General features: G+C 52.1%; 71 protein-coding genes, 2 rRNA genes and 1 pseudogene. 30 read left to right on the forward strand and 44 right to left on the reverse strand.

Annotated elements, in window-relative coordinates; genetic code table 11:
* A 23S ribosomal RNA gene (locus CMR03_RS22820) occupies positions 1 to 2727 on the forward strand; the annotation flags it as partial.
* A gap of 208 nt (positions 2728 to 2935) precedes the next feature.
* A 5S ribosomal RNA gene (gene rrf / locus CMR03_RS22825) occupies positions 2936 to 3051 on the forward strand.
* Positions 3052 to 3393: 342 nt separating this feature from the next.
* On the opposite strand, the gene CMR03_RS22830 is transcribed toward rrf, so the two are convergent.
* The gene (locus CMR03_RS22830; protein ID WP_181377140.1) at positions 3394 to 3861 is read right to left on the reverse strand and encodes an Lrp/AsnC family transcriptional regulator; all 468 of its coding nucleotides are present in this window, start codon (positions 3859 to 3861) and stop codon (positions 3394 to 3396) included.
* A 127-nt stretch (positions 3862 to 3988) separates the two neighbouring features.
* On the opposite strand from CMR03_RS22830, the gene CMR03_RS22835 reads away from it, so the two are divergent.
* Both CMR03_RS22835 and CMR03_RS22840 read left to right on the forward strand, forming a co-directional pair.
* Positions 3989 to 5029 (forward strand): zinc-dependent alcohol dehydrogenase family protein, encoded by a 1041-nt coding sequence (locus CMR03_RS22835; protein ID WP_096012735.1) that lies wholly within the window; start codon positions 3989 to 3991, stop codon positions 5027 to 5029.
* A gap of 220 nt (positions 5030 to 5249) precedes the next feature.
* Positions 5250 to 6545: an MFS family transporter gene (locus tag CMR03_RS22840; RefSeq protein WP_096012736.1), complete on the forward strand. Its 1296-nt coding sequence runs from the start codon at positions 5250 to 5252 to the stop codon at positions 6543 to 6545.
* A 45-nt stretch (positions 6546 to 6590) separates the two neighbouring features.
* Here CMR03_RS22840 and pssA read toward each other — a convergent pair whose 3' ends face one another.
* The 4 genes from pssA to trxC all read right to left on the reverse strand — a co-directional run bounded on the left by pssA (position 6591) and on the right by trxC (position 12011).
* Positions 6591 to 7949: a CDP-diacylglycerol--serine O-phosphatidyltransferase gene (gene pssA / locus CMR03_RS22845; RefSeq protein ID WP_172823911.1), complete on the reverse strand. Its 1359-nt coding sequence runs from the start codon at positions 7947 to 7949 to the stop codon at positions 6591 to 6593.
* Positions 7950 to 8045: 96 nt separating this feature from the next.
* Entirely contained in the window at positions 8046 to 10721 is a 2676-nt protein-coding gene (locus tag CMR03_RS22850) for a bifunctional acetate--CoA ligase family protein/GNAT family N-acetyltransferase (RefSeq protein WP_096012737.1), read from the reverse strand.
* A gap of 108 nt (positions 10722 to 10829) precedes the next feature.
* Positions 10830 to 11510: a tRNA-uridine aminocarboxypropyltransferase gene (locus CMR03_RS22855; protein ID WP_096012738.1), complete on the reverse strand. Its 681-nt coding sequence runs from the start codon at positions 11508 to 11510 to the stop codon at positions 10830 to 10832.
* 81 nt (positions 11511 to 11591) lie between these two features.
* Positions 11592 to 12011, reverse strand: coding sequence for a thioredoxin TrxC (gene trxC / locus CMR03_RS22860; RefSeq protein WP_063880693.1), 420 nt, complete (start codon positions 12009 to 12011; stop codon positions 11592 to 11594).
* A 159-nt stretch (positions 12012 to 12170) separates the two neighbouring features.
* Between trxC and CMR03_RS22865 the strand changes: the two genes are divergently transcribed.
* Positions 12171 to 13289: a tRNA/rRNA methyltransferase gene (locus CMR03_RS22865; RefSeq protein WP_096012739.1), complete on the forward strand. Its 1119-nt coding sequence runs from the start codon at positions 12171 to 12173 to the stop codon at positions 13287 to 13289.
* 54 nt (positions 13290 to 13343) lie between these two features.
* On the opposite strand, the gene CMR03_RS22870 is transcribed toward CMR03_RS22865, so the two are convergent.
* Positions 13344 to 13748: a winged helix-turn-helix transcriptional regulator gene (locus CMR03_RS22870; RefSeq protein WP_096012740.1), complete on the reverse strand. Its 405-nt coding sequence runs from the start codon at positions 13746 to 13748 to the stop codon at positions 13344 to 13346.
* A gap of 113 nt (positions 13749 to 13861) precedes the next feature.
* Between CMR03_RS22870 and CMR03_RS22875 the strand changes: the two genes are divergently transcribed.
* On the forward strand, positions 13862 to 14911 hold the full coding sequence (locus CMR03_RS22875) for an NAD(P)-dependent alcohol dehydrogenase (protein ID WP_096012741.1): 1050 nt from the start codon (positions 13862 to 13864) through the stop codon (positions 14909 to 14911).
* A gap of 67 nt (positions 14912 to 14978) precedes the next feature.
* Here the strand turns inward: CMR03_RS22875 and emrB are convergent, their stop codons facing one another.
* From emrB to CMR03_RS22935, 12 genes are all read right to left on the reverse strand, one after another.
* Positions 14979 to 16514, reverse strand: coding sequence for a multidrug efflux MFS transporter permease subunit EmrB (emrB, locus tag CMR03_RS22880; RefSeq protein WP_096012742.1), 1536 nt, complete (start codon positions 16512 to 16514; stop codon positions 14979 to 14981).
* 16 nt (positions 16515 to 16530) lie between these two features.
* Positions 16531 to 17703, reverse strand: coding sequence for a multidrug efflux MFS transporter periplasmic adaptor subunit EmrA (gene emrA / locus CMR03_RS22885; protein WP_063880688.1), 1173 nt, complete (start codon positions 17701 to 17703; stop codon positions 16531 to 16533).
* A gap of 148 nt (positions 17704 to 17851) precedes the next feature.
* Complete coding sequence (gene mprA / locus CMR03_RS22890) at positions 17852 to 18382, reverse strand: transcriptional repressor MprA (RefSeq protein WP_063880687.1); 531 nt, start codon at positions 18380 to 18382, stop codon at positions 17852 to 17854.
* Positions 18383 to 18652: 270 nt separating this feature from the next.
* Positions 18653 to 19852, reverse strand: coding sequence for an MFS transporter (locus tag CMR03_RS22895; protein ID WP_096012743.1), 1200 nt, complete (start codon positions 19850 to 19852; stop codon positions 18653 to 18655).
* A gap of 148 nt (positions 19853 to 20000) precedes the next feature.
* Positions 20001 to 20999 (reverse strand): glycine betaine/L-proline ABC transporter substrate-binding protein ProX, encoded by a 999-nt coding sequence (proX, locus tag CMR03_RS22900; protein ID WP_063880685.1) that lies wholly within the window; start codon positions 20997 to 20999, stop codon positions 20001 to 20003.
* Between the two features lie 59 nt (positions 21000 to 21058).
* A complete protein-coding gene (gene proW, locus CMR03_RS22905; protein ID WP_096012744.1) occupies positions 21059 to 22210 on the reverse strand; it encodes a glycine betaine/L-proline ABC transporter permease ProW in 1152 nt (383 codons plus the stop codon).
* On the reverse strand, positions 22203 to 23402 hold the full coding sequence (gene proV / locus CMR03_RS22910; protein WP_096012745.1) for a glycine betaine/L-proline ABC transporter ATP-binding protein ProV: 1200 nt from the start codon (positions 23400 to 23402) through the stop codon (positions 22203 to 22205). Before proV ends, proW begins: the two co-directional genes overlap by 8 nt.
* 368 nt (positions 23403 to 23770) lie before the next feature.
* Positions 23771 to 24730, reverse strand: coding sequence for a class 1b ribonucleoside-diphosphate reductase subunit beta (gene nrdF / locus CMR03_RS22915; RefSeq protein WP_063880683.1), 960 nt, complete (start codon positions 24728 to 24730; stop codon positions 23771 to 23773).
* Positions 24731 to 24739: 9 nt separating this feature from the next.
* On the reverse strand, positions 24740 to 26878 hold the full coding sequence (gene nrdE / locus CMR03_RS22920) for a class 1b ribonucleoside-diphosphate reductase subunit alpha (RefSeq protein ID WP_074181034.1): 2139 nt from the start codon (positions 26876 to 26878) through the stop codon (positions 24740 to 24742).
* Positions 26848 to 27261 (reverse strand): class Ib ribonucleoside-diphosphate reductase assembly flavoprotein NrdI, encoded by a 414-nt coding sequence (gene nrdI, locus CMR03_RS22925; protein WP_063880681.1) that lies wholly within the window; start codon positions 27259 to 27261, stop codon positions 26848 to 26850. The genes nrdE and nrdI overlap by 31 nt, the downstream gene beginning before the upstream one ends.
* Positions 27262 to 27265: 4 nt before the next feature.
* Positions 27266 to 27508, reverse strand: coding sequence for a redoxin NrdH (locus CMR03_RS22930; RefSeq protein WP_063880680.1), 243 nt, complete (start codon positions 27506 to 27508; stop codon positions 27266 to 27268).
* A gap of 291 nt (positions 27509 to 27799) precedes the next feature.
* A complete protein-coding gene (locus CMR03_RS22935; RefSeq protein ID WP_063880679.1) occupies positions 27800 to 28117 on the reverse strand; it encodes a DUF883 family protein in 318 nt (105 codons plus the stop codon).
* Between the two features lie 151 nt (positions 28118 to 28268).
* Here CMR03_RS22935 and CMR03_RS22940 point away from each other — a divergent pair, with 151 nt between their 5' ends.
* The 4 genes from CMR03_RS22940 (at position 28269) to CMR03_RS22955 (ending at position 31588) form a co-directional block, all read left to right on the forward strand.
* Positions 28269 to 28604, forward strand: coding sequence for a DUF2002 family protein (locus CMR03_RS22940; protein ID WP_063880678.1), 336 nt, complete (start codon positions 28269 to 28271; stop codon positions 28602 to 28604).
* A gap of 136 nt (positions 28605 to 28740) precedes the next feature.
* Positions 28741 to 30147, forward strand: a complete 1407-nt coding sequence (gene mmuP / locus CMR03_RS22945; protein ID WP_063880677.1) for an S-methylmethionine permease — start codon at positions 28741 to 28743, stop codon at positions 30145 to 30147.
* Complete coding sequence (mmuM, locus tag CMR03_RS22950) at positions 30137 to 31072, forward strand: homocysteine S-methyltransferase (protein WP_096012746.1); 936 nt, start codon at positions 30137 to 30139, stop codon at positions 31070 to 31072. The genes mmuP and mmuM overlap by 11 nt, the downstream gene beginning before the upstream one ends.
* Positions 31073 to 31168: 96 nt before the next feature.
* Positions 31169 to 31588, forward strand: coding sequence for a hypothetical protein (locus tag CMR03_RS22955; protein WP_063880675.1), 420 nt, complete (start codon positions 31169 to 31171; stop codon positions 31586 to 31588).
* Here CMR03_RS22955 and speG read toward each other — a convergent pair whose 3' ends face one another.
* The 6 genes from speG to CMR03_RS22985 are packed head-to-tail and all read right to left on the reverse strand — an operon-like array spanning position 31589 to position 37125.
* A complete protein-coding gene (speG, locus tag CMR03_RS22960; protein ID WP_013026855.1) occupies positions 31589 to 32134 on the reverse strand; it encodes a spermidine N1-acetyltransferase in 546 nt (181 codons plus the stop codon).
* Between the two features lie 14 nt (positions 32135 to 32148).
* Positions 32149 to 32832, reverse strand: a complete 684-nt coding sequence (locus tag CMR03_RS22965) for an ABC transporter ATP-binding protein (protein WP_096012747.1) — start codon at positions 32830 to 32832, stop codon at positions 32149 to 32151.
* On the reverse strand, positions 32825 to 33655 hold the full coding sequence (locus CMR03_RS22970) for an ABC transporter ATP-binding protein (RefSeq protein ID WP_063880673.1): 831 nt from the start codon (positions 33653 to 33655) through the stop codon (positions 32825 to 32827). Before CMR03_RS22970 ends, CMR03_RS22965 begins: the two co-directional genes overlap by 8 nt.
* Positions 33645 to 34502 (reverse strand): ABC transporter permease, encoded by an 858-nt coding sequence (locus tag CMR03_RS22975; protein ID WP_063880672.1) that lies wholly within the window; start codon positions 34500 to 34502, stop codon positions 33645 to 33647. Before CMR03_RS22975 ends, CMR03_RS22970 begins: the two co-directional genes overlap by 11 nt.
* Complete coding sequence (locus tag CMR03_RS22980) at positions 34499 to 35551, reverse strand: ABC transporter permease (RefSeq protein ID WP_063880671.1); 1053 nt, start codon at positions 35549 to 35551, stop codon at positions 34499 to 34501. The genes CMR03_RS22975 and CMR03_RS22980 overlap by 4 nt, the downstream gene beginning before the upstream one ends.
* Complete coding sequence (locus tag CMR03_RS22985) at positions 35551 to 37125, reverse strand: ABC transporter substrate-binding protein (RefSeq protein WP_063880670.1); 1575 nt, start codon at positions 37123 to 37125, stop codon at positions 35551 to 35553. Before CMR03_RS22985 ends, CMR03_RS22980 begins: the two co-directional genes overlap by 1 nt.
* Before the next feature lie 649 nt (positions 37126 to 37774).
* Between CMR03_RS22985 and mgtA the strand changes: the two genes are divergently transcribed.
* Positions 37775 to 40477: a magnesium-translocating P-type ATPase gene (gene mgtA, locus CMR03_RS22990; protein ID WP_096012748.1), complete on the forward strand. Its 2703-nt coding sequence runs from the start codon at positions 37775 to 37777 to the stop codon at positions 40475 to 40477.
* Positions 40478 to 40697: 220 nt separating this feature from the next.
* Here mgtA and CMR03_RS25775 read toward each other — a convergent pair whose 3' ends face one another.
* Complete coding sequence (locus CMR03_RS25775) at positions 40698 to 40829, reverse strand: hypothetical protein (protein WP_255474508.1); 132 nt, start codon at positions 40827 to 40829, stop codon at positions 40698 to 40700.
* Between the two features lie 123 nt (positions 40830 to 40952).
* Between CMR03_RS25775 and CMR03_RS22995 the strand changes: the two genes are divergently transcribed.
* The 3 genes from CMR03_RS22995 to CMR03_RS23005 all read left to right on the forward strand — a co-directional run bounded on the left by CMR03_RS22995 (position 40953) and on the right by CMR03_RS23005 (position 42779).
* Positions 40953 to 41732, forward strand: coding sequence for a winged helix-turn-helix domain-containing protein (locus tag CMR03_RS22995; protein ID WP_096012749.1), 780 nt, complete (start codon positions 40953 to 40955; stop codon positions 41730 to 41732).
* On the forward strand, positions 41719 to 42192 hold the full coding sequence (locus CMR03_RS23000) for a hypothetical protein (protein ID WP_096012750.1): 474 nt from the start codon (positions 41719 to 41721) through the stop codon (positions 42190 to 42192). The genes CMR03_RS22995 and CMR03_RS23000 overlap by 14 nt, the downstream gene beginning before the upstream one ends.
* Before the next feature lie 332 nt (positions 42193 to 42524).
* Positions 42525 to 42779, forward strand: a complete 255-nt coding sequence (locus CMR03_RS23005; protein WP_063881235.1) for a FaeA/PapI family transcriptional regulator — start codon at positions 42525 to 42527, stop codon at positions 42777 to 42779.
* 207 nt (positions 42780 to 42986) lie between these two features.
* Here CMR03_RS23005 and CMR03_RS23010 read toward each other — a convergent pair.
* The 4 genes and pseudogenes from CMR03_RS23010 to eitA all read right to left on the reverse strand — a co-directional run.
* Positions 42987 to 43196 (reverse strand): annotated as a pseudogene (locus tag CMR03_RS23010) (hypothetical protein); the annotation flags it as partial.
* 24 nt (positions 43197 to 43220) lie between these two features.
* Positions 43221 to 43982 (reverse strand): siderophore ABC transporter ATP-binding protein EitC, encoded by a 762-nt coding sequence (gene eitC, locus CMR03_RS23015; RefSeq protein ID WP_096012751.1) that lies wholly within the window; start codon positions 43980 to 43982, stop codon positions 43221 to 43223.
* Complete coding sequence (locus CMR03_RS23020; RefSeq protein WP_063880664.1) at positions 43982 to 45019, reverse strand: FecCD family ABC transporter permease; 1038 nt, start codon at positions 45017 to 45019, stop codon at positions 43982 to 43984. Before CMR03_RS23020 ends, eitC begins: the two co-directional genes overlap by 1 nt.
* Entirely contained in the window at positions 45019 to 46017 is a 999-nt protein-coding gene (gene eitA, locus CMR03_RS23025) for a siderophore ABC transporter substrate-binding protein EitA (RefSeq protein WP_096012752.1), read from the reverse strand. Before eitA ends, CMR03_RS23020 begins: the two co-directional genes overlap by 1 nt.
* A gap of 478 nt (positions 46018 to 46495) precedes the next feature.
* On the opposite strand from eitA, the gene CMR03_RS23030 reads away from it, so the two are divergent.
* On the forward strand, positions 46496 to 47440 hold the full coding sequence (locus tag CMR03_RS23030; RefSeq protein WP_096012753.1) for an ATP-grasp fold amidoligase family protein: 945 nt from the start codon (positions 46496 to 46498) through the stop codon (positions 47438 to 47440).
* Here the strand turns inward: CMR03_RS23030 and CMR03_RS23035 are convergent.
* The 3 genes from CMR03_RS23035 to CMR03_RS23045 form a co-directional block, all read right to left on the reverse strand.
* Complete coding sequence (locus tag CMR03_RS23035) at positions 47437 to 48504, reverse strand: ATP-binding protein (RefSeq protein ID WP_096012754.1); 1068 nt, start codon at positions 48502 to 48504, stop codon at positions 47437 to 47439. The genes CMR03_RS23030 and CMR03_RS23035 overlap by 4 nt on opposite strands.
* Complete coding sequence (locus tag CMR03_RS23040) at positions 48501 to 49199, reverse strand: response regulator (RefSeq protein ID WP_063880659.1); 699 nt, start codon at positions 49197 to 49199, stop codon at positions 48501 to 48503. The genes CMR03_RS23035 and CMR03_RS23040 overlap by 4 nt, the downstream gene beginning before the upstream one ends.
* 210 nt (positions 49200 to 49409) lie before the next feature.
* Positions 49410 to 49949: a GNAT family N-acetyltransferase gene (locus tag CMR03_RS23045; protein WP_096012755.1), complete on the reverse strand. Its 540-nt coding sequence runs from the start codon at positions 49947 to 49949 to the stop codon at positions 49410 to 49412.
* A 682-nt stretch (positions 49950 to 50631) separates the two neighbouring features.
* On the opposite strand from CMR03_RS23045, the gene CMR03_RS23055 reads away from it, so the two are divergent.
* Positions 50632 to 53733: an efflux RND transporter permease subunit gene (locus tag CMR03_RS23055; RefSeq protein WP_096012757.1), complete on the forward strand. Its 3102-nt coding sequence runs from the start codon at positions 50632 to 50634 to the stop codon at positions 53731 to 53733.
* Between the two features lie 438 nt (positions 53734 to 54171).
* Here CMR03_RS23055 and CMR03_RS26005 read toward each other — a convergent pair whose 3' ends face one another.
* Positions 54172 to 54336, reverse strand: coding sequence for a GFA family protein (locus CMR03_RS26005; RefSeq protein WP_443094393.1), 165 nt, complete (start codon positions 54334 to 54336; stop codon positions 54172 to 54174).
* 74 nt (positions 54337 to 54410) lie between these two features.
* On the reverse strand, positions 54411 to 55511 hold the full coding sequence (gene ompC, locus CMR03_RS23060) for a porin OmpC (protein ID WP_096012758.1): 1101 nt from the start codon (positions 55509 to 55511) through the stop codon (positions 54411 to 54413).
* 1106 nt (positions 55512 to 56617) lie between these two features.
* Here ompC and CMR03_RS23065 point away from each other — a divergent pair.
* The 5 genes from CMR03_RS23065 (at position 56618) to CMR03_RS23085 (ending at position 62951) form a co-directional block, all read left to right on the forward strand.
* A complete protein-coding gene (locus CMR03_RS23065) occupies positions 56618 to 57577 on the forward strand; it encodes a hydroxyacid dehydrogenase (protein WP_096012759.1) in 960 nt (319 codons plus the stop codon).
* Between the two features lies 1 nt (position 57578).
* Positions 57579 to 58277 (forward strand): RraA family protein, encoded by a 699-nt coding sequence (locus tag CMR03_RS23070; protein ID WP_096012760.1) that lies wholly within the window; start codon positions 57579 to 57581, stop codon positions 58275 to 58277.
* Positions 58278 to 58352: 75 nt separating this feature from the next.
* Positions 58353 to 59747, forward strand: coding sequence for a DASS family sodium-coupled anion symporter (locus CMR03_RS23075; protein WP_096012761.1), 1395 nt, complete (start codon positions 58353 to 58355; stop codon positions 59745 to 59747).
* 13 nt (positions 59748 to 59760) lie between these two features.
* Complete coding sequence (locus CMR03_RS23080; RefSeq protein ID WP_096012762.1) at positions 59761 to 60924, forward strand: metallo-dependent hydrolase; 1164 nt, start codon at positions 59761 to 59763, stop codon at positions 60922 to 60924.
* 143 nt (positions 60925 to 61067) lie between these two features.
* Complete coding sequence (locus tag CMR03_RS23085) at positions 61068 to 62951, forward strand: sigma 54-interacting transcriptional regulator (protein ID WP_096012776.1); 1884 nt, start codon at positions 61068 to 61070, stop codon at positions 62949 to 62951.
* Here CMR03_RS23085 and CMR03_RS23090 read toward each other — a convergent pair.
* A complete protein-coding gene (locus CMR03_RS23090) occupies positions 62941 to 63846 on the reverse strand; it encodes a LysR family transcriptional regulator (RefSeq protein WP_063880643.1) in 906 nt (301 codons plus the stop codon). The genes CMR03_RS23085 and CMR03_RS23090 overlap by 11 nt on opposite strands.
* Positions 63847 to 63943: 97 nt before the next feature.
* Here CMR03_RS23090 and CMR03_RS23095 point away from each other — a divergent pair, with 97 nt between their 5' ends.
* Together CMR03_RS23095 and CMR03_RS23100 are read left to right on the forward strand one after the other, a co-directional pair.
* Positions 63944 to 64543, forward strand: coding sequence for an NAD(P)H oxidoreductase (locus CMR03_RS23095; RefSeq protein WP_096012763.1), 600 nt, complete (start codon positions 63944 to 63946; stop codon positions 64541 to 64543).
* A 90-nt stretch (positions 64544 to 64633) separates the two neighbouring features.
* On the forward strand, positions 64634 to 65740 hold the full coding sequence (locus CMR03_RS23100) for a right-handed parallel beta-helix repeat-containing protein (RefSeq protein ID WP_244181419.1): 1107 nt from the start codon (positions 64634 to 64636) through the stop codon (positions 65738 to 65740).
* A 187-nt stretch (positions 65741 to 65927) separates the two neighbouring features.
* Here the strand turns inward: CMR03_RS23100 and CMR03_RS23105 are convergent, their stop codons facing one another.
* Positions 65928 to 66326 carry a winged helix-turn-helix transcriptional regulator gene (locus tag CMR03_RS23105; protein ID WP_014594376.1) on the reverse strand — a complete coding sequence of 133 codons (399 nt, stop codon included), beginning with the start codon at positions 66324 to 66326 and terminating at the stop codon, positions 65928 to 65930.
* 102 nt (positions 66327 to 66428) lie between these two features.
* On the opposite strand from CMR03_RS23105, the gene CMR03_RS23110 reads away from it, so the two are divergent.
* Positions 66429 to 67442 (forward strand): zinc-dependent alcohol dehydrogenase family protein, encoded by a 1014-nt coding sequence (locus CMR03_RS23110; protein WP_096012765.1) that lies wholly within the window; start codon positions 66429 to 66431, stop codon positions 67440 to 67442.
* Between the two features lie 193 nt (positions 67443 to 67635).
* On the opposite strand, the gene CMR03_RS23115 is transcribed toward CMR03_RS23110, so the two are convergent.
* Positions 67636 to 68304 (reverse strand): ATP-dependent Clp protease proteolytic subunit, encoded by a 669-nt coding sequence (locus CMR03_RS23115; protein ID WP_096012766.1) that lies wholly within the window; start codon positions 68302 to 68304, stop codon positions 67636 to 67638.
* Between the two features lie 627 nt (positions 68305 to 68931).
* Here CMR03_RS23115 and licT point away from each other — a divergent pair.
* The 4 genes from licT (at position 68932) to CMR03_RS23135 (ending at position 74902) form a co-directional block, all read left to right on the forward strand.
* Positions 68932 to 69765, forward strand: a complete 834-nt coding sequence (licT, locus tag CMR03_RS23120; protein ID WP_096012767.1) for a BglG family transcription antiterminator LicT — start codon at positions 68932 to 68934, stop codon at positions 69763 to 69765.
* Between the two features lie 132 nt (positions 69766 to 69897).
* On the forward strand, positions 69898 to 71760 hold the full coding sequence (gene bglF / locus CMR03_RS23125; RefSeq protein WP_096012768.1) for a PTS beta-glucoside transporter subunit IIABC: 1863 nt from the start codon (positions 69898 to 69900) through the stop codon (positions 71758 to 71760).
* Between the two features lie 12 nt (positions 71761 to 71772).
* On the forward strand, positions 71773 to 73167 hold the full coding sequence (locus CMR03_RS23130) for a glycoside hydrolase family 1 protein (RefSeq protein WP_096012769.1): 1395 nt from the start codon (positions 71773 to 71775) through the stop codon (positions 73165 to 73167).
* Positions 73168 to 73561: 394 nt separating this feature from the next.
* A complete protein-coding gene (locus CMR03_RS23135; RefSeq protein ID WP_063880634.1) occupies positions 73562 to 74902 on the forward strand; it encodes an MFS transporter in 1341 nt (446 codons plus the stop codon).
* Between the two features lie 218 nt (positions 74903 to 75120).
* On the opposite strand, the gene CMR03_RS25950 is transcribed toward CMR03_RS23135, so the two are convergent.
* A complete protein-coding gene (locus CMR03_RS25950; protein WP_371873631.1) occupies positions 75121 to 75591 on the reverse strand; it encodes an IS3 family transposase in 471 nt (156 codons plus the stop codon).
* A 73-nt stretch (positions 75592 to 75664) separates the two neighbouring features.
* Positions 75665 to 75982, reverse strand: coding sequence for a transposase (locus tag CMR03_RS23145; protein ID WP_158087022.1), 318 nt, complete (start codon positions 75980 to 75982; stop codon positions 75665 to 75667).
* 165 nt (positions 75983 to 76147) lie between these two features.
* On the opposite strand from CMR03_RS23145, the gene CMR03_RS23150 reads away from it, so the two are divergent.
* Positions 76148 to 78328 (forward strand): AAA family ATPase, encoded by a 2181-nt coding sequence (locus CMR03_RS23150; protein ID WP_096012772.1) that lies wholly within the window; start codon positions 76148 to 76150, stop codon positions 78326 to 78328.
* Between the two features lie 1031 nt (positions 78329 to 79359).
* Here CMR03_RS23150 and CMR03_RS23155 read toward each other — a convergent pair.
* A complete protein-coding gene (locus CMR03_RS23155) occupies positions 79360 to 79806 on the reverse strand; it encodes a selenium binding protein (RefSeq protein WP_096012773.1) in 447 nt (148 codons plus the stop codon).
* An 864-nt stretch (positions 79807 to 80670) separates the two neighbouring features.
* Between CMR03_RS23155 and CMR03_RS23160 the strand changes: the two genes are divergently transcribed.
* Positions 80671 to 80937 (forward strand): helix-turn-helix domain-containing protein, encoded by a 267-nt coding sequence (locus CMR03_RS23160; RefSeq protein ID WP_096012774.1) that lies wholly within the window; start codon positions 80671 to 80673, stop codon positions 80935 to 80937.
* A gap of 124 nt (positions 80938 to 81061) precedes the next feature.
* Here CMR03_RS23160 and CMR03_RS23165 read toward each other — a convergent pair whose 3' ends face one another.
* The 4 genes from CMR03_RS23165 to CMR03_RS23175 form a co-directional block, all read right to left on the reverse strand.
* On the reverse strand, positions 81062 to 81502 hold the full coding sequence (locus tag CMR03_RS23165) for a hypothetical protein (RefSeq protein WP_096012775.1): 441 nt from the start codon (positions 81500 to 81502) through the stop codon (positions 81062 to 81064).
* A 107-nt stretch (positions 81503 to 81609) separates the two neighbouring features.
* Positions 81610 to 82167: an IS110 family transposase gene (locus CMR03_RS25715; RefSeq protein WP_244181420.1), complete on the reverse strand. Its 558-nt coding sequence runs from the start codon at positions 82165 to 82167 to the stop codon at positions 81610 to 81612.
* A gap of 52 nt (positions 82168 to 82219) precedes the next feature.
* The gene (locus tag CMR03_RS25720) at positions 82220 to 82402 is read right to left on the reverse strand and encodes an IS110 family transposase (protein ID WP_244181421.1); all 183 of its coding nucleotides are present in this window, start codon (positions 82400 to 82402) and stop codon (positions 82220 to 82222) included.
* 241 nt (positions 82403 to 82643) lie between these two features.
* Positions 82644 to 83874 (reverse strand): MFS transporter (locus CMR03_RS23175; RefSeq protein WP_096012777.1); only part of this gene is annotated, 1231 nt, incomplete at its 5' end.

Genomic DNA, 83874 nt, shown 5'->3' on the forward strand with positions numbered 1-83874 from the left:
AACCGGGGGAACTGAAACATCTAAGTACCCCGAGGAAAAGAAATCAACCGAGATTCCCCCAGTAGCGGCGAGCGAACGGGGAGGAGCCCAGAACCATCATCAGCTTGTGCATCAGTGGAAGCGTCTGGAAAGTCGCAGGGTACAGGGTGATACTCCCGTACACAAAGGTGCACAGGTTGTGAGTTCGATGAGTAAGGCGGGACACGTGGTATCCTGTCTGAATATGGGGGGACCATCCTCCAAGGCTAAATACTCCTGACTGACCGATAGTGAACCAGTACCGTGAGGGAAAGGCGAAAAGAACCCCGGCGAGGGGAGTGAAACAGAACCTGAAACCGTGTACGTACAAGCAGTGGGAGCCTTCTTTATGGGGGTGACTGCGTACCTTTTGTATAATGGGTCAGCGACTTATATTCTGTAGCAAGGTTAACCGTATAGGGGAGCCGCAGGGAAACCGAGTCTTAACTGGGCGTTAAGTTGCAGGGTATAGACCCGAAACCCGGTGATCTAGCCATGGGCAGGTTGAAGGTTGGGTAACACTAACTGGAGGACCGAACCGACTAATGTTGAAAAATTAGCGGATGACCTGTGGCTGGGGGTGAAAGGCCAATCAAACCGGGAGATAGCTGGTTCTCCCCGAAAGCTATTTAGGTAGCGCCTCGTGAACTCATCTCCGGGGGTAGAGCACTGTTTCGGCTAGGGGGCCATCCCGGCTTACCAACCCGATGCAAACTGCGAATACCGGAGAATGTTATCACGGGAGACACACGGCGGGTGCTAACGTCCGTCGTGAAGAGGGAAACAACCCAGACCGCCAGCTAAGGTCCCAAAGTCATGGTTAAGTGGGAAACGATGTGGGAAGGCACAGACAGCCAGGATGTTGGCTTAGAAGCAGCCATCATTTAAAGAAAGCGTAATAGCTCACTGGTCGAGTCGGCCTGCGCGGAAGATGTAACGGGGCTAAACCATGCACCGAAGCTGCGGCAGCGACACTATGTGTTGTTGGGTAGGGGAGCGTTCTGTAAGCCGTCGAAGGTGTGCTGTGAGGCATGCTGGAGGTATCAGAAGTGCGAATGCTGACATAAGTAACGATAAACAAGGTGAAAAACCTTGTCGCCGGAAGACCAAGGGTTCCTGTTCAACGTTAATCGGAGCAGGGTGAGTCGACCCCTAAGGCGAGGCCGAAAGGCGTAGTCGATGGGAAACAGGTTAATATTCCTGTACTTGGTGTTACTGCGAAGGGGGGACGGAGAAGGCTATATCAGCCGGGCGACGGTTGTCCCGGTTTAAGCGTGTAGGTGTGTGTTCCAGGCAAATCCGGTTCACTTTACACTGAGGCGTGACGACGAGGCACTACGGTGCTGAAGTGATAAATGCCCTGCTTCCAGGAAAAGCCTCTAAGCATCAGGTAACACAAAATCGTACCCCAAACCGACACAGGTGGTCAGGTAGAGAATACCAAGGCGCTTGAGAGAACTCGGGTGAAGGAACTAGGCAAAATGGTGCCGTAACTTCGGGAGAAGGCACGCTGGCGCGTAGGTGAAGGGACCTGCTCCCCGAGCTGAAGCCAGTCGAAGATACCAGCTGGCTGCAACTGTTTATTAAAAACACAGCACTGTGCAAACACGAAAGTGGACGTATACGGTGTGACGCCTGCCCGGTGCCGGAAGGTTAATTGATGGGGTTAAGCGCAAGCTGAAGCTCTTGATCGAAGCCCCGGTAAACGGCGGCCGTAACTATAACGGTCCTAAGGTAGCGAAATTCCTTGTCGGGTAAGTTCCGACCTGCACGAATGGCGTAATGATGGCCAGGCTGTCTCCACCCGAGACTCAGTGAAATTGAAATCGCTGTGAAGATGCAGTGTACCCGCGGCAAGACGGAAAGACCCCGTGAACCTTTACTACAGCTTGACACTGAACACTGAGCCTTGATGTGTAGGATAGGTGGGAGGCTTTGAAGCGTGGACGCCAGTCTGCGTGGAGCCAACCTTGAAATACCACCCTTTAATGTTTGGTGTTCTAACGTAGGCCCGTAATCCGGGCTGCGGACAGTGTCTGGTGGGTAGTTTGACTGGGGCGGTCTCCTCCTAAAGAGTAACGGAGGAGCACGAAGGTTGGCTAATCCTGGTCGGACATCAGGAGGTTAGTGCAATGGCATAAGCCAGCTTGACTGCGAGAGTGACGGCTCGAGCAGGTGCGAAAGCAGGTCATAGTGATCCGGTGGTTCTGAATGGAAGGGCCATCGCTCAACGGATAAAAGGTACTCCGGGGATAACAGGCTGATACCGCCCAAGAGTTCATATCGACGGCGGTGTTTGGCACCTCGATGTCGGCTCATCACATCCTGGGGCTGAAGTAGGTCCCAAGGGTACGGCTGTTCGCCGTTTAAAGTGGTACGCGAGCTGGGTTTAGAACGTCGTGAGACAGTTCGGTCCCTATCTGCCGTGGGCGCTGGAGAATTGAGGGGGGTTGCTCCTAGTACGAGAGGACCGGAGTGAACGCACCGCTGGTGTCCGGGTTGTCACGCCAGTGGCACTGCCCGGTAGCTAAGTGCGGAAAAGATAAGTGCTGAAAGCATCTAAGCACGAAACTTGCCCCGAGATGAGTTCTCCCTGAGCCTTTAAGGCTCCTGAAGGGACGTTGAAGACGACGACGTTGATAGGCCGGGTGTGTAAGCGCAGCGATGCGTTGAGCTTACCGGTACTAATGACCCGTGAGGCTTAACCTTACAACGCCAGAGGCGTTTTGGTTGAGAGACGATTGAATTTTCAGCTGTGTTTACCGGAAAAGAATTTGCGGAAACGACAGATTTTGCGGCATGAGAAGGCGCAGAGCGATGACGTCAGCGGGAGCATACTGAAGTATGTGACCGGTGCGGCAGAGCGAATGCAACGCGTTCATGGCGTAAAAGAGTCGTTTCGTGCACAAAGAATTTGCCTGGCGGCTGTAGCGCGGTGGTCCCACCTGACCCCATGCCGAACTCAGAAGTGAAACGCCGTAGCGCCGATGGTAGTGTGGGGTCTCCCCATGCGAGAGTAGGGAACTGCCAGGCATCAAACAAGTGAAGAAGCCCTGAACGAAAGTTCAGGGCTTTTTTACGTCCCTAACCTGCGGAAAGCGGGGCGTCAGGCCGGTTATGCTGCGCAGCCGGGACCGCGCGAGCGCCGTCCGCGTCATTCAAACCGCCGGGCCGGGATAAAACGGCGCGTGAGAAAGCCGGATGGCGTGTCCGTCGTAACGTAAAAAACTTACTCACAGACGCTCTCACTCCCTACAATAAGTGAAGAAGCCCTGAACGAAAGTTCAGGGCTTTTTTACGTCCGTAACCGGTGAAAAGCAGGGCGTCAGGCCGGTTATCTTGCACGGCACCTGGCGTTATAAACCTGCACCACCGCTAGACCGGCAACGGATGCGTTTTTTTTACTTCTCTCAGTGATATAGAAGAATTAATACTCAGAATTCCGGGTAATTTACGCAATTCCTTTTCAATAAACAGACTGTAATGGTCTAAATCCCGCGCCACGACCTGTAAAAGAAAATCGGCTTCACCGGTGATGTTGTGACAGGAAAGTACGTAAGGATTGGCCGTGATCCGTTCTTCAAAGTCCCGGGTTGCTGCCTCACTGTGCTGACTGCAAACCAGACGGACAAATGCCATCACGCCAAAGCCCACCTTTCTGCGGTTAATCACCGCCTGATAGCCTTCAATAAATTCCTCATCTTCAAGCCGTTTCAGTCGTCGCCACGCCGAGGCTGGACTTACGTCCAAATCCTGAGAAAGCTTAAGGCTTGATACTCTGCCGTCCTGCTGGAGATAACGCAGCAGCGCCAGATCTTTCTTATCCAGAATGCTCACTGACATATCCACTCATTTTTAGCGTATTTAATGAAGGATAATTTCATAATTAATTATTCAGCTGCAATAGCTGAAAAGTAATTTCCTGATCGAAAGGTATAATTTTAAAGACACCTACGATGAGGGTTTACTGATGAAAGCTGTCATATACGAGTCATTTCTGTCGCCACCACTACTGAAAACGGTGCCGGACCCCACTCCCGAGCCCCACGGCGTGGTGATTCGGGTCAAAGCGACCGGGGTTTGCCGAAGTGACTGGCATGGCTGGGTGGGGCACGATCCCGATATCCCTTTGCCACATGTGCCAGGACATGAATTTGCGGGCACGATAGAAGCTGTTGGCAGCGCGGTGACAAAATGGCGGCCTGGCGATAATGTCACGGTGCCCTTCGTGTCGGGCTGTGGTTTTTGTCACGAGTGTCACTCAGGCAATCAGCAGGTTTGCGATCGTCAGTTCCAGCCAGGTTTCACTCACTGGGGGTCTTTCGCAGAATATGTGGCGGTACAGCAGGCGGACTTGAACCTCATCGCGCTGCCGGACACACTTAACTTCACTACCGCAGCGAGCCTCGGATGCCGTTTCATCACCTCGTTCAGGGCAGTAGTCGATCAGGGAAGAACGTCTGCAGGGCAGTGGCTTGCCGTCCACGGCTGTGGTGGGGTTGGCCTCTCCGCCATCATGATTGCGAATGCACTTGGGGCAAACGTGGTAGCGATTGATATCGCGGAGGATAAATTGCAGCTGGCCCGGGATTTGGGTGCCGTCGCCGTCGTGAATGCTGCACGTGTGCACAATGTGGCAGAAGCCATCAAAGACATTACCCAGGGTGGAGCGCATGTTTCCCTGGATGCACTCGGTCATACGGTCACCTGCGTGAACTCCATTAACTCACTAAGAAAAAGAGGCAGGCACATCCAGATAGGCCTGATGGCGGGTGAACATAGTGCACCGCCTATCCCAATGGCCAGGGTGATTGCTAATGAACTGGAAATTATTGGCAGTCATGGCATGCAGGCCCACCGCTATGACGTCATGATGAATATGATAGCGGCGGGAAAACTCCGCCCTGAGAAGCTCATTGGCAGAACCATTAACCTTGAGCAATCCATAGAAGCGTTAATGAATATGGATAAGTTTGAATCGCCGGGGGTAACGGTAGTCACCGCGTTTTAACGGATTAACACGACCTCTTCCTCGTCATTGATGTGCATGTGGACGGGAAGAGGCCGCTGGCCTCCCCTCCCTGCGCGACTGAAGATTTCAGTTGTTTCAGGGAATTAACAACACATGTCACATTTTGTCATATTCAGACAACACATCTTTCCGTTTCCGCCATGACCGTGCTTTACTCAACGCTTTAACGCTGCTTATCAGCAAGGAGCCGAGGCATAGCATGTCAGACGTGATCAAGAATCAACAAGCGCAGGTGCTTGACCAAAAAAAACGTATCTGGGCCATCGTAGGCGCATCTTCAGGTAATCTTGTCGAATGGTTCGACTTTTATGTGTACTCGTTTTTCTCACTCTACTTCGCCCACATTTTCTTCCCGCAAGGTGATACCACAACCCAGTTATTGCAAACAGCAGGCGTATTTGCCGCAGGCTTTTTAATGAGGCCAATTGGCGGCTGGTTATTTGGCTATATCGGTGACCGCCACGGGCGCAAAAAATCGATGCTGATCTCTGTCTGTATGATGTGTTTCGGCTCCCTGGTGATTGCCTGCCTGCCGGGCTATGACAGTATCGGGATCGCCGCACCGATCCTGTTATTGCTGGCGCGTATGTTTCAGGGACTGTCAGTGGGCGGAGAGTACGGTACAAGCGCAACGTATATGAGTGAAGTGGCGCTGGAAGGGCGGAAAGGGTTTTACGCATCGTTCCAGTACGTGACATTAATTGGCGGACAATTAGCTGCTGTGCTGACGGTGGTAGTGCTGCAGTTTATGTTAACCGATCAGGAGCTACGTACATGGGGCTGGCGCATTCCGTTCTTCCTGGGGGCGATGCTCGCCGTGGTAGCGCTGTGGCTGCGTCGCTCTCTGGACGAAACTTCCGATAAACAGAGCCGTGAGCATCGCGATGCCGGCAGTGTCATTGGCTTATTACGTAACCACACGAAACCTTTCCTGATGGTGCTGGGTTTTACGGCGGGCGGTTCGTTGAGCTTCTACACCTTTACCACCTATATGCAGAAGTACCTGGTGAACACTTCAGGCATGGATGCCAAAACCGCCAGTGGATTGATGACCGGCGCTTTACTGGTTTACATGCTGCTACAGCCCATTATTGGCGGCCTTTCCGATAGGATTGGCCGACGCACCTCCATGATGATTTTTGGTGCGGGTGCGGCGATTTGTACGGTACCTGTCCTGACGCTGCTGCAAAACGTACAAAGTCCCGGTATTGCCTTTGCCCTGATTATGCTGGCGTTACTGATTACCAGCTTTTACACCTCAATCAGTGGGATTTTGAAAGCAGAGATGTTCCCGCCGGAGGTTCGAACGCTCGGCGTTGGGCTCTCTTATGCGGTGGCAAATGCGATCTTCGGTGGATCTGCAGAATACGTGGCGTTACTGATGAAGCACAACGGTATGGAGACCACGTTCTTCTGGTACGTTTCCGTCATGGGGGCGTTGGCGTTCCTGGTGTCGCTGCTGCTACACCGGCACGGAAAAGGCATTAAGTTGTAACAGGGCAGACAGAATGCCGCAGTCAGGCTGCGGCATTCTGGATCTTCACAGGATACGGCTGATGAGCCGATCGATACGAATACGGCGCAGACGGCGAATCAGCTTACGCACCTTCGCCGGGTAGTCAGCAATGCTTTCCAACTCACGGAAGTGCCCAACAACCCTGGTGTGTTGACGAATCAGCATCAGCTCATGCTGTCGCTGCTCGGTCAACTGCTGCAGAGGATCGTGAATCAGGACCGCATTCTCCAGATCCAGTCGCCATGCGCGCGGATTAAGATTGTTGCCCGTAATAAGCTGCCACTCATCGTCAACCCACATGCCTTTCAGGTGATAGCTGTTTTCACCGTCTTTCCAGAGACGCACGGTCAGTTGACCGTTGCTGACGTAATACTGCAGGCGGCTTAAAAAACGACGCAGGTTAATTTCGTAGAGATAGGGCAAGGCACCGATGATTTTAAACGGCTGATCGGGCGCGATATAGAAGTCATTCGCCGTTTTATCCCCCACGATAATCTCAACTTCTTTACCCTGGCGTAAAAGGGCAATGATATTGCGCACCAACAGTGCTGGCAGGTTGAAATAGGGGGTGCAGATGGTGAGCTTCTTTTCGGCGCACGGCATTAAATGAAAAATGGTCTTATTCAGCAGGCTGCGCTTACCCAACCCGACCAGCGGTGTGACGGCGAGTTCATCGTTACCGGCATTACCTTCAAACTGATAGTTAAAGCCGCGTAAGTCCTGACGAAACTGACGCGTTTCATTTTTGATTTCCGGGCTGGATGGACGGTCAGCATAGTCCAGGCGATTGACCGCCTCTGCATCTTTCAAATGCACATTCATCCATTCGAACATGGTATCGGTCAGCGCGGCATTACGGATGAGTTGATAGCGGTCGTAGCGGTATTTGTCGTGCTGATGCAGGTAAACGTCATTAATGCTGGCGCCACTGTAGAGCAAGGTATCATCGATAATGAAACCTTTCAGATGCAGTACGCCCATTGCTTCGCGAGTATTAACCGGAATGCCATAGACTGGAATCACGTTATCGGGATGTAGCTGGGCCATCTCGCAATACCAGTCGGCATTAGTAACACCGCGTGCGGCACCAATGCGACCCCGTTGCGCGCGGTGCCAGTCGACTAAGATACTGATATCCAGCTGTGGACGAGCCATTTTCGCGGCATATAATGCATCCATAACGGCCCGACCCGCATCGTCATTTTCCAGATAGAGTGCGACGATACAAATGCGCGATTGCGCTGACGCAATCTTTTCCAAAAGCGTCTCGCGAAATTCGGCAGGCGAATATAACGTCGACACATCCGCAACAGATTGTGACAGTTTAGGCAGCTGTGCGAGGTGTTGTTGGTGTTTATTGCGTTTAAATTTAGACAACATCACAGTGCACTTCTTCTCGGTTCATTGTATGGCCTTTTGCCACCAAATCAGGGTCATAACGCTAAATAATAACATCAACCACGGCTAACGGGGCGATTTTTACTTTTCTCTACACGGTAAAGTGACATTATCCTGTAACAAAAGCTTCAGGCTGACGATGCCATCGTCCATCTGCACATCTACGCTAAAGTTGAGTTTTTTCGCCAGTGTGACCATGCCGCGGTTGCCGGGCATGGTAATGCCATTCAGTTGTTGCAGACCATGGGCGCGTGTGTAACGAATCATTTTTTCAAGTAAACGTCGTCCCATTCCCAGCCCTTTGAGATCCGAGCGCACCAGCACCGAAAACTCCGCGTCAATGTTGTCTGCATCAGAAATGGCGCGAGTGACACCGATAATTTCCGGCTGCCCCTGATGCTGACGAACCGCAACAATTGCCATTTCCCGGTCGTAATCAATCTGCGTCATATTGGCCAGATCCTCATGGGTGAACTCATTAATTTCACTGAAATAGCGGTAGTAGAGATCTTCTTTGGTGACCTGACTGATGAAGTCGCGCAGAAGCGGTTCATCTTCGGGCAGGATGGGGCGGAATAAACAGTGCTGACCGTCCTTCAGTTCTACCTGCTCTTCCAGATGCTGAGGATAAGGACGTATGGCCAGACGCGTTTCACTGTCACCGGTAAAAGGCGCAAGCGTCAGCGTGACGTCCAGTAAGGTGAAATCACTGCCCGCCGCCAGCAGCGGATGAATATCCAGGCGTTGTATTTCCGGGCAATCCACCACCAGGTTAGAGACCTGCACCAGCAGTTGGCTCAGGCCAGCGACATCCAACGGGATCAGGGCACTCCGGCTGCGGATCTTGCCGCTTTTGATTGCCTGAATCACCAGATAACGCGCCAGCGTCATATTGAGCGGTGGTAAGGCCACGGCGGCCTGCTTCTCGGCCTGCCACTCTACGCCGCCTTCACCCAGCATGATGATGGGGCCAAACAGGGCATCCTGCTCCACCACGACCCGCAGTTCCTGAGCACCGGCCCGGTTGGCCATGCTTTGTACGACCAGCCCTTCAATCCGTGCGTGCGGCAGCGTTTGTGTTACGCGGTCAACGATAGCATCAGCCGCTCGCTTTACTTCCGCGGCGTTACGCAGATAGAGCATTACGCCCTGTACCTCAGACTTATGCGCCACATCGGGCGAACGCAGCTTCAGTGCCACCGGATAACCGATTTGTTCGGCGATAGTGACCGCGTCCTCACTGTCTTTGGCAATCCAGGTCGGTAGCGTCGCCAGACCGTAGGCTTTGAGGACGGGCTGCACTTCATGCGTGTCCAGAGACAAAATGCCCTTGTCCAGCGCCTGGGACAGCAGTTGGTGAGCCTGAGCGCTATCCTGCGTCAGGTTTACCGGCAAGGCAGGGGTTTCCCGCAATAACTTCTGGTTACGCCGGTATTCAACCTGATGCATAAACGCGGTGACGGTTCCTTCCGGCGTACGCCAGGTGGGAATGCCAGCCTGGGTAAAAGCCCGTCGTGCCGCCAGAGAAGAGTATTCGCCGCACCAGTTGGTCAACAGCGTAAGCTGTTTGCCGCGCGGATGCTGATGAATCAGCTGGATGATTTTCTCTGCGGTTTCAGTCGCCGGGGCGACGGCACTGGGGGCATGAATAATCATCAGGGCATCTAAATCGTGGCTGTCGAGCAGAACGGTCAGACAGGCCAGGTAGCGTTCCGGCGTTGCATCATCTTTTAAATCAACCGGATTGCCGTGGCCAACGCCTTCTGGCAGCACGGCATTGAGCTGCTGTACCGTTGGCTCACTCAGCGTGGCGAGCTTCCCGTTGCGGGCATAGAGTTCATCCAGCGCCAGTGCAGCGGGTGCTGCGCCATTGCTGATAATCATTAGCCGGTGCCCGCGTGGTGGACGCATATGGCTTAACGACTCCACCGCCGTAAACAGCTCGTGCGTATCCTGCACGCGTAATAAGCCCGCGCGCTGGATAGCCGCATCCCAGGCGGCATCCAGACCGCTGTGTGTGCCGAGCAGCGCCTGTGCCTGACGGCTGCGCCCGCTTTTGATGATCAGAATAGGCTTGTTACGGGACGCGCTGCGGGATGCTGAAACAAAGCGACGGGCATCACTGAGGTGTTCAAGATAAAGCAGAATCGCACTGGTTTTGCCGTCGCGGGCAAGAAAATCCAGCAGATCGTCCACATCGGTATCCAGGCTGTCACCCAAGGCGATAAACCACGAGAAGCCAAGGTTGCGCTGCTGCGCCCAGTCAAGAATGGTGTTGGATACGGCTGACGACTGCGAAATAAACGCGATGCGGCCTTTGGCGATAGGTACAGGAGAAAAGCTGGCGTTAAGGCCCTGCCATGGGGCCAGTAATCCCAGACTGTTGGGACCCAGCAGACGAATCTGCCAGCGGCTGGCACACTGTTTTAACTCGGCTAACTGACTGGCAGGCGCGGAGAGGATAATACAGGCTTTACACCCTTTCTCGCCAAGCTGCTGTAACAGCTCAAGGTTTCTTTTGTGATGGGTACAGATCACCGCCAGGTCCGGGGCGAAGGGCAGGCTGTCAATGTCAGGCCAGGCCAGCACACCGCTAACCGCTTTATATTTTGGCGTCACCGGCAGCACCGGGCCGCTAAAGCCACCCGCCAGCAGATTACGCATCATAAAATAGCCTGCCCGTCCCGGCTTGACCGAGGCGCCGATTACCGCAATCGATTTGGGTCGTAACAGCGCTTCCAGCCCACGTTGACTCATCACCTTCTCCATTCATCGAGATTTAGGTGAGTGTAAACGCTTTTAGACTTTTTTACCGTCGGGCAGATCCCAGCCTGAATAACGACAATCAGCCTGCCAGGGCGCGCATTACCGCGCCTGGCCGGGATGATGCGGCTTACCCGCAAGGTAAGCCTGACGGAACTGCTCAAAATGCTGGGTTAATGCCTGTGCCGCCTCCGTATCGCCCGCCTGCTCCAGAAGCGCCGCCGCGATCTCTGCGGTACAGTGCTGGCCTTCGCCATGCGCTTCGCGCAGTCGGTAGCGAGAAGGGGCCGTAACATTGAGCGAGATCAGCGGAAAGCGGTCAAGCCAGGGGCTTTTACGAAACATCTTCCGCGCTTCGTTCCAGGTGCCATCCAGCATAATAAACAGCGGCGGTTTACCCGCAAGCGGCGGCGAGTGGATAACCTCGCGGCCTTCATCCGCATACGAGGCAGGAAAAACCACTAGCGGTTGATAAGCCTCATCGGCAACGGCTTCCAGCAATGCGGGATCGGGCTCGGTACGTGACCAGCCAAATGCCTGGGTGTCCGGTAACACATCGGCAATCAACCGGCCCGTATTACTCGGCTTCATGGGTTCGGTATCAAACATCACCAGGCAAAAGCGACTGCGGGCAGACTGCACCTGGATGCTGGCGCACAGGCAATTTATTTCAGGCAACAGGCATCCCTGGCAGCGGAGCACACGATTCCCGCGTGCCAGAAAGGGACGCGTGGCACGGGCCAGGCGTTGGGCTCGTAAACGCAAAACGGCATTATCAGACATGATTATTCAGGACAGGAAAAAGCGTAGTGTAATCGAAGCGTCGGACAAAGGGAAAAGGCCAGCCAGGCTGGCCTGTCGTGCTTACAGGGATTCGTCGAGCCACTCGTTGAAAGGGGCTTTCGGCATGGCACCGTTTAAGACATCCACCATCTCGCCGTTCTTAAACACCATGATGGTCGGGATGCTGCGAATGCGGAAACGACTGCTCAGAGCCGGTTCTGCCTCTGTATTCACTTTGATAAAGCGGACTTTACCGCTGCGCTCCTGAGCGACATCTTTAAACACCGGGGCGAAGTTAACGCAGGGTCCGCACCACGGGGCCCAAAAATCCACCACGACCGGCAGATCGTCCCGCAGATAGCTGTCCAGCGTTGCGGCCGTCGCGTTAATGACATCGCCCGAAAACAAGGCTTCACCGCAGCGACCACATTTGGCACCCTCGGCAAGCCGTTCTTCGGGAACGCGATTGGTTGCCTGGCAAGACGTGCATACCGTATTCATAAAAACCTCTGATAATGATGTAGAGCACTTTGCTCAATATTGTCCATTATGAAAGGGTGATAAGATCGGCTCAATGTGGATTGCTCTATAGGTTCAATAGTTGATAGCTAAGCGCAGTCACATCAGGTAATCTTCGCGCTCTCAATGCAGGAGGAAGAAATGAACGACGAATTTAAAGGCAAAAGTGGTAAGGTCAAAGTCATGTATGTGCGTGGCGAAGATGAGCAAGGCGCGCGTGCGCCGAATCCTCGTACAGGCAAAGGTGGCCGTCCTGCTGCTCGTCGTGAAGACAATCGTCGTTCATCTGGCCCGCGTACTGAGCGTAGTGAAGACGGCGGACGCAGTACGGGCCGTCGCAGCGACAGCGCACCACGCCGCAGTGACAGCGCACCGCGTCGCAACGATCGTGGCAGCGACAATCGTGATGCCTACGGCAGCAGCGATTCACCCTGGCGCACCGTATCCCGCCCACCGGTAGCCGAAGACACCAAACCCGAAAATCCTGGGATTGGCGGTAAAGGCGTGGTTGACGTAGAGCAGATTCGTCGTCAGCGTCTGGAAGAAACCCGTGTTTATGGCGAAAACGCCTGTCAGGCACTGTTCCAGAGCCGTCCTGAATGCATCGTCCGTGCATGGTTTGTGCAAAGTGTGACGCCGCGTTTTCGCGATGCGCTGCGCTGGCTGGCGGCTAACCGCAAAGCCTATCACGTGGTGGATGACGCAGAGATCACCAAAGCTTCCGGTACTGAGCACCACGGCGGCGTCTGCTTCCTGATTAAAAAACGCATGGGCATGGACGTGGCCGAGTGGCTCAGCAAGGCCGAAACCAAAGACTGCGTGCTGGCGCTTGAAGATGTCAGCAATCCCCATAATCTTGGCGCTATCATGCGCAGCTGCGCGCACTTCGGTGTGAAAGGCCTGCTGGTCAACGATGCCTCTCTGCTGGAATCGGGTGCGGCGGTTCGCACGGCTGAAGGCGGAGCCGAACATGTTCAGGCCATCAGCGGTACCACCTTCAATGAAGGCCTGGAAGCGTTCCGCAAAGCGGGTTACACCATAGTGACCACCTCAAGCCATCAGGGGACGCCGCTGTCTAAAGCTGAGTTGCCTGCCAAAATGGTACTGGTGCTGGGACAGGAGCGTGAAGGTTTGTCCGACAGCACCTTCCAGCAGGGTGATATGAGCCTGTCAATTGGCGGCACCGGGAATGTTGAAAGCCTGAACGTGTCGGTGGCAACCGGCGTACTGCTTGCCGAATGGTGGCGTCAGAACGCCTGACCGTGCTATTAAATGATGGCGCCGTTAAACGCGCCATCCATTGTCTGTTTCCCGTCAGCCCGTATCTTTTTCAGCGCCAGACGCCGCGCGCTGAACCTGTTCATCCATCTCATCAAGCGCCCGCTGATTATCCAGCCCCCACTGATAAAGCTGTTCCACCGGTTTTGCAAAACGGTTGCCCAGGGCGGTTAACTGGTACTCCACTTTGGGTGGGATCACGTCATAAACATGACGGGCGATTAACCCTCGCTGCTCAAGCTCCTTCAGCGTCTGAAACAGCATCTTTTTCGATATTCCCTGCAGGCTCCGCTGTAGTTCGCCCGTGCGCGCCCGTCCGCCGGGCCAGTGGTACAAGGCATGCAGCACCATCGGATTCCACTTGGCAGAAAAAAGATCCATCAGTCGGCGCGGTGGCGAATCCACATAAAAAACCAGTTTACCTTCTACCCAGGCAGGCATCGTCAGCGCACTCCTTTTATGGTCACCAAATGGTAACTACTATCAATAATGAATCCGTTTAAGTAGAGTTTGCCGCCCTCAGTTATATAAAGCCAGTCACTATGAGAGGCACGATGAAAATTAATGCACTAGTCGCCCAGGATGCAACCCAGCCGCTTACGTCTGGGCAAATAGCGCTGCGCCCGCTTCAGCCGGAGGATGTCAGAATCGAAATTCTTTACTGTGGCGTTTGCCACTCAGATTTGCACATGGCACGCAACGAGTGGGCGGCAAGCCATTATCCCCTGGTGCCGGGACATGAAATTGTGGGACGGGTGGTTGAAACCGGTCACGCTGCCAGTCGGTTTGCACCTGGTGATATTGTGGGGGTGGGCGTAATGGTGGATTCCTGCCGCACATGCCATTTTTGTCAGCAGCAGGAAGAACAATATTGTGAGGCCGGCTTCACCGCCACCTATAACGGTACGGATAAATACACCGGTGACCGGACATGGGGCGGTTATGCCGAGCACGTGGTGGTCGATCAGGACTTCGTGGTGTCGGTGCCACAGCACCTGCCGCTGGCTGGTGTTGCGCCATTGTTGTGCGCTGGCGTAACCGTGTGGTCACCGCTGCGCCATTTTAACGTTAAAGCGGGCGATAAGGTTGGCGTCATTGGCTTAGGCGGGTTAGGGCATATGGCCGTGAAGCTGGCACGTGCCCTGGGCGCTGAGGTCACGCTTTTCACCACGTCGCCAGGCAAAGCCGAGGACGCCCAGCGTCTCGGTGCCCGTCATGTGGTGGTGTCACGCGATGCCTCGGCGATGCAAGCCAGCCGGAATGGGCTGGATCTTATCCTTGACTGTGTGGCGGCCCCTCACGATCTTGATCCTTACCTGGCGACGCTTAAAACCAATGGTCGCCTGGTGCTGGTGGGTATCCCGGACAGTCCGCACGTTTCACCGGACGTGACGCCGATGGTGTTCCGTCGCTTAAGCATTAGCGGCTCATCGATTGGCAGCATTAAAGAAACGCAGGAGATGCTGGATTTTTGCGGCGAGCAGAATATCACGGCGGACATTGAGATGATTCGCGGAGAGCAGGTCGAAGAGGCCTTCACGCGAATGCTAAAAGGTGACGTGAAGTACCGTTTCGTGATTGATATGAAAGCGACGCGCTGGTAGCCAATACAGGTTCTGGCATGCATCACCGCCACGCCAGAACCTGCCACAAGGCTACGCGCTGTTACGACTAGTGCGCGCCACCCGCACCGCCACCGGCGGTAAAGGGTGGACGGGCAAACCAGATCAGCACCAGCAGTATCAGAAACACGCCTGCCGAGGCCCAAAAAATCTCGTTGGCAGAGATGATCAATCCCTGATTGGTGATCTGCTGCGCAATGTACGCCGAGGCTTGCTGATGCGTCATGCCCATCCCCTCCAACTGACTGTACGTCTGCTGCGCATTGACGTTATAAGGCGTCACCGATTCGCTGAGAGTACTGTGGTGCATTGCCTCACGATCCGTCCACATCGTGGTGGTGATCGAGGTCCCGATTGAACCCGCCAGCGTACGCACAAAGTTTGACAAACTGGATGCCGCTGCCATCCGGTCGGGTGTCAAACCCGACAGCGTAATCGTGGTAAGTGGCATAAAGAAGCAGGCGACCGCGAAGCCCTGAATAAATTGCGGCCAGGCTGATGCACCAAAATCCATGCCCGGTTCAAACGTGTAAGCGCGCCAGTAGAAACAAACGGCATACATGATGAAACTGAAGGTGACCAGTTTCCGCATATCAAGCTTATGGGAGAACCGACCAATAATGGGCGACAGGATGACAGGAATAATCCCGACTGGCGCGGAGGCCAGCCCTGCCCAGGTGGCGGTGTAACCGTAGACCTCCTGTAGCAGCTGCGGCAAGAGAACGATCGATCCAAAATAGAGCATGTAGGCCAGGCTAAGGGACAAACAGCCTATGGTGAAGTTGCGCGATTTAAACAGGGCCAGATCGACGATAGGGTGATCGTCTGTCAGCTCCCAAATCAGTAACATCACCAGCGCCAACACCGCCGCAATCGTCAGGACGATAATTTCTGTGGAGTTAAACCAGTCCAGCTCTTTACCGCGATCCAGCATCACCTGCAACGAGCCAACCCCGACAACCAGCAGCACCAGGCCAACGGTATCGATAGGACGAATTTGCGTTTCGGTTTCACGACCGCGCAGGGTTTGCAGCGTGAGCATAATGACCACTACACCAATCGGCACGTTGATAAAGAAGATCCAGCCCCAGTGATAGTTATCACTGATCCAGCCGCCGAGAATGGGGCCGCATATGGGGGCCACAATCACTGTCATCGCCCAGAGTGACAGGGCGATACTGCGTTTTGCGGGCGGATAGTTATTCAGCAACAGGCTTTGCGACAGCGGGATCAACGGACCTGCAACGATCCCCTGAATCACCCTGAAGAAAATCAGCATTTCCAGGCTTTTCGACATGCCGCAGGCCCAGGAAGCCAGCGCAAACAGGATGGTCGACCAGGTAAAAAGTTTGACTTCACCGATGCGTTTGGCCAGCCAACCCGTTATCGGAATCGAGATGGCGTTTGCCACCCCGAAAGACGTGATGACCCAGGTACCCTGGGAGTTTGAGGCCCCCAGATTACCCGCAATGGTCGGTATAGCAACGTTAGCAATGGTGGAATCCAGAACCTGCATGAACGTCGCCAGGGATAGCGCAATGGTCATTAAGACCAGCGGCATCCCTTTGAGCGGTGCTTGTGCCATTACAGCCTCCGGGTCATCATCCGGCGTTCGCGTGGACGATATCGGTAATCAGCTTATTGACCGGTGCAAGGTCAATGGCCAGGGCGTTGCTGCTGTAGGCAGCCTGCTGACGAACGCTGGTAGCCAGTGCGCTGCCGTCTTTATTATCGGTATCAATTTCTACCAATGTTGACAGCCCGATACGCAGAGGATGTTTAGCCACTTCGTCCTGGTTCAACTCAATACGGACCGGCAGTCGCTGAACCACTTTGATCCAGTTACCAGTGGCGTTCTGCGCCGGTAACAGCGAGAACGCGCTCCCGGTGCCCATATCCAGACCCACGACTTTACCGTGGTACACCACATCGTCACCGTAAATGTCCGCCACCACGGTGGCCGATTGGCCGATACGCACGCCAGCCAGCTGTGTCTCTTTGAAGTTAGCGTCCACCCACAGGTTGGTTGCGGGTACGACCGCCATCAATGGGGTGCTGGTGCTGATCTGTGAACCGACCTGCACGCTGCGGCGAGACACATAGCCATCCATCGGACTGCGAATCTCAGTACGTTGCAGCGCCAGCCAGGCGTCACGCAGTTCTGCCGCACTTTGCTTCACTGCGGGTTGGTTTTCCAGAGACGTATTCAGGATCACCGCCTGATTGGCGTTGTACTGCTGAACCGCCACATCCAGCTCCGCTTTCGCTGAAGCCACGGCATCGCGCGCGTGTTGCAGTTCTTCACGCCCAATCAGGTTAGAGGCACCCAACGGCTCGCGACGTTTCAGATCGGCCTGTGCCTGATCTAACGCGGTCTGACGGAGATTAATCGTTGCCTGATATTGCTTTGCATTGATCATCTGTTGGTGCACCTGACGCACACTGGTTGCCAGCCCGGTCTGCGCTTTTTCAAACGCCTGCTGTGCGTCGGTTTTATCCAGCGACACCAGCACATCACCTTTTTTGACGTAATCGGTATCATCAAACCAGACTTTATTCACGCTGCCTGATACCTGGGCCATGACCTGCACCTGGTTACCGGCGACATAAGCATCATCCGTTTCCTGATAGTGGCGCAACACTAAATACCAGTAAACGCCCCACGCAATGCCAAGCAGTATGACCACCAGCGCCAGTAATATCAGCGCACCTTTGCGCTTTTTCTTCTTGTTATTGACTGGTTGATGCGGGCTTTGCGCCTCTGTTGCACTCATTTATTTCTCCACGTTTTCCACTATGTCGGCGGGTTAAACTCCGTTTTCACCTTCGCCCGAGCCAAAAAAGCCAGCGACTAAGCGCTGGCCGGATAAAAGAGGGTTAAAATAACGATTTCGTCAGGTGATTGTGTCGCAGATCTTGCTATTACCGTGAAAGGGAAGCCGTTAGTTTATCTTCTTCCATTTTATCCAGACGGGTAAGCAGCTTGCGGGTGATGTTTTCCAACTGCGATTTCTCATCGCCGGTCAGAGAAGACCACAGGTATTGCAGGCTCTGATGCTGAGGTGGCAGCACCTGTTGCAGAAACGCATTGCCTTTGTCGGTCAAATGAAGATGCAGGCAACGACGATCCTGAGCGCTCTCACGACGTTCAATCCAGCCGCGCTTTTCCAGCTCATCAGCGATACGTGTTGCATTCGTCCGTGATGAACCCAGCGCGGTGCTCAGTTCAGAGGGCTGGATGCTCTGATCTTCCTGTGCATCAAGCGTCAGTAACGCCATAAACAGGGTTTCATTAATTCCCTGTTCTTTAAGCATTTTGTTGCGATTGTCCAGCAACTTACCCTGCATGTGCATGCAAAGACGCGTCAGGAGAATCTCCTGGAAGGGAAAATCTGCATGACGATTTGCACGGATATTTAACATCTGCTCAATGGGCGTAAACGAACTTTCCATTAGAAAAAACCTCACTAATTTCAACTTTTATAGTAACCACGGTGGCAGCATTATGGGTGAGTGACCGGGTTCTGAAACCCCATCCTCAGGCTGTCGCACTGTGGTGATTCACGATCTGTCCTTGACCCCAGGGTAAAGGTTTTGCGCATCTATTCCATACGCGTTGGTCGTACAGTGAAACGGTACGACATCAAATGATTACGAAAGAAAAAATAACTTACGTGAATAACTTTGGGCCAACGATAGCAAACTCACACTCTGCTGAACAGGCTAAATCACACTATTCGGGCTATTCGCCTGTTCCAGACCACGATTCCGCCACCAGATGATCAAATTCAGGGAAGTCAATATCGCCCCGGCCACACAGACGCCATACCAGCCTGCCAGATAGTAGGCATTTGCCGACAACAATGAGCCTAGCGCACCGCCAATAAAGTAGCTGGTCATATAACCGGCATTCAGGCGATTGCGTGCTTCAGGCAGACGCGCATAAATGACGCTCTGGTTGGTGATGTGCACGGCCTGAACGGCAAGATCCAGCAACAAAATGCCGATAATCAGCGCCACAAGATTCTGCGCGCCCCAGGCGATCGCTGCCCATGACAACAGCATAATCAGCAAGCCTGCGCTGGTGGTGAGTCCGGCCTTACCTTTATCCGCCAGCGAGCCTGCCTTTCTGGCGGCCAGCGCACCGGCTGCACCGACCAGCCCCAGCAGTCCGATTTCCCCTTCCGTGAACCCATAGGGTGCGGAGGAGAGCAGGAACGCCATGGATGTCCACAGGATGCTGAAATTCGCAAAGGTCAGGCAGCCGCTATAAGCCCGGGTACGCAGCACCGGATCGGCCGCATACAACTGAAAGATGGAAACCAGAAGCTGGCGGTAATTTAGCGAGACAGACGGCGTAATGCGCGGCAGAGTGCGCCACAGGGCCAGTGCCATCAGCAGCATCAAGACGCTGGCGACCCAGTAGACGGTTTGCCAGCCACCCAACTGTGCCAGGCCGCCCGAAACGGTTCGTGCCAACAGGATGCCCAGCAGCAGTACGCTCATCACCGTGCCAGTGACTTTTCCCCGTTTTTCCGGCGCGGCCAGCGTTGCGGCCAACGGCACCAGAATCTGTGCCGCGACGGAAAAGAGCCCGGTGATCACCGTTCCCAGCAGCAGAAAGGGGAATGATGAAGAGAGGGCAATGATCACCATGCCAACCGCAGCCATCACGATCATGCCAACAATCAGGCCGCGCCGTTCCAGCATGTCGCCGAGCGGGACCAGTAACAGCAGCCCACAAGCATAGCCAAGCTGTGCGGTGGTCACAATGAACCCGGCGAGCGCGACAGATAAGTCGAAGTGCTGCGCAATGGTGTGGAGCAGTGGCTGAATATAATAATTGCTGGCGACACACAGGCCGGTGGCAACGGACATCAGTCCCACCAGGGCGGGCGTTAAACCAGGACGAGAGGTTGTCATAGAGAGGCTGAGGTAAAAATTAATAATGTGACGTTAATAATAACCTAAAAAATTATTTGAGGGCTATGTTTATGTGGCGCGTGGATGGACAGGTGATGGCGAAAAAAAAGGGCGAACCACCGTCCGCCCTTCGTCAGTCAGTTGTGCCTTATTTAGCGGCAGCGCGGGCGTCGCTAATCCACTGATCAAACTGTGCCTGATGGCCTTTGATCCAACCGTCTACGTGACGATTGATATCCTCTTCCGAGTTTTGCCCGGCATGCATGGCTGCATTTTCCGCATTGATATCATTAATCGGCAGTTTCATGTCGGCAAACAGTTTGGCTGCGGCCGGATTTTTTTCCGCCCAGGCTTTGTTGGCAACGATGTGCATCGTGTTGACCGGGAAACCATAGTTCGCGCCGTTAGCCAGTTTGGTATCCACGCCTTTTTGTTCGCCCGGTAATGAGGAGAACGGCACCTGGAGCCAAACGACGTCGCGGCCCGGTTTAAGCACATCACTCAGCCAGTAAGGCGTCCAGGTGTAGTACAGAATAGGTTTTCCCTGTTTAAAGCGCGCCAGGGTGTCCGCCACCATTGCCGAGTAGTTGCCCATGTTAGCGGTGACTGTTTTACTCAGACCATAAGCCTCATTCTGGTGATTAATCACCGCCTCACAGCCCCAGCCTGGCGTACAGCCGGTCATATCCGCTTTACCATCCCCATTACTATCAAACAGCTGGGCAATTTTCGGATCTTTTAGCTGGGCGATATTGGTGATGTGATACTTCTCAGCGGTTTTCTTGTCGATGAGATAGCCTTGAGCCGCACCGGAGACGTAGGTTCCCTGGCGATAAAACTTATTGCTACCGCCTGCGGCTTTATACATATCGTCATGCAGAGGCTGCCAGTTGGTCGCCAGGAAGGTCGCATCGCCAGACGCAATGGTGGTATAGGCAACGTTGTAATCCACTTCACTGGGTTTCTCGACGGTATAACCCAGTTTCTCCAGGCCACGGCTCACCAGCAGCGTCTGAAACGTTTCTTCAGCAATCGTACTCTGTACCGGTTTAACCGTAATGCCTTTACCGGGCTGATCGGCGGCGAACGTCTGAGAAGCGGATAAAGCCGCCAGAATGGCAACTACGGCAGGGATCGTCTTGCGCATGGTTATTCCTCGTTTTTGTTGTCGCGTTAAAGGCGGCAGATAACGGCCGCCTTTACTGTTCAGGATTTACGGAAGGGACGTGTCAGCAGGCCAATTGGCCCGGTGTGATACCAGTGGCGGCTGCCACGGCTGCGTTTGTCACGCGCCACCGATTGGGTCAGGCGGTCAAGGATGATGGCCAGAATCACGATGCCGACACCGCCCACGGAGGCCAGGCCCATGTCCAGACGACCAATGCCGCGTAGCACCATCTGGCCCAGTCCACCGACGGCAATCATGGAGGCAATCACCACCATCGACAGCGCCAGCATCAGCGTCTGATTCACGCCGGCCATAATGGTTGGCATCGCCAACGGCAACTGGACTTTGAACAGCAGCTGATGCGGGCTGGCACCAAAGGACTCACTGGCTTCGATCAGGTCGGCAGGAACCTGCTTGATCCCCAGAATGGTCAGCCTGACAATCGGCGGCAGGGCAAAGATAATGGTGACGACAACGCCCGGCACATTACCAATACCAAACAGCATGACAATCGGAACCAGATAAACGAAGGCCGGTGTGGTCTGCATCGCGTCCAGCAGCGGGCGCACAATTCTTGCCGCGCGTTCACTGCGCGCCAGCCAGATCCCCATCGGCAAGCCAATGATGATGCAAAACAGCAGGGCCGTGAGCACCAGCGCCAGGGTAATCATGGCCTGCGACCAGGCACCAATAGCGCCAATGGCGATCAGCGAAATCAGCGTGGCAATGCCCATTGCCGGACTGGCGATTTGCCAGGCGATTAACGCAAACAGCGCGATAGCAACGGGCGCGGGCATACCCAGCAACAGCTGTTGAAACGCGCTGAGGATATAATCCACCGGCACGCGAATACTTTGAAAGACCGGGCGGAAATGATTCACCACCCAGTCGATCCCTTCGGTTACCCAGTGATCCAGCGGAATCCAGGTTTTATGGAAGGGGTCAATGAGCGAGAAATGGTCAGCCTGGGGCGCGGGCGCGTTGTTCAACCAGTCGGTGCTGCTGGTGGAGCCTGTCGCGGCACTGCCATCCGGGGTGCCCCACGCATCTGCACCGCCGGTGGCTGCATGATGGCTGCTGTCGGCGGCACTGCTCTGGTCTGCGGCACCAGACCAGGGATCGCTATTCTGGCTGCTCTGTGTATCCGTTGCCGCCGCGTTATCCCATGGGGTTGATGTCTCTTTACTCATTGCTGGCTCCTTCACGATCTAAAGCACGTAAGAGCGTGCTTTTGGAGATCACGCCGACGTATTGATTTTCTTCTCCCACCACCGGAACGGCACAGGGTGCCTGCGCCACATGTGAGAGCAGTTCATTTAACGAGGTCGTGGCAGGAACCGCCGTGGGCGCGTCGAGCAGGGCGCTTTCCAGCCCTTGTCCTGCCGCCAGCGCCGCTTTAAGAGAGTCGGTTGACACTACACCGATGAATTTCTGTTTTTCCAGCACGTAGCCGAACTCACGATCTTCATCCTGCAGCAGTTTTATGGCCGAGCGCGGGCCTAAACCGGCCGCTTTACGGATCAGCGCGCCAGCATTACGGCGTGCAATATCGTTAGCGCTGAAAACATGGCTGATATCGACACCGCGGAAGAACGTACGGACGTAATCATTGGCCGGATTATTCAGAATTTCGTCAGGTGAACCCACCTGGACGACTTCGCCATTTTGCATAATGGCAATGCGGTCGCCAATGCGCATGGCTTCATCCAGATCGTGTGAAATAAACACGATGGTGCGCTGATGTCTGGCCTGTAATTTCACCAGCTCATCCTGCATTTCGGTACGAATTAAGGGATCGAGCGCAGAGAAGGCTTCATCCATTAATAAAATATCGGGATTAATGGCTAAAGCACGAGCCAGACCTACACGTTGACGCATTCCGCCTGACAGCTCATCAGGATAGGCATGGGCATAATTTTCCAGCCCAACCTGACGCAACGCCTCAAGGGCTTTTTCCTGCCGTTCCACCAGGGGCGTTCCGGCTAATTCCATACCAAACGCGGCATTATTTAACACGTTAAGATGCGGCATTAATGCGAATGACTGAAACACCATGCTGATCTTATTTCGGCGAACCTCCCGCAGTTCGCTGTCCGATATTTTCGCAATATCGACACCGTCAATAATCACCTGGCCGCGCGTCGGCTCTATCAGACGATTGAGAAGGCGAACCATGGTGGATTTTCCTGAACCGGATAACCCCATGATGACGAATATCTCGCCTTCTTCAATGGCCAGACTGGCATTTTTGACACCCAACGACAAGCCTGTCTTTGCGAGTATCTCCTCTTTGCCACAGCCCTTATCAATATATTTAAATGCCCTCTGTGGATTATCGCCAAATACCTTATAAAGATTTTTTACTTCTAATTTAATTGTCATGCGATAGTGAAGCCCTGATTAAATTATTTTAATGTGAAATGACGTGTCCTGGTCGAATTTAAGCAGGCTATAACCTGACATACTCAGATTATCTGTCAACCCTGACGTGAAATATCCATGGCTAAAAATTACCCGTCATGTCGATAATTTCCAGTGCTCACAAGGGATGAGGGAAGATGAATTTTTTGTGATTTATTTGAGAAATAGCAGATAATTAGCCTGCTCAGACGAAGGGAATTGCCACAATGGCGTGAGGATCAGAGGAAAGGGATAAGAAATAATGATAGCGATAAGGCTGAAATAACGGATTATAAATCAGTGTCATTAATGATTAATGACTGTGCCGCAGAATCACGGCACAGGGTTCACTAAAAACTCCAGTCTTCGTCTTCGGTTTCTACCGCTTTTCCCATCACATAGGAAGAACCCGAGCCCGAAAAGAAATCATGGTTTTCATCTGCGTTAGGGGACAGGGCAGACAAAATCGCCGGGTTGACGTTGGTCATTTCTGCCGGGAACAGCGCTTCGTAGCCCAGGTTCATCAAGGCCTTGTTGGCGTTGTAGTGCAGGAAGGTTTTGACCTCTTCCGCCCAGCCGACATCGCCATAAAGCGCTTCGGTATAAACCACCTCGTTTTCATACAGCGCCAGCAGCAAATCAATGGCGAACTGCTGCAAGGCTTCGCGGCGACCTTCATCAACCTGCTCAAGGGCTTTCTGGTACTTGTAGCCGATATAGTAGCCGTGTACCGCTTCATCACGGATGATGAGCCGAATCAGGTCGGCGGTATTGGTCAGTTTGCCACGACTGGACCAGTACATCGGCAGCCAGAATCCCGAATAGAACAGGAATGACTCCAGAAAAACGCTGGCAATTTTTTTCTTCAACGGATCGTCAGCACGGTAATGGGTGAGGATGATCTCGGCTTTGTTTTGCAGCGCCTGATTCTCTTCGCTCCACTGATAAGCGGCATCCACATCGCTGGTGTTACACAATGTCGAAAAAATCGAGCTGTATGAGCGGGCATGTACCGCCTCCATAAAGCTGATATTCGACAGCACCGCCTCTTCATGCGGCGTCAGCGCATCGGGCATTAATCCCGGTGCACCCAGCACGTTCTGAATGGTGTCCAGCAGCGTCAGGCCAGTAAACACGCGAATAGTCAGCTGCTGCTGCTGTTTATCCAGCGTCTGCCAGGCAGGCAGATCGTTGGACAGCGGCACTTTTTCCGGTAACCAGAAGTTGCTGGTCAGACGGTTCCATACCTCAAGATCTTTCTCATCCTGAATACGGTTCCAGTTAATGGCTTGAATTTGTCTGAGTTGCATAATGTGTTCTCACAGTGCGCAGGAGACGCAGCCCTGAACTTCAGTGCCTTGCAGGGCCATCTGGCGCAGTCGAATGTAGTAAAGCGTTTTGATCCCTTTTTTCCAGGCGTAAATCTGCGCTTTATTTATGTCGCGCGTGGTCACGTCATCCCGGAAGAAAAGCGTTAATGACAGGCCCTGATCCACATGCCGGGTCGCCTCAGCGTAGGTATCAATAATGGCTTCCGGCCCAATCTGGTAAGCATCCTGATAGAGTTCCAGATTGTCATTGGTCATAAAGGGCGCCGGATAGTAAACACGGCCGGTTTTACCCTCTTTGCGGATCTCTATTCGCGACACAATCGGATGAATACTGGACGTGGCGTGATTGATGTAAGAGATCGAACCGGTGGGCGGTATCGCCTGCAAATTCTGATTGTACAAACCGGACGCCATCACCGAGTCCCGCAGTGCCAACCAGTCATCCTGCGTGGGTAAGGTGATGCCCGCACTGGCAAACAGGGCAGCGATGCGGGGCGTACGCGGTTGCCAGTCACACTGCAGATATTTGTCAAAATAGGCACCGGTGGCATAGGTTGACGCCGCAAAGCCATCAAAGGCCTGTTGGCGCTCTTTTGCCAGCTGATTTGAGGCGCGCAGCGCATAATAGGTCACACAGTAAAAATAGAGGTTGGTGAAATCCAGCGCTTCCGGTGAACCATAGGCGATGCCTTCGCGGGCCAGATAGCCATGCAGATTCATCTGGCCCAGGCCAATAGCATGGGAGCGGCGATTGCCTTCTGCCACGGAGGGAACCGAACCGATATCACTCATATCTGACACCGCCGTTAGCGCACGTATTGCCGTCTCCACCGTGTGCGCCAAATCGCCAGAGTCCATCGCATGGGCAATATTCAGCGAACCAAGGTTACAGGAGATGTCTTTTCCCATCCGGCGATAGCTGAGATCCTCATTGAATTCACTGGCGCTGTTCACCTGCAAAATCTCTGAGCAAAGGTTGCTCATATTGATGCGACCGGCAATCGGGTTATCCCGGTTGACGCTGTCCTCATACATGATGTAGGGATAGCCCGATTCAAACTGGATTTCCGCCAGCGTCTGAAAGAAATCGCGCGGCTGGATATAGGTTTTACGGATTCTGTCGTCCGCCAGCATCGCCTGGTATTTTTCGCTGATGCTGATATCCCCAAACGCCTGACCGTATATCCGCTCAACATCGTAGGGCGAGAACAGCGCCATCGGCTGATTCTCTTTGGCGAGCTGGAACGTAATGTCAGGGATCACCACGCCCAACGACAGCGTTTTAATGCGGATTTTCTCGTCCGCGTTTTCGCGCTTAGTATCAAGAAAGCGCAAAATGTCTGGATGGTGCGCATTGAGCCAGACCGCCCCGGCACCCTGACGTGCGCCAAGCTGATTGGCATAGGAAAACGCGTCCTCCAGCATCTTCATCACCGGAATGACGCCGGAAGACTGATTTTCAATGCGCTTAATCGGCGCGCCGGACTCGCGCAGGTTCGACAGCAGAAACGCCACGCCGCCGCCGCGTTTTGACAGCTGCAGGGCAGAATTCACCGCCCGGCCAATCGACTCCATATTGTCTTCAATACGCAGCAGGAAGCAGGAGACCAGCTCGCCGCGCTGTTGCTTGCCGCTGTTGAGGAACGTCGGCGTCGCGGGCTGAAAACGCCCGCTCAGGATGGCCTCCAGCACCGATCGTGCCAGCGCTTCATCCCCTTGCGCCAGCGTCAGCGCTACCATACAGGCACGTTGCTCGAAGGTTTCCAGGTAACGCTTTCCATCAAAGGTTTTTAGCGTATAGCTGGTGTAGTATTTCCACGCACCTAAAAACGTTTTGAACTCAAAGCCCCATGCCTCGGCTTCATCGTGCAGCGCGCACAGGAAGTTAAAATCATACTGATTGAGCACGGCGGCTTCGTAGTAGCCTTCGGCCACCAGATAGCGCAGGCGCTCGGCAACGCTGGCGAAGTGCTGAGTATTAGGTTGCACGTGCTGAATAAGAAACTGACGCGCGGCCTGCTGATCCTTCTCAAACTGGATGCGGCCATCGGCGTCATACAGGTTCAGCATGGCGTTCAGCGCATGGTAGTCCAGCGCTACGTTGTTGAGGGTATCTGTCGTTGCCAAAATTGGGTTACTCCCGCTTTCACATTGGCGATATCGTCGGGGGTTCCCATCAGTTCAAACCGATACAGGTAGGGAACCTGACATTTCTTAGCAATGATGTCGCCCGCCAGGCAGTAACCTTCACCAAAATTACGGTTACCGGCAGCGATAACGCCGCGCAGTCCGCTGCGGTTAACGTCATCATTGAGAAACTGAATCACTTGTCTGGGCACGGCCCCGCGATGACTGCCGCCGCCGTAGCTCGGCACCACCAGGATATAGGGCTGGTGGAGATGCAGCTGTTGCTTACCATCAATCGGTATGCGGTACGCAGGCAGACCCAGACGGGTAATAAACCGATGGGTGTTTTCCGACTGGCTGGAAAAATAGACCAGTGGAAACATGTGGCTACCCGCCGATCGCAACAGACTGAGACAGGCGGGCTATCTTGTCCGGTCGGAATCCGCTCCAGTGATCGTCACTGGTCATCACGACCGGCACCTGGCGGTAGCCCAGCGCTTTGAGGTTATCAACCGCCTCAGGTTGTGAATCAAGGTTGATCAGGTGGTAGTCAATGCCGTGGCGATCCATTGCATTTTTCGTGGCATTACACTGGACACAGTTGTTTTTAGTGTAAATAATAATGCGCATGATTCGTATTCCTCTCTCATTGCGGTGCCGCTGCGGATAACGAAGTGTATTTCCCTGAATCAGGCTTCGTCCTTGCAAACATCTTGTGGGATGACAATGAAATGAATACTAGATGTAGTGCCTTTGGCGGTCAAGCGTACTATATATAGGGTTAATCGGGGTGAGGGCGGTAAGTCAGTCGCGGCGCGGTCTGCAACGCGAAAAAAAAATTTGTAAAGCCGGTTGTGCAAAAAACAGGCACAAAAAAGCCCCGCTCAGTGAGCGAGGCCGATGATAACGATAAGGCAGGGATTAGCGGCGTGAAACCAGCAACGCGCCCAGAACAATCCCCACGGCAGCGCCGATACCTACGCCATACCAGGGTTTGTCATGCACATAGGCATCAACCTGATAACCTGCGTCGCGGGCAACCTGTGAGACACGGTTACCGCCGCCATTGAGTTTCGCGCGGGTTTGCTTCAGTAAGGCTTCCGCCTGACTGCGTGCAGAATTAACCTCATCTTTCGCTTCACTGCCGTAAGATTTAAGCAGCGCTTCAAGTGAATCAGCCAGCTCGTTCACATCCTGATTGATATCAATGTCATCGTTTTTTTGCGTTCGATTAAACATTTTTGGCTCCCTTGTAATTAACACGTAATACTTAGTGTAGACCACGTTTTGCGTAACGAGGCGCGGAATGGCCCTTTAGGGAAAATTCCGAATGCCCGTGCAGCCATGCTGATGTAAGGTTGCGTGGCTTTTGAAGAGGAGAGGATCAAGCATGTATTTACGACCAGATGAGGTAGCGCGCGTCCTGGAAAAAGTAGGCTTTGAAGTCGATGAAATTACCCCACGTGCCTATGGCTACCGTCGTGGCGACAACTATGTTTATGTTAACCGCGAAGCCCGCATGGGGCGCACGGCGCTGATAATCCACCCAACGTTGAAAGAAAAAAGTCAGCCGTTTGCCGACCCGGCTTCCGAAATGAAAACCTGTGATCACTACACGCAGTTCCCTCTCTACCTGGCGGGTGATTCTCAGGAACATTACGGTATTCCCCACGGATTCAGTTCCCGAATGGCGCTGGAACGCTACATACAGAGCGTGTTCGACTAGCGCATCCCGCCCCGTTAACGCGGGGCAACGACCCCTTCCCGACGACGCGTTACCGCTTCGCCCGTTGCATTTCAACGCGGTCACGCGTATAAATCTGCTGCATATAGATGTTTAGACGTCCATACGGATGGAGTATATGAGCGAGCAGACGACTTCTTCGCAGGATCAATTCAAGCGAACCATGAAAGTTCGTCATCTGGTGATGTTATCGCTGGGTGGCGTTATTGGCACCGGCCTGTTTTTTAATACCGGCTATATTATTTCCACGACAGGAGCTGCAGGCACGCTGCTGGCTTATCTGATTGGCGCGCTGGTGGTCTGGCTCGTCATGGCCTGTCTGGGTGAGCTGTCAGTCGCCATGCCTGAAACGGGGGCGTTTCACGTGTATGCTGCCCGCTACCTGAGCCCGGCCACAGGTTATACCGTTGCCTGGCTGTACTGGCTGACCTGGACCGTGGCGTTGGGCTCGAGCCTCACGGCGGCAGGGTTCTGTATGCAGTACTGGTTTCCACACGTGCCGGTGTGGATATGGTGCCTCGTGTTCTGTATTGCCATCTATCTGCTCAACGTGATTTCCACCCGCTTCTTTGCCGAAGGGGAGTTCTGGTTTTCCATTATCAAAGTCATCACCATTGTTGCCTTTATCGTGCTGGGCGGTGCGGCGATGTTTGGCTTTATCCCCATGAAGGACGGCACGCCTGCGCCGGGATTAAGTAATATCACGGCTCACGGCTGGCTGCCCAATGGCGTGTTGCCGATTCTCATGACCATGGTCGCGGTGAACTTTGCGTTTTCCGGCACCGAGTTAATTGGTATTGCCGCGGGTGAAACCGAAAATCCACAGAAAGTCGTGCCGCTGGCGATTCGCACCACCGTCGCGCGCCTAATCCTGTTCTTTGTCGGCACGGTCTTCGTGCTGGCGGCGCTGATCCCAATGGACCAGGCTGGTATCGTCAAAAGCCCCTTTGTATTGGTGTTTGAGAAGATCGGCATTCCGTGGGCGGCGGATATCATTAACTTTGTGATACTGACTGCCATCCTGTCGGCCGCTAACTCAGGTTTGTATGCCTCGGGCCGTATGCTGTGGTCGCTGGCCAATGAAAAGACGCTGCCGCGCGCCTTCGCCCGGGTCAACAAACGCGGCGTACCGCTGCTGGCAATCACGGTCAGTATGATAGGTGGCCTGCTGGCGCTGTTCTCCAGTGTTATCGCGCCGGATACCGTGTTTGTGGCGCTGTCTGCTATCTCTGGCTTTGCGGTGGTCGCCGTGTGGCTAAGCATCTGCGCATCGCACTACGTTTTTCGCAGGCGTCATGTGCAACAGGGGAAATCGCTGCAGGATTTGGTGTACCGCGCGCCGCTGTATCCGCTCACTCCAGTCCTGGGCTTCCTGCTTTGCCTGCTGGCCTGTGTGGGGCTGGCATTCGATCCTTCGCAGCGCATCGCCCTGTGGTGCGGAATTCCGTTTGTGCTGTTTTGCTATGCCGCTTACCATGTCACGCACAAAAAAACACAGGCTAAGGAGGCCAGGGATGTCGCATAATCCTGTTGCGCACGCACTACAACAGTCTGCACCGTTGATTCTGGATGGGGCGCTGGCGACCGAGCTTGAGGCCCGAGGCTGTGATCTGGCGGATGCCTTGTGGTCTGCAAAAGTATTGATGGAAAACCCTGAGCTGATTTATCAGGTGCACTACGACTATTTTGCGGCAGGCGCGCGCTGCGCGATTACCGCCAGCTATCAGGCGACGCCGCAGGGGTTTGCGGCGCGCGGCCTGGACGAACAACAGTCTTTGGCGCTGATCGGACAAAGTGTTGAACTGGCCGCCCGCGCCCGTCGTGATTATCTGGCGACGCAGGCCGATGAAACGATCCTGCTGGTGGCCGGCTCTGTCGGACCCTACGGCGCGTTTCTGGCCGATGGTTCGGAATACCGGGGTGACTATGCGCTGCCCGAAGCCGAGATGATGGCGTTTCATCGCCCACGCATCACCGCTTTACTGGCGGCGGGCGTGGATGTGCTGGCCTGCGAAACGCTGCCCTCCTTTGCTGAAGCGCGCGCGCTGGTTGCCCTGTTAGGCGAATTTCCTGACAGCAGCGCCTGGTTCTCGTTTACGTTGCGTGATGCCGAACACATCAGCGATGGTACGCCGCTGCATGAAGTGGCCGCGTATCTGAATGCGCAGCCGCAGGTTGTCGCGATGGGGATCAACTGTATCGCGCTGGAAAGCGTTACGCCGGCCTTACAACAGCTACAGCGCCTGACAGACAAACCGCTGGTGGTGTATCCCAATTCAGGTGAGCAGTATGATGCCAGCAGTAAAACCTGGCATTCTGCCCCCTCTGGCTGCACCTTGCATGACAAGTTTACCGAGTGGCAGCAGTCCGGTGCCCGGTTAATTGGCGGCTGTTGCCGTACCTCGCCTGCAGACATCGCGGCTATTGCCCGGCATTGTCAACCGCAATAAAGCAGCAGAATCGGGCGATGATAGCCCGATTGAGACAGATGAAAAGGTGGGAAGGGCGGTTTACACTGTGCTTCCTGACTTTTATCGGACCCTTCCATGAAACAGCACATTTTGGCTCTCGCCGCCGCAATGCTCCTGAGCGGCTGCGCCACCATTGTTGGCAATGAAACCCAATCGGTCCTGATCGATTCGCAGCCGCCGGGCGCGCGTTTTACCGTGCAGGATGAAAACGGCCGTCCGGTTGCGGAAGGATACACGCCCAAAACCGTTATCCTGGAGAAATCCAACCACAGCTACTTTGGCAAGAAGCACTATTTGCTGATGCTGGAAAGCCCGGGCTATGTGCCGGTGACGGTACCGATTGAGGCCCGCGCCAACCTGTGGTACCTGCTGGGGAACATTCCACTGCTTGGCTTACCGGGCTGGTTACTGGTCGATCCGTTCTATGGAGGGATGTACAACCTGGAGCCGGAGCATCCTCGTCCTTACATGAATCCGGTTGGCGCGCGCGGCTGATTACTGGGCCGTGGGTTTGACCATGCTGCCCTGGGTTTTATGCCGTTCAAGGTACTGATGCTGGAAGATACACATCCGGATCGTATTGCGGTACTCGCCATTGATGAAGAATTCGTGTTTTAACACGCCTTCAATCTCAAAGCCGAGTTTGCTGTAGATGTGGATCGCTTTCTCGTTTTCCTGATCGACAATCAGGTAGAGCTTATACAGGTTCAGTACCGAGAAACCATAATCCATCGCCAGCCGGGCGGCCTGCGTCGCCAGGCCTTTGCCCTGATGTGTCGGATCGATGATGATCTGAAACTCGGCGCGGCGGTGGACATGGTTGATCTCCACTAATTCCACCATTCCCGCTTTTTGCCCCTCATGCTCGACGACAAAACGCCGTTCGGTCTGATCGTGAATGTGCTTGTCGTAAAGATCTGACAGCTCAACAAACGCCTCATAGGGCTCTTCGAACCAGTAGCGCATGACGCTGGCGTTATTATCCAACTGGTGCACAAAGTGCAGATCTTCTCTTTCCAGCGGGCGGAGTCTGATGGTCATCGTTTTTCCTTACGTTAGGCTGATGCGGCAATGTGCTCAACGATCCGCCCCTGCGCCATGCGTACGGCACGGTCACACATATGGTCAATCACATCGGGATCGTGGCTGACCAGAACCATGGTCAGGCCATCCTGACGCTTGAGATCGTTAAGTAGATTGAGGATTTCAGCCTGTATTGACATATCCAGTGCTGACGTCGGCTCATCCAGCAGCAGTATTTTGGGTTGCAGCAGCAGGGCGCGAACAATCGCCACGCGCTGACGCTGGCCGCCGGACAGCTGATGAGGATAACGATCGGCTAATGCCGGGTCCAGACCCACATGGCGAAATCCGTCATGAATACGATCCGCAATGTTATCCCGCTTCAGCAGTTTTAGCGGCTCAGCCAGCGTGCGGCGCAGGCGGTGGCGAGGATGCAGGGACGCGTAAGGGTCCTGAAACACCATCTGCACTTCCTGACGCAGCGCACCGGTAAAGGTGTTGCCCGGCAGCACCGGATGTCCCGCCAGCTGCATCTCCCCCTGCCAGTGGGGATTCAGCCCCGCCATGACCCACAGCAGCGACGATTTACCACAGCCGGACGGGCCGACCAGGCCAAAGCACTCACCGGCGTTCACCTGAAGATTCACGTCGTGCACCACGGTGCGAAGATCGTAACCCTGTTTGTGTGACACGCTGAGGTTATGCAGATTAATCATCGTTGTTGGCCTCCAGCGCTGCACGGTCCAGCACCGGCAGCAGTTGTCCATGTGTCGCTTTACTGGGACGGCATGACCACAGCGTGCGGGTGTAAGGATGTGTCGCCTGAGGCAGGTCGGCAGCAGGCAGCGTATCCAGTACCCGGCCTTTGTACATCACCATCACGCGCTCGCAGTGTTCTGACACCTGTTGCAGATCGTGGCTGATCAGCAGCAGGCCCATATTGCGGGATTCAACCAGTTGGCGGATCAGCGCCAGCACCTGATCGCGCATGGCGTGATCCAGCGCGGAGGTAGGCTCATCGGCAATCAAAAAGGCAGGATCGGTAATCAGGGCGATCGCCAGCATCACGCGCTGGCCCATTCCGCCTGAAAGCTGGTGCGGATAAAACTGCATCAGCGCACGCGGGTCCGGCAAACCCACCGCGTTGAGCATATCGCAGACTTTTTCTTTCCGTTCTGCACGGCTCAGACGGCGGTGCAGAATCAGCGGTTCTTCAACCTGCCAGCCGATCGTCCGCGCCGGATTCAGCGCATACTTGGGGTCCTGCATCACCATGGCCACCCGATCGCCACGAAGCTTACTCCAGCTACGTTCATTCAGGGTCAGGGCATTTTCACCGGCGACCTGCAGCTGGCTGGCGTGCAGATGCAGCGATGGCGACAGTAACCCCATCAAGGTGCGCGCAGTGAGTGATTTGCCGGAACCGGACTCACCGACCAGCGCCACGCGCTCACGTCCGATGGCGAAGCTGATATTATCCACCAGCGTCGCGTCGTCGCTGCGGATGCTCAGCGACTCTACAAGAATGTTATTTTGCATGTCGGGTATCCAGTCGGTCACGCAGGCCATCGCCTGTCAGATTAAAGGCCAGGCTGGCAAACAGAATGGCCGCGCCGGGCGCGGCAGCCACCCACCACTGGTCAAAAATCACCTTACTGCCTTCTGCCACCATGGAACCCCACTCGGCGGTAGGCGGTTGCACGCCCATGCCCAGGAAGCCCAGTCCGGCTGCGGCGAGGATAATCCCGCCCAGGCTGAGTGCGGCACGCACCACCGCCGTGGGCAGGCACAGTGGCAGAATATGGCCGAACATCAGGCGAAAACCGGTAATTCCCTGCATACGGGCGGCGGCCAGATAGTCACTGCGCCGCAGGGACAGCGTTTCGGCTCGCGCCTGACGGGCAAACGGCGGCCAACTGGTCAGCGCCAGCGCCAGCGCGCCGTTCATCAGTCCCGGCCCCATTATCGCGACCAGCGCCAGTGCAATCACCAGATTGGGCAGCGACAGAAAAATATCGGTAATGCGCATTAACACGCGCTCGGTCCAGCCGCCTACATAACCGGCGGTAATCCCCACCAGTAAGCCGACCGGAATGGTCAGGATCAGAATTAACGAGACCAGCAGCAGCGTAGGACGCGCGCCATAAATCACCCGGGACAGCAGGTCGCGGCCAAAACCGTCGGTACCAAACCAGTGTGCAGCCGAAGGCGGCAGCAACCGACTGGAGATGGTTTGCAGATTCGGATCGTACGGCGCGATCAGCGGGGCCAGCAGTGCCATCAGAATGACAATAGCCACCAGCGTTAACCCAATGGTTAACGAGGTAATCCGGCGGCGACTGCGGCGTGGTCGCACCGTTTCAAGTTCAGTGAGTTGTTGCGTCATCGTGTTCTCGGGTCGGTTAACCAGGTAAGGGCATCCGCCAGCGCGTTAATCAGGATAAAGCAGCCGCCGATCAGTAAGGTGGCACCTAAAATCGCCGGCACATCGCCAGAGAAAAGCGCATTGGTCATGTAGCGTCCCACGCCGGGCCAGGCAAACACGGTTTCCGTCAGGACCGAGCCTTCCAGCAGCGTGGCGTAAGAGAGGGCAATCACGGTAATCAACGTGCCGAGCACGTTAGGGAAGATATGACGCAGCAGAATACGCACCCGGCCCGCGCCTTTAGCACGCGCCAGCACCACATACTCTTTGCTGCTCTCTTCCAGCAGCGCGGCGCGCAGCAACCGTGTAATGCCTGCCATCGCCAGCAGACCCAGGATCACTACCGGTAACCATAAGTGCGCTACGGCGTTCCAGAATATCTCCCGGTCACCTGACAGCCAGCTGTCAATCAGCACGAAGCCGGTTTTCGGCTCCAGCGTATAGGCCCAGATATCATCCAGTCGCCCCGGCCCGGCAGACCAGTGCAGCACCGCATAAAACAGCAACAGGCCCAGCAGGCCCAGCCAGAAGACCGGCACGGAGTAACCCAGCAGAGAGATAAAACGGGCGACGTTATCAATCACGCTGCCGGGTTTCCAGGCGGCCAGCAGTGCCAGCAAAACGCCAAACACCACGGCAAAAATCATCGCGCAGGTGGCCAGCTCAATGGTTGCCGGAAACGTCTGGAGCAGGTCGCTGCTGACCGGCTGGTTGGTCAGACGGGAAACCCCAAGGTCGCCGCGCAACAGATGCTCGACGTAGTGCCAGAACTGCATCAGTACCGGTTGATCCAGCCCAAGGTCGTGACGCACCTGCGCATAGGTCGCTTCGCTGGCATGATCGCCTGCTATCTGCTGTACCGGATCGATAGGGGACAGATGCGACAGCATAAAGGTGAACGCCAGTAACCCCAGCAGGGTGATCACCAGCGACAGTAAGCCTGATGAAAGGCGGCCAACGCGCCGCCAAATATGCCGGGAGGACCCGGCAGAAGAGGCAGAGTGTGCCATTACTTCGTAACCTGCGAATAGTAAACCATGTCCGGGTTGATGCCCTGAACGTAGCCCTTGAGATTGTCGCGCAGGGCGATAAGGTTTTTCGCCTGCAGGCCAATCACATAAGGGGAGCTTTTCAGCACTTCACGCTGCATGGCCTGGTAGAGCGCAACGCGTTTTTTCGGATCGCTCTCGGCGGTCGCCGCCAGAACCTGCTTGTTCAGCTCCGGGATATGCCAGTCGGAACGGTAAGCAATCGTCTTGCTGCCATCTTCCGGGTTATAGGCAAAGGACGCGGCGTTGGTATTGGGATCAAAGTAGTCCGCGCCCCAGGCATTCAGCGTGCCTTCGTAGTTATGCGCTTTTACGCGCGTCGAGACTTCAGAACTGAGCCCCGGTAACACGTCGACTTTCACGCCGCCCTTGGCAAAGCTGCCCTGCAGGGCCTGCGCGATGTCGAGGTAAGGTGGCTGATTGCTGGTGGACAGGGTGAAGCTGACGTTGGTCAGGCCCGCTTTTTTCAGAATCGCTTTCGCTTTTTCAGGATCGTAACTGTAAGGCGTATCGTTCAGCGCACCGAGAAAACCTTTCGGCAGAAATGTTTGGTGAACATCGAACTGTCCTTTCAGCAACTGACCGGCAATGCCTTTATAGTCGAACAGGTAACGTGCCGCTTCCCAGAAGGCGGGGTTTTTAAGCGCGGCATTGTTTTTGTTGCCCACGTTGAACTGGATGTAATACAGCGAGGCCATCGGAAAGGCTTCGGTGGTCACGCCGCTTTTGCCTTTGAGCGAGGCGATCTGGTCTGCGCCCAGATTACGGGCAATGTCCGCATCACCCTGCTCAAGCAGTAAACGACGGGCAGCCGGTTCCGGCACGTTCTTAATCAGAATATTTTTGATCTTTGGCGCACCCGCCGGCGACGTCGGGTTGGCGGTCAGGATAACGGCCTGGTGCATGACTACCTTGCGGATCTGGTACGGGCCGCTCCCGGCGGAATTGGTCGCCAGCCAGCCGTTGCCAAAATCGCCTTTGGTGGCATGTGCCGTCACGGTCTTTTCATCCACAATGGAGGAGACCGGGGCAGAGAGCAGGCTCAGTACGTAGGCCGGGCTGACGTCGGCAGTCCAGCTGATTTGCACATGGTCGTCATCGACCTTTTTAAGGAAGCCATCCACGTTATCTTTGTTCCAGCCAAGCTGGGTAAGAATAAAGGAGGGATCAAGATTCAGTTTCACAACACGGCCCAGCGAGAAGATCACATCTTCCGGACGCAGCGGGTTACCGCTGGAAAACGTCGCGCCTTTACGTAACGCAAACGTCAGGCTGCGGTTGTCACTGCCTGGCTGCCAGGAGGTTGCCAGCGTCGGTTTTAAGTCGGTCGGATTTTGCGGATCGGACTGAACGAGGCGCTGATAAATGTTGGTAAAAGCCTGTACGCTGGTGAGTTCAAATCCTTTAGCCGGATCGAAGCTGTCGGCATCGTCGGTCGACTGAACCACGACCAGCGTGTCTTTCGGTGTGGCAGCGTTTACGCTAAAGGCGGTGGCCAGTGACAAGGCCAGTAGTGATGGAATTATTTTTTTCATGGAAAATCCTTGCCTGAGAAAGTAACGCGAGTGTACGAAAGGGCTCATGCAAAGAATAGTCCATTATGGGCTAATGATATGCAAAAAAGTTATAACCAATGCAGGACGGTTATAAGACGAAATGAAAATCGCAGGGTGTAACAGAAACGATTAATAAACGAAACGCCGGTTAAACGGCTATTTTCCTTTACCCGCCGGGTGCGGCGTTTATACTACGTCAAAATAGTTGCAGGAGTCATACATTGGACAGTCACCCTAAATACGATTTAACTCCGGCAAGCTAACTGCATTTCGCTGCTTGCCACCTGGCGGGCAGCAATCCCCTCTGTAGGTTTCGATTGCTCTCCTTAAAATAAACGCTGTAGTCACCGCGAGAGCACGCTATGTTGATGTATATTCTGGCACTTTTTCCTCCGCCTCGACAGGCGTAGCTGCGGGCTGCGCACCCTTTCACATTTCGTCTTCCTTTGCTTTGCGTTTATTTCGCAAGGTCCGACCTATGGCGGCCTGATATTACGGCTGCGCGGCGGGAATTATTCATCTGTCCTGAAAGGCGGACGCCTTAAATAAACCGGTCATCACCGGAAAACCGGGCATGCATTATTACGCATGCAGGATATCTGTTGCTTTAAATCAGGGAGATGTCGACATGAGCGACATGAAAATCGAACAAGCCGCAAGGGTTTATAACGCGCAACGTTCAGTAAAAAAATCAAAAACACCTTATGCCATCGAGCGCGAAGCACGCCATCGCACCGATGTGACGCTCAGCAATCTGCACAGCAGCTATGAAGGACTGACGCACGCAGAAGCCAAAGCGCGACTCGGCGACTATGGCCGGAATGAAGTCGTGCACGAGAAAGCGCCTTCTGCGTTTATCCAGTTGATTACGGCATTCAATAATCCGTTTATTTATGTGCTGATGGTACTGGCGCTGGTGAGCGGGATAACGGATTACTGGCTGCCGTTACGTGCCGGTGAGGAAACCGATCTTTCCGGCGTGATAATTATTCTGACCATGGTTACGCTCAGCGGGCTGTTGCGTTTCTGGCAGGAGTTTCGCACCAATCGCGCGGCCCAGGCACTGAAATCCCTGGTTCGCACTCAGGTCACCGTGCTGCGTCGGGAAGAGGGCTGTGCCATCTCCCGTCGCTACGATATTGATATGCGCGAACTGGTGCCAGGCGATGTCATTTTACTGAGCGCGGGGGATCTGGTGCCGGCTGACGTACGCTTGCTGACCTCACGCGATCTGTTTATCAGTCAGGCGATCCTGACCGGTGAATCCTTGCCTGTGGAAAAAAACGATCTCAGCGCTGGCGTGGAGATCGAAGAGCAACCCGGTCGCAGCGTACTTGAACTCAAAAACAGCTGCCTGATGGGGACCAATGTTGCCAGCGGCACGGCCAGAGCGCTGGTCGTCGCCACCGGCAGTGAAACCTGGTTTGGTTCGCTGGCGGCTTCATTGTCTGGTCGCCGGCCGCAAACGTCATTTGACCGCGGTGTGAACAGCGTTTCCAGGCTCCTCATCCGTTTTATGCTGGTGATGGTGCCGATCGTCTTACTGCTTAATGGCTTTACCAAAGGTGACTGGATGGATGCCACGCTGTTTGCGCTGGCCGTCGCGGTGGGTCTGACGCCGGAAATGCTGCCCATGATTGTCAGTGCCAATCTGGCAAAAGGCGCCATTGCCATGTCACGCCGCAAGGTCATTGTTAAACGCCTGAACGCCATTCAGAACCTGGGAGCAATGGATGTGCTCTGTACCGATAAAACCGGCACGCTGACGCAGGACAATATTTTGCTGTCGGCGCACCTTAACGGCAACGGCGAAGAGGATGCACGAGTCTTGCTGCTGGCATGGCTTAACAGCAGCAGCCAGAGTGGGGCAAAAAATTTAATGGATCGCGCGGTACTGAAATTTGGCGAGCAAAGCCTGTCTAAAGCCGCGTGCAGTCAGTTTCAGAAAGTCGACGAGCTGCCCTTTGACTTTGTCCGCCGTCGTGTGTCGGTGGTGGTGGAAGATCTGCATAACCATCGTCCGCTGTTGATCTGCAAAGGCGCGGTAGAAGAAATGCTGGCAGCGGCGACCTCGTTGCGCCAGGGCGATGCGACAATTCCACTGTGCGAGCAAAAGCGTGCAGCGTTGTTAGCGCTGACCCGTCATTACAATCAGCAGGGTTTTCGTGTGCTGCTGGTCGCTACGCGCGAGGAGGGAATATCGCTGCCGCTGTGCCGCGATGATGAGTGCGAATTAACCCTTGAAGGTATGCTGACGTTTCTGGACCCACCAAAAGAGAGCGCGGGCAAGGCAATCCAGGCGCTGAAAGACAGCGGGATTAAGGTCAAAGTGCTTACTGGCGATAACCCGTTAGTGACAATGCGTGTCTGTCAGGAAATCGGGCTGGCTTCAGAAGCCATGCTGACCGGCAACGACATCGACGCCATGAGTGACGACGAACTGCGTCGGGACGTAGAACGCTGCATGATTTTTACCAAACTCACGCCTCAGCAGAAGTCACGTGTGCTTAAACTGCTGCAGCAAAATGGACACACCGTCGGCTTTCTTGGCGACGGGATCAACGATGCGCCCGCACTGCGCGAGGCGGATGTCGGGATCTCGGTCGACAGCGCGACAGATATCGCCAAAGAGTCATCGGACATTATTTTGCTGGAAAAAGACTTAGCGGTATTGGGCGAGGGCGTGCTGAAAGGGCGTGAAACCTTTGGCAATATCATCAAGTACCTGAACATGACGGCCAGTTCAAATTTTGGCAATGTGTTCTCCGTGCTGATTGCCAGTGCGTTTATTCCTTTTCTGCCCATGCTGTCTGTTCAGCTCCTGATTCAGAATCTGATGTATGACATCTCTCAGTTGGCGTTGCCCTGGGATAAAATGGACCGCGAGTTTCTGCGTAAACCCCGCAAATGGGATGCCGGTAACATCAAACGCTTTATGCTGTGGATGGGGCCAACGTCTTCCATTTTCGATGTCACGACCTTTGCGTTGATGTGGTATGTGTTTGGCGCGAATCATGCGGGTGCACAGTCGCTGTTCCAGTCCGGCTGGTTTGTTGAAGGCTTACTGTCACAGACGCTGGTGGTGCACATGCTACGTACGCAGAAAATCCCGTTTATTCAGAGTTGTGCCCGGTTACCCGTGCTGTTGACCACCGTGGGGATTTCCGCCGCCGGTATTCTGCTGCCATTCTCTTCGCCTGGCGCTATGGTCGGGTTAGTGCCGCTGCCATGGCACTATTTCCCCTGGCTGGTGCTGACGTTGTTGAGCTACTGCCTGGTGGCGCAGGGCATGAAAATGTTTTATATCAAACGTTTTGGGCGCTGGTACTAATTCCCCAGCGAGCAGTAAACCCATAACCTAATTAACCGCAGGTGGATGTCAGCAACGCTTCGCCCAGGCATCCACCTGTCTTCCCGCAAAATCCCCACGTTTTTCTGCATTGCACACGTTGTTATGGATCAATTTATCAAAAGCGATGCCATAAATGTAAACCAGCCGTTAGTCATTCCCTCTCTCCCGTCGGATTTCTCTGATACAATTTGCAAAAAATTCACCGCCCCAGCGTCGGGGAATCTTCAGGTAAGCCGATATCTGCTATACCGCGTCCACCACAGCGGGCGTGGGTCGTTAACATGCCGTGTTGGTCTTCACGACGATAAGGCTGCTGTATCTGAATACGCATTTATCGTTCGGGCATGGTGCTCTACAGCGAATAATTGCGCGTCTTTCCCTGAGCAGATAAAGGTTCGTTGCCACGTATGTGTTTTTTATGGGTTATCCACGCTGTTTGTTGCCGGAGGACAGAATGCAACAGACAGAGTATGTGATTGATGAGTTGGTTCGGTATATACCGGCTCAGAGTTTGCTGTGTCTGGTGGATTCCAGCGAAACCAGCGTGCCGTTATCGCCGGCCTGCAACCATTTACTGGAAATGTTTCTGAAAAGCTCCGGCGTCGTGCTGTCCCGGGAACAGATTCTGGATAACTTCTGGCAAGAAACGGGCGCAACGCCATCTTCTAACAGCCTGAATGCTTACGTTTCAGCAATACGGCGTGGGTTGTCCTCTCTTGGCATCGATCAGGAGGCGATCACCACCGTCTACAAAGTGGGGTTCGTTTTTAATCCGGTTATCCGTATCCACAAAACGGAAATCCAGCCTGAGTCTTCCCCGGAGGACATTCCTCCCGCCTCCTTACCGGTTACACGCCGCAACGCGCGTCGTTACTGGGTGTTTTTCGGCATCCTGGTGCTGGTGGGGGCTGGATTTCTGCTCCCGCAGCTCATAAGAGAAAAGACGATGACGCCCATCAGCGTCGGCCAACTTAACGGCTGTGATGTGTTTTATCTCCCGGTTCACCCTGGAGAATCGACGTTTCCGACTGAAGCGGTGTGGCGCAAAATAATTGCGAGTAGCCAGATGGCCTGTCAGAAGGGTGGTCGGTATATGTTTTATGCCGACAGGAATGTTATGGCCGGACACCCTGGCAACATGTATGTCTCTTACTGCGTCAGAACAGAGAACAAAAAAATAGCATGCTCAAATTATACAGAGCTGGGATGGAGGCCGGACAATGACAATCCGTAAAAAACGCCTTGCCTCGTTGCTGGGTCTGATAACTGTCTTAGTGGGCTTGCTGGTTTATGTCAGCTATTACTACGTTAAATCGCACAGTGAAATGTTTGAATTTACCTGTGCGGCCAATTTACAACAGCGCGATGCGACGACCGACTTTCATCTGGATGCCAGCTTTGTGCTGACGCTACGTTATTCAGGCGAGGCAATGGTCTCCGTTGATGGCACCGTGCATAAAAACGGTAAAGATTACGTATTAAGACGTAATGCGGAGTTCCAGTATTCTCCCTATATCCAGTTTCTTTATAAACTCAATCATTTCACCGTCCACCGGGGCCTGCGGGATAATGTGCCTGCTAACGTCCTGAATACTGATTTTTCTTACCTCTATATCACCAAAATAACCGATATGGATGATGCGGTATTAATTGGCACGCGCGTTTTACCGCTCATTGTCTGCCATACACGCTAACTGATTTACCGGACGTGCACGTTATAGCGGGCTGCATAAAATGCGGCACGTTCGCCTGAGTGCGCGCTTTTTTTGCTTTTCTGGTGCGCCTTGCGCGAGCTTCATGTCATCTTTTGCAGATGATAGTTTTGTATTTATTTATAAAATTAGAATTTTGTATCTAATATTGGTCTCGTTTAAGTGTTTGTGGTTGTCCTTTGGCGTCATTGTTAAATTAAGCCGTCGGTAAGATTGCCGTCAGTGAGGTTTGTTGCTGTTACAGACAGGCGATCTTATCCGGGCGTTTAATTTCTTCAATGAAGTCAGGTTTTGACCTTTATACGGAGCCAGCGATGAAAAATTTAGCATATAAAATTCAGTGTGAGGCGAAATGGAATCAGCTTCAGGAAACGGAAAGAAAACCCAAAATGAAAGACGTGATGATGTGCCTGATTAAACGTCAGGCTGAAGGCATTGTGACCCGGGACGTTGCGGATGAATGTGATATGTCTATTTATGCCGCGAGAAACTGGTTACTGAAGCTGGAAAACAGTGGCTTATTAAAAAAAGAGCCAGGACGTAAATCCTGCAAATGGTTCATCCTTTAATAATTAATACATCTTATCTCTGTTCTTATAAAATGCGCGGTGCGATCTGGCCTGCATTTTATTCTTTAATGGGCGACAAATAATCAGCAGGGCGACAGCACTCAGAAAAGGAAAACCAGCCAGCTGTAACCCGGCCGGAGTGGCTTCTGGAGACGGCGTCAGCACAGCATTTAGCGGGTTGCCCATCATGACATTCTCGATCAGCGCAGCGCCCCCGACCTGAAACATCCCCTGTTGCACGAAGGTGCGCAGCCCCAGGAGCAATCCACTCAGGTTGCCCGACAGGCGCATATCATTACGCAGAAAGAGCGCCAGAAAGGGCACCCGCGCATAGAAGCCGATAGCAAAGACAAACTGGCTGGCTGGCAGAGCCGACGTCCATAAGCCTGGAGGCGCGGCGGTAACGGTGACACAGATTTAAAAACGCAGCGCAGCGCGGCGTCAGGCATAGTAATGAATATGCTTCTTGCCATGCACTGGCGATGACTCAATTTTAGTTCTGACCTTGAACACCTCCCACAGCAGGGATTCGGTCAGGATCTCATCTGGCGATCCCTGGGCAATCAGTTCCCCCTCCAGCATCACAATCAGCCGATCACAGAAGAGTGCCGCATGATTCAGATCGTGGATGGCAACAATACTGGTAACCGGAAGTTCGCTGATCAGCTTCATCAACTGGAGTTGATGGTGAATATCCAGGTGGTTAGTGGGTTCATCAAGCAGAATTTCATTGGGTGCCTGCGCTAACGCTCTGGCGATATGCACGCGCTGCCGCTCCCCGCCGGAAAGACTTTGCCAGCCCTGATCGCAGCGTGAGCACATATCCACGCGCTTCAGTGCGGCTTCGACTATCTCGTCGTCCTGATGTGTCCAACTGGAAAAAGGCGAATGATGCGGGATTCGACCCAGTTTTACCACGTCACGTACGGTCATATTGGCGCTGGTTAACGCATGTTGCTCCACAAAGGCAACGCGACGGGCAAGTTGCTTTCTGGCAATGGATGACAGATCTTTGCCATCCAGCAGTACCTTGCCTTTATGTTGCTTACGCAGGCCAGCCAGCAGGCGCAACAGTGACGACTTACCGGAGCCGTTCGGCCCCAGCAAACCCACGGTTTCACCCGGTGACACCGCCAGGGAGACATCGTTAACGATAATTTTTTTTCCTACCTTCCAGGTAAGGTTTTGCGCGCTGATGCTCATTATTGCGTCCTGGAGCGATAAATAATAATTGCAAAGAAAGGCACGCCGACCAGCGCGGTAACTACGCCAACCGGCAGGCTTTGTGGCGCAATCAACATGCGCGATGCGATATCCGCCAGCACCATCAGAATTGCGCCTGCAATGGCACAGGCCACCAGCAACCGGCTGTGCAGCGGCCCAAAAAAGAAGCGCATCACATGGGGAACGACCAAACCTACAAAGCCGATCGAGCCTGCCATGCTGACAATCGTGGCGGTCATCAGGGCGGTCGCGGTGAACAGCACCAGACGGACCACGCCGACCGGAATACCCAGCGAGGCCGCTGCGTCGTCACCAAAGGTAAAGGCATCCAGCGCGCGGGAGTAGTACAGGCAGACCGCTAAGCCGATCAGCACAATCACCAGAACCAACTGAAACTCAGGCCAGCGCACGCCACTAAAGCTGCCCAGCAGCCAGAACATCACGTCACGTGCCTGTTGGGCGTTAGCCGAGGTACTGATAGTGTAAGCGGTAATGGCATTAAAGAGCTGCGATGCCGCCACACCGGCCAGAATGGTACGTTCTGTTCCGCCGCGCGCGCCGTTGGTCAGCAGAGCAACAAACGCGAAAGCGGCAAAGGCACCGGTAAAGGCACCCAGAGACAGCGAGATGGCGCCGGCCCCGACGCCCGATACCACGATCAACACCGCACCTGTTGATGCGCCAGCCGAAACGCCCAGCACATAGGGTTCGGCCAGCGCATTTTTCAACAGGCTCTGCAGGACGGCGCCGCAAATGGCCAGGCCCGCACCGCTCAGCGCCGCAACCAATGCCCGGCTTAAACGGAAATCCCAGATAACGCTTTCATGAATGCGATTAACGGGCACATCCGTCATACCCAGTTTATTGGTCACGGTGTACATCACCGATTTCAACGGTATCGACAGTTCGCCCACGCTGACGCCCAGCGCGATAACGACAAACAGCACGACGATGGCGATGAGCGCGATAGCAATAAAGCTCACATTACGTCGCACCAGCACAACCTCTTCACGCATTAATTCAGGCCCATCTTACGTAACTGTTCGCCAACCTGTTCTGCACCATAAATTGTCCGGATCGTCGGGTTCATCGCCTGACCGTCCATCACCACAATATGGCCTTTCTTCACGGCATCCAGCTGGCTGACCGCCGGGTCGCTTTTCAGGAACTTGATCTTTTCTTCGGCGTTATCCAGTTTCCAGCGGTTACGGTCAAGGCTGGTGACCACGATGACATCCGGATTGGTGGCAATAATGCTTTCCCAGCTCACGGTCGGCCACTCGGTTTCCGTCGTAATCGCGTTATGACCGCCTAACACATTGGCAATAAAACCCGATGCGCCGTTTTTACCGCCCACGTAAGCATCGGCAGACGGCGAGGAACTGGAGAACCAAAACAGGAAGGAGAGATCTTTTTTGCCTTTCGGGAAGGCTTTTCTCAGGGCGCTTTCGCGGGCTTTGAAGTCGTTGATCACCTGCTGGCCGCGATCTTCTACGTTAAAGATTTTGGCAAAATCGGCAATCTCTTCATAAACGTAGGACATATTCCACAGCGTGGCACGGCTACCGTAAATGTCGCCGGTGTTCTGTTTTGTGGCACACATGCCCGGAGACAGATAGGTATTCACCCCCACTGACTCAAAGTCTTCACGTTTGGCAACCTTGCTGTTAGGCCCCATCAGCAACTGAATTTGTGCGGCAACAAAGTCGGGATTCTTCGCCAGGATGGACTCCAGCGTGGGGATCTCCACCGTCAGTACCGGCACTTTGGCGTTTTGTTCCGCTAACTGGGGTAAGACTTTGGTCGGCCAGAATGCGCTGGCAACCATTTTATCCTGTAGCCCCAGCAACAGCAGAATCTCAGCGGTATTCTGCCCAAGCGCCACCACGCGTTCGGGGGCCTTAGTAAAGGTTTCTTTCTGACCACAGTTTTCAATCGTCAGAGGATAAGTGGTTGCCCAGGCGGAACTCGTCGTCAGGAAAATAAAACTCAACAGGCTAAGCATTTTTTTCATTTGTTTTGTCCATCAATAAAATGAGACTGCGTGCTTTTAACATTCTGGCGCGGCGAATTTTATCAGACATAAAATGTAAATAGAAATCATTATTAAATGGGTTATCTTTTTGCCGAAATGTATAAAAATAACTTGAGTGATTAAAAAGACGTAACCTGACCAGTGGATATAGAAATAAATAACATTGAGCTAAAACAGGGGTGTAAATAATCCGCAGAAGTGAAGGTGGTGATGATTAACCTTATGATAGATAAAATAATATTAACCATATGAAACGTGATTAATGCGACGGCAGGGCGTTCCGGATCGCGGGTTGACCCGGCCGCAGGTACGTACAGCGCCAAATGACCTGGCTGCTGCCTGGGCAACGTCCGCAACGCTATCGGCATGGCCCGTCTGCTCCATCTCTGCTCCATCATCCACACAAACTCCAGCAATCTATTCTGCTTATCATCCTGCCACTTTCGTGGAGGATGAAATGAACAGGCTGAACTACATCGCTAAATATGTGGAATATAACCTCAAAGTCGCGAGGTATTTCCTCATCAATGACACACGTTTTCATACGCAACGACTGCGCACGTTGCTAAACAGAGAGCCGAATCTGATTCATCCTGTCACGCTGAATGAAAAAATGTGCTATCGACTGATTTATGACAGGAACCCGCTTTATACGCGGCTGGCAGATAAACTCGCCGTGCGTGAATATGTGCTCAGTCGAACCGATGAACTGATGATCGCGCCGTTAATTAATACCTACAAAAACACAAGAGATATTGATTTTAACACCTTGCCAAATAGCTTCGTTATTAAGTGCAATCACGACAGTGGCAGCACGATAATTTGCAAAGATAAAGGTACGTTCAATACGCAAGCCGCGTTATTAACGCTGGATTTGGCCATGAAGAAAAATATGTATTACTGCACACGAGAATGGCAATACAAAGACATCGTGCCAACCCTTCTTTGTGAAGAATATATCGAGCTGTTCGAGGGGCGGGACAGAGGCACGACGCCTGAAATGTTGCGTATCCACTGCTTTGCGGGTTGTGCGAGTTTTATTGAAGCCGACTTCACCGATGAGCAGGGCAGGGAATATGTGAATGTCTACAACAGAAAATGGGAACTGCAGCCATTCCAGATTGAGTATCCCAACCATCCTGCTTCGATACCGGAACCTGCGCTGTTCTATCGCGCACTCTCTGCTGCCCAGGCGCTGGCAAAAGACATTGACTACTGCAGAGTGGATATAATGCTCAAAGACGACAGCCTGTATTTCAGCGAAATAACCTTAACGCCCCAGCGCGGCAAGCTCAAAATCCTGCCTCAGGAATGGGATGCTAAGCTCGGCGCGATGTGGCAGCAGCAGGCGTACCATAAAACCCACCGATTTCCTTCCAGCCCAGCGGTGGATCTACGCTAAAGGGCAACGGGCCAGCGCAGTAAAAACAGTGAACCGCCCTGAGAGGAGGTCTGATAACTGATGTCGCCACCGTGGGCCTGCATAATCGCCTTCGCGACCGATAAACCCAGCCCACATCCCGCTGGGTTTATCGCCCGTCCCGCCGTGCCGCGTTGAAATGGCTCAAACATATGACGCTGGAAATCCTCGGGCACACCGGGGCCAGCATCTTCCACCTCAATAAAAAACGTGTTGTCCCGGTGTCCGCTGCGCACCCGGATGACGCCCGGCGTGGCGTAATTAAGGGCGTTATCAAATAAGATGGTCAGGCACTGAATAATCCGCAGCGGATCACATTGCGTAACGGCAGTATTTTGCTCAATGATCAGGTTAAATCCCTGCTCGCTAAACTGATGGCAAAACGAGGCGCTAACGTTCTCCAGCACGTCGTTAAAGGCGACGGGTTTAACATCCAGCATAAAAGAACCCCCTTCTGCCGCCCCCACGACGCGTAAATCGTCGATAAGCCGGGATAATCCCTCTGTCTGCCGCAAAAGACTTTTAAACAGCTGCGGATCGGGCTCAAATACCTCTTCTACCAGTCCCTGTAGCCTGCCGCGTAAAATCGTGACGGGCGTTCTGAGCTCATGGGCAATTGCGGCATTCCAGGACTTGCGTTCGTTATCCAGCGTCTGCAACTTTTCTGCCATTTCGTTAAAGTCTCTGACCAGAATATTGACCTCACCAAGGCGGCTCCGACTGTTAGCGGCGCGGGCACTTAAATCCCCCTGAGAAATGCGGCGTAAACTGGTGGCAACGGAGCTGAGTGGATTCAGTATTTTGGCGGAGAGCTTAAAAGCAAAAAGTAAGGCAATCAGGAAGCTGATTACAGAACTGATCGCTATCCAGACCCAGTCAAAGACCGTCATGCTTTCACTGTTACTGGCGGATAAACCGCCGGGGAAATTATCGATGATAAAGCTGTAGAACAGGTAGGAGCCCACCACGGCCACGATAATGATAGTAAATGTCAGAGACAGCATAAACAGGAGGATTTGCCGACTGAGCGCTTTGTCTTTGTTCACTTCTGTTCACCCAGGCGATAGCCTATTCCACGAATACTTTCTGGCACGCCGGATAAACCACAGCTTTCAAATTTTTTACGTAACTTGCTCATATGGCTGTCTACCGTTCTGTCGAGCGTATCGCTTTCGGGCAGGCAGGCATTAAGCAACTCTTCGCGGCTAAAGACTTTACGGGGATATTTTGCCATGTGCGTTAGCAGCTTAAATTCTGTGGTCGTCAGAACGGGCGTAAACGTCTGTCCATCGCTGTGGATCTCAACAGAGAACTCATCGGGATAGATGGTCATAAAGCGGGTTCTTATCAGGGTTTGTGGTGGGGCCTGCGTTTTGGCTCTGCGCAGAACGGCTTCGATGCGGGCGACCACTTCCGACGGGTTAAAGGGCTTAACAATATAGTCATCGGCACCCAGACGAAGCCCCATCAGTTTATCGATATCCTGATCCAGCGCGGTAACCATAATCACCGGCGTGTTGCTGTCTTTACGCAAGGTGGAAAGCACGTTCCAGCCATCTATTAACGGCAGTTGAATGTCCAGCAGCACCAGGTCAGGCTGTAAGCTTTTGATTAAGGCCAGGGCGTTTTCGCCATCTGCCGCATGTACGGCTTTCATTCCGGCGCGTTTGATGTAACTGATTAAGATATCAGAAATTTCAAAGTCATCCTCTGCCACCAGGATTAGATTATCGTTACTCATAACGCCCTCAAGATGAATAAAACCTGTTGCGGATGATGAGGGCAGCACAGTCAGACATTAAGCTCGCCCTTGCATCAGGAACATTACGCCTGTCAGTACAGGCAGACCAGCAAAAGCACCGGGCCGGGCAGCAGAATAAAACGACCTGCCTGCCATTCGCACACCGCGAGGTGACCGGGTCGCGCGGTGATGCGGCGACGGGGAAGGCTATCAGCGTCCGCACCACTCTTTCTGCAAGATGGCGAAAATCAGCGTGTTTTCATAAAGGGTTATGCCGTCATCATCAGTAAATGACACATGCTCTTTGAAACAGCCCTCCAGCCGCATTCCCAGACGCTGGCATAACTTTTGCGATCCGTCGTTATAATCCGCAACGTAGGCGTAAATGCGCCTCACATTTTTCACCTTGAATAAGTAATTAAACAGGCAGGTTGCGGCTTCCTGAGCAAAGCCATGACCGTGATATTCAGGATTAAGATACCATCCCACGCTCATTGTCTTCGCGTCAGGCTCGTCGTCGTTAGAGGCAAAAAAATGGCCAATTAAGGCATCCGTCTGTTTCAGACACAGGGCAAACTGCGTCGCGTCGCGGCTTCTGTTTTTTGCTTCCTGCACGGCGGCGGCAAAATCCTCCAGCTTCTCATCCAAAAAACAGGCTGGATAAGGATCGGATAAATACGCAAACAGGCCCGCCGCATCCTGTTCCATAAATTTTCTGATGATTAACCTTTCGGATTCGGCTATTTTCATATCAGATTTTTCCCGGTGAAATAGACAGGAGGGTTATTTTTGTCCTGTGCTGTATTAATCTGTTTAATGAATGAATTTTGGCGTATATTACGTCCTGCGCTTTTAAGTTGTCTATCTAATATATTACTTTATGAATAAATTTTTTTAACTTTTACGCATCCATACTCTCTCCATAAATTTTACATAATAGGTCATTGTTAACGGATTACACTCCGGAATAATGCGCATTATTAGAGAGTATGTGTGATGACGCCCCGGAATTTAATAAAATTAAACTTTTGTGTTTTATTTTTGTTACTGTTCGCCACCGGTTTAAATCCCGCAACAGTTTTATCACAACATCCTTATATGACCGTTCAGGGGAAAAGCGTCATAGCGACGCCGTACCGCCCTGTGAAACCCCTCAGTCGTTCTGCCGGGCGTACAGCCCAGAAAACGCTCTGGGAAGCGGTGGCTACCCATGCACTGGCCTGCCGGGGAGGCCGCGCAACCCGGCTTTTATATAAGGCTGCTCTGCGCCGACTCAGGGAGCCGTGAACGCATACAGCAGGCAAGCCAGTCACGATGATGTTGGTTTGACAGACAACGTTTTACATCAGAAATCACGCGAGGGCGCGTGAATAACAGCACAACAGATGAGGGTTTTGGCCAGCATCTTTCTTTTGTTCAGTCAGGGTAAATCATGCCTCAGTTTTTTATTAATCGACCCATCTTTGCCTGGGTAATTGCCGTCTTTATTATCTTGTTTGGTCTGCTCTCCATTCCAAAATTGCCTGTCGCACTTTACCCCTCGGTCGCACCGCCAACCATCAGCATTAACGCTTCTTATCCAGGCTCGACGCCGGAAAGCATGAATAACAGTGTGGTGGCGCTGATTGAGCGCGAGCTTTCATCGGTTAAGCATGTGCTGTATTACGAATCGTCCAGCGATACCAGTGGCATGGCGACGATAACGGTGACCTTTGCGCCAGGCACCGATCCGGAACTGGCCCAGGTGGACGTGCAAAACCGCATCAAAGTGATTGAGTCGCGGCTACCGCAGGTCGTGCGGCAGAATGGACTGAGCGTTGAAGCCTCAGGTGCTAACTTTTTGATGATCGTCGGACTGACGTCGAAGGACGGCAAGCTTACCGAGGCCGATCTCAGCGATTATTTTTCGCGTAATATTTCAGAAGAGCTTCGCCGGGTTGAGGGCGTCGGCCGCGTTCAGCTGTTTGGTGCAGAGAAAGCGATGCGAATCTGGGTGGACCCGGTAAGGCTTAGCCAGTATCGCCTGACCATCAGCGATGTCAGTCGGGCCATTACTACCGAAAATACCCAGATTGCGCCCGGACGTACCGGCGACTCGCCAGCGGTTGCCGGTCAGCAGGTTAGCTATCCATTACTGGTTAAAGGACAGCTTGGTTCACCGCAGGAGTTCGAGAATATCACCCTGCGCGCAAATCCGGATGGCTCACGCGTGGTGCTGAGCGATGTGGCGCGAGTGGAACTCGGCTCACAAACGTACAGTTTTGCCAGCCGTGAAAACGGACATGTTTCGACCGCCGCGGCTATCCAGCTTTCGTCCGGCGCAAATGCGGTAAAAACCGCAGAGCGGATCAAACTCCGCCTGAACGAGCTGAGGCAGGCAATGCCAGAGGGCATGGCTTACAGCATTCCTTTTGATACTACGCCGTTTGTGAAGATCTCTATCGAGAAGGTGATTCATACCTTTATAGAAGCCATGATTCTGGTCTTCCTGGTGATGTACCTGTTCCTACAGAACGTTCGCTATACCTTTATCCCTGCCATCGTTGCGCCCATCGCCCTGCTGGGCACCTTTACCGTTATGCTGCTGGCCGGTTTCTCGGTCAACGTGTTAACCATGTTCGGTATGGTGCTGGCGATAGGGATTATCGTTGACGATGCGATAGTGGTGGTTGAAAACGTCGAGCGAATCATGGCGGAAGAGGGGCTCGGTCCAAAAGAAGCGACGCAAAAGGCGATGAAAGAGATAACCGGTGCGGTAATCGGTATCACCCTTGTGCTGAGTGCCGTCTTCATTCCCATGGCGATGGCCAGCGGCTCCGTCGGGGCGATTTACCGGCAGTTTACGCTCTCCATGGCGGTTTCCATCTTAATCTCTGCCTTCCTGGCGCTCAGCCTGACGCCTGCGCTGTGCGCCACGTTGTTAAAATCCACTGATAAGCATGCCCATCAGAAAAGAGGCTTTTTTGGCTGGTTTAACAATAAGTTTGCCGCCATGACTCACCTTTATGGTCGCGGCGTAAGCCGCTTGTTAAAACGGGTGGGCGGCGCACTGGGGGTTTATCTGGCCCTGTGTCTGCTGCTTGTCCTTGCGATGAAAAACCTGCCTTCTTCGTTTCTGCCGGAAGAGGACCAGGGATTCTTTATGACCTCTATTCAGCTACCGTCAGACGCTACGAGTGAGCGCACGCTAAAAGTGGTTAAAGCGTTCGAACAGCAGGTGCTTTCAAGCCCCGCTATCCAGTCAAGCATCGCGATTATGGGTTTCAGCTTTGCGGGGTCCGGCCCCAACTCCGCCATGGCCTTCACGACGTTAAAAGACTGGGGCGAACGGCAGGGGGCCACTGCCTTTTCCGAAGCCGAACGTGCTCAGAAAGTGATGTCGGCTAATCCCGACGCGGATACCTTCAACCTCATCCCGCCGGCCATTGACGGACTGGGTAATTCATCGGGTTTTACCCTTCGCCTGCAGGATCATGCTGGTAAAGGTTATGCAGCGCTGAAACAGGCGGAAGAGCAGCTACTGGCCCTGGCGGCGAAAAGCCATGTGGTGCGGGATGTGTACGTTGACGGTTTACCCGATGGGCAGATGATCAGGCTTAATATCGATCGGCAAAAGGCCTTTGCCATGGGGGTTTCTTTTGACGAAATCAGCCAGACGTTGTCCGGTGCGATGGGGTCGCTTTACGTTAATGATTTCCCAAACAGCGATCGTATGCAGCAGGTCATCATTCAGGCCGACGCGAAATATCGTATGCAGCTCGACGATATACTCGGATTGTATGTCCGTAATGCGACGGGCGGGATGGTTCAGCTCTCTGAATTTGTTCATGCCGAATGGGAAACAGCACCATTGCAGTTAGTCCGTTATCAGGGCTATCAGTCCATAAAGATAAACGGCAACCCCGCACAGGGATATTCAAGCGGCGATGCGCTTAACGAGATGAGTCGCCTGGCTAAACAGCTGCCTGAAGGATTCGCGATTGAGTGGACCGGTGGCTCGTTGCAGGAGCAGCAATCGGCTTCCGAAGCGCCGATGCTGATGGTGCTGTCCATGCTGGTGGTGTTCCTGGTGCTGGCAGCCCTTTATGAAAGCTGGTCAGTCCCGGTCTCCGTTATGCTGGTTGTGCCGCTTGGGCTGCTGGGCGCGGTCATTGCCGTCAGCCTGATGAATATGCAGAATGATGTTTTCTTCAAAGTCGGCATGATCACCATCATTGGACTGTCCGCAAAAAATGCCATTCTGATTGTCGAATTTGCTAAACAGATGCATGAAGGGGGAAAAGGGCTGGTTGAGGCAACGCTGGAAGCTTCGCGTATGCGTTTGCGACCTATCCTGATGACATCACTTGCCTTTACGTTAGGCGTAATGCCGTTGATGCTGGCTAGCGGGGCCAGTGCCAGAACGCAGCAGGCGATTGGCAGCGGCGTGTTTGGCGGCATGATCAGCGGCACGCTGCTGGCAATATTCTTTGTACCGCTGTTCTACTTTTCCGTTATGAAAGTCACAGAGAAGTTGGCGCGTAAAAGGTCTTAACAGTCCTTGAAAAACGGACGTGATGGCAAGCCTGAACCCGGTATGCTGTCGCGTCCTTTCCGTCTGCATCGCTGCCAGGCCTGCCATAAAAGTATAAAAACCGTTCAAGAGCCTCATGCTATACGGCGCGGCCTGTCCGGTGGGCTGTGGTGATATGGATTACCACGATTGGCGGCGTGCGTTCATGAAGGCGGACGCCCCATCGCTAAAACGGGCATAGTGTCCGGTCAGTCACCAACGTCACCAATGTCACCAAAATGCAGGTTGTGCCTGGGTGGCGATTTCAGCCGCTAAAAGCAGATGACGTAGCTCATCTACAATCAGGGCAGGCCGTGTCTGGGGAATAAAGCTGCAGGCGCAGAGAGTGCGCATAAATGCTGGCGGGCCGCCACAAATACGCTTTGCCGCCTGAAGACGAGGCGAAATGCAAAGGGACGCTTAACTGGCCGACGATGTCAGGCGCGCGGGTCGCTCAGGATACATGGCAATGCCGCCCGACCCTTTCTTGCACCGCGTGCAATGGCAGGCAGACATATCCAGCCTGTCGGCCTGCAGGAGAAACTGACACTTTCCACACAGGCAATGTCCGCTAAACCTTTGCAGGGCTTTCCTCTTTCACCTGAGTGAATACAAAAAAGCCAGCCCACAAGAGCTGGCTTTGTATGAGTAAGGTCTTATCAGAACTGATAAACCAGACCTACAGCAACGATATCATCCGTGGAGATACCGGCTGCTTTGGTGAAGTCATTGTCATCCAGCAGGTTGATTTTATAATCGACAATCGCTGACATGTTTTTGTTGAAGTAATAGGCCGCGCCCACGCCCACGTATTTCACCAGATCCTGGTCGCCAAAATTGCCTTCAATATCTTTGCCTTTGGACTGCAGGTAAGCAAGGGTTGGACGCAGGCCAAAGTCGAACTGGTACTGCGCGACCATTTCGAAATTTTGCGCTTTGTTAGCGAAACCGATGGCACCATTACCGATGCGGGTGGCGTTATAGGTCTGAGTGAACTGCGCTGCCAGGTAAATATTATTGGCATCATATTTCAAACCGCCGGTATAGGTTTCGGCATTATCACCTTCACCCAGTGCCAGACCATTTTGGTCCAGAGTACGTTTGGAGTGAGAATAGGCCAGACCTGCGCTGATACCGTCCCAGAAGGTATAAGTTACAGCCGCACCGTAGCCATCACCATTTTGCTTCTGAGCATTACGCCCGTTATTGGTGGCGCCTTCTCCGTTATTGCCCCCGTTTCTACCCTGATACTGCAAGGCAAAGTTCAGGCCGTCAACCTGACCGAAGAAGTCGGTGTTACGGTAGGTCGCCAGGCCGTTGGCACGCTGCTGCATAAAGTTATCAGAACCGTAAGTGTCGCCGCCAAACTCAGGTAACACATCGGTCCATGAGGTCACATCGTAAACCACACCGTAATTACGGCCATAGTTAAACGAGCCATAGTCACCGTATTTCAGACCTGCAAAGCCCAGGCGGGTCCATGACTGATCGTTGTCACTTTCCGTTTTATTAGCCTGCATATTGTATTCCCACTGACCAAACCCAGTCAGTTGATCGGTAATCTGCGTCTCGCCTTTAATGCCCAGACGAGCATAGGACTGATCACCATCTTCACCTTTGTCATCTGAGAAATAATGTAAGCCCTGTACTTTGCCGTACAGATCAAGTTTGTTTCCATCTTTGTTATAAACTTCAGCAGCATTTGTTGTACCTGCTGCTAACAATGTAGTTACTGCCACTGCAACTAATTTAAGTTTCATGTGAGAAGTCCTTTTATTTATCTTTTGTATTTACCTGAGCCATTGATGAATGAGGCGCGCTTAAATGGCTCACTACTTTTAAATGACAATGCGGTACGAATTCAATAATAAGTTTCCTGTGTGTGTGACTTATTTGTCTTTATATGATCTGGATCTATATGATTGGAACTGTATGTTATCATTGTGTTTTTTAATTATTGTTCTTGGTTGGTTTGTTTTTTAATGTCTTTGTTGTTTTTTTAATATGGTTTTTTATGACTTTATTTTGGTTGGGTGGTTAGTTTTACTTTGCGGTGTTTTTTAATTGTTTTGAATGATGAATGGAAGGGTTAATTTCCTGCTCCATATGTAAGTGAATGACTTAATGGTAGGTTGGGTTGTTAGGTTGGTATTATTGAATGGTGGATTTTATGTTGAAATGAACGAAGATTGAAGTCGGTATTCAATATTAATTATTTAAAATAAATATTAATAAATTTGGCAATGGACATAAACGCATCATTAGTTGCCAGTAAAAAATATATCAGCGAATTGCGCTCTGTTGTTTCCCCTTATCATTTTGCTGAGGTGCTGAGGTGCTGAGGTGCTGAGGTGCTGAGGTGCTGAGGTGCTGAGGTGCTGAGGTGCTGAGGTGCTGAGGTGCTGAGGTGCTGAGGTGCTGCCCGTCATCACAAGCTGGAAAATGGATTGCAGTGATAATGGTTAATAATTTACTTCCGATTCGTTACGTGCTTTAGAAAAAGCGTTAATCATGTTTCTTTTAAATTAAGGTAATTTTCACTTTGTTTTTTATTTGTTGAGTTTTATTTTTGGTTTTATTATTTATGTTTATTCCTCTCTCTGTGACTGAATTCATGATCTCCAATTGCGTGTTAACTGATTCACAACGCCAATTTAAAAATGAAAATTTTTAAAGGAATGCCTTTTCTTTTTGAAATGCCATTTTTATTTTCGTGAGGCTAATCACTTCAAAATTGTTAGCTGATGGTGCTGTTGTTTTTTTATTTTCATCTAAATCAATCACTTGAGTGATTTAACTCAATCTCTTTTTATCCTGGCACGTCCTCTGCAAAAGATATGCTGAGTTCAACACAGGAGATCATTAAATGACGTATAAGATTTTGCTCCCTCAGGAAATTATGGCGGAAGGGCGCGCCTATTTAGAAAGTCGAGGCTATGAACTGATTACGGGTTCAGGAATGGAAGAGGAAGACATCATTCGAGATATTCCTGACTGTGACGGCATTATTGTGCGTCTTTCAAAAATGTCCGATCGCGTATTCGAGGCGGCTAAGAAACTCAAGGTCGTGGCCAGACACGGTGCCGGATATGACACCGTCGATCTTGAATCCGCCAAACGTCACGGTGTTGTGGTGCTGAATGCGCCCATTGCTAACAGCATGTCCGTTGCGGAGCTGGCTATTTTCTACATGCTGCACTGCTCGCGTAACTTCAGGCTGGTCGAAGAGAAGATGCTGGAGGATTACTACTGGGCTAAATTACGTACGCCAAAGGTCGAACTGGACGGCAAAACGCTTGGCTTAATTGGCGTGGGTAATATCGGCTCACGCGTCGCGCTCAAAGCCTTGCACGGTTTCAACATGAAAGTCATTGCCTACGATCCTTACAAAACCCAGGCGGAGATGCCAGAAGGTATCGAGCGTACCGACGATTTTGATCGTATTTTCCAGGAAAGCGATTTTGTCTCTCTGCATTGCCCAACCACCGCGGAAACTCTGGATTTCGTCGGCGAAAAGCAATTTGCGATGATGAAGCCAACGTCGTACTTCATTAATACCGCCCGCGGCAAGCTCGTTGATGAAAAAGCGCTGTATCACGCGCTCGCTAACCATCTTATCGCTGGTGCCGGCCTGGACGTCTTAAAGAAAGAGCCATTCGATCCGAACGATCCGATTTTTTCACTCAGTAATGTCGTTATTGGCCCACATATTGGCGCCGCCACGAAAGAAGCCACAGACAGAGCTTCACTGCATACCGCAATCGGTATCGATGAGGTTTTGTCGGGTAAAAAACCCACCTGGCCCGTTCCCGGCTTTGGAGAATAAGATGACTATTGGCAACCGTATTTATTTAAAACGTCCCGAAGGCAACCCGGATTTACTTAACGCGTACGCGCAACTGCCCGCCGCGAATATTGCTGACACCATGAATCGTATCGCCGTACTGGGTAACGGTATTCAGCGCATATCTTCGCCACAGAAACCGGTAATGGCGGGTTATGCCATTACGGTTAAAGCGCGGGCTGGCGACAACCTGATGCTTCATGCCGCACTGGATATGGCCACGGAAAATGACGTCATCGTGGTCTCCAACGAAGGCGACCGTTCCCGCGCGCTGATGGGCGAAATCATGGTGGCTTACGCCCATTACTGTAAGAAGATCGCCGGTATCGTGCTGGATGGCCCCATCCGCGATATTGATGCCTTATCGGTATTAGACTTTCCTCTGTTTGCCACGGGGTCAAATCCGGCAGGTCCGTTTAAAGAAGGTCCGGGTGAGGTTAATACGCCGATTGCCGTTGGCGGCGTTGCCGTATGTCCTGGCGATCTTATTGTTGGCGACGCAGATGGCGTGATTGTTGTTCCCCTGCGTGATGCGGAAGCTCTGCTTGTAAAAGCACAAGCCTATGCAAAATTTGACGCCAGCAAAGTCGAGGCGGCTAAAAATGGCACGGCAAATCGCGCGTGGGTGAAGAAAACGCTGGATGAGAAGGGCGTTGAATTCATCGATGACGTTTACCGTTGATCGGCTGACATAATATCCATTCGCTCAAGCCACGGAAGTGAATCTTCCGTGGTGATAAAGCAAAGGTAATCATCTATGTTCTATTTAAAACTTTTACCGATCGTTTTTTTCCCGGTTTTATTTTGGATAATACCTAACCCTGAGGCTGTGTCAGCGACCACCTGGCATATGGTCGGTATTTATCTGGCCATGCTGTGCGGTTTAGTGCTTCGCCCTTTTACTGATGCGATTATCATGCTGATTATTTTAGGCATCGCATCAATCTTTATCGATCCCCATATTCTGTTTGCCGGTTACGGCACCTCTATGGTCTGGTTTATCATCAGCGCCTTTATTATTTGCAAGGCGTTTGTGATCACGGGTCTGGGTAAACGTATCGCTTATGTTTTATTAAAGCGCTACGGCAAAAATACGCTGACGTTGGGCTATTTAATGATGGTAACGGACACGGTGCTGGCACCCGCTACCGGGTCGAATATGTCGCGCTCTGGCGGTATCGTATATCCCATCTTCAGAAATATTGCCGAGGCACTGGGCTCTAAACCGGACGACGGCAGCCGCAGAATCGGTGCTTACCTCACTATCCTGATGTATGTCGTATCGATGGGGACATCCAGCCTGTTTTTAACCGGGATGGCAACCAACGCCATTACCGTGTCGCTGGCTAACGAAATCATGAAGGTCAATCTGGACTGGATGACCTGGTTTAAAGCGGCCGTCATTCCTGCCGGATTGATCCTGCTGCTTTGCCCATGGATTCTCTATAAAGTTTATGCACCTGAACTAAAGAAGATCGATAACGTCAATGAGATTGCTGAGCAGGGGCTGAGTGAACTTGGCCCGGTGAAGCGTGAAGAGAAACTGCTGATCGTGTTCTTCATCATGGGCGTTTTGGGATGGATGACGGGCTCGGTTACTGGTATTTCTTTTATTCCCGTGGGGTTTGCCTTCCTCGCCTGCCTGCTGTTATTCAAAGTCTTAAGCTGGGAACATGTCGCCAGCGAGAAAGCGGCCTGGCAGACCTTTGTCTGGTACGGGGCTTTTTACGGCTGTGCCGTCGCGCTGTCTAAAGGCGGATTCTATGTCTTCCTGGTCGGCGTGATTAAAAACTATCTGGACCTGTCTCATCTCAGCGAATTCAGCGCAATCGGCGTGCTGATATTTATCAGTCTTGCGGTGCGTTATTTCTTTGTATCCAACAGTGCGTTTGTGGTCTCGTTCTACCCCGTACTGTTTACCCTCGGTATGACCACGCAGGCTGATCCCATGTATATCGCGCTGTCACTGGCGTTTTCGGCGGGATACGGCGCGCTCCTGACGCATTATGGTAACGGGGCTGGCGTATTTACCTTCTCCAGCGGCTATGTTCCGCAAAAGACTTTCTGGTTTTTGGGCACGATGATGGTGCTGATTAACGTCATTGTTTATTTCCTGATTGGTATCCCTTACTGGAAATTAATTGGTATTTAACCGGAGGATAAACATGAAACTGGATATGCTTATCAGGAATGGCCTGACTGTTGATCTCGATAAACACGATTATATCAGGCGGGATATTGGCATCATCGGTAACCGTATTGTTGACCTAAATGACGTCGATGGTACTGATGCTGAAACGGTGATTGATGCCGCGGGCTGTCTTGTTCTGCCCGGGCTTATCGATTTCCACGCCCACGTTTTTCACGGCGGCACGGCTATCAGCGTCAACCCGGATGTCGTTTGTTTACCCAATGGTGTAACCAGCGTGGTCGATGCCGGCAGCAGTGGCTGGGTAAATTACAGGCTGTTTCGTAATAGCGTAATTAACACCGCGACCGTAAAGATAAAAAGCTATCTCAATGTGGTCAATGTGGGCCTGTCGACGCTCGGCGGCGGGCCGACGGGTTACCTGGAAAACACCAATCCGGCGAACGTTAACCTGGAAAAAATTGAGCAGGTCTTAACTGAAAACCAGGACAACATTCTTGGCTTGAAACTGCGTTACAGCCAGGATATTGCCAAAGGAAAGCTCTACAGTAGCGATCCGTTTTTGGCGACAGTTGCTCTGGCGCGTAAACTTAATACCTCACTCTGTGTACACGTAACGGACTCACGGCTACCGGCAGATGAACTCATCCAGCATTTCAACGCGGATGATATCTATGCGCACTGTTTCCACGGCACAGGTCATACCATTCTCAACGGTCAGGGCGAGGTGTACCCGTCTGTTCTGGCGGCACAGCAACGAGGCGTAATCTTTGACTGTTCAAACGGTGTGGCGCATTTTGATTTTAACGTTGCCCGCAACGCGATGGATCTGGGGTTCTACCCGGATATCATCAGCACCGACTTAACTCAGCGCAACAGTCTGCGTACCGATAAGGTCTACAGCCTGCTACATGTCATGTCCAAATACCTTAATATGGGGATGTCGCTGTTTGAGGTTATTCGGGCGGTTACGAGCACGCCGGCCAGACTGATGAAAATGCAAGGGCAGACAGGTACGCTGGAGCCGAATGCATTTGCCGATATTTCAGTGGTAAAACTGCGCAATGAAAAAATTGTTTTCGAAGATACTCAGGGTGCCAGACTGCAAGGTGAACAGTATATCGATAACTGCGTCACAGTGAGTAATGGCCAGATCTGCTATCGACGCCTGCATTACTAATCATTAAATACTCCGCCTCGAAAGCCTTGTGATCTAAACGTAGCAAGGCTTTTTTTACTCAAGCTGGAATGACGTCTGTCAATATCTCATTCATCGTTATCCTTATACTCGATGAAATAGCGTTCGACAAAAGCGAATCTTTAATGAAGTCTAATGAAATCGTCATTTTCTCCGTTTCGAAAACCATAACCCAACGTATTTTAAATTTTCTTATTGAAAAGCAGCTTGAATTGCCAGTGTACGAGACGGGCTATTCAGAAGTATTAGATAAAGCGAATGAGATGATTCGATCAGGCACAAAAATAATTATTAGTCGTGGCGGGACTGCCGCGCTGCTTCGCAGCAATGTGACCATTCCGGTGATCGAGATAGCCCATGATTTTCATGGCATTTATCGTATTCTTAAGCAGGCAAAAAATAAATCGCAAAAGATCGCTGCGATAGGTTTTCCACAGTTTTGTAACGCGCTTAAGCATTACCAAAACATGACCAATGAAAATTTAAAAATCTGTCAGGTCTATAATCACTATGACATTGAAAGTGTCGTAAAAAATCTTGCAGAAAACAACTACAAAGTAGTCATAGGCGGCCTGACGGTTGCAGAGATGGCAAGGAAATATGACCTTAATGTTGTGATGGGTGACACGGATAATAATTCAATTGAGCAAGCCATCAATGAGGCCTTCAGTTTATTAAAATATATCCATCAGGAAAATCTGAAGCTGGATATGAGCTATTCCGCGATGAATCAGTCTCGTGAGGGCATTATGTGCATTGACCAAATGGGGGAGGTGGTGAGCATTAACAACAGAGGTAAAACCCTTTTTCAGTGTCATGCTGGCGATAAAATTTACCGTAAAGAGGCTTTCAAAGAGATTTATCGCTCAATTATCGACGAGTCAGATGTAAACGAAATGATTGTTGAACTCGACGGTGATTTTATCTGTACCTCAATAAAGCATTATACAAAGCGCCAGGATGGCTATTCCATCGTGACCGGATTCATTCAGAGCAAGAGCCAGTGGCGAAACAGTGCGGACAAAAAGAAAAAACAGCAAGGCTTTTATACCCGCTATGCTTTTGATGACATTATTGGTCATTCAGCAAGCATTAACATCGCGATTAATCAAGCGAAGCTGTGTGCGCGTCATGATGCCCCCGTCCATATTTTAGGTGATACCGGCACCGGCAAAGAACTCTTTGCGCAGAGTATTCATCATCACAGCACCAGAAAACATGGCCCCTTTATCGCCATCAACTGCGCCGCCATTCCTGAAAACCTGCTGGAAAGCGAGCTGTTCGGCTATGCCGACGGTGCCTTCACGAACGCGCGCAAAGGCGGAAAGTCCGGTGTCTTCGAGATGGCAATGAAGGGCACGGTTTTTATCGATGAGATCAGCGAAGCACCGCTCAATGTCCAGGTCAAATTACTGCGCGTCCTGCAGGAAAAGCAGTTTGTCCGTCTGGGGGGAGAGCAGCTCATTGCGGCCGACTTTCGGCTAATTACCGCCAGTAATAAAGATCTGCACAGGTTAGTGGAAAAGGGCGTTTTTCGTCAGGACCTTTACTACCGTATCAATATTCTGGCGCTCAGGCTTCCTGCGCTGGCTGAACGGGACGGCGATATTGAATTACTCGTCCGGCATTTACTCCATCAGCAGGGAAAAAACATCACCTTTACGCCAGATGCGCTGGCGGTGTTAACGCGTTACCCCTGGCCTGGTAATATCCGCGAACTACAGTCGGTCATCTACAGGCTGACCGTTTTTCACGATCGCGATGTGATCGACAAAGACGCACTGCTGCAGATCGCTCGCCTCGGCCATGAGGACGGCCCTGCCAGCCATCAATCTCTGCCCTGTGAGCCTGTGGCTGATGAAACGGATCTGTTAAAGAAGCAGGAAAAGCAGCTGATCAGGCGCGTCATGGCGACAACCCAGGGGGATAAGGCCAGAGCCTCAACCATGCTCGGCATCAGCCCGACAACCCTGTGGCGTAAGTTAAAAGAGTACGAGCTTAACGGCTAAACGCGGCTGACGAAGCGGCTTTGATGTAGTCAACAAATGCCCTTAACGCCGAGGACATATAATGGCGGCTGGGATAGTAAAACTGCAGGCTGGGCTGTTCGGGTAACCACGCCTCCAGCACCGGAATCAGACGACCGTCTGCCAGGTAAGGTTTAACCTGTTCGTGATAAAGATAGCCCATTCCCGCGCCGCACAGCACGGCATCAAGCTGAGAGTCCATATCATCCAGTACGATATTACCGCCCGGAAGTATCTCAAGCCTGCCTTCCGGGCCGCCGAATTCCCATTGATAAATGCGACCGCTGCCGTGACGGAACATCACACATTGATGATTAACGATGTCACGTGGGTGCGCCGGGGGCGCATGGCGGGCGAAGTAGTCCGGCGTGGCCACCACAACCAACTTAATTTTGGGGCCGACAGGAAGGGCGATCATGTCTTTTTCAACCCTGCTGCTGAGACGAATGCCTGCGTCAAAACCCTCTTTAACGATATCCACCAGCCGGTCTTCTGTGGTGATTTCCACGCGGATATCCGGGTAAAGCCGACTGAATGCTGCCACCAGCGGGATTAACACCATGCGCGAGGCCAGACGCGAGGAATTAATTTTCAGTGACCCCATTGGCGTCTGACGAAAACAGTTAGCCTCATCGAGTATCACATTGATTTCATCAACGGCCGGGCGCAAACGTTCAAACAGATTTGCACCCGCTTCCGTGAGTGCAACGCTTCGCGTCGTACGGTTGAACAACCGAATTTTCAGCCGCTGCTCCAGTTGCTTTATGGCATGGCTAACCGCCGAGGGCGACAGGCCCAGCTCGTCACCGGCCGCGCGGAAGCTTTTGTGGCGGGCGACCGCGATAAAGGTCGCGAAGTCATAAACGTTCAGTTTCATTAGTGAAAATCTCTCATTAACCCATCTCAAATCATAGGTTTCACACAGTAATGTGGCGAGCGTAATGTGAGTGCCTCAACACAAGATGAGGTGAAAGATGAAACCAGCAAACCTGTATATCGTTTGGTCACATCCCCGTGCCGATTCACTCACCGCACAGATGGTGGCGAGCCTGCGCCATCGGGCGGAACAACGGGGTGCGCATGTTAAAACGCTGGATCTCTACCGCAGTGGCTTTGATCCGGCGATGCGGGAAGAGGACGAACCAGAGTGGGAAAATCCCGCTAAATGCTACTCGCCACAAGTCCATCGCCTGTTCAACGAGCTTAACGATCGGGATGCCATTATTTTTGTCTTCCCGTTATGGTGGTACAGCTATCCCGCCATGTTAAAAGGCTATCTGGAACGCGTGTGGAACTATGGTCTGGCCTACGGTGAAAACAGCGCGTTAAAAGATAAAAAAGTACGCTGGCTGGCGCTGGTCGGCGGTTCTCAGCAAACCTTTATTAAATACGGCTGGGAGAAAAACATCACGGATTACATGATGGGCGTTACGGGCTATCTGGCGATCGGTGACGTCGAGGTTCATTTCCTCTATAACACCCTGGGGGGGGAGGAGACGATTGAGGACAGCCACTCGCATTATGAGCAACTGTTTGCACAAGCGCGGGCGGTCGTAGACAGCACCATTGGATAAAACATGGCAGGGCGATCGCTGCCCTGCAAAACGGCGTACGTGACAGCCTGGCCTGTATCGGCGGTCGGGCGTCGACAGGAGATGACCAAAATGAAAATAGCCATAGCGGGCCTGTTACTGATATCCGGCTCTGCCATTAGCGCGGTGGGCAGTTGCGATGTTATTGGTGGTGGGGCGCAGTATCAGGAGCGTCTTACGCCGGATAACGTCGCCCACTATGTCACTGTCCGCACTTTCGATGCGTTGAAACAGGCTGTCGACAGCAATCATCCCTTCATCTATATCCCGGGTGATGTCACCATCACGGTGCCGAATCAGCCACAGGCTTTGCGCATCAAAGCCGGGCAGACGCTTTTTAGCAATCGTGGTGAAAACGGCAGTCGGGGCGCTTTATTACAAACGCCATGGCTCAATGACGGACTTAATCAATATCCTGTGTATGTTGTTGAGGCTAAAGCAAGGATAACCGGGCTGCGTATTGAAGGCCCCTCTGGACAACCGAACACGCCGAATAAAACGATTGGTATCCAGTTTTTACCCGGCACCGATCATATTGATATCGACAACAATGAGATTTATCACTGGCCGTGGGCCGGGATTAGCGTAAAAACGTCCGTCGACAATAAAATTCATCACAACGTTATCCACGATAATATCCGTACCCAACTGGGCTACGGTGTGGTGGTACAAAATGGCCATGCCCAGGCCGATATCTACTGCAATACCTTTAACGCTAATCGTCATGCTATTGCCGGAAAAGGCGATGACGGTGAGGGCTATCACGCTTATGACAACCTTGTGCTCAATGGCGGAGCACGGGGCGCTTACCATCAGTTTGATATGCACAAGGGCGCGCAGGGCCACGGCGGGAAAAACATCATCATAAACAATAATCTGTTTGATTATGGCCGCAGCGGGACGTCAAACCGAGGCAGTGTTTATATTCGAGGTGTACCGACCGACGGGCCGGTTAGCGTTAACGACAATCTGTTTACCCAGCCCTGGACGGTAGGCTCGCAAACCGCAGTGGGTGGTGTGCCTGGCTCAATCCCGCCGGTTGAGGAGATTAAACGCCACAATCGTTTCAGTGTGGCGGCACATTACAGCAAAGATGCGGCCGGATTTTGTGTTGTCTCCGTGGCAGAGCACAGGATGCCGGTGAACTGTGAGTCGGTTGCTTCTGTTCTGGAGAAATAATCGATGGCGAGGCAGCACAGAAAACCGGTCATCGGTTGCTGCGGGCTACCTTGTGATGTGGCAGATGGAAACGCACTAAACGACTGAACCTCACCACCGGCGTTTCAGGTTCCTCCCCATGATATCCTGCGGAGGAACCTGTCCAGCGTCAGTCATAACAGGTTTCGGGGTCAGCGCGCACGGCCATTCATTGTGCTTCAGCCTCGGACGTTTCCGGCACAACGGCGGGTTTTTTTTTGCCTAATAAGGCCAGCGCGTGTTGCTCTCCCCACTGCTTTAACAGCCCAAGCAAAGGCGCAAGCGAAGCGCCTTCTTCGGTCATGCTGTACTCCACCTTCGGCGGAACTTCAGCATACACTTCGCGATGAATTAACCCGACGTTTTCCAGTTCCCGAAGTTGCCGCGTGAGTACCCGCGGCGTGATATCACCCAGCCGTCTTCTTAGCGCATTAAACCGCAGCGTTTCGTTTTGCAGGTGGTAAAGAATCATCCCTTTACCCTTGCCGCCAATCAGTTCCAGCGTGGCTTCAACCGGGCAGGCCACCGCATCGTAATTTTCATATCTTGGGGTTTTTACAGTATCCAAAATGTACCTATATCACCTAAATGACCGTATTTAATAAAATGCACATATGGTCTATGTTTAGCAACTGCTGATTAAGACATCCCTCTTTTAACGGAGAAAAGCATGAAAGCACTTACCCTTAAAGCACCAGGCGGCCTCAACAATATCCATGTGTCGGACATCGCCGATCCGGGCCAACCGGGCAAAGGTGAGATTCGGGTCGCTATCAAAGCCGGCTCCCTGAATTTTCACGATCTGATTGTCGCGACGGGGCAGTTTCCAACCGAAGATGGCCGCATCCTGCTGTCTGATGGTGCAGGCGTTGTTGACGCCGTTGGCGAAGGCGTTAACGATTTCCGTGTGGGCGATAGCGTGGTTTCGACGTTCTTTCCTGTCTGGCTGTCCGGCAAACCCACGGCAGACGTCGGTGGCTTCGCCCACACGCCAGGAGACGGCATTGATGGCATGGCCAGCGAATTCGTGGTGCGTTCTGAGAATGCCTTTACTCATGCCCCGAAAGGCTGGACGCACACCGAGTCAGCCACGATCACCACATCTGGCCTGACAGCCTGGCGCGCCCTGATCACCGAAGGCAAACTGCAGGCCAACGATACCGTGCTGGTGCAGGGAACGGGCGGCGTGTCCATTGCCGCCCTGCAGATCGCCAAAGCGATGGGTGCCAGGGTGATCGCCACCTCCTCATCAGATGAAAAGCTTAAGTACGTTAAAGCGCTGGGTGCCGATGAAACCATCAACTACCGCACCACCCCGAACTGGGGCGATAGCGTCCTCGCACTGACCAACGGCGTGGGCGTGGATCATGTTGTTGAGGTGGGCGGCCCGGCGACGCTGGGCGAGTCACTGAAAGCGGTCAAAATCGGTGGGCACATCACCCAAATCGGTATCATTTCCGGCGATGAAGCAACGCTGTCCATTCTGTCTGTTCTGGCGAAGCAGGTCACCATTAAAGGCGTGATCGTTGCCAGTCGTCAGGACCAGATTGACTACGTGAAGGCGCTGGAAAGCATGAACCAGAAACCGGTTATTGACCGGACGTTTAAATATGACGATATTGCCGAGGCCTTCGCCTGGCAGCAGAGCGGCTCGCATCTGGGCAAAATCTGTGTTGAGTGGTGACAGATAGATAAAGTGGGCAGGTAAGCCTTGTCATAAGAGGCGAAAACCTGCTTGTCGTCGGTCAAAAAAGGGTGCATACGCTGTGCACCCTTTTCAACAAAACCCTCTGCACAGCAAGGGGAAATGAGCGGTGTTGTCATCCAACGGCTCGAACCTTGTCTGACTTGCAGGCTCAGCCCCTCTTCATCATCTTTTAGTCATTATCATGAATATAATACGCGGCATCAGCAGGCTGAAAATCGGTCATTTCGCCTGTGGCGATGCCCGTGGCTAATGCCTGCTTGTTGTCCAGCAGCTTATGGTTATCTTCACTGTAGGTGATCTTTTCAATCTGCTCGTCAGTGAGGTGGGTGCAGGACTGATAAATCGTTTTTATCACGTTCCGGTATCTGCTGGTAAATTCGCTTTTCTCGTCCAGCATATTTTCACTGACATTGCTACGCGGCGGGTTTCCAACGGTTGGCGCATGCAGTAAGAAAATGCTGTCACCCATAACCTGCCTCTTTTGTGCGCCGCAGTAGATCATCGTCGCCGCGGATTCCACGGAGGAGGCGTTTACGGTCGTAACGGGAATGGGGGAGTTTTTAACGACCTGATAACCAATTTTCCCGGCATCAATGTCACCACCGGGACTGCTGATATAGAGCAGCACCTGCGTGGCTGATTTATAATTCTGACCGATCTCATCGAGCACGGATGAAAGCGACATCACCTTATTAAGCGTGACCGCGCCGGTAAAAAACACCTTTACGGATTTAACCGTATTTGGCGGGCGTTTGCCGTCAACGACTCTGTTGATAGCAGCCAAAGAGGGTGCACTGATCGTAATAAACAGGGCCGCTATCAAAGCGTTATATTTCATTGTTGAATCATCCCTCCGTTTTTTTCATTTCTTATCAGCCACAGGGATTTTATGCAATGCCGATTCGTTTGTTGCAGGGCTTTGTTACCCTTAAATATATTTCTCATTATTATTTATCAGGCATTTTTAATCATTAGGGTGCGAATTGATTTTCCTCGCGATAGTAATAGCGTGAATCCCGGAATACCTGATGTTTAACACTGTTTTGAATATCGCGAAACCTGTTATCAGTGAACACCTGCGCCTCTGAACGGAGTGCTGTCACCTGAAAGCAAATGGCGGCGCATGGAGGATAATCCAGCTGTCGGGTGATTGCCGGATGACCGTGAATGCGTTGACCAGGCACGTTCGACGCGCACACTGAAGGCGCTCTCAACACAAAACGCTGTCGGTGTCGGTCAGGTCATCGATTCGCGCCTTATCCTGGGTGTATTTTCGCCTGTCTGCGCTCGCGTGCAGTGAAAACATGAAGAGACCTTCGCGCGACATCACGTTTTTAGTGGCGGTGTATTGAGGCGCAAAATGAAACTGATAAGATGCCTTTTTTGGATTGTTACTGCTGCGGCAGGCAAAACCTGATTTCCTGGCCTGTGCCGGAAGTCGGGTTTTTTTGTTTCTGGGGTTCTGATGAAAATCGCCAAAATACTTAATAACAATGTGGTGGTTGTTCTGGATGAGCACGGGCGTGAGCAGGTTGTTATGGGCCGGGGGCTGGCGTTTCAGAAACGTGTGGGTGAAGCGCTGGACAAGCAGCGTGTAGAAAAGGTGTTTGCGCTGCAGAACGATGAGCTGGTTCATCGCCTCGGGGAGTTACTCAACCAGATTCCGCTGGAGGTGATGACGACCTGCGATCGCATTATCGAACGGGCAACACAACAGCTGGGGAAATTGCAGGACAGTTTGTACATCACCCTGACCGATCACTGCTACTTTGCGATTGAGCGACAGAAGAAAGGGCTGGCGATTAAGAACGTTCTGCTGTGGGATATCAAACGGCTTTATCCCAGGGAGTTTGCGTTAGGGCAGGAGGCCAGGCAAATCATTGCCAGCCGTCTTCATACCGAGCTGGACGAGGACGAAGCCGGTTTTATCGCGCTGCATCTGGTCACCGCGCAGCTCAACAGTGAAATGCCAGAAGTGATGCACGTGACGCAGGTTATGCAGGAAATCCTGCAACTGGTGAAATATCAACTGAAGCTGGATTACCAGGAAGAGTCGCTCAGTTATCAGCGCTTTGTGACGCACCTGAAATTTTTTGCTCAACGCATGTTAACGCGCACCGTGGTGCCGGATGATGATGTTTCACTGCATTCGGCAGTCAAAGACAACTATGCGAAAGCCTGGAAATGCGCGGAGAAAGTTTCACAATATCTACAGCAAAGCTATCAGCGCGAACTGACAACGGAAGAGATTATGTTTCTTGCCATTCATATCGAACGGGTAAGAAAAGAGGCGCATTAAGCCTTATTAACACAGGATTGTAACTGCATTGCGCAGGCAAAACCTGAGCGCGGCCCATGACACACAAGGGGGCCGTTCTCAGGTTTTTTTATTTTTAACAGATGCCAGCGGCATCGCTCTGAGGACATCAACATGAAATATCAACCGTTGGCCAGGGATATTCTCAGCCACGTCGGCGGCAAAGAGAACATCATCAGTCTGGTGCATTGCGCCACGCGTCTTCGCTTCCGGCTCAAAGACCATCATCAGGCGGATGTTGAAGGGCTCAAGCAGAATCCCGATATCATCATGGTGGTAGAGAGCGGTGGACAGTTTCAGGTGGTGATCGGCAACCACGTTCACGAGGTCTGGCTGGCGGTATGTGATGAAGCGGGACTCACTGACGAGACGCACGACCACAGCGATGATAAGGCTGAAAAGGGGCATTTTTTTGGCCGCCTGATTGATGTGATCTCCGCTATTTTCACGCCGTTTATCGGCATTCTTGCCGCCTCCGGTATTTTGAAAGGGCTGCTGGCTCTTGCGGTGGTGTGCGGATGGCTGACTACCGACAGCGGCACCTACAAAATCTGGTTTGCCGCCAGCGATGCGTTGTTCTTCTTTTTCCCGTTAGTGCTGGGTTATACGGCCGGTAAGAAGTTTGGCGGTAATCCTTTTATTACCCTGGTCATTGGTGGCGCGCTGACGCATCCGATGATGCTTGAGGCTTTTCACGCCAGTCAGCAAGCCGGGGCGATAAGCGAATCATTTCTTGGCATCCCGATTACCTGGTTCAACTATAGCTCCTCTGTGATTCCCATTATTCTTGCCGCATGGGTCAGCTGCTGGCTGGAAAAACAGGGCAACAGGCTGTTGCCCTCATCGATGAAAAACTTCTTCGCGCCGCTGATCTGTATTGTGGTGACCGTGCCGCTGACCTTTCTGGTTATTGGCCCGGTGGCGACGTGGCTCAGCCAGTTGCTCGCGAATGGCTATCAATGGATCTACGAACTGGCACCGTGGCTGGCCGGCGCGGCAATGGGCGCGCTATGGCAGGTTTGCGTGATTTTTGGTCTGCACTGGGGCCTGGTTCCGTTAATGATCAACAATCTGGCGGTGCTCGGTTATGACTCAATGCTTCCGATGTTACTGCCCGCCGTGATGGGCCAGGTGGGCGCCACGCTGGGGATTTTTTTACGCACCCGAGACGCTCGTCAGAAAATGCTGGCGGGATCGTCGATCATGGCCGGCATCTTCGGCATTACCGAGCCTGCGGTGTATGGCGTGAATCTGCCCTTGCGGCGTCCGTTTATCTTCGGCTGTATTGCAGGCGCGATTGGCGGAGCCATCGTGGGATTCAGCCACGCGCACGTTTATTCATTTGGCTTTGCCAATATTTTTACCATCGCGCAGATGATCCCGCCTGGTGGCGTCGATATGACGCTGTGGGGCGGCATCGTCGGTGCGCTGGTGGCATTCGTCCTGAGCGGTGTGCTGACCCTTGTGGCTGGCATGCCCAAAACGCTGGCGCCCGATCTTCCAGGCGTTCTGTCTGTCGAGAAGAACGAGGTGCTGGCACCGATGACGGGGACGGTGTTAGCTCTCGATCAGGTGCCTGATGCCACGTTCGCCAGCGGCGTGATGGGTAAAGGCGTCGCCATTATTCCAGCCGATAACCAGGTTATTGCGCCCTTTGCGGGCGAAGTCGCCTCGCTTTTCCAGACGAAACACGCCATTGGCCTGCTGAGCGATAGCGGTATTGAAGTGCTTATTCATGTCGGCATCGACACCGTCAAACTCGAAGGGAAACCTTTCACCGCCCACGTAAACGTCGGCGACAAGGTGCAACCTGGGGACATTCTGCTGACGTTTGATCGTCAGGCCATGCTTGCTGCCGGATTTGATCTGGCAACGCCCATCATTATCAGTAATAGCGACAGCTTCGACACGGTGACCGTTTTGTCCTCTTCCGCTGTGGAGGCGGGAATGCCGTTGCTGCGCGTCAGTGACCACTAACAGGAGAGTCAGATGAAAACATTTCCAGAGACATTTTTGTGGGGCGGCGCGCTTGCCGCTAACCAGGTAGAAGGCGCGTATCTCAAGGATGGTAAAGGCTTGTCCACCTCTGATGTACAACCACAAGGGGTTTTTGGCCCGGTTGTCGAACGCGTGGCGGGGGACAGCGGCATTAAAGATATCGCAATCGATTTTTATCACCGCTATCCCCAGGACATCGCGCTGTTTGCCGAAATGGGGTTTAGCTGTTTACGCGTTTCCATCGCCTGGACGCGCATTTTTCCCCATGGCGACGAGGCGCAACCTAACGAGGCGGGCCTGGCTTTTTACGATAAGTTGTTTGATGAACTGGCAGCACACAACATTACCCCTCTGGTCACGCTGTCTCATTACGAGATGCCGTGGGGGCTGGTTAAACAATGCGGCGGCTGGGGCAATCGCAAGGTCATCGGCTTTTTCGAACGTTATGCCCGTACCGTTTTTACCCGCTATCAACACAAGGTGAAGCTATGGCTGACGTTCAACGAAATCAATATGTCGCTGCATGCGCCGATGACAGGCGTGGGACTGCCGGAAACCAGCAGCAAAGCGCAGGTTTATCAGGCCATTCACCATCAGTTAGTGGCAAGCGCGTTAGCCGTTAAAGCCTGCCACGAGGTCATCGCAGACGGCAAAATTGGCAATATGCTGCTGGGTGGACTGGTGTATCCGCTCTCCAGCAAGCCCGAAGATGTTCTGAAGGCGCTGCAGGAAAACCGCACCTGGCAGTTCTTTGGAGACGTGCAGTGTCGGGGCGCGTATCCCGGCTACATGTTGCGCTATTTTCGTGAAAACGCGATTCAGCTGGATATCACCGACGCAGACCGCGATGCGCTGATGTCGACCGTGGATTTCATCTCCTTCAGTTACTACATGACCGGTTGCGTGACCACCGATGAAGAACTGAACAAACAGGCGCGGGGCAATATTCTGAGCATGGTGCCCAATCCTCATCTGAAGAGTTCAGAGTGGGGCTGGCAAATCGATCCTGTCGGCTTGCGCACCTTGTTGAATACCTTATGGGACCGCTACCAGAAACCGCTGTTTATTGTGGAAAATGGTCTGGGTGCCAAAGATACGCCGGATGCGAATGGTATGGTTCAGGATGATTACCGCATCAATTACCTCAATGACCATCTGCAGCAGGTCCGTGAGGCGATTGAAGATGGCGTAAATGTGATGGGTTATACCAGTTGGGGGCCGATCGATTTGGTGAGCGCGTCTAAGGCAGAACTGTCTAAACGTTATGGTTTTATCTATGTTGATCGCGATGATTCCGGGGCCGGGACATTGGCACGCAGTCGTAAAAAGAGCTTTTATTGGTATCAGAACGTGATTGCCTCTAAAGGTGCCTCGTTGAAAGCATAACGACCTTCAGGCTGGTTGAGGCTCATCCTTCGTGTCGCCTCAACTTGCCTGCCATTCTTCGCGCCGCTGGTGGCGAGCGTTAACCAGTAGGCCATTCTCTCTGTCGTATTATCCCGCACAGGGCCAAACCCCATTTGCGGGAAGGCTCTGCCTGCTTTTTCTCTGCGGCTTATCCCCAAGTAGCTACAAGATCACCGCCTGAAAACTCCTGCAGCGTCACATATCACAACTCGTGCAGCTACCTTTTTGTGACAAATAACACAACCTCATAACATTTGCCTGCACAGGGAAAGGTTTACCCAGATAATGATTGTACTTTGTACACCGTAGTTTTACAAGGTAAAACAATAATTGTGTCCCGGCGTAAAACCATGATAATTCTGCGAGGAACACCATGTCTGAAAAGATGCCGAATGGCGCTCTAACCTCCGAGATAGAACAGCAGACCGTAAAGCGCGTTATACGGCGGATTCTGCCGTTCCTGATCGTCTGTTATCTGATCGCGATTATCGATCGGGGCAACATCGGGATGGCAGCGTTGCAAATGAACGAGGATCTTGGCTTGTCCAGGGCGGTCTTTGGTCTGGCAAGTAGCCTGTTTTTTGTCGGGTATTTCCTGTTCGAAGTGCCCAGCAACTTAGCGATGCAAAAGATTGGCGCAAAGATTTGGATATCACGCATCATGGTGACGTGGGGCATCGTGTCCGTCTGCACCGCGTTTGTTTCAAGTGCCGAAATGCTCTATTTCCTGCGCTTTCTGCTGGGGGCTGCCGAAGCAGGATTCTTTCCCGGCGTTATCCTTTATTTAACCTACTGGATTCCGGGTAAATATCGCGCTCGCGTCATTGCCACCTTTATGGTTGCGATCCCGGCGGCAAACTTTATTGGTTCACCGATCTCGGGCGCAATATTGTCACTGGATGGATGGTTCGGATTACGCGGCTGGCACTGGCTGTTTATTTTAGAAGGCGTTCCCGCCGTGCTTTTAGGTGTCGCCGCCTTTTTCCTGTTAAGCAATCGCCCTGAAAATGCGACCTGGTTAACCGAAGAGCAGCGTAACTGGCTCAGCACCACGCTTGCGGCAGAAAATGCGAAACGCAAAGTGATTGGCCATATTTCGTTGTGGCAGCTTCTGCGCCATAAACACATCTGGGTGATGGCACTGATTTATGCGGGTGCTTCGGCTGCCGGTTCTACATTGAGCGTCTGGTCGCCACAGTTGCTCAAGTCGTTTGGGCTGGACAACTTCACCACCGGTCTGGTTAACGCCATTCCTTATGGCCTGGCGTCGGTTCTTATGATTATCTGGGGACGCAGCTCTGACCGCACGGGTGAACGCCGCTGGCATACTGCGTTAACGCTTTTCCTGATCGCGGGCGGTCTGCTGTCAGCGTTCCTCACGCAGTCGCTGGCGGGAAGCGTGGTCATTCTGTCGCTGGTGCTGATTGGTGCTTACTCCATGAAAGGGCCATTCTGGGCGCTGGCGTCGGGCTGGATGTCTTCCACCACCGCGGCGGCAGGCTTAGCCGCTATCGGCGCAATGGCGAATCTGATTGGTGGTGGCCTGATGGTTAACGTCTACGGCATTATCAATGAGCAAACCGGCAGTCATGCATTGGCGATGGTTCCACTGGCGGTACTCTGCAGTGCGGGAGGCATTGCGGTGCTGATCATGGGCCGCAAAAGCGCGGCGAAAATCGAGGTGGATCAAAGCCTGTCGACCGCAAGCAAATAGTGGGTTCGTCTGAACATCGGTAAAGCGCCTGAGGGCGCTTTTTTTATGCCAGACACGTTTACAGGGCAGATAAAGGGCGAGAGGAGGGCGCAGTTGTGTTTAATGTCAAACAAGGAGAGTGTTTAAAGACGTGAAGTGATTACAGGTTATGAATGTCCGCTGTGAGCGAAAAGCGGACGTTCGCTTTCGGGTAACCTAATTCATATGCCAGAGGATCTCTAAAAGATAATGGATCGTTTAAGCGGGGCACTTACACTTCCATCTGTTGTCGCCGAACAGCAGATGGCATCTCGATCACAGCAGTCAAGGCTGAACACCGCCCGCCCAACTTCCCGATTCCAGCAGCGGATTTCGAAGCTATCTGAACACCAGCGCGTATCCAGCTTAAGTGTCACGACGTTGCCGGTATGACAGCGCTCTGGCTTTTTATGGCTAGATTTTGCCAGCAACAGGTTATTCGCCCGCATGATCCGGTAAATACGTTTGGGGTTAACCCGCCAGCTTTGTTCCTTCAGAGCACGATTGAGGTGTGCAGTCACGCGCCGATAGCCGTTTGTCGCCCGCTCGCTGCATATCTGGCGGATAAGCGGTAACACTCGGGCGTCACCATCTTTGCCATAGCGGGCTGACCGGTGATAGCGCTTCTTCCGCAACCGTTCATAAAGATTCGAACGTGATACACAGACCACTTCCCCTATTCGGATGATGGGGTATCGTCCGGTGGTAGCAATGGCATACGCGATATCAACTTTTTTACCTGGGCTATCTCAGCGCGTCCCGAAGGATTTCGGCTTCCATCGTTTTGCGTCCCAGCATTTGTTCAGGCTGTTTGACTTTTTTCTCCAGCGCTTTGACTCCGGAGACGCTGACCACCTCGTTGCCTGCGGCGATCGCAGACTTCCCATCATCGTTCATGAGCCGTTTCCATTTAAAAAGAAGACTGGGTTTGATGCCATATTGCCGGGCAACGAGTGAGACGGTGTATCCGGGCTGCATGACGAGCGCAAGAAAACGGGCTTTATCTTCGGGAGTATAACGACGGCGCTTTTGCTCGCCAGTGATCACTTCGATTCTTTGCACAGGACACTCCTTAAAGATAGCTCTATGAATATGCCTTACTGGTAAGTGTCCGGTTTAAACGGGGGCTAATACAAATTGTGATATACCTACACTAAATACAGTAGGTTTTCAGACTATCTTCTATTGAGTATGATGTTTAAGTAATCAAACCACAGGGATTGAACGATGAGCATACTCTCTCTGCGCGGAGTGCGCAGTTATTCCCACGATGAAACGGTTCAGATTGATATCAGCAACTATGTCACCCTGATTTACGGCCAGAACGGAGCTGGCAAATCAACGATATCCGGGTATTTTTACCCACAGAATGGCAATGAGTACGGACAGTGCAGCCTTCATCCTCCGCTGGATATGCGAAATCTCGTATTCAACCATCAGTTTGTAGAAGATCTGTTTAACAGCCAGGCTGTTCAGCCCGGTATTTTTACGCTCAGTGAAGAAAATACCACCATTGCTGGTGAAATCCTGCTGCTTGAAGCAGATGCCAACGCTCAGCGTGATTTACAGCAGGCTAATAGCGCTTCTCTGCAGAAAAATGACGCTGATCAGCGAAAAGTTCGCGGCGATTGTGCCAATCAAATTTTTAGCAGCTCTGCAGAGATACGTTCATCTGCTGCTGGCGACCTAATGGTCGGTGCCAAGCGCACCGACACTCTGTACCAAAAAATCATGTCATCACCTGACACTGCTGTTACGAGCACGGAGTTGCTATGTGAAGAACTGAAGCGTCTGGAAGACAGTAAGGGCAACCTTATTGCACCTGTCGATGATTTTCCTTACTTCGTTTTCACTGAAGAGGAGCTTACCCTACTGGAGGAACCTCTAGTCCCAGCGGGTGACAGTGTTTTGGCTGCCGCCGTAAGGCGCCTCAGCAACAGTGACTGGATAGCACGTGGAGCCGAGTGGTTTGACGGCGACATTTGTCCATTTTGCCAGTCCCCTGTAGACGGGGAACATCTCCGACAGGAAATTACCGCATTATTTGACCTCTCATGGGAAACGGCAATGAGCGCGCTTCGACAGCTTGAAAAGCGGCACGCTGAATGGAAAAGCTACTTTGAGCAATTTAGAGAGACGGTGACTACCTGCCCATTAGTAAACGCTGACTCCCCGGTGCTTGCCCGGCTATCTGAACTTGAGCAAACAGGGCTAATAAATCAGAATGCGGTTTCACAAAAAATTGCAGAACCTTCGGTATGTATTCACCCGCAGCTGACTCTTGATGAATCACAAAGTCTTCAGCAGGCGATTGCGGCACTGAACATGGAAATCAGTGAAAACAATCGACTCGCAAAAAATTATGCGGCAGAGCGGACATCCCTAACAGATCGTGTTTATGCTCACATTCGCCACCTGTCTTCAGACGCCATTGAGGAACAGCGCACAGAACTGAAAGCACTGCAGGATTACAGGCAAACTCTTGAAGTTAAATCAGTAGAACTCAGAGAAAATATCGCTACAGCTGAAAAACAAATCGCCGCTAAATACTCCAGCACAGTCAACATCAACAGCACCATACAGAACATTAATAACGCGCTGACTTCGATGGGTATAGATAGCTTCCATATCGTACCGTGCGAAGAGGGAATTGAGTCATACCGGCTCAGCAGAGCCGGAGAAAGCACCGATCGCCCGGTGTTCCAGACTCTGAGCGAAGGTGAAAAAACGCTGATTGCTTTCCTGTATTTTATCGAAACGTGTAAGGGCAGAAACAGCCGCACACAATCCGATAACCGGCCAAGCCTTATCGTAATTGATGACCCAATCTCCAGTCTGTCCCAGAATTATATATTTGAAGTGGCTGCGCTAATCCAGCATGAAATTATTAAATCTGATCGCGCCGCTAAGGTGGTGCTGCTTACACACAGTTTATTCTTCTTCCAGGAGCTTCTTCTCTCAAGCGGAAGCAGGCCGGCAGGAAAAAAGCCAGCAGACTGGCAGCTATATCGCATTGCTAAAAACCGGCACAGCACCGTCAGTGTTATATCGGATAAAGAATTACTTAATGACTATCAGGCACTGTGGTATGTGTTGCGCAAGGCCAGCAACGATGTGTCTTCCGGCGTCATTATTCCAAACGTTATGCGCCAGATCCTTGAACATTATTTTAGTTTTTCAGGGAAAAATGAGCGTCTCTACAAAGCTCTTGATACGCTGGCAGCAGAAAATCGCGATCCCAGATTTAACGCCTTCTATCGTTTTATCAATCGCCATTCGCACGCAGACAGCCGTAATATTCGCCTTCATGAAGAGGCATCTGCAGACATGTATATTGATATGTTTAAACGAGTGTTTGTAATGACTGAGGATCTTGAACACTACGATATGATGATGACTGAAACCTGAGGGTGCTACCACCACCGGGGACATGACATTAACGATTAGGGAGGGAGCGCGTGTGCATGCACACGTCCTCCCAGCGGCCTAAACGAAAACGCTGGTACTGACGTACCAGAACGGTTTTCTGTTTCATACCGGACTCCTTCTACGGCGCCGGTTTACCACCGGCCAGCCCCGTACACCTCGTACGAGCATGACTAACGTGCAGGGATAAAAGGTGCCCGGAGTGGTAGCATCAAGATAGTAGTTGTTATTACTATAACGTACAACCTCTTTATAGAATAGCGGCACCTGCGATGGTGGCCTCCTGGGCTATTTCGATAATGGTCATCTTAGCTCCCCCGGGGTTGCCAGGTCGTCATCTCGGCTAACCGGCTATGCCGGACAGCGTTAAGTTCCGGATCTTCCGAGCATGGTTTCTAAGCAAATGATTGATGCAGTAGACAGTTGTTTAATATAAGAAGGTCAATTATTCATTGAAATTGTCGGGTTCAATCCTTGTAAACTACTTTACGGATAAGGTTAAAAGTGCGCTTAAAAGAAGAAATAGTAAGAGAAGGTGAGCTTTGGCTTCCGGGAGATAAAAGAAAATTTCGTAACCGGGAAGGTTTTTATTCGTGAAAATAAAAAATTATTTTAGAAATTAATGGTTCATTTCGCGATGTGTATTTTTTATGGCGTCGGGTGGAAGTCGTCGTTTAAATGGCTTCATTGAGCGGGAAGTGCTGGTTACACTTGATGGGTGCTTTTATAAAACATTCAATCTAACGGAAAGGATTGGTAAGAAATTAATTATTCATATGCATATGGCATTCTTAGGGTTTGCCTATATGGATGGTGAGGATGTACTTTTTGATTCGTTGACTTTAAGAACTGTAGTGGTCAACAAAAGCCGGCCTGACTTCAATCCGTGATTCGCGGACTACCATACATTGGACAGAATAACTATTGTGTCCAAGTGGGCCAGGTTTAAAGCGATGGGGGCCGTCTGACAGGAGTCTAACGGCCGCACATGCACACTGATTCTGCCGAAGGCTTCAGTAACCTCTGAAACTATGGAGCTTAGAAGAAAGCTCGTCATTCTTGCGTATAAAATTCATTATATATTCTTCGGTTATTATTTCTTGTGTTCCGCTGTTTTTATGTTTGGTTGCTAAAATTTGGTCATCATTTTCCGATGACATAGCTTCAGTTGCGGTTATTCTGAAACTATGTATTATTCTATTCCGGATTTCGACAAGTTCTTCGAAGAGGTTGGCAATGCTATCATTCGAGGCTTTCGTAATGGTTTCTTTAATTGGCTTTGAAAGGCGGCCAGATGTTCTGTCTGTTAATTCAAACCAGTTATAGGTTTTATCATTATCAATATGCAGGATGTTCTCGATAATGAATCCATTATTGGAATTAAAAACGCAAACAGCAGTTCCAATTAACTCTCTGTATTTTTTTGAGGGGACTGATTGATGTGAATAATCTTCATACATGACACTAACTCCTTCTGTGTGGTTATTTTATTCAGCCTATCAAGAAATGATCTCATACTGCCAGTGAAAAGAATTTCCCAGCCGTCCGGAAACCGAACAGCAGCATCGCTGCCAGATCATGCGCAGTCAGTAGATCCGGAAAGAATAACCTGAGCGTCCAATATGGGGTGGTAAGAACGTTGAAGAATAGATTTACCAGCGGTTCAGTAACCGATTACGCGTCCGTCCGAAAGTTATGCCAGCACTTTTCATTCTGTCCGTAGAGTTGGTGCAACCAGGATGCCAGCACTGGACAGAATAACTTGAACGTCCGCTCCTGGCACAAAGCGGACGTCAAGATGATAGAGACATGGAAGTTCTGCCATAATGAACATAACAACCCTGTTGCGCCTGTAACGGAAAAGCCCGCTATGCGGGCTTTTCCGTTACAAAATACCTCGACGTCGTAATTCAGCTTCAATAGCGTTACAAGCGTTGCGTAAGATCTTCGTGTTGTAGTATCTGCCCAACTTTGCTCTGTTGATTTCGTCAAGTAAGTCATTGTTATGGTCTAACGTCTTCAGTAGGTATAGCGTTTCTCTGTCCATTTGCAGGGTATCCTTTTTGAGGTGATGAGTTTATTGCTCACCAGTATTTATCCCCCCCGAAACCTCTTACCCAGAAAGAGCGTAAAAACAACAGTTTTCACATCCCCATAGGCGCCGCGTTGACCTGGTTACCGATGATTTTTATAATCTACATAACCGATATTTACCCAAAAAAATACTATAAAAAAACCATAATTTATAACAACTTATATAATATTTGACGAAAAATAACGAATAGTATAATCTTAAAAAACAACCCATCAAAGGAGCGCTGTAAATGGCTGATGAAACAGTAAATAATGGTTCCTCAGGTCTTTTTGATGACTTAAAAAAGGAAATGAATAACTTTCTTGACAAAGGTTTTGAAATTCTGGAATCAGAGCAGTCGAAAGTGAATAAAGCACTATTCGATGCACTCTCTCCTGAGCAGCGTGATGCATTTTGCCAGTCGTTAAGCGAGCAAAATGTAAAATCTAAGCGCATTGAAAAGATCACGGGTAAAAGCCAATCCACCGTGAATCGTCACCTTAACGGTAAGCGCTAAGGTAACGAATGCAACACGGCATCTAAGTGATGAGCCTACCTATCTGGCTATTGATTGCCGTAATGTCCTTAACGATAGCCATGCTTGCTGATAAGTAAAAAAATCCCGCTTTAGCGGGATTTTTTTAGATGTTTACTGCTTTTTTGCAATTTTTAAAGGTAGTCGCGTGCATTTTCCCGTAATAATCCTGCCTTTCATCATCCCACGCCCACGAAATAAGGTAGGCATCCGGTGAACCGGTAACAGTCCTGATTCGACGGGTAAGACCTGACCATACCCCTGTCAGGTCAGATATATCCACTTCAAGTTCAGAAGCCAGATCTTCGCACCAGAATCCGTTTGAAGCATCGCTATGCTCAAGAATAACCTTCAGTACAGAACGAGATTTGCTACTCAGACCACGCACAAGCTTTTCGGATTGCAGGGATGATAGATCGGTTGGTCCCTCACCGTTATCGTCAAAAATATCTTCGTCAATCCCTTCCGTGATAACTGCCATCACCTCGCTGCGTGCACTAGCCGAAAGCTTTTGCAAATCAGCTAGTGACAAAAATACTCCGCTCATGTCTTCACTCCATCCAGTTAAACTAGACTAAGACTAGCACAGACTAAGCACTAAACAACACTAAAAATTATTAGAGTCTAAGATAAGCATCATCTAACCAAGTTTTATCACAAATCGTTTTTTGCTTGTTCAGTAATTTCTCTTAAGGGATATATAAAAAACCGACTCACAGCTTCACTGTGATTTAACATAAGACTACAGTGACGAATTAAGCCCGTAGCTCCTCGTAAGATACGATCAAGCGTTCCTAGTTCAGGCACCTGAGTAAGTAATTCCGCCATTACAACCGGCCCTACCCCATTAACCTCCCTCAGCAATTTCAATTTCTCTTTCAGCATGGGCATTTTACCGATTCTTTCAGCGATGAGTGCGTCGATGCGCTTGATTTCTGATGTCAGCCATTGAATATGACGGCGTATATTGGACCTGATTTCCTGATCTGCCTGCGCTTCAAGACGATTTGTTTCCATAGTGCGACTGACAACAAGCTGACGTCGGCGGCTGACCATTGCTTTAAGCCTCAAGAGCTCGCTGTCACACTTCTGTCTGACCGGCGGCTCCATTCGCATGCCGTACTCGCGAATAACCCTGGCATCCTGAACATCAGTTTTTGATCTGAGTCCCATAGCACGGCTGAAGTTCTTTATCAGGCGGGGATTAACCACAGCAACGGCAAAACCATTGAGCTCCAGTACATCTACAAGTGCTCTGTGGTAGTTACCCGTCCCGTTGCTTCAATAACAAAAGGCTGACCTGTTGTTTTCTCACTGAATCCAGGTTCAACAGTTCATCAAAACCTTTAGCCGAGTTTTCAAAATGAAATGTGTCAGAGTTCTCACTGATACACACATCAAAGCTCTTCTTGGCTATATCAATACCTATAACTGTTTTCATGTTCATTTCAGTTCTCCCGGTCTTGCAAAATTCGGGCTAGTATTAACCGCCCAGGCAGTTGTTCGGGCTGCTTATGAAAAAAATGCTGCGCGGTCCGGCTCCCCCTCTGGCTTCAAAACCCAGCAGGACGGTCGTGCTGCAGCATCGTGTAGCCAGTCTAAACAGGCTTTATGAACATACAAGAAGGAAAGGAAAGAGGCGCCCGAAGAGCCTTGTTTTTCTTATAAAAGATAAGTTGCCGATTGCGCTACGTTTTACGGTAAGGATCGTTGATTAACGCCACGGTGGCGGCACCTGTCATTAACACAGCGGACACCGCCAGCAGCGCCCACATAAATCCTCCGCTTGTCTGGCGTACATAGCCAATAAGAGAAGGCCCGACAAAGCCGCCCAGATTTCCGACAGAGACAATCATCGCTAAACCCCCTGCGGCGGCGCTTCCTGTGAGAAAGCCTGAAGGCAATGCCCAGAACGATGCCTGAAAAGCCAGAATGCCGCTCACGGTAAAGCACAGTGCAAGCATCTTCACCACGGGTTCATCCACCACGGCGCTGCAGGCCAGCGCGATGGCGGCGATCACCAGCGCAGCGCTGATCCAGCGAATGCGGTGGCCGGATGCATTTGCCCGCTGCGCCCAGAACAGCATGCTTAACGCGCCGCAGACGTAAGGTAATGCGGTCAGGAAGCCGGTCGCGGTATGGCTAACGCCAATCTGCTTGATGATCTGCGGCATCCACAAGCCGACACCGATAGAACCCACAATGCCGCAAAAGTTAATGAAAGCCAGCAGGTAGAGTAGCGGATTACGCAGTGCATCACGCAGGCTGGAACCGTGCGCCTTTTCTATCTGCTGTTGCTCGTCTGCCAGTCGCCTGCTCAGCAACGTTTTTTCCGTATCGCTTAGCCAGTTTGCTTTTGCTGGGCGGTCATGCAAAAAGAACAAGCATATTATGCCCAGGATAACGGCCGGAAAACCTTCCAGCAGCAACAGCCACTGCCAGTTACGGATATGTTCGTGTCCGGTGATTTGCATCAGCATGCCGGATAAGGGCGCGCCGATGATGTTTGCCACGGGAATCCCGACCAAAAACGCCGCCGTAATTTTTGCGCGCCAGCTTCCGGGAAACCAGTAGGTGAAGAACAGGTAAATACCGGGTGTGAATCCTGCTTCGGCCACGCCCAGACAGAAACGGGCAAAGGCAAAACTGGCAGGGCCAGTGACGAAGGCGGTCGCCATGGAGATGATGCCCCACGAAATCATGATGCGGGCGATCCAGATACGGGCCCCTACTTTTTGCATGATCAGGTTACTGGGCACTTCAAACAGGAAATAGCCGATGAAAAACATCCCGGCCCCAAACCCAAACTGTTCAGCCGTGATGCCCAGATCGGCGTTCATGCCCAGTGCGGCGAAGCTGACATTGGTGCGATCCAGATAACTCACGACATAACAGAGGAAGATAAAGGGCAGGATACGG

The organism is Pantoea allii, from assembly GCF_002307475.1.
Lineage (GTDB): Bacteria > Pseudomonadota > Gammaproteobacteria > Enterobacterales > Enterobacteriaceae > Pantoea > Pantoea allii.

What these genes read in the sequence shown, in the direction of transcription:
- CMR03_RS22895 (WP_096012743.1), bottom strand. Translation starts at nt 19,852, where the DNA reads ATGACAACCTCTCGTCCTGGTTTAACGCCCGCCCTGGTGGGACTGATG.
- CMR03_RS23090 (WP_063880643.1), bottom strand. Translation starts at nt 63,846, where the DNA reads ATGAAACTGAACGTTTATGACTTCGCGACCTTTATCGCGGTCGCCCGC.
- licT (WP_096012767.1), top strand. Translation starts at nt 68,932, where the DNA reads ATGAAAATCGCCAAAATACTTAATAACAATGTGGTGGTTGTTCTGGAT.
- eitC (WP_096012751.1), bottom strand. Translation starts at nt 43,982, where the DNA reads ATGAGCATCAGCGCGCAAAACCTTACCTGGAAGGTAGGAAAAAAAATT.
- CMR03_RS23085 (WP_096012776.1), top strand. Translation starts at nt 61,068, where the DNA reads ATGAAGTCTAATGAAATCGTCATTTTCTCCGTTTCGAAAACCATAACC.
- CMR03_RS23160 (WP_096012774.1), top strand. Translation starts at nt 80,671, where the DNA reads ATGGCTGATGAAACAGTAAATAATGGTTCCTCAGGTCTTTTTGATGAC.
- CMR03_RS23065 (WP_096012759.1), top strand. Translation starts at nt 56,618, where the DNA reads ATGACGTATAAGATTTTGCTCCCTCAGGAAATTATGGCGGAAGGGCGC.
- CMR03_RS22980 (WP_063880671.1), bottom strand. Translation starts at nt 35,551, where the DNA reads ATGGCACACTCTGCCTCTTCTGCCGGGTCCTCCCGGCATATTTGGCGG.
- CMR03_RS23045 (WP_096012755.1), bottom strand. Translation starts at nt 49,949, where the DNA reads ATGAAAATAGCCGAATCCGAAAGGTTAATCATCAGAAAATTTATGGAA.
- CMR03_RS22850 (WP_096012737.1), bottom strand. Translation starts at nt 10,721, where the DNA reads ATGAGTCAACGTGGGCTGGAAGCGCTGTTACGACCCAAATCGATTGCG.
- CMR03_RS22965 (WP_096012747.1), bottom strand. Translation starts at nt 32,832, where the DNA reads ATGATTAATCTGCATAACCTCAGCGTGTCACACAAACAGGGTTACGAT.
- mmuM (WP_096012746.1), top strand. Translation starts at nt 30,137, where the DNA reads ATGTCGCATAATCCTGTTGCGCACGCACTACAACAGTCTGCACCGTTG.
- CMR03_RS22840 (WP_096012736.1), top strand. Translation starts at nt 5,250, where the DNA reads ATGTCAGACGTGATCAAGAATCAACAAGCGCAGGTGCTTGACCAAAAA.
- CMR03_RS23005 (WP_063881235.1), top strand. Translation starts at nt 42,525, where the DNA reads ATGAAAAATTTAGCATATAAAATTCAGTGTGAGGCGAAATGGAATCAG.
- CMR03_RS22865 (WP_096012739.1), top strand. Translation starts at nt 12,171, where the DNA reads ATGAACGACGAATTTAAAGGCAAAAGTGGTAAGGTCAAAGTCATGTAT.
- CMR03_RS22855 (WP_096012738.1), bottom strand. Translation starts at nt 11,510, where the DNA reads ATGTCTGATAATGCCGTTTTGCGTTTACGAGCCCAACGCCTGGCCCGT.
- CMR03_RS23110 (WP_096012765.1), top strand. Translation starts at nt 66,429, where the DNA reads ATGAAAGCACTTACCCTTAAAGCACCAGGCGGCCTCAACAATATCCAT.
- proV (WP_096012745.1), bottom strand. Translation starts at nt 23,402, where the DNA reads ATGACAATTAAATTAGAAGTAAAAAATCTTTATAAGGTATTTGGCGAT.
- CMR03_RS23000 (WP_096012750.1), top strand. Translation starts at nt 41,719, where the DNA reads ATGACAATCCGTAAAAAACGCCTTGCCTCGTTGCTGGGTCTGATAACT.
- CMR03_RS22985 (WP_063880670.1), bottom strand. Translation starts at nt 37,125, where the DNA reads ATGAAAAAAATAATTCCATCACTACTGGCCTTGTCACTGGCCACCGCC.
- CMR03_RS23040 (WP_063880659.1), bottom strand. Translation starts at nt 49,199, where the DNA reads ATGAGTAACGATAATCTAATCCTGGTGGCAGAGGATGACTTTGAAATT.
- CMR03_RS23055 (WP_096012757.1), top strand. Translation starts at nt 50,632, where the DNA reads ATGCCTCAGTTTTTTATTAATCGACCCATCTTTGCCTGGGTAATTGCC.
- CMR03_RS23020 (WP_063880664.1), bottom strand. Translation starts at nt 45,019, where the DNA reads ATGCGTGAAGAGGTTGTGCTGGTGCGACGTAATGTGAGCTTTATTGCT.
- CMR03_RS25775 (WP_255474508.1), bottom strand. Translation starts at nt 40,829, where the DNA reads ATGCGTATTCAGATACAGCAGCCTTATCGTCGTGAAGACCAACACGGC.
- mgtA (WP_096012748.1), top strand. Translation starts at nt 37,775, where the DNA reads ATGAGCGACATGAAAATCGAACAAGCCGCAAGGGTTTATAACGCGCAA.
- emrA (WP_063880688.1), bottom strand. Translation starts at nt 17,703, where the DNA reads ATGAGTGCAACAGAGGCGCAAAGCCCGCATCAACCAGTCAATAACAAG.
- CMR03_RS22995 (WP_096012749.1), top strand. Translation starts at nt 40,953, where the DNA reads ATGCAACAGACAGAGTATGTGATTGATGAGTTGGTTCGGTATATACCG.
- nrdI (WP_063880681.1), bottom strand. Translation starts at nt 27,261, where the DNA reads ATGTTTCCACTGGTCTATTTTTCCAGCCAGTCGGAAAACACCCATCGG.
- CMR03_RS23135 (WP_063880634.1), top strand. Translation starts at nt 73,562, where the DNA reads ATGTCTGAAAAGATGCCGAATGGCGCTCTAACCTCCGAGATAGAACAG.
- CMR03_RS22830 (WP_181377140.1), bottom strand. Translation starts at nt 3,861, where the DNA reads ATGTCAGTGAGCATTCTGGATAAGAAAGATCTGGCGCTGCTGCGTTAT.
- emrB (WP_096012742.1), bottom strand. Translation starts at nt 16,514, where the DNA reads ATGGCACAAGCACCGCTCAAAGGGATGCCGCTGGTCTTAATGACCATT.
- CMR03_RS23150 (WP_096012772.1), top strand. Translation starts at nt 76,148, where the DNA reads ATGAGCATACTCTCTCTGCGCGGAGTGCGCAGTTATTCCCACGATGAA.
- CMR03_RS22955 (WP_063880675.1), top strand. Translation starts at nt 31,169, where the DNA reads ATGAAACAGCACATTTTGGCTCTCGCCGCCGCAATGCTCCTGAGCGGC.
- nrdF (WP_063880683.1), bottom strand. Translation starts at nt 24,730, where the DNA reads ATGCAACTCAGACAAATTCAAGCCATTAACTGGAACCGTATTCAGGAT.
- proX (WP_063880685.1), bottom strand. Translation starts at nt 20,999, where the DNA reads ATGCGCAAGACGATCCCTGCCGTAGTTGCCATTCTGGCGGCTTTATCC.
- CMR03_RS22875 (WP_096012741.1), top strand. Translation starts at nt 13,862, where the DNA reads ATGAAAATTAATGCACTAGTCGCCCAGGATGCAACCCAGCCGCTTACG.
- CMR03_RS23130 (WP_096012769.1), top strand. Translation starts at nt 71,773, where the DNA reads ATGAAAACATTTCCAGAGACATTTTTGTGGGGCGGCGCGCTTGCCGCT.
- CMR03_RS22930 (WP_063880680.1), bottom strand. Translation starts at nt 27,508, where the DNA reads ATGCGCATTATTATTTACACTAAAAACAACTGTGTCCAGTGTAATGCC.
- ompC (WP_096012758.1), bottom strand. Translation starts at nt 55,511, where the DNA reads ATGAAACTTAAATTAGTTGCAGTGGCAGTAACTACATTGTTAGCAGCA.
- CMR03_RS22940 (WP_063880678.1), top strand. Translation starts at nt 28,269, where the DNA reads ATGTATTTACGACCAGATGAGGTAGCGCGCGTCCTGGAAAAAGTAGGC.
- bglF (WP_096012768.1), top strand. Translation starts at nt 69,898, where the DNA reads ATGAAATATCAACCGTTGGCCAGGGATATTCTCAGCCACGTCGGCGGC.
- proW (WP_096012744.1), bottom strand. Translation starts at nt 22,210, where the DNA reads ATGAGTAAAGAGACATCAACCCCATGGGATAACGCGGCGGCAACGGAT.
- CMR03_RS23095 (WP_096012763.1), top strand. Translation starts at nt 63,944, where the DNA reads ATGAAACCAGCAAACCTGTATATCGTTTGGTCACATCCCCGTGCCGAT.
- CMR03_RS22835 (WP_096012735.1), top strand. Translation starts at nt 3,989, where the DNA reads ATGAAAGCTGTCATATACGAGTCATTTCTGTCGCCACCACTACTGAAA.
- CMR03_RS22975 (WP_063880672.1), bottom strand. Translation starts at nt 34,502, where the DNA reads ATGACGCAACAACTCACTGAACTTGAAACGGTGCGACCACGCCGCAGT.
- CMR03_RS23030 (WP_096012753.1), top strand. Translation starts at nt 46,496, where the DNA reads ATGAACAGGCTGAACTACATCGCTAAATATGTGGAATATAACCTCAAA.
- CMR03_RS23155 (WP_096012773.1), bottom strand. Translation starts at nt 79,806, where the DNA reads ATGTATGAAGATTATTCACATCAATCAGTCCCCTCAAAAAAATACAGA.
- CMR03_RS23075 (WP_096012761.1), top strand. Translation starts at nt 58,353, where the DNA reads ATGTTCTATTTAAAACTTTTACCGATCGTTTTTTTCCCGGTTTTATTT.
- CMR03_RS23080 (WP_096012762.1), top strand. Translation starts at nt 59,761, where the DNA reads ATGAAACTGGATATGCTTATCAGGAATGGCCTGACTGTTGATCTCGAT.
- CMR03_RS23070 (WP_096012760.1), top strand. Translation starts at nt 57,579, where the DNA reads ATGACTATTGGCAACCGTATTTATTTAAAACGTCCCGAAGGCAACCCG.
- trxC (WP_063880693.1), bottom strand. Translation starts at nt 12,011, where the DNA reads ATGAATACGGTATGCACGTCTTGCCAGGCAACCAATCGCGTTCCCGAA.
- CMR03_RS22970 (WP_063880673.1), bottom strand. Translation starts at nt 33,655, where the DNA reads ATGCAAAATAACATTCTTGTAGAGTCGCTGAGCATCCGCAGCGACGAC.
- eitA (WP_096012752.1), bottom strand. Translation starts at nt 46,017, where the DNA reads ATGAAAAAAATGCTTAGCCTGTTGAGTTTTATTTTCCTGACGACGAGT.
- CMR03_RS23165 (WP_096012775.1), bottom strand. Translation starts at nt 81,502, where the DNA reads ATGAGCGGAGTATTTTTGTCACTAGCTGATTTGCAAAAGCTTTCGGCT.
- CMR03_RS23100 (WP_244181419.1), top strand. Translation starts at nt 64,634, where the DNA reads ATGAAAATAGCCATAGCGGGCCTGTTACTGATATCCGGCTCTGCCATT.
- speG (WP_013026855.1), bottom strand. Translation starts at nt 32,134, where the DNA reads ATGACCATCAGACTCCGCCCGCTGGAAAGAGAAGATCTGCACTTTGTG.
- CMR03_RS22870 (WP_096012740.1), bottom strand. Translation starts at nt 13,748, where the DNA reads ATGCCTGCCTGGGTAGAAGGTAAACTGGTTTTTTATGTGGATTCGCCA.
- CMR03_RS23115 (WP_096012766.1), bottom strand. Translation starts at nt 68,304, where the DNA reads ATGAAATATAACGCTTTGATAGCGGCCCTGTTTATTACGATCAGTGCA.
- mmuP (WP_063880677.1), top strand. Translation starts at nt 28,741, where the DNA reads ATGAGCGAGCAGACGACTTCTTCGCAGGATCAATTCAAGCGAACCATG.
- CMR03_RS25720 (WP_244181421.1), bottom strand. Translation starts at nt 82,402, where the DNA reads ATGAACATGAAAACAGTTATAGGTATTGATATAGCCAAGAAGAGCTTT.
- CMR03_RS22935 (WP_063880679.1), bottom strand. Translation starts at nt 28,117, where the DNA reads ATGTTTAATCGAACGCAAAAAAACGATGACATTGATATCAATCAGGAT.
- mprA (WP_063880687.1), bottom strand. Translation starts at nt 18,382, where the DNA reads ATGGAAAGTTCGTTTACGCCCATTGAGCAGATGTTAAATATCCGTGCA.